This window comes from Vibrio breoganii, assembly GCF_024346795.1.
In the GTDB taxonomy this organism is placed as follows: Bacteria; Pseudomonadota; Gammaproteobacteria; order Enterobacterales; family Vibrionaceae; genus Vibrio; species Vibrio breoganii.
The window spans coordinates 1211099-1326441 of the sequence record NZ_AP024864.1 but is presented as its reverse complement, the minus strand read 5'-3'; the positions used below and the strand labels follow the sequence as shown (position 1 = coordinate 1326441).

Here is a 115343-nt window from a genome sequence, read left to right as displayed (position 1 = left end):
TCGCTGCTTCAAATTCATCCCAAATGGCACGCAGTTCTTCTCTTTGGCCTTCTGGTAGGTAACCAAACAAACGATCCGCCGCTAGCAATTCTTTTTGCTCTTGCTCTTTGGAGGCCACCGCGTCATAAACAAAGGTGTCTCCCGCATCAATTTCGACAATATCATGCAATAGCAGCATCTTTAGGACTCGAGCAATGTCTACTTTCGCATTAGCGTGCTCTTGAGTGAGCATAGCCATGGTAGCGACATGCCAGCTGTGCTCTGCGCTATTTTCAAGGCGACCTTGCGCGCTCTTTACTCGGGTTCTTCTGAGTACATTCTTAAGCTGGTCAATCTCCATCAACATTTCAAGTTGTTGGTTTAATCTTTGCATGCTTCCATCCAGTTTTCGTTAGTAAGTGACGTCAACACATGGTCTTGCCAACGCCCATCAATCAATAGGTAATCCTTAGCGATCCCTTCTTTTACAAAGCCCATTTTTTCTAGGACCTTGGCACTTCGCTCATTATGGGGAAGGTAAGACGCCTGAATTCGGTGCATATTAAACTGCTTAAAAAGATAGTGACAGGCTTCTTTCAGGCTAAAGTGCATCAGTCCCTTACCCTGCTCCTGTTCATCGAGAGAATAGCCAAGATTACATGCGTGAAAGGGATAAGCGACAATGTTGCTAAAGGTCACGACACCTAATACCTTGCTCTCGTCATGATTCAAAACTAGAAGGTACAAACCTTGTCTGAGTTTTTCTAATTCCTCAAGGCGAGCTATCTTATATTTCCATCCTGTAACTGTGTAAAAACCTTCATCTCTGATGGGATCCCAAGGCTTTAAAAACGCTTTATTGCGAACAAAGTATTCACACAATATCTTCGCATCCGAGCGCGTCACAGAGCGAATCGTCGGCTCTGAAACAGAAGTACTTTTCTTGACCACTAAGGGCTTATGAGTGAAAAACATCTCCAAACCTATTTCTTCCCAATCTCATAGTCGCGAAGCTTATTCGCAATTGAGGTGTGCGAGACATTCAGCCTTTTGGCGAGTTTTCTACTTGATGGAAATGCTTGATACAATTTTTCTAGCACCTGAGATTCATGGCGCTTCATTATATGATCCAGTGAACCATCAAGGTCGAGCTTCGCCTCTCCTTTGGACAACCCATCAAGGGTAGGAAGATGAAAATGCTGGGTCGATAACTCTGTCCCCTCAAGCTCGGTGAGCGCGCGAAGTACCGCATTGTCGAGCTCGCGTATATTGCCCGGCCAGCTATAGCTGATTAAAGCGTCCATCAGGCTTGCTGAGCAGCTTGGTTTATCAATGCCCAACTGAGCGCAGTGTTTTACCAGCAGCATATCCAACAATGGTGCGATATCTGATGATCTGTCGCGCAGTGGCGGGATCTTGAGGTTTAATACGTTAAGACGGAAGTAGAGATCCTGGCGGAAGGTGCCCGACTCTATCAGCTGCTCTAGCGTATGCTTAGTAGAGGCTATGACGCGAACGTTAACGCTCACCTCTTTATCTTCACCTACACGTCTAAAGGTGCCATCTTGTAAGAATCGCAACAGTTTGCTTTGCAAGTGTGCGGACATCTCGCCAATCTCATCGAGGAAAACAGTCCCTCCATCGGCATTCTCAAAGATACCCTTATGAGGCTTACCTTGATTTGAGGCACTCTCTGCATGACCAAACAACTCAGTTTCTGCCACGTCATCCGGCATAGAGGCACAACTTAGCACAATAAAGGGGTTTGCTGCGCGATGAGAGCGAGCATGACACGCACGAGCAAGCATTTCTTTACCGGTTCCGGTATTACCCTCAATCAACAAGGGTTGCTCGAGCATGGAAAGCTTTTTGGCTTGTGTGATCAGCGCTTTGTGTCGGTTAGATATACCTACAAAATGCTCAAACCCCAATGGGTCGCTATCAGATACCAGCTCAGTTTGACCATGGTCTTGTCTAGATTGCCTTAGCTGAAACACGGTACTTGCGTGCACAGAGGTATCGCTGTTTTGCATCAAATGGACAGGAATGATCTCCATCTGATAGTCAATGCCGCCAATCACAACGGTTTGTTTAGTCCTAGTAGCAGAGTCTTCTAGCCAAGATTGATAAGAAAACTTAGGAAGCAGTTGACTGATGGAACTGCCTAATATTGACTGTTCGCTACTGTGGAATAGCTGCTTGGCTTTTTGGTTAGCCATGTCAATCTGGCCATTGAGCCCAACGGAGAGAAGCGCTTCTGACAGGTTATCAAGTACCGCGGTAAGTTCCGTGTTCTTGCGCTCGCTGGGCATAAACTGAATGCGCCTAACATCAGACACACCTTCAATGCGTCTGATTTGTGCCATCAAGGCACTAAAGGATTCAAAATCTAATTCTGGGCAATTAAGATAAATGATGCCGACAGGGTCAATCTCTATGCCTCGCAAATCTAGGTTTTGCGAGGTTAAGATATCCAGCAGTTCGCGGGTTAAACCTAAGCGATCTTCACACAATACTTGTAAGCGCACGTCTGATTCTCAAGTGTTCAATAATGTTTACATGAGTGTCTAGCAGAAGCGCATTTCAGTCAAGCAATATCAAGGATTAGAGCAAGTTAACCCTGCTCTCTTTCTTCACTATTTTGTAAACGATGTTTAACAGAGACCAATACTTGGTCACGTACATCTCGCAATCGCAGGCGATTATCCTCAGAAAATGGAATGGGTCTCATCAGTTGCGCAGCCTTAATACCCAAACGCGCCGTCAGCAAACCAACACCCACCCCTTGTGCAGCGCGAGTGGACAGCTTGGCGGTGAGATCCATGGATAAAAGATCCATGCCGGCATCCATAGCAAGTTCAGTACCACCCGCCGCGGCCATATTGATTAAAGTCAGTCTTAGTAACTGAATTCGAGACCAATACCCTAGCTCTACGCCATATTCTTTAGCGATGCGATTGATAAGGGAGATGTTTCTCCACGCCACCAGCAACATATCAGCGGCGGCCAAAGGGCTCACCGCAACCATCACTGCGGCCTCAGATGAATACTTGGCAATGGCTTTGTTGATCTTCTGATCCACAGGAGATAACACATACCCCTGATACAAATCTAACATGTCACGATCAGAGTGATTGTCACTTTTATGTTGCGACCATTTGGACAGACCTACGTTTTCGACACCCGATGCGGTCATTGTCTTAGAAAGAGAATCACAAAACGGCCCGGCATTACCATAGTCGTTATTGTCATACAGCTGTTGAGCCTTCATTTGCACGTCGCCTTGGTGACGAAGACGTCTCATTTTAAGTAGCTCACGCAGTATCGCGCCTGCCCCTATCGCGCACCCGCCGGTTAACAACACCGTCCATGACAAACTAAGAAGGTCATTCGTTTGAAACGCACCGATGAAGGAGTCAACCAGTTGCCATGCACTTAAGCCGCCCAAGGTGGCAAACAGTAGCTTCCAACGCAGCGGAACTCGACGTCGGTTAAACAGCGTCTCTACCTTCTCTTCGATCGGCTCATCTTCTGCGGTAGCAATAGGCTCAGCCTTGATAAATTGGTGATCTTCAAAGGTTTGCTTTGTTCCAAGATCAGGCTGCGCCTCTTTATATTGAGTGTTTGCACCTTCATCGCGATCACTTTCATCACCTGAGCGCGTAAACACTTGTTTTTGTTTATATTCGTTCAAAGCATTACCTCAACTTATCGCCCAGCAAGAACTGCATCACCTTATCCATACCGATATGTGGTAGTGGCGTTGCTTCAACATAGTTTTGCGGTCTAAAACTGACAAAATCGAATCCCTGTTTATCCCAAAATTCTGCTTTGGGCAGGGTTGCTGGCACCTCTCCAGGATATAGAGTGAGCGCATTTCCTTCGATTGTTGTGCCATTAACAACAGGAATTGATTTCCCTTTCTGATCGACAAATCCTGCATCCGTCGATTTTATCGAAGCGAACGGCATACATTCCATTGAAACACTTTCAAAAGAGACATGTTGCCAAATTGGTTGCACCAAGTGTCGAAGCAACAAATTCAAATTTGAATGTTGATCAGGAGTAATGTGGTCAGCTTTGGTTGCCGCGAATAACAACTTGTCGGTTCTTGGGGAAAACAAGCGACGAATTAGACTGTTTTTCCCGTAGCTAAAGCTCTTCATTATTTCGGTAAGCGCCACCTGCATATCGCTAAAGGCATGCTCACCCTGATTAAGAGGCGTTAGCACATCAACCAACAAGATTTGTCTATCGAAGGACGAAAAATAGTGTCGGTAGAAGGGTTTAATGACCTGTTGCTGATACTCTTTGTAGCGCTTGGAGAGCAAGTTTACAGCGCTACCCTTGGCAGGTTTGTCCTTGAAAATATAAGGGAAGAACAGCACTACCGGTGCATCGGCTAGCTCACCCGGCAATACAAAGCGTCCAGGCTGTATCAGCTGATAGCCCTTCGCTTTGAGATCCAATAATAGCTTGGTGTATTGCGCTGCGATTTCATTGATAAGCTTGTCGTCATTAAACTCGTCGTAATCAAGGTGCTGGCTACGCGCTAACCACGCCTCGACTTCAGGAAGGTTTATCTGCTGAAGACGTAATAACTGCTGCTCAGACCATGCTTGAAAGTCCATCTCTAACATAGGTAGATCCAGCAACCACTCTCCCGGGTAGTCCACTAGATCCACATATAAGGTGGCATGGCGGCTTATCAACTTTCGGGCTTTGCTACTCGGCTTGTATTTGATTGCAATACGAATCTCACTCACATCACGAGTAGGTGTTGGCCATTGCGGGATTTCAAGTGTCAAAGATTCATAAGAACCGTCTAGATTAAATCTAGGAGTGAGAAGATTCTTTTGTGGCACTCTTCGTGCACCTAGCACCCTAGCATCTCTCTGCGCCGCCAATAAAGGCAGGTTGTCATGGGTTGACGTATGTAGCAGCTGATCCACAAAGGAGGTAATAAATGCAGTCTTACCTGCACGAGAAAGGCCGGTGACACCAATTCTTAGGTGTGCATCCAGCCCTCTATTAAGTAGTTGTTTTGCTTCGTTTGTTATTCTGTTCATATCACGCTCCTAAGCTCAAGATATTGAATTACTCTCCAAATATCCAGCGTTAGAGCGCAACATTAACAAGATTTAATCATCGGCAATGAGCTTAAAAATGACAAACAGAGCGAGTTCCAAAAGAAGTGTAAGTACTATCGTGATGGTAATGTACTTCTCGTGGAAAATGGCAATACCATTGAGAATAAGGTCATAGCAAAGGAAGCCACCGATAACGACGGCAACGATGATCTGAAGAATTTGTACAAAGCGTGGCATAACATCCCCTGTTAATAAAAGTCACAACTTAATTGTATCAGCTATCTCGCTGAATTTTCGAAAAAAAGCGCAATCTTTGATTGCGCTTCATCTGTTTAGATTAACTAGTACCAATCACACTAAATAGGTGATCAGAAATAGCGCAGGGAAAATGCTTGAGAACAAGGCAGGATTTTTCGATTAGTAGTAATTCTACAATCAAAAATTCTAACGCAGTTATCGAGCATTTTAACCAGCTAGGATGACCAGCTATTTAGTACGATTGGTATAGAGTTAATCCATTTCGGCAATTTTTACCTTCCAAGTTTCTGGACCAATCTGGTGTGCATTGGCACCACTTGAGTCTACCGCAACGGTGACAGGCATATCTTCAACATCAAATTCGTAGATCGCCTCCATGCCTAGCTCTTCAAATGCAATCACCTTGGCACTCTTGATGGCTTTAGAGACAAGGTAAGCAGCGCCACCCACAGCCATGAGATACACCGCTTTGTTTTCTTTAATAAGCTCAACGGTTTGCGCGCCGCGTTCAGCCTTGCCTATCATGCCGGCAATGCCTGTTTTTGACAGCATCATTTCAGTGAACTTATCCATACGCGTTGAGGTGGTTGGGCCCGCAGGTCCTACCGCTTCATCACCTACTGCATCCACAGGCCCAACGTAGTAAATAAACTTGCCTTTGAAGTCGACACCTTCTGGCAGCCCTTCACCGCTTTCTAGAAGCTGTTGAATACGTTTGTGGGCGGCATCACGTCCAGTCAACATCTTGCCTGACAGCAATAAGGTCTCACCGGTTTTCCAGGTTTCAATATCGGCTTGGGTGACAGAATCCAGATTCACTCGGCGCGCTTTAGCGCCCGCATCCCACGAGATTTCCGGCCAGTCTTCAAGTTTAGGTGGAACCAAATTCGCCGGGCCCGACCCATCTAGAGTGAAATGCACGTGTCTGGTTGCTGCGCAGTTTGGGATCATGCATACAGGCTTAGACGCTGCGTGGGTTGGCGCGGTTTTGATTTTCACATCCACCACGGTGGTTAAGCCGCCAAGGCCTTGAGCACCAATACCGGTTTTGTTGGCACGCTCGAAGATCTCTAAGCGCATCTTCTCTTCTGTGGTTTGTGCGCCTCGCTCCATCAATTCATGGATATCAACGGGATCCATTAAGGATTCTTTTGCCAGTACTGCTGCTTTTTCTGCAGTACCACCAATGCCTATCCCTAGCATGCCCGGTGGACACCAGCCTGCGCCCATTGTTGGCAAGGTTTTTTCAACCCATTCTGCTACGTCATCGGATGGGTTTAGCATTACCATCTTGGTTTTGTTTTCTGAACCACCGCCCTTAGCGGCAATTTGTACCTCAACCTTGTCACCTGGCACCATATTAATGTGCACAACAGCAGGTGTATTGTCTTTGGTGTTAATACGCTTGCCCGCTGGGTCTAACAAAATAGACGCTCGAAGCGGGTTATCTGGATTGGTGTAGGCTTGTCGTACGCCCTCATCAATCATCTCTTGTACTGTGACGTCGGTGTCTTCCCACTGTACTTTCATGCCAATGTTCACGAAACACGTCACAATGCCAGTATCCTGACAAATAGGTCTGTGGCCTTCTGCTGACATTCGAGAGTTAATTAGGATCTGTGCAATCGCATCCTTTGCCGCAGTGCTTTCTTCGGCGTGGTACGCTTTTTCTAACGCTTGCACAAAATCAAGCGGATGGTAGTAAGAGATGTATTGAAGTGCATCAGCGACGCTGCTGATAAGATCTTGCTTACGAATTACGGTCATTCGCGGAGCCCCTTTTGGTCAGTCTGAATCCGTTTCAAGCACGATAAAGCCTATGACTTCACGTGCGTTCTGAACTTGAGATAAATCTATGATACTCTTGAGGCGATTCTCAAACCACACTCACCTTTACGGTGTCGTCACATTTCAAGCAATTTGATAGATGTCTGATTTAAATATTCAAACCGAGCAACTCATTTATCGAAAGGATCTCGTCCTAGATCTGTTCGAAAAAATAGAACATTACCCTTACGCCATGCTGCTGCGCTCCGCATCGGATAATCACCCAAACAGTCGTTATGATATTTTGGTGCATTCACCACAGATCACAGTAGAAACCTATGGCGACGTGAGTGATGTAACAATAGAAGGCGAGCTTTCTCAAGTTGCAGAGGATCCTTTCGAACTCTTGCGAAGACTGCAACAGCAATACCTGCCTCATTCACATACCGATACACATCTCCCCTTTATTGGTGGCTGGCTTGGCTACTTTGCTTACGATCTTGGCAGACGCATTGAAGACTTTAAAAACATTGCCAAACGAGATCTTAACGCGCCGGATATGGCGGTGGGTCTGTATGAAAAGGCATTGGTGGTTGATCACGAACTCAAACAAGCTTACTGGGTTGGACAAAACCTCAGTGGCGACAACATGCCTTCCCACTCTCAAGAGTTTGATGTCGAGCATCCTTCGTTCCAGTTAGAGACGCCTTGGTCTGCCAATATGAGCAAGTCGCAATATCAGGGTAAATTTGAGGCTGTTCAAGACTATCTGTTAGCGGGTGATTGTTATCAAATCAACCTAGCCCAGCGCTTTAGCGCTGGATACTCTGGCAACGAATGGCAGGCATACAAGACCCTAGAAAATGAGAACAAGGCGCCATTTTCTGCGTTTATTCGCTTGCCGCACAATGCGGTGCTCAGTATATCGCCAGAGCGCTTTTTATTGGCTCACGATAAACAAGTCGAGACCAAGCCAATTAAGGGCACAAGGCCACGCTTTAACGATCCCTTAAAAGACAAACAGCAAAAAGACGACTTACAAACGGCAGAGAAAGACCAAGCCGAAAACCTGATGATTGTGGATCTGCTGCGTAACGACATAGGGCGCGTGTCCTCCCCTGGTAGTGTGAAAGTCCCGCATTTGTTTGAAATTGAGAGCTTCCCTGCGGTTCATCATCTGGTGAGTACGATTACCGGTGTATTGGACGAGCAGTATGATGAGTACGACTTGCTTCGCGCTTGTTTTCCGGGAGGGTCAATTACTGGCGCACCCAAGGTCAGAGCCATGCAGATCATAGAAGAGCTTGAGCCTCATCGTCGCAGTGTTTATTGCGGTAGCATTGGCTATATCAGTCGATGTGGCAATATGGACACTAGCATCACCATCAGAACGCTTATCACAGAAGATCAAAAAATCCATGCCTGGGCAGGCGGTGGATTGGTCGCTGACAGTGAGTGTGAATCAGAATATCAAGAAACCTTACATAAACTTGGCAAAATTCTGCCAGTATTAGAATAGTGAACTGATAGGGTCTGTTGATCTTTTGAGGTTATTTTTGTAGCGATTTGTTGGGTATTAATACAAGGCAGGCGCTTTTAGGTGTGGTGGTTCCACATGAAAAGTGACTAACGCGGTAGAAATGCCCAACAAAGCGCTACCCGAAGGGCTCGGCCAGAACCCATTTACTCATCGTTGAGCGGCTTTTGCTTAGATGGCTAAGCGGCAAGTCCCTCGCCTTGATTAAATGACTTCTGGTCGAGCAAAATTCAATCGCAAAAGGTCAACAGACCCTAAAGAGGAAGGCATGACCAAAGACGAGTTTTTATTGAGATTTAATCTGAGTAAGCCTTCTTCCTACGATACACAAAGCCTGCAACGACTGGCCCATTTTGACCAAGATGTGCTAAGGCCTGCTGCCGTATTAATTGGTCTGGTTGAGCGCAGCAATCGTCTTCATGTCATCCTCACTAAGCGCGCAGCCCATCTTAAGCACCACCCAGGGCAAGTAAGCTTCCCCGGAGGAAAATACGAGCAAGATGACTGTCTTCTAAGTGTTACTGCGGTAAGAGAAACCTATGAAGAAGTGGGCATTGACCCCTCATTGATCACGGTAGCGGGTGCTCTGCCCCCATTACCGACTCTAAGTCAGTTTGCGGTGACCCCTTATATTGCTTTTATCGACTCTAACTACCAGTCAAAGCTTGATCCCAACGAGGTAGATGAGGCATTTGAAGTGCCCGCCGAGTTTCTCTTTGCACGCCAGAACCTCGCAAGTTTCCATTTCCAGTTAAAAACCGTCACCCACAAGGTGTTTGCTATCCCCTATCAAAGACATTTTATTTGGGGAGTCACTGCGCAAATTATTGATGCAATGCAAAGACAGCTCACTTATTTGATGGATTAAACAGCGCTTAATAAAAAATACCCATGAAATAGGCACTCTTTACTTGATGCAAAATTATTGGTGAGTAAACTGATAAGTTCTATTTAATTTTCTATTTCTCGATAGCATCTATTGGAGAGTAATACCAAATGACTTACGCGCCTGTAACAGACGTACTTAGCGGAAAGCTCGAAGTAAACAGTGAAATCACTGTTCGTGGCTGGATCCGCTCACGTCGCGATTCCAAAGCTGGAATCTCTTTTCTTGCCATCTATGACGGCTCTTGTTTCGACCCGATTCAGGCCGTGGTCCCAAATAGTTTAAATAATTACGATGAAGAAGTACTAAAACTGACCACAGGTTGCTCTGTAGAAGTGACAGGTACCGTCGTAGAGTCTCCAGCAAAAGGTCAAGATTTTGAGCTAGCTGCAACCGCTGTAACAGTGGTTGGCTGGGTTGAAGATGCTGACACTTACCCAATGGCTAAGACTCGTCATTCTATCGAGTACCTTCGTGAAGTGGCACACCTTCGCCCACGTACCAACGTGATTGGCGCTGTTGCTCGCGTGCGTAACTGCTTGTCACAAGCGATCCATCGCTTCTACCACGAGCAAGGCTTCTTCTGGACTTCAGCCCCGCTAATCACAGCATCTGATGCTGAAGGTGCAGGCGAGATGTTCCGCGTATCCACTTTGGATATGGAAAACCTACCGCGCACTGATAAAGGCGATGTGGACTACAACGAAGATTTCTTCGGCAAAGAAACATTCCTTACTGTATCTGGCCAGTTGAACGCAGAAGCGTATGCATGTGCCCTAAGCAAGGTATACACCTTTGGTCCAACGTTCCGCGCAGAAAACTCAAACACCAGCCGCCACCTAGCGGAGTTCTGGATGGTTGAGCCAGAGATCGCGTTTGCTGATCTTGATGATGCAGCGAAACTGGCTGAAGACATGCTTAAGTATGTATTCAAAGCGGTTCTTGCAGAGCGTCGTGACGATCTAGAGTTCTTTGCACAGCGCATTGACAAGCAAGCGATCTCTCGCCTTGAGCAGTTCGTAGACGCTGACTTTGCACAAGTGGACTACACAGACGCCATTCAAATTCTACTGGACTCTGGTCGTGAGTTTGAATTTGACGTTGAGTGGGGCATCGACATGTCATCTGAGCATGAGCGTTACCTTGCAGAAGAACACTTCAAGGCACCGGTAATCGTTAAGAACTACCCGAAAGACATCAAAGCCTTCTACATGCGCTTGAACGACGACGGCAAAACTGTTGCTGCGATGGACGTTCTAGCACCTGGCATTGGTGAAATCATCGGTGGTGCTCAGCGTGAAGAGCGTCTAGATATTCTAGATGAGCGTATGATTGCTATGGGTATCGACCCTGAGCACATGAGCTGGTACCGCGACCTACGTAAATACGGCACAGTGCCACACGCTGGTTTCGGTCTTGGTTTTGAGCGCTTAGTATCGTACGTAACCGGTATGGGCAACGTTCGTGACGTGATTCCATTCCCACGTACACCACGCAGCGCGAACTTCTAAGTCGACTGCTGTTATAAAAAACCGCCGTTTGGCGGTTTTTTTGTGTCTAGATTTCAGGAAAAGTTGATATCAGACAGGTGTTACGGATTACATTGCTAAATTAATTACAAATCTGTTGTTTTGCCGTTTTTCTACAGGTATAAAAGAAGATAGTCACATTCCATTAATTCACTTTAACACGGACGATTCTCATGTTTGAAAAAGTAGTAGCTGCTCCTGCCGACCCTATCCTAGGTTTAACTGAAGAGTTTAAAAAAGATACTCGTGATACCAAGATCAATCTTGGCGTCGGTATCTACAAGAATGAACAAGGTTCAACCCCTGTTCTAGCCACTGTAAAAAAAGCAGAACAAGCGATTCTTGAGACCGAAACCACGAAGTCTTACCTAACGATTGAAGGCACAGCGGAATACGGCCTAGCAGTACAAAAGCTACTATTTGGTGACAACAGCGCTATTGTTTCTGAAAAACGTGCGAAGACGGCTCAAGCACCAGGTGGTACCGGTGCTCTTCGTGTGGCGGGTGAATTTATCAAGCGCCACCTTAACGGTGCAAAAATTTGGATCAGCAACCCTACTTGGGCGAACCACAAGGGTGTGTTCACCGCTGCAGGTATCGAAATTGCGGAATACCGTTACTACAACGCAGAGACTAAGGCGAAAGACTTTGACGCAATGCTTGCAGACCTTGAGCAAGCAAATGCCGGCGATATCGTTCTTCTGCACGGTTGCTGTCATAACCCAACAGGCATCGACCCTACTGCTGACGAGTGGCAAGCACTGGCTAAGCTAGCAGCAGACAAGAAATTGATTCCATTGTTTGACTTTGCGTACCAAGGCTTTGCTAAGGGCGTAGAAGAAGACGCTGCAGGTCTACGTGCGTTTGCTGAACAAAATAGTGAAATCCTAGTCGCGAGTTCTTTCTCAAAGAACTTCGGACTGTACAACGAGCGCGTGGGTGCCTTTACTCTAGTAGCGGCTAACGCTGAAGTTGCACAGACGGCTTTCTCTCAAGTTAAAGGGATTATTCGTTCAATCTACTCTAACCCACCTGCTCACGGTTCTGCGGTAGTGACTCACATTCTAAACAACGCCGAACTGCGTAAAGAGTGGGAAGCAGAAGTGAAAGAGATGCGTGACCGTATTCAAGAGATGCGTACTCTGTTTGTTGAAACGCTGAAAGCACAGGGCGTTTCTCGCGACTTTAGCTTTATTGAGCGTCAAAACGGTATGTTCTCTTTCTCTGGCCTAACCAAAGATCAAGTAACACGCCTTAAAGATGAATTTGCTATCTACATCGTAGGTTCAGGCCGTATCAGTGTTGCTGGCATGACCAAAGACAACATGTTGCCACTATGCAAAGGCATCGCAGCCGTACTTTAACAGCCGTACTTTAAGTACTCTCAAACAGACAAAAAGGCTGGTGTTTACCAGCCTTTTTTTATTTCTATAATTGGGTTTCTCTCTCTTACATCAAAAGCGAAGTTTAGCCACTACCCCACCCTGATCTAGTGTTGAGTCATCATTCCAAATAGTTCGGCCATACGCCCCAAGGGAAAAGTTTGTCGTAAAATAATAATCTAAAGAGAGCTCAAAAGAAGACTCATGAGTGAGGTCGTACTCTAGGTACTCAAGAACCATATTCCCTTCTAACGCTTCAGTGAATCCGTAGTTGACCCCAGCAAACAGCCCTAGTAAGAAGTCTTGTTCTTTCGCAATCGTCGAGCCATTGCTGTCTCGAATTTTAACGCTAACCCCGCCAAGCTTTACACCCGCATAGAGATCGCCGTTATCCATTACCGCAAAGCGCCTTGCTCCAGACACAGTGACATAGTCAGCCCTGTCGTTCTCATCGCCGTGATGAGTAAAGCGGCCCTTGTATTGAATGTTGGTAATCCAATACTCATTCACTAAAAATCTCAGATTGATATCACTGACCGTGACACCATCCCTGCCCTCAAGCACATCCGAGTTGAGTTTACCTCCACCGATGGCCACACTTATAAAGTTGTAATTTACCGGTGCATCATACGATCGAAAGCCCCAATCGTACGCTTCGCTATCTACAGCGAATAATGAACCTAAACTAAACAGTGCAATCGATGAGTATTTGTTCATGCGCTCTCCCTGTCATGAAAAAAGACAAATAAATGCCGATATTCAACCATAATAGTAGACAATAAATGATGATAGTTTAGTGACTTAACAATGATTTAGCGCCAAACTACTATTTATATCCTCTTTTTTTCGTTTTACGATGAACGATGCACTCAATCGCGATAATTAAGGCGCCTCATGGAAGTTGAACTACTCGAAATAAAACAGTTTCTCGCTCAGTACCCACCCTTCACAGACTTGCCTGATGAAGTACTCAGTCAGATATCACTTGAAACTGAAATATCCTACATCCGTAAGGGCGATGCAGTGGTTTCCTTAGGCGAGGCGATCTCTGATTTCTTCGTGGTGCGCAGTGGCGTCGTTGAGATCTCCAAACGTAACGGCTCTTTGTTCAACCGATTGGATGAAGGGGCGGTATTTGGGCAACTGGCATTATTAAGTAATGGCAAGGTGATGTTTCCAGCCAAGGCAATTGAAGACTGCCTGCTCTATTGCATACCCGCTGAAACCTTTCAAAACCTGTATGACTCTTATGACTCATTCGCTGATTTCGTTGCAGCAGAAGACAGTACACGACTGCGTCAAACCATTGCCAACACCGATGATAATGACCTCACAACGGCAAAAATCACCGCAATGATCAACCGTCCTCCATCAACCATCTCTGAATTTTCTTCTATCCGAGATGCGGCGATACAAATGGACGACGAGAATACTTCTTGCCTTCTTGTCGTCGACGATGAAGCGCACAATAGCGACAAACTGCGCGGCATACTCACAGACAGAGATTTATGCACTCGGGTGGTAGCTCAAGGCGTATCACCCGATGACACGGTGAAATCGGTGATGACCCAAGACGTTATTACATTAGACAGCAACGCTTATGTCTACGAAGCCATGTTAACCATGCAGCGCTTCAACGTTCATCACTTACCTATTCTTAGAAAAAACAAACCCATCGGCGTTATCGAAGCCAGTGATATCGTGCGTTACGAATCGCAAAACTCTTTGCTACTAGTGAGCTCTATCTTCCAACAAAACAGCGTTGATGATTTAGTCACTCTTTCTGAGCAGGTTAATGATAGTTTCGTCAGATTGGTCAACGAAGATGCTAACTCTCACATGGTGGGAAGTGCGATGGCCATCATAGGGAAAAGCTTTAAACAGCGCATCATTGAACTTGCTGAAGAAGAACTTGGTCCCTCGCCTGTTCCCTATTGCTTCCTTGCCCTTGGTTCAATGGCACGTGACGAGCAACTGATTGTGACCGATCAGGATAACGCCATCATTTTATCCAACAGCTTCGATAAAGAAAAACACGATGAATATTTCGCTACCCTTGCTCAGATGGTCAGTGACGGATTGGATCGTTGTGGCTACCCATACTGTACCGGTGACATTATGGCAACCAATCCTATTTGGCGAATGACTCAAACCGAATGGGAAGAGTGCTTTGCAGACTGGATTGACAACCCTAATGCTAAGGCCTTGCTAAATGCGTCAATATTCTTTGATTTAGTGGGCGTTCACGGACAAATCAAGTGGGCAGAAAAGCTCAATCGTTTTATTACTGAACGCGCTAAAAACAATTCGAAATTCCTGTACTGCTTGGCGCGAAATGCACTCAACCGTACGCCCCCATTAGGCTTTTTCAAGAGCTTTGTGATGGAAAAAGATGGTAAGCATAAAAACTCAATAAACCTTAAGCGTCGTGGTACTGCGCCACTGGCCGACCTTATCCGCGTTCATGCGCTGGCTGTGGGTTCAACCCAGCAAAACTCTTTTGAACGCCTAGATGACATCCTTGATGCTGGAATACTGCCAAGAGGAAGAGCCCAAGATCTTAAGGATGCACTCGAATTTATTTCTCTGGTGCGCATACGACATCAAGCCATTGATATCAGTGAAGAGAGAGAGCCCGATAACAACATAGAGCCTGAGAACCTTTCTGATTTTGAAAGACGTAACCTTAAAGATGCTTTCCAGATCTTGAGTAATGCTCAGAATTTCTTGAAATTTCGCTATCAAGGCACATCGTTGAAATAATATTATGTTTAAAAAAACAGATGACAGTCAGGTGCCTGTGACGCCGACCAAAGATTGGCAAGCGCATTTCAATGCCTTGCTCGAGGAAAGTAAACACGGGCATATTAAACGCTTCTACGAGGCGGGCACTATTGACCAAAAAACAGCACTGAAAGACGTACCCTTTTTAGCGTTAGATTTTGAAACCACTGGGCTTAATTCAGACAAAGATGAGATCATCTCCATTGGATTGGTCCCTTTTGACTTAAATCGAATCTACCTTAGGCAAAGCAAGCAGTGGCTTATCAAGCCACAAAAAGCCCTTAATGCAGACTCTGTGGTGATCCATGGTATCACTCACTCAGAGCTTCAATACGCTCCCGATATCATGAACGTCCTACCTGAGTTCCTCGATGCAATCGCAGGTAAGGTGTGCGTGGTTCATTATCGGCAAATCGAACGTAGCTTTTTAGACAGTATCCTTAGGCGTAGGGTCAACGAAGGCATTCAATTTCCGGTGATTGATACCCTACAGATCGAATGGGAAGTACAACAAGAATACGCTGCTGGATTTATGAATCGCTTAAAGGGTAAAAGGCCTGGATCTGTGCGTCTTGCTAAGAGTCGCAAGCGCTACAATCTTCCGACGTATACACCCCATGATGCGCTAGTGGATGCCATTGCCACAGCAGAGCTTTTGCAAGCACAAGTGGCTCACCATTTCAGCCCTGATACTGCAGTCGAGGAGTTGTGGCTATAGGGCTTGGGGCTTGGGCCTTGGGCTTAGGGATTAGCGCTTAGGCAATCTCCTTAGCTTAACGCTGTGCATAACACCCAATGCTGAGGCTCAGCGTCAGCGTTGGGTACCGTCTGCCAGCCAAGCCGAGTGTACAGAGTTGGCCGATTCGTGTAGACGTAGAGGTGCTGTTGATTTAGGTCGCCACACTGGCGCGTTGCTTCCTCTATGAGCTTCGAGCCTATCCCGCTGCCCCTGCAATCAGGTTTAACCAAAAGTGCATTTATCCAAACTACTTTCTCATCAGTAAACGGCTGCTCAAAGAGAGAAAATGCCATACCCCCCGCTAGTTCCCCATCACACAAGGCAAATATTGGCTTGGGAACATCAGGTGATGAGATAACAATATCTTGTGACCATTCATCGATACACCAAGATCGAAATTGAGAGCACAGTGGTTTGGATGATTCTACAATCTGCACTTGCTTCATCAATCGACCAATTGGTATTCAATCACGAACAACTCGGAAACATCGGGGTAAATATCGGAGATCACCTGTTTAAGCACAGGCAGGGTCATATTCTCTTGAACAGCATGGAAATCCGTAAGATCTGCAAACTGTATCGGCGTCACCGACTTTATCTGCAATCGACAAAACCCACGCCCTTGCTCAAAGGTTGCCACGTCAACGATAGAGCCCGGCGCATAGTCACACTCATTAGCATCTCGGATGGTGATGGTTTTCTTTCCCGCCAAGATGTCATTTTCAAAACGTTCAAAGAACGTCATGGTTGATAAACTCATTTTATTTCCTTTTGTTCACAAAAAAGGCCTGATGAATCAGGCCTTTTACTCATACTTGGTCTTTCAACTGCTAAGCTTAGCGCTCTTCAGTAGCCATACCCATTAGCAAGCTCACACACATGGCAAGCAAGACAAAGGTAAATGGCAGAGCGGTAGAAATCGCACCGGCCTGTAGGGCCTGTACTGCTTCTGAGCCACCAACCCAAAGCATCGCAACCGCGATTGCGCCTTCCATAAATGCCCAGAACACACGTTGTGGCATAGGAGCATCTAGCTTACCACCAGCAGTAATACTATCAATGACCAAAGAACCTGAGTCAGACGATGTTACGAAGAACACCATAACCAAGATAATCGCGATGATAGATAGCATGTTTGCCATTGGCATAGCGTCAAACATCTCAAACATTGCTAGAGAGACGTCGGTTAGACCTTTAGTACCTAGGATACCGACATTGTTGATCACTTGGTCAATCGCCAAGCCACCAAACGTAGACATCCAAATCAGAGTCACTGTTGTTGGTACAATTAATACTGCAGTCATAAACTGACGAACGGTACGGCCCTTAGAAACACGAGCGATGAACATACCTACGAATGGGGACCATGAAATCCACCAAGCCCAGTAGAACACAGTCCAACCTTGGAACCACGCCTCATCATCACGACCGTGCGGGTTACTTAGTGGAATGATGTTCTCAACGTAAGACACTAGCGTTGTAGAGATGCTAGCGAAGGTAACGTGGTAGCCAATGATCAATACAAACACGAGCAATACAAACGCAATGATCATGTTGATGTTAGAAACCAGTTTCACACCACCATGCATACCGCGCATTACCGACACAATAGCAAGCAAGGTAACAAAGCTGATAACCGCAACCTGCATACCAAAGCCAGCTTCAACGCCAAACACGTGCTGAATACCACTTGCCGCTTGCTGAGCACCAAGACCGAGCGATGTTGCAAGGCCAAAGAGTGTCGCGAGTACCGCAAGAATATCAACAAGGTGACCAGGCCAACCCCAAGCGCGATCCCCTAAGATCGGGTAAAAGATTGAACGGATAGAAAGCGGCAAACCTTTGTTGTACGCAAAGAATGCTAAAGAAAGTGCTACAACACCATAAATAGCCCAAGGGTGAAGACCCCAGTGGTACATAGTCGCACCTAGAGCTAGCTTCGCGGCTTCTGCCGTGTTCGCTTCCACATTAAGCGGAGTCTCATACCAGCCAGTGAAGTAAGCAACAGGTTCAGCCACACTCCAGAACATCAGACCGATACCCATGCCGGCAGCAAATAGCATTGCTATCCATGACAGAGCAGAGTATTCAGGGACTGCGTCTTTACCGCCTAAGCGGATTTTTCCATAAGGCGAAACGATTAGCGCTAAGCAGAAGACAACAAAAATGTTACCCGCCCAGATAAACAGGGCATCGAAAGAGCCAATGATCTGCCACTTTAAGCCATCAAGTGCTGTCTTTGCGGTATCCGCATCAAGAAACACCATCGCCAGTAGAAAAAGAATGGTTAGGCCGGCACTCGCGGAAAATACCGCATTGTGCACATCAAAACCCCATTTTTGGACATTATCTTGTCCAATCTGATAATCAGTACTATCAATACTGTACTTATCAATTCCCTTGGTCATTCGACCTCCCATATTTGTACAAAAAGCGTACCGATTACGATTACATCATGTAATTAACTTTCAATTATAACTGAACAAGACTCTTTTTTCGATAAATCAGGGAATTAAGTTACATAGTCAGCCCATACATACCCGGAAACAGCAACAAAGTAGCCAGCACCACTACCTGAATGGCGATAAACGGCATGACGCCAGCGTAGATATCTCTTGTTGTCACCTGTTTAGGCGCAACCCCTTTCAGATAGAATAAACTGAAGCCAAATGGCGGTGTTAAAAAGGAGGTCTGCAAGTTCATCGCTACCAGTATGGCAAACCACACCATATTGATGCCCAGAAGCTCAGCAACCGGCGAGATCATAGGAACAATGATGAAACAGATTTCCACAAAATCAATGAAGAAGCCCAACACAAGAATGACTAACATCACTAAGATCAAGAAGCCCCACTTCTCGCCCGGAAGTTTAAGAAGCCATTCTTCTACTAAGTAATCACCGCCTGTGTAGGTAAATGCCATAGAGAATGCGGTCGCACCGAGTAAGATGGCAAACACCATAGCCGTAACCTTTACGGTTTCTTTCGATGACTCATACAATAGGGTCCAGCTAAACTGTCGATACAGCAGCGCTAATACGATTGCCCCCGCACCGCCTAGTGCAGCAGATTCAGTGGGCGTTGCAATGCCAGCAAAAATAGAACCAAGCACAACGACTATCAGCGCTAAAGGCGGCACTATTGCTTTCAGGGCCGCAATCACTTCTTGTTTGCGGCTTTGATCATCAAGTTTAGGGATGGATTGTGCGGCCTCTGGCTTGAAAAACGCGTAGATAGCAATATACAAAACATAGGCAATCACTAGCACTAAGCCCGGCCAAAGTGCTGCTTTAAACAAATCACCCACAGGAACACCCAGTACATCGCCCAATAGGATGAGGACAATAGAAGGCGGGATAATCTGACCTAGCGTTCCTGACGCACATATGGTGCCACAGGCAAGTTTCTTATCGTAGTTGTACTTCAACATTACAGGCAGGGAAATCAAACCCATGGCCACTACCGATGCTCCCACTACCCCAGTCGATGCCGCAAGCAGTGCGCCAACCAAGACGGTTGAGATAGCAATCCCCCCTCGTACTCCGCCAAACAGTCGCCCCATGGCCTCTAGTAACTGTTCCGCCAAGCGAGTTTTTTGCAGTACCAAACCCATAAATATAAACAGTGGCACCGCCATCAATACAGTGTTCTGCATGATGGACTCTATGCGGTAAGGCATGAAGGCAAACATGTCCCAGCCTTCTGACCACACACCAAATATCAGCGCTATACCTCCAAAGGTAAACGCCACTGGAAAACCGAGCAATAGCGCGAACAAGGCTACCGCAAACATAATAATCCCTATCATGCTTGTTCCTTCTTATGAGTATCCGCGTTCAACAATTGACTGATAGACTTACACAACAGTCCTAAGCCACTTGTCGCAATAAAGAAAAATGAGACAGGGATTACCGCCTTGATTATCCAGCGGTAAGGCAATCCACCAGGGTCACCTGACTGCTCGCCAATATCGTAAGCCTGATAGGCAAAATCAATGCCATACCATGCGACTAATAAACTGAACGGCAGTAACCATATGAAGATTCCAAGAATATCAATAATGGCCTGTACCTTGGGTGAGAAGCGTTCGTAGAAAATATCCACACGAACGTGGCCATTGGTTTTTATGGCGTAGGGTACGCCGAGCAAGAATACCGCAGAAAACAGATGCCACTCTAGCTCTTGAAAAGCGATAGATACGTCATTAAATACATAACGCATCACAACATCGTAAACAACGTTTGCTACTAAAAGCAAAAACAACACACTGGAGATGTGCCCCAGTGCGTCGCTAATTCTATTAAAAAATCCCTCTAATGCAGTCAGCAATTGACCTCCCTGTCTGCTGAAACTAAAGATTTTTGTGGACCTTCAGTTCGCACTGAAAGTCCACGGCTTGTTTACTGATCCGTCGTAGCACTATTTAGGTAAGCTCGTTTAGAAATATCACTCCAAGAACGAGTTTGCTCTAAATACTGTGCTTGAGACATTTGAATCTTCTTCGCCATCTCATCTTCAGCAGCGTGCTCTGCCAGTAAACGGTCATTCACTGCGCGAAGCTCTTTCATTACTTCTGGCGGGAAGTTCTTCACCTGTACATCAGGATATTCGGTTCTGATACTTGCCCAGTTCTTGCCACTTTCATGGGTTGACTGAATATACATATCGTAGGCTGCGGTGCGCATAGCCACGCGTAAGATCTCTTGCAGATCAGCAGGCAGCTTGTCCCACGTGCGCTTGTTCACTAGGAATTGAAGCTCTGTTGCTGGCTCATGCCAACCTGTGTAGTAGTAAGGTGCGATCTTATGAAAGCCCATGCGAAGATCGAGAGAGGGACCCACCCACTCTAGTGCATCGATGGTCTTTCTTTCCAATGCGGTGTAAAGCTCACCCGGTGCAATGTTAGTTGGCTTAGCGCCAAGCTCAGCAAGGACTTCTCCGGCAAAGCCCGGAATACGCATTTTTAGACCTTGTAAGTCATCAACGCTGTTGATCTCTTTTTGGAACCAACCGCCCATTTGAACATCGGTGTTACCTCCAGGAAAAGACATAAGATTGTGAGGGGAGTAAACCTCTGCCATCAGTTCCATACCACCACCGTGATAGAACCATGCATATTGCTCTTCAGCCGTCATACCAAAGGGCATAGTGGTAAAGTAAAGAGTATTTGGAACCTTTCCTTTCCAGTAATACGAAGCCGAGTGCCCCATGTCATACTGGCCTGATTTAACCATATCAAAAACACCGAATGGCGCTTTATGTTTGTTTGACGAGTCAACGCGGATTTGCAATCGACCGTTAGACATTTTTTCCGCCATAGCGGCCATGTTTTTTGTCGCATCGCCGAAGATTGGGAAGTTAGGCCCCCAAGTTTCCGCAAGCTTTAACTTGTATACCTTGTCCGCAGCAACTGCTGTGCCTATGCTCGCCACCCCAATTAGGACCGCTAAACTACGCACACATGCCTTTGCCCATTTTGATTTCACTACCATGTTATTTGCTCCTCGTGCAGTCATAAATGTCTACAAAATCAACTAACTATGGACCAGTTTTATATAGGATGCTAAATAGTTGTTAAAAGTGTGTGTTACTCGATCTTCTTTAAGAAGTTATTACATTTTTTATCAAATAATGTCTAAGCTGAATGATCAGCTAAACATGGACTCTCGTAGGTGTGTTAAAGCCACAATTTGATCGTTATGTCATCACTTCAATTAACCAATGAAAAATTCATCCTAGGAAGAACCAGTCGAGGCCTATTGCTCGCCTGCTACCTATTCATGTCGGTTTGGCTAAGCTCTTTCTCCAATAGTACCCAAGGGACCATTGGCATATTTTTGATATGCGCTTGTGCTCTCGCAATGGTGATCTACACCTACAAGCGAGGCGTGGTACGTTTCACCATTACCGACACGCATCTTCAACAGCATACGTTTAAGGGAGGTTGGGTTGTGAAGTGGCAGAACGTGTCGTCCCTTGGGCTATGCCGCAGTCACCAACCCACTCAAAGCTCCGAGCTACCTTGGATTGGCATACGACTTAAAGACCCTGTTCCATTTGTAAAGCAAGCCTGCCCACGATTAATCACCAATCTACTCCTAGAACAAAGACCGCTCTTGTATCTTGGTGCAAGAGAAACAGAAAAAGAACACTTGTTCCAAGACCAGGTATTAGATTCATCAAGGGTCGAATTGAAAGACGGGGAAACCATAAAAGGGCTACAGGCATGCTTGTACCACAGAATGCATTATCAAAGAGAATATTGGGGGTACGACATCTTTATCTCAACAGCTGATTTAGATAGAGATGGAGAAGAGTTTGTGGGTTTGTTACGCAAGTATTTGGCAGGTTCAGGAAGATCAACCTAGGACCTAGATTCTGGGCCCTGGGTTCTAGGTCCTTAAATCCCTTAATACAACGGCATCTCGTCTGCGACGAATGGATTGCTCACTCGTTCAGAGCCGAAGGTGGACTCTGGGCCGTGGCCAGGAACAAATCGAGTTTCGTTTCCTAGAGGCCACAGTTTGCTCTTAATAGAGTCTATTAAGGTATTAAAATCACCCTTAGGGAAATCTGTACGGCCTACTCCGCCCTTGAACAGTACATCGCCCACGAAAGCAAGACTTGCAGACTCACTGTGCAACACAACGTGACCTGGGGTATGGCCTGGGGTGTGAATAACATTCAATGATTGATTACCAAAAGTGACAACGTCACCCTCATCAAGCCATTGGCTAGGCTCAAACGCTTCAGTCAGAGGAAAGCCGAACATTTGGCTTTGTCCTTCTAGGCCTTGTAGCCAGAAGTTGTCATCTTTGTGCGGGCCAACGATCGGTTGGTTCAAGGCTCTTGCGAGTTCTTCACTGCCACCTACATGGTCTAAATGACCATGAGTCAGCACTAATTTCTCTACCTGTACTTGCAACTCTTCGATCATCATCAGTAGCTGCTTAACATCACCACCTGGGTCGATAACAACCCCTTTCATCGTCTTATCACACCAAACGATAGAACAGTTTTGTTGGAAAGGGGTTACTGGAACAACTTGATACTGCAACGCCATGAAAAACCTTTTATTTTGATAAATATTTAAATGAATATTTGAATGAAATTTTGTCGAAACACTTCTGCAGAATATGACAGTTTCTAACCCTAAACTCAAGCATGAGCGTACCAAGAGCGCTCGCCATAGGTGTCTATATAAACAAACAGGCTTGTTGAATCGTGATCTATTCTACCGCTTGTCGTTGAATCGCTAAACTAGGGGACTTTGGGCGTGTGTCGTATCCATAAATGTCATCTCTAAAATAGATGCGGCCTGATTCTACCCAAGACGTCTTATAAATAAGATGGACAGGAAGCCGTCTTTTGAGTGGTATACGGGCATTCGCCTTCTGTCCAATTGGCGAAATGTTGCTTTGTCTAAAGCCCTGTGTCTTTGACAAAGTATAAGCAAACTTGTCGGCATGCTGTACCCGAATACACCCTGAGCTGAACGCTCTTGATGATTTATCAAACAGGTATTTGGCAGGAGTATCATGCAGGTAAATGGCTCGGCGATTGGGTGTATTGAATTTATACGCGCCTAGCGCATTGTAGCTACCTGACAACTGCCTCATACGAAACGGAAATGTCTTAGCGTTGACCCGACTCCATTGAATAGCGCCATGGTCTATGACCACAGGATCCGCCCACCCTTTGATGACTTGAATCCCCCTTTCACTGAGGTAGCCAGGGTTGTAACGCAGAATGGGGATAATATCTTCGCGCATGATTTTAGGTGGCACGTTCCATGTCGGGTTCAATACCAACGAATCCATCTTTATTTCAAGCATAGGGGTTTTGCGTTTTTGCTTACCGACAATCACCTTAGATGAGAATGCCACCTTGCCTCTAAAGTAATAGTTCAAATCGAAACTCGGTAAGTTCACAACGACGAGCGCACTTCGCTGCATTGGCCATAGGCGGCTTCTTTCTGCATTGAGCGCCAACCTATGGATGCGATCTTCAATGGGATAGTTCAGCCATTCTATGGTCTTAGGTCCAATTACACCATCCGCGTTTAAGCCGTGTTGAGTTTGAAATCTCTTAACGATGTTTCTTAACTCCTTCCCATACCAATCTTGCTCTTTTATCGATAAAGGTATGCTTAGCCCTGATAGCTCAAGGCGGGAAAACAAAATCTCTTTATCAGTAATGGGATCCCCCACTCTAATAAGGGCATCGGATGAATAGAGCGCTAGGTCGTCGTTGATGGCTAATTGCATCTTATCAATTGCAGATTGATAATCTCGATAGCTCTGAGAGTTAGGTCCTAAGGTCATTAAAAACTCCGTTAACGCGCTGCTTTCTACAGAGGTTTCAAATTCAGCGACAACGTTTTCCGGAGGGTCGGCCCAGTCGGACGGTAAGCCCTGTCCGTATAACCAAGTATCTTTGTTCTCCCTCAACAGTTCTCGGTAACTGAGAAACGCCAGCATTAGGTCTGTTGCCAACAAGTCGTACTGGTAGTATTGCTCAGAGCTTCTTAGTTGGTGAAGTGTTTGCAGGCGCTCATCGAAAAACGGGCTGAGCTCGGCTAGTACCACCATCTCTATGATGTCTTCAAACACCTGCCTATCATGCGGCTGCAACCAAATCAGTTGATGGCGATTAGTGGAGTAGATGGATTCGGTGAGTTGCGGATAACGAAAGGTCTGTTCTACTGACGATGAGGAGCTAATCCAACCTAAGGTATGGAACATGCTTTGTGAATAGGCAGGGACTGAAAGGACGAAATAGACAAGCAAGCCTGCCCATATCGTCCCTTTCTTGCACAAGGTCATAGCTTACACTCAATACCGATACTGGCTTAAGTGTGGCAAACAACCTCTGTTTTAACGAAATATTTTAGTGCGGAAATTCTCGCTACACATCGAGGTCGTGTTTGCCGTGAGAGGCTTTGGCTTTCAGATAATTTTCATTGCCACTTTTTACATGTGCCATCGTATTGATCACCTCGTCTATACCAATGCCATGCTCTTTCAATTCACGAATTTTCTTAGGGTTATTGGTCACCAAACGAATACGTTCAACATCAAGTGCAGCCAACATTTGAGCCGCCTCTTCGAAATCACGCAGATCATCAGCAAAGCCTAGATGATTGTTCGCTTCATAGGTATTCAGGCCTTCGCTTTGAAGTTTGTAAGCATCAATCTTATTGTAGAGCCCAATGCCACGACCTTCTTGACGCAGATACAGAAGAATTCCGCCCTGCTCGGCCATCTTATTGATCGTTTCGTCCAGCTGCTCACCACAGTCGCAACGAGACGAGTGGAACACATCGCCAGTCAAACATTCAGAGTGCATGCGAACGATCGGCGCCTTTTGAGTCTTATCAGCCGATTGAAAGACCATAGCGACATGTTCTTTGTCCGTTTTTAAACCTTGAAAAGAGAGAAGCTCAGCATCAATATCGCTTTTTGTTCCAACTTTTAAATGTACGCGGGCTCTTACTTCTGCCATAACTCTGTCTCTATCTTAACATTGTGGTCGATCCCAACCTTAGGATCAGTAACTATAGGTTCTATATTGGGTTAAATGACATCTTTTCAAGCCTTTGACCTGCATCAAATTTTTAAATAAACACTCAAAGTTCTAAAAAGACATCTCCTGTATACGACAGGTATAAAAAAACCGAGCTATCTAAGCTCGGTTTTTATGCTAACCAAAGAAAACGTTATTCTTCGCTAGCTTCAGAATCGTTAGAATCTGTTGATGTTTCTGTCGCTTCTGAAGATTCAGCGGTTTCAGACGAAACGCCCTCTGCATCTTCTTCAACTAGCTCTGCTTCCTCGATTTCATCGATGCGCTGCAGCGCCACAACATTCTCACCTTCCATAGTACGAATCAAGGTAACACCTTGGGTGTTACGTCCTACTTGGCTCACTTCGGATACACGGCTTCTTACCAGTGTGCCACCGTCTGTGATAACCATGAACTCGTCGCCATCTTCGGTTTGAACTGCACCGACAACGCTGCCGTTACGCTCAGAAACCTTAATAGAAACAACACCTTGAGTTGCACGGCTCTTCGCTGGGTACTCAGAAATAATCGTACGCTTACCATAGCCATTTTCAGTAATGGTTAGAATGTCGCCTTCGTTATGAGGCACAATCAAAGAAACCACTTGGTCACTGTTAATCAGCTTGATACCACGTACACCTGCTGCTGTACGACCCATGCCACGAACTTGTGATTCGTTAAAGCGAACAACCTTACCTGATTTCGAGAACAACATGATGTCGCTATCGCCGTCAGTAATGTCTACACCAATCAAAGAATCTTCGTCACGTAGGTTAACGGCAATCAAGCCATTGCTACGTACGTTAGAGAATTGGTCTAGCGAGGTTTTCTTAACCGTACCATCTGCGGTTGCCATGAAGATGAACTTATCTTCACTGAACTCAGAGACAGGAAGAATAGCAGTGATACGCTCACCCTCTTCCAACGGTAAGATATTCACGATTGGCTTACCACGAGCTGTACGGCTTGCCAATGGCAATTGGTACACCTTCAAGCGATAAGTCTTACCGCGAGTGGAGAAACATAAGATGTTATCGTGGGTATTCGCCACTAGAAGACGCTCGATATAATCTTCGTCTTTCATCTTGGTTGCACTCTTACCACGGCCACCACGACGCTGTGCTTCGTAATCGCTTAGGATTTGGTATTTCACGTAGCCTTCGTGAGATAGGGTCACTACTACATCTTCTTGAGCGATAAGCTCTTCCATGTCGATGTCATGGATAGCAGCAGTGATCTCAGTACGACGCTCATCGCCGTAGCCTTCACGAATCGCTTCTAGCTCTTCTACAATCACTTCCATCAAACGTTCAGTGCTTGCAAGAATGTGCATTAGCTCTGCGATTTCGTCTAGTAGCTCTTTGTATTCGTCTAGGATCTTCTCGTGCTCAAGACCGGTTAGCTTTTGTAGACGAAGATCTAGAATGGCTTGTGCTTGTTGCTCAGTCAGGAAGTACTGACCATCGCGGATACCAAATTGTTCTTCTAACCACTCAGGACGCGCAGCATCAGTACCAGCGCGCTCTAACATGGTGGAAACAAGACCTAGGTCCCAGCCACGAGCCACTAGGCCCGCTTTTGCTTCAGAAGGCGTCGACGCTTTACGGATAAGCTCAATGATCTCATCAATGTTAGCCAGTGCGAGTGCAAGGCCTTCAAGGATATGAGCGCGGTCACGTGCTTTACGCAGTTCGAAAATAGTACGACGTGTTACTACTTCACGACGGTGATCAACAAACGCCTTCAGCATCTCTTTAAGATTGAAGTGTTTTGGCTGGCCTTTATCAAGAGCAACCATGTTGATGCCGAAAGTTGTTTGCAGCTGTGTATGTGCGTAAAGGTTATTCAGAACAACCTCACCCACTGCATCACGCTTACATTCAATAACGATACGCATGCCGTCTTTATCAGACTCATCACGAAGCGCACTGATGCCTTCTACTTTCTTGTCTTTTACCAGCTCAGCAATCTTTTCGATTAGACGAGCCTTGTTAACTTGATATGGGATCTCAGTAACGATGATGGTTTCTTTGCCCTTGCTATCAGCTTCGATATTAGCTTTAGCACGCATGTAAACCTTACCGCGACCCGTATTATAAGCGTCAATAATACCCTTACGGCCACTGATCGTCGCCGCTGTTGGGAAGTCTGGACCAGGAATGAAGTCCATCAACTGTTCAATAGTGATATCTTCATCTTTGATAAACGCCAGACAGCCATCAATAACCTCGGTTAGGTTATGAGGTGGAATGTTTGTCGCCATGCCCACTGCGATACCCGACGAACCATTCACCAAAAGGTTAGGCACGCGAGTTGGCAGTACTGCAGGAATTTGTTCTGTACCATCGTAGTTGGGTACGTAATCGACTGTCTCTTTCTCAAGGTCTGCTAGCAGCTCATGAGCAATTTTAGACATACGTACTTCGGTGTAACGCATTGCCGCTGCAGAGTCACCATCGATAGAACCAAAGTTACCCTGGCCATCCGCTAGCATGTAACGCAATGCAAAAGGCTGCGCCATACGAACGATAGTGTCATAAACCGCGCTGTCACCGTGTGGGTGATATTTACCGATTACATCACCAACGACACGCGCTGATTTTTTGTAAGGCTTGTTCCAATCGTTACCCAACACATTCATCGCGAACAAAACGCGTCTGTGTACAGGTTTCAAGCCATCTCGAACATCAGGCAGTGCACGACCCACGATGACGGACATCGCGTAGTCAAGGTACGAGCCTCGAAGCTCGTCTTCAATATTTACCGGTGTGATCTCTTTCGCTAGATCGCTCATAGAGCCATTATCCCTCTATTATTAGATCGTCTTTTCGATTCCTATAAGAATAAAAAAATATAACACAATTTTCGAGGATTCTGCATTACTTTCACTATCAGATCCCCCCTGTGTGATGTGCGTTCTTGCCTAGATGGACATAATTTAAACTATTCATTAATTATGGTTTAAAAAACAATCAGTTCGCCCTGTAGATAGCTACAGACATCTCATCGGCATTAACGGAAATGCATTCCATGAATAGTTGGGGTTATAATGTGGAAAATTTCAAAAAGCGTAGTGACTATGGAACAAGGAAAAAACGTCGATCCTGCCGAGATCAAAAAATTTGCCGATATGGCGTCTCGTTGGTGGGACAAAGAGGGAGAATTCAAACCGCTGCATCAAATTAATCCCCTTCGATTGCAGTACGTTCAGGACTCTATTGGTGGTCTGTTTGGCAAAAAAGCCCTAGATGTGGGTTGCGGTGGCGGCATTCTTGCCGAAAGCATGGCCCTTGAGGGTGCACACGTCACAGGTCTGGATATGGGACGTGAACCACTGGAAGTTGCTAGACTTCATGCATTAGAGACAGGCGCAAAGCTTGACTACATCCGTATGACCGTAGAAGAACACGCCGCCACTCATGCAGGGCAATACGACGTTGTCACCTGTATGGAGATGATAGAACACGTGCCAGACCCACAATCGGTAATTACTTCCTGTGCCGCTTTAGTGAAACCCGGGGGTCACGTCTTCTTCTCGACCCTTAATCGCAATCTTAAATCTTATTTGTTCGCGATTGTTGGCGCTGAAAAGGTATTGAAGTTGCTTCCGCAAGGCACACACGACTACAACAAGTTTTTAAAGCCTTCTGAGCTGATAAAAATGGTGGATGCCACACCACTTCAAGAAAAGGGCATCACTGGCCTTACCTACAACCCTCTGTTTGATTCCTATTCATTGGGACGCAATGTGGATATTAATTACATTGTTCACACCCAAAAAGTCGACAAAGCGTAGTACTTTTCTCTCATTTGCTCTCTGGTTTGAAACTTGATTAAACGGAGAGCATTTTGGGTAGAACTAATCCGACTTTCATTCAGTTTTTAAGCAAGTTGCTCCCTGTTTAAGCGGAGCATTTTTTCAGCACAAATCGATCCATTTCTTTGATAAAGATCAAGTAAATTTTTTTTTGCCTTGTTTGATTTTAAGTCACCCACAAGCTGTGCAAAACCCCAAGCCAATTTCTCTATAAACTCATAAGTAAGTGAACGCTAACAGAGAAAATTCCATACACCGTTTATCCACAGAAGATTATTACGCTTAAACTTGAAAACTCCCCCCAACCGCACTATCTTGTAAGTCGTTAAAGGGAACACCCCTATATGTAGTGTTTCTATCTCACGAAAGAGGTAGATATGGATCACAAAGCCGTCAATATTTTTCTGCAAAAGTTAAAAAATGTGGCTTTAACCATTGATGTTATGGATATCTAACAGAATGAATCAAAAACTTACCGTCACAAAGCGTCACGGACGCAAAGAAGCGATAGATCTAGAAAAGATCCACCGCGTGATCACTTGGGCTGCAGAAGGCCTAGATAATGTCTCTGTTTCTCAGGTCGAGCTGAAATCACAGATTCAGTTCTATGACGGGATCACCACCTCAGATATCCATGAAACCATCATCAAAGCTGCTGCCGATCTGATCTCTGAAGAGACCCCTGATTATCAGTTCCTTGCGGCACGCCTATCTGTGTTCCATCTACGTAAAAAAGCGTATGGCCAATACGAGCCACCGACGCTATTTGACCAAGTTTCTAAAATGGTGGATGCGGGTAAATACGACAAGCACTTGCTTGAAGATTACTCTCGAGAAGAATTTGAACTCATGGATTCTTTCATCGACCACAGACGTGATCTCAACTTCTCTTACGCCGCTGTAAAACAGCTTGAGGGCAAGTACTTCGTACAAAACCGCGTAACCAAAGAGATCTATGAGAGTGCGCAGTTCCTATATATGCTGGTTTCTGCATGCCTGTTCTCTAAATACCCAAGAGAAACTCGTCTAGATTACATCCGTCGCTTCTATGACGCTGTATCCATGTTCAAGATCTCGCTACCTACGCCAATCATGTCCGGTGTACGTACCCCTACTCGCCAGTTCAGCTCATGTGTGTTAATTGAGTGTGGCGATAGCCTTGACTCTATCAACGCAACAGCAAGCTCAATCGTGCGCTACGTTTCTCAACGTGCTGGTATCGGCATCAATGCGGGTCGCATTCGCGCACTAGGCTCAGAAATCCGTAATGGTGAAGCGTTCCACACAGGTTGTATCCCATTTTACAAATACTTCCAAACAGCGGTTAAATGTTGTTCTCAGGGCGGTGTACGTGGTGGTGCAGCAACGGTTTTCTACCCATTGTGGCACGGTGAAGTTCAAAACCTAATGGTTCTTAAGAACAACCGCGGCGTTGAAGAAAACCGTGTTCGTCACATGGACTATGGCGTTCAGCTAAACAAACTGATGTACCAACGCTTAATTGAAGGCGGCAACATCACCCTATTCTCACCTTCGGATGTTCCAGGTCTTTACGATGCCTTCTTCGAAGACCAAGATGAGTTTGAGCGTTTGTACACTCAGTACGAGGGTGACCCTAGCATCAAACAAGAGCAAGTTAAGGCGATTGAGTTGTTCAGCATCTTGATGCAAGAGCGCGCGTCTACTGGCCGTATCTACATTCAAAACGTTGACCACTGTAATACGCACAGCCCGTTTGACTCTAAGGTTGCGCCAGTACGTCAGTCGAACCTATGTCTTGAGATTGCACTACCGACTAAGCCTCTTTCTAACGTCGATGACGAGACTGGCGAGATAGCATTGTGTACGCTGTCTGCGTTTAACCTAGGAGCTATCAATGAACTAGACGACCTTGCTGAGCTTTCTGAGCTTGTGGTTCGTGCACTTGATGCGCTGCTTGATTATCAAGACTACCCGCTACCTGCAGCTCGTGTTTCAACAATGAATCGCCGTACGTTAGGTGTGGGCGTCATTAACTACGCTTACTACCTTGCGAAAAACGGCGCTAAGTACTCTGATGGTTCAGGTAATGCGCTAACACACCGTACGTTTGAAGCCATTCAGTACCACCTACTTAAAGCTTCGGTAGGACTGGCTAAAGAGCAAGGCGCATGTCCTTCATTCCATGAAACGACGTACGCTCAAGGTATCCTACCAATCGATACCTATAAGCGCACTCTAGACAAGACTTGTGAAGAGCCACTTCACTACGACTGGGAAACATTGCGTAAAGAGATTAAACAATACGGTCTGCGCAACTCAACATTGACGGCCCTTATGCCATCTGAGACCTCTTCTCAGATCTCTAACGCAACCAATGGTATTGAGCCACCACGCGGTTACGTTTCAGTTAAGGCATCTAAAGATGGCATCCTGAAGCAAGTAGTACCTGAATTTGCACAATACAAAGATAACTATGAGCTACTTTGGGATATCCCAAACAACGATGGTTACCTAAACCTTGTAGGCATCATGCAGAAGTTTGTAGACCAATCTATCTCTGCAAACACTAACTATGACCCTAACAAGTATGATAGTGGCAAGGTACCAATGAAGCTATTGCTTCGTGACCTACTTAACGCGTATAAGATGGGCGTTAAAACCCTGTACTATCACAACACACGTGATGGTGCGAAAGACGACCAGAAAGATGTGGTTGTTGAGCAAGAAGACGACTGCGCAGGCGGCGGTTGTAAGATTTAATTTTTTAAGCTGAAGGGGTGTGCATTCGCCCCTACTTTGCTGTTTAACTTATGGAATAATTGAGGTTGAGATGACCTATAGTACTTTTACTCAAAACAAAAATGACCAGCTTAAAGAACCTATGTTTTTGGGACAGCCGGTTAACGTTGCTCGCTATGATCAACAAAAATTCGAGATCTTCGAGAAGCTAATCGAAAAGCAACTGTCGTTTTTCTGGCGCCCAGAAGAAGTGGACGTATCAAGCGACCGTATCGACTACAACAAGCTTCCTGACCACGAAAAACACATCTTCATCAGTAACCTGAAGTACCAAACACTGCTTGATTCGATTCAAGGTCGTAGCCCGAACGTAGCGCTACTGCCACTAGTCTCTCTCCCAGAAGTAGAGACTTGGATTGAAACGTGGTCATTCTCAGAAACGATTCACTCACGTTCATACACGCACATCATCCGAAATATCGTGAATGATCCTGCCACTGTATTTGACGACATCGTTGAAAATGAGCACATCCTAAAGCGCGCAAAAGACATTGCACACTACTACGACGACCTTATTCAAGCGACTAATGACTACCATCGCTACGGCGAAGGCAAGCATGAAATCAAAGGCGAAATCGTAGATGTAAACCTTCATACATTGAAGAAAAAGCTTTACGTATGTCTAATGTCAGTTAACGCCCTAGAAGCCATTCGTTTCTACGTGAGCTTTGCCTGTTCATTCGCCTTCGCTGAGCGCGAGCTTATGGAAGGTAACGCGAAGATCATCAAGTTGATTGCACGTGATGAAGCCCTTCACCTTTCTGGTACGCAGCATATGATCAACTTGCTACGTAACGGCCAAGATGACTTTAGCTTCATGCAGATTGCTGAAGAGTGCAAACAGGAGTGTTTTGACCTGTTTAAAGAAGCGGCAGAGCAAGAAAAAGAGTGGGCAGAATACCTATTCAAAGACGGCTCTATGATCGGTCTTAACAAGGATATCCTGTGCCAATACGTAGAATACATCACTAACATTCGCATGAACGCGGTTGGTTTGGAGACAGCTTACCCTGAAGCTACAAACAACCCTATCCCATGGATCAATGCTTGGTTATCGTCAGACAACGTTCAAGTTGCACCACAAGAAGCTGAAATCAGCTCTTATCTTGTGGGTCAGATCGACAACGAAGTGTCTGCGGACGACTTTGAAGATTTCGAACTTTAACCAAGAGAGTCAGGCTTAAGCGATGCACAAGGTTACAATTAACAAGGTTACCCAATTAGTTAATTCTAAAAATACGACACTGCTAGAATCAATGGAGATGTCGGGGTTAAAGCCTGAATTTAACTGTAGAGATGGTCATTGTGGAGCCTGTCGCTGCAAGATAAGCTCTGGAGAAGTTGAATACATCGGCTTTGCCATGGCTTACTTAAAAGAAGATGAAATCCTGCCCTGCATTTGCCGCGCAAAATCAGATCTTAAGCTTGAAGATGTTAATGTTCATAACGACATACGTTCAGCGTCTTAGATAGCAGAACAGTTCTCTGGACAGTAAAAGGCCCCAAACATTGAAGTGACCCCGTAAAGTTGGACATTTCTGTTAAGCGGCTTTTAAGGCCTGATTTCGATATTCCGTCGGAGTCAGGCCTTTTAGTTTCACTTTGATGCGCTTTGTATTGTAATACTCGATGTATTCGTCAATATGTGCGATTAAGTCATCGGCATCTTCAAAGTGTTGATTATGGTACATTTCTGTTTTCAGTAAGGCAAAGAAGTTCTCTGCTACTGCGTTATCTAAGCAGTTTCCTTTTCGTGACATACTTTGAGTTAATCCCTGCTCAGCGAGAGTTTTCTGATACTTCCTATGCCTATATTGCCACCCTTGATCGCTATGCACTATTGGCTTAGCGTCTTTGGCTAAGGTTGCAACCGCCTCTGTCAGCATGTCAGTGACCAGAGGTAAGCACGCATTTTTCGCAACTTTGTAAGCCACAACTTCCTGCGTAAACAGATCAACGATTGGTGATAGGTACACCTTCTGCTGTTGAACTTTAAACTCAGTGACATCAGTTACCCACTTTTCATCAGGCTTCGTTGCACTGAAGTCCCGTTTAAGTACATTTGGAGCGGTTTTTCCAGTTTCTCCTTTGTAAGAGCGGTACCGCTTAGGTCTGACCGTTGATTTCAAGCCTAGTAATCCCATCAGGCGTTGAACTGTCTTATGGTTAAGCCTGACGTCGTATTTCCTTAACTCTAAATGAATACGACGATATCCATATCTCCCTTTATGGTCATGATATATTTTCTCAATCAACTGTTTTTCATCTTGATAGCTTTCGGCAGCGTTGTTCGACTGTGCATGATAATAGAAGCTACTTCTTGCTAATTTAAGGGCATGCAAGAGATGTTGTTGTGGATATTGATTTTTAAGAGCTAGAACTACTTTCGTTTTTTCTTTGTTCGACGATGCTTCTCCTGTTCCAGCTCCTCTAACTTTTTTAGGACAGCATTCTCAGCTCGCAAGTACGCTAACTCCTCTTTGATCTCTTCCAGTGTTTTCTCATCATCGCTCTTGTTTTGAATAAAAGGATGCTTACTCATTGCGGGTCGTCCTCTGCTACGTTCAAGCCCCTGGAAACCATATCTTTCATACTGTTTCAGCCAAACAGCGAGTGTGCCAGAGGAAGAAAAATTTAAAACCGCACTAGTGTGACTGATAGACCAACCATTCGTCCACATATGAGTCAAAGCTTGGAGCTTAGTTTGCCCATTCTTTGCAAAACCATGAGGGATAAATGCCTGAGAGCCATGGATATCGAATACTTGTGCCCAGTAACGTATTTGGCGTGATGGTATAGAATGAAGACGAGAAAGCTCCTGAGAACTTTCGCCTTGTAGATATTGTTTAGCTATTGAGCATTTCAATGCTCGGTTGTATTTGGACATAAAAAGACCCCCAATAATTGGTATCCAACTATTGGGGGTCAGTTCACATTCGCATGTTTGGGGCCTTTTTGTATTTGAGCTTTTAACACTTCAAGATAATCAACCGGCCACAACTGGTACCCAAGTATACGGAGCCTCTGAGTTGCTAAAGCGATTGCGACTTTGACGTACCATCCAGTGATTGTTTCCTAGTACAGTCTCGGCATCGTTTTCACTGACATCTTTGCTGCCCATTAAATGTCCATCATCGTCAAACAATTTGAGTCTATAGTTCGCGGTTTGTTGAACTCGATTATTGAGATTTGCACGGTTGAGAATAGAGACGCTTCGCCACATAGCCAGCAAATTGATTTGATCTGAGTGATCAACCTCTCCGAGCAACACCTGATCCGTGCCTACTTTGTACCAGATCTCAATCCTTGATTGGTTTTGCATAACATCCTCCCTAGCCGTTAGTGAGCCAACCCTTTTTCAAGAGCGAGCCACCATTATAAACCTCGTTGCACCGTAGAGAAGTAGTGAATTATTCTGAATTAGAAACACCTAGATATTATCATAATTTACAACCACTTAGCCTTTAGAACAAAAGGTTATATTGTAATCAAAGGGCTAAAAGTGCTGGTCATGCCTGTTAGCGAAAAATGTCGAAAAGATCACAAAGTCGTTATGCTGGACGCGACTCTGGTCACACTTCCGTAGTCTACAAACATCTCTTCATCCTTTAAGTGACGGCGTAGCATATCGATAGCGATAGCAGAAATCACTATATTCCGCGCCTTGAAACTGTAATCTCTTTTAAATACAACGGATTGGGATAGGATCTTATCCTGCGTCTCCAGTATAAATTGCACGCCACCTGACTCTGTATTCGTTATCATTAGCGCGTTACTGCCTGATCTTTCGAGTAAAAATCGCTCATATAAGCCATCAATTTTGCTTAAATAATCACCAGACTCAGAACCACTCAATAACGTGGAAATGTTCACCGAGTTGATATCGACATGGTACTTGAGGGAAGCGTCTGACACCCAATGATGAAAATATCCTTGGGTTGCATAATCAAACACATTAAGTCCAATGCCCTGCTCTTTCATCAATGAAATCGTAAAGTCACGAACTTCTTGGTTTACCGAGAGCGTATTTAACGACAGTTCTTGCTCGACACTCGCAATAAACTCACTGATCTGTTTATTGACGTCGCCGTAGAAAATCTTCACTTCAATAAAGGGTAATGCCGAGCGATACCCTAGCGACACGCCAACGGGCAAGTCTAAGGCTTCAATCTGATTGGCAATGCCAGATTCTGATAAGCCGAATGTATAGATGCGATGAACCTGCTTCTGGCTTACTGAAGAGAAGTTTTGCTGAATGTTAGGGAGGATCTCCCCTGCCACCATCGTCTTAAATTCGTGAGGAACCCCTGGCGTGAAATAGCAGAGAGCACCATGAATACGCACCATAAAACCACAAGCTGTGCCTCTAGGGTTATCTAGAATCGCACTGCCCTTAGGCAGCATAGCTTGCTTGATATTCGACGAAGGCATAGGTCTTTGCCACTGCTGATACATAAGTTCTAAACGCTCAACCCACTCGCTATAAAGCTCTAACTCTACGCCGGCACATAAGGCAGCAGCTTCAGCGGTCAAATCATCACTGGTTGGCCCAAGACCTCCGTTCACGATAACGATGTCATGATTATCAGCTAGAGTGGATATTCCCTCAGAGATGGCTTGTAGCGAGTCTCCGACCGTGGTACGAGTCGTCATTTGAAAACCACGTTCAAATAAAAATGCAGACAACCAACTGGCATTGGTATCGACTATGTCACCAAACAGCACTTCTTCACCGGTACTAAGCATTGCGATTCGAGGCGTTTGCACTGCGCGTACCTCATCTTTTTTTTCTTGAGTCATAATCTATGTCTTTAATTGCAGATAGGAATTTAAAATAAAATAGTGTTAGGTTAACAAAAAGTTAACTACACTTCGTAGTGTTTACGCCGTGCCGTAAAACAAAAATGTAATAATCGTAAGTCACTGTTTTATTTAGCCATAAAATAATAGATAATTGTGAAATGGATCTAAAAATTTTGCATGGGAGCATCTAGTGCAGTTTAAAAAAATTGCCATGTCGTTGTTAGGCCTTTTTAGCACTACCGCTGTTGCTGAGTATGACACAAGTAAACATATTGAGTTTTCATATGTCCCAAACTGTGAGAACTCATATCAATATTGTGCCAATAAATCGGTGAATTACTCAGCCTTATCATTAGATGATCATGAGCCTGATCTAGAGTTAGACGCTGCCAAAACTCCTATGTACCTCACTATCTCTGATGGTCGTGACTGGGATTATCTTGCAGAACAAACCTACACCATTTTAGGTTTAAGTGTCGCGACGGTAGGTCTTATGACTCTTCTTCCTGAAAGCATCACCAAATGGGAAGACGATGATAGAGATCTGAGTAAATTGGGCGATAAGTGGGTAGAGAATGTAAAAGCAGGCCCAGTATGGGACCGAGACGAACACGTTCTAAACTATATTATGCACCCTTACTTCGGTGGTGTTTATTACACCGCGGCAAGGCACGCAGGATTTAATGAGTTCGAATCATTTGCCTACTCCTTCACTATGTCTACTTTCTTTTGGGAGTACGGTGTAGAGGCATTTGCAGAAGTACCATCATGGCAGGACCTTTTTGTAACACCCGTTTTTGGTGCTGTGGTTGGTGAACTCATGTTGCAAGGCGAGCAGGAAATCTTGGCCAGTGGCGGTCGTGTTTGGGGCTCAGAAACCATGGGGGGTATCTCTCTGTTTTTCTTAAACCCTGTGGGTAAGATTCACTACTGGATAACGGATGCCTGGGGTGGAGACACAGAAGCAAGCTTTGTGACCAACCCATGGTTTGGTTATCAAGATGCGGCTGTATTTGCGTTAGATGCTGGTGCACCTTATGACAGGCAGTTCATTGGTATGCAGCTCAGTTTGAAATTCTAACCTAAAGTTCAAACGAAAAAATCGCGCCTAGGCGCGATTTTTTTTACTGCTTTTTCTACTACGACTTAGAGTTACGCAGCATCATCGTTTACTGGGCGAATGCCCTGTGGTCTTTCAGTACGCACTTCCTCAAAGTCATGGCTAAAGTGATCCACTTGGATAGCACGGTAGCGTAACTTATCCGCTTCAAGCACCTTATTGACCTCTTCTTGAGACAAGATCCCCAGCTCTTTCGCTAAGCTAAGTTTCTGCTGCAGAGGTTGTTTCTTGTCAATGCGTCCATCACGAATCGCCTTGGTCACCTTTTTCTCAATAGGTGCAACAGACAACATGGCATCAAACGCTCTTTCCATGATACCAACGGCATCGTCTTCTTTATCACTCACATAACAAAGCTTGGTTAAACGCTCTCTATGCTCACCCTGCTCCATCAACAGCTGCGCCACTTTTAGTGTCACCGCATCACTTGGTGGTTGGAAATGATTGCCAATCGGGAACACCAACGCCTTCATCGCGTATTTTGCCCAACCTACAGGAAAGTTGTCATACGCCTGTTGCAGAGCTTTCGCACCATTGTGCAAGCAGTGCTCTACGGCATACTGAACAAACGCTAGGTCTTTTTCTTGCTCGCCTTCGTCGTGATATTTCTTCAGCGCCGCTGAAGCAAGATATAGATAGCTCAACAGATCACCCAAGCGCGCTGAGATCAGCTCTTTACGTTTAAGGTCTCCACCCAGCGTCAGCATGGCAAAGTCAGAGCTCACCGCAAGCGCACGGCTGAGCCTGGTCATGTGCTTATAGTAGCCTTTTGTTTTGCCGCTCACTGGTGAAGATATAAGGTGAGAGCCAGTTAGGGCGGCCCCTAGAGCGCCTAAGCTGTTCTTAGTCGCATGGGTAATGTGCTTAAACAGTAAGGTATCAAATTTACCCGCAGCCTTATCTGTATCCGCCTCTGAGGCCAATTCCATCTCACTTAATACATAAGGGTGGCAACGCGTTGCGCCTTGACCAAATATCATCAAGTTACGAGTTAGGATATTGGCACCCTCGACCGTTATCGCCACCGGAATACCGTAGTAATGGTGAGATAAGTAGTTCATTGGGCCTTGTTGAATAGCGCGCCCTGAATGGATATCCATAGAGTCATCAAGAATAGTACGCGCCATCTCGGTCATGTGATACTTGGCAATTGCCGTCACAATGCCTGGTTTCTCTCCGCTATCAAGTGCTGTAGTAGTTAAGGTGCGACTTGCTTCTAATAGATACGTTAGCCCGCCTATTCGACCTAGGCTCTCTGCCACGCCTTCAAAGCGACCAATAGACAAACCAAATTGTTTGCGAACCAACGAATAGGCACCCGTGGTTTTCGCTGTTAGATGCCCCACTGCCGCGCCAAGTGCGGGTAATGAAATGCCGCGACCTGCTGATAGACATTCAACCAGCATACGCCAGCCTTTACCGGCGTAGTCGGCACCGCCAATGAGCCAGTCAATTGGAATGAATACTTTCTCACCACGAGTCGGCCCGTTCATGAACGCAAGCCCTAGTGGGTCGTGCCTCTCACCGTTTTCCACCCCAGGGTGTGAGGTTGGAATGAGCGCACAGGTAATACCAAGGTCTGTGCCCTTGCCTAATAGATTTTCAGGGTCTTGAAGTTTAAACGCTAAGCCTAATACCGTAGCGACGGGAGCGAGAGTGATGTATCGCTTATTCCAACTTAGCTCGATGCCTAATACGGTCTCACCATTATGATCTCCATAACACACATGACCACTATCAGGGATCGCACCCGCATCAGAGCCTGCTTCTGGGCCTGTTAATGCAAAACATGGGATGTCTTGACCATCGGCTAATCGAGGAAGCCAATAGTTTTTCTGTTCATCAGTACCATAGTGTGACAACAGCTCACCAGGGCCTAGGGAGTTAGGCACCATTACCGTCACCGCAGCACTTAAGCTTCGCGAAGCAATCTTGGTCACTATGGTAGAGTTTGCAAGGGAAGAGAATGCTCGCCCGCCATATTCCTTAGAGATAATTAAAGAGAAGAATCGCTCTTTTTTTAGGTAGGCCCAGACTTCCTCGGGAAGGTCTCTGTCCTTTTTGACCACTTGATAGTCATCAATCATATCCAAGAGTGTCTCGACTTGGTTATCGACAAAGCTTTGCTCTTCAGCGGTTAAGGTCGGTTCAGGGTAAGCGTGCAGTTTCTCCCAATCTGGCGAGCCGGAAAAAAGGTCTCCTTCCCACCAAACACTACCCGCTTCCATTGCCTCTCTCTCAGTGTCTGACAGTGGCGGCAATACTTTCTTGAACATCTTAAATGCTGGGTCACTAACCCATTTCCTTCTATATGAAGTCATAACCTTCCCCTTCCCTTAATGGTTAATCTTAATCTGCACACATACCCGAGGCTAAAAACGGAACGATTTGATCGAACATGGCTTCAACATCGGTATTTACTTCAAACTCACTGTTGGCGATCTCTAATAGCGCTTCGCTTGAGGCCATAGTGAAAACACAGGTCCCCAAGGTAAAATGCAATCGCCAAAATAATGTTTCTTTGTCTAGATTTGGATTCGCTTGAATAACAGCCTGAGTGAACCTATCGAGCACGTGTCCATAACGCGTTGTGATGAACCATCTAAGATGACCTTGCACATCGCTATAGCCTCTGCCTACAAGCAGTAAGAAGCGACTCGCTCCCCTATCAAATTCTTTATCTAGATTGGTTAATGGGGCCTTTAGTGCATAGAAAACGTCTGTCATTGAAACGTTCGTACGCAAGTCTATGGACTCAAGTTCACGTTCAAGCTGCGGCATAAACTCTTCTAAATATCGATCGAGTACCGCTCTGATCAGCGTTTTCTTATCCCCAAAGTGATAGTTCACCGAGGCAAGATTGACATTGGCTTGGCTGGTTATGGCGCGCAAAGACGTGTCTTTAAAGCCTTTCTCTGCAAACAAAGACTCGGCGACCTCTATGATCTTTTGTTTTGTTCCCAATCTTGCGCCCATATTCAATCACCCGTATTAAACACTCGTTTGAATTTAACAAGAGAGCAACATGAAAGCAACAACAAAAACAAAAGAGATCTGACCAGATCACATTTTAAGCAGCTCAATGGAAATTTAGTTATTTAAAAACAGTGCGTTAAGAAATCTAGAAAAATAGTCAGGAAGGATCACAAGAAAAATAGAAATTTAATTGAACTCTTTCAGTGAGTCCCAGTCTTATAATATGTAAGCAACAGAGCAGTATGAATTAGCTTTGAATGAATTCGATTTTTTACTGTTGATTACGACCACTGTTATTTCTTTTGACTCCTATGTTTTGTATAAGCCCAGTCCGATTTGATTGGGCTTTTTTTTGTCCAAATTTTACCCATAAAAAAAGGGAGAGCTTTTCAGCTCTCCCTTTCTAATCGTCAATTCTTACTATTAAGACTGAGCTTCCACTGTTGAAGCTTCGTTCTCAGCCTCTGCCTTCTTTGGGAGCGATACGCTCAGCAAGAAGTAACCAATCACAGCCGCTAGAGTTGAGCCCATCAGGATGCCCAATCGTGCGTGTGTGTTGAAGTCAGCATTAGCACCAGTAAAGGCCAGTGATGCAATAAACATCGACATGGTAAAGCCGATACCACACAACACGGATACTGCGAAGATATGGCGGAAGTCGATACCCGCTGGAAGCTTAGCAATGCCCGCTTTAACCGCTAACCAGCTGAAGCTGAAGATACCCAGTGGCTTACCAATAAGAAGGCCAAGTGCGATACCCATAGGTAGAGCTGAGCCTAAGGTCGAGAACGAGATACCTTCTAGTGATACACCTGCATTTGCAAAAGCAAAGATAGGTAGAATCATGAACGAAGACCATGGGTGCAGTGCATGCTCCAGATGCTTCAGTGGAGAGTGCTCGCCCTTCTTACCTTTTAGAGGGATAGCAAAACCAATTACAACACCTGCTAGTGTAGCGTGTACGCCAGACTTAAGCACCGCGAACCAAAGAATCGCGCCCACTAATAGATACCATTTCAATGGAGTCACTTTCTTGTGGTTCATGAAGAACAGCAAAGCTGTCATCGCAAAACCGACAGCCAAAGCTGATGTAGAAAGATCACTGCTGTAGAACAGAGCGATAATAACAACAACACCAAGGTCATCAATAATAGCCAGCGCTAGTAGGAAAACCTTTAGGCTTACTGGTACACGTTTACCAAGTAGTGCCATGATACCTAGAGCAAAGGCGATATCTGTAGCGGCAGGAATAGCCCAACCCGCTAGTGCATCAGCATTGCCCATGTTAAACAGTACGTATACTAAAGCAGGTGCAACCATACCACCTACCGCTGCAATAGCAGGGAAGATAGCTGTTTCACGAGACTTTAGAGCTCCTTCTAGGAGTTCACGTTTTACTTCCAAACCAATGAGTAGGAAGAATAGCGCCATTAGACCGTCGTTTACCCAATGTTCAACAGACATGCCTAACACGTAAGAATGAAGAGCGCCTTGATAAGCTTCGTTAAGAGGAGTGTTCGCCACAATCATCGCTAGCGCAGCTGCGATAACAAGGATGATGCCTCCGGCGGATTCCATCTTAAAAAAATCTTTTAGCATTTGACTCATATTTAAACCTATACATTTGTGATTGAAATCACACAACTAAGTGGCAGCTAGTCTACCTATTGTTACTCAAAACAAAATTCGATTGTTCAAACCAAACACTTCGGAATATACGAACTAATAAGTAGAATGCCTATAGTTGAACCATAATAAAAGGCAAAAAAAAGCCTCTGAGATACTAAAATAATACAAAATGAATTTAGTCTAACATCCCCCCGGGCAACACAGCCTAGCCTATATAGCGTAGACCAATAAGTCAGTAGCCGATCAGTTGTAGGTAACCTGAGGCATTGATACTGCCCGAGGCTTCAATTCGACCAGACCATGACGGTATAGAAAGGTTTGCCCACTGCTCAAGTCGCGGCGTCTTAGCCGTCAGAAAAATATTATACTCAGGCACATTCACCACCCATTGCAAAGGCAGGGTCTTACCGTTACTTAAGGTGCTAGAACCAATAGCGTGGATCTCGATATCATCATGCTTAAGTGCCACGTGACCGCCATCGGGTGTGTAAATGTTGCCATAGTGATAGGCGTCTATATCTCCATGATGACGAGTTTTCGTCACAGACAGCACTCTTCCATCTTGGAGCCTAAACATAAACTGGTTATAGCCTTTTTGATCCTCACCAATGATGTCCGTTCCCCATACCTGGTTAAACACCGCCATACCGGACACCTCTATCGCTTGATTGCCTATAGTCAGTGTACCTGAGCTCTTAACGTAAGGCGCCGCGTAACCATAGAGTGCCCTCGACATCAGCTCGTGTGTTACCTGATAGCCACTTTCTCCCAGCGGGATATAAGGCGTATCCAAGCTATTGGCTAGATTAATATCAAACTGATCTGATGAAATGGACAGCCGACCCGGCATTGGAAAGCCGGAGAAAGAGCGCAGAGTCCAATTATCAATTGAAAGCTGGTATGGACGCTGGCGCATACCGACCAAGCCTATCCCACCTCTTGCAAATCGTTGGTCACGAAACACTTGATCTGGTGTGGTGACAATGGCTTGAGAGGTATAAATTTGTGGAGACTCCCAGCCTGTTCCCTCGTCTTCAGACATAGAGATTCGAAATAAAAACCACTGCACTAGGTATTCATTGCCTTGGTCGTCATTAAGCATGGCAATGTATCGCCACACTTCATGCTGAAACTTAGGATGTATTCGAAAATCGTTGGGGAAATTAATTCTAGGACCAGGCAATACCGGCTCAAAGGTATCATCAACCTCACTCTCAAGATCTTCTATGGTCAGCAGAGGCTGCTGCTCAGCGCTCCAAAGTTTATAAATCACTATCCCCGCACCAATAGAAAGTGTCACAAGAATAGTGATTATCAACAATAGACGTTTATTAAAGGTTATTTGCATTCTTTCGCTCTATAACGCATCACGCAGCGACTTCATCGGTGTACGACGAATCACTTGCAATACAGGTATGGCTCCCGCCAACATTAAGGCTCCAACAGTGAGTGCCAATGTACCTAAATAATCCCACGGAACCACATGCAACTGCATACTCCAACCAAAGGTTTTCTTCAAAATAAGTTCAACAACATTACTCGCGAGCGCCATGCCAAGGGGAATAGCCACACATGACGACACTAAGCCGAAGGCGAACAGTTGTGCCCCGCCAACAAACACCAGTTCTTTTCCTGAGACCCCAAGACAGCGAAGCAAGGCAACATTGCGCAATCTCGACGCCTCGCCGGCAAGAGTCGCGAAGAAGATACCAAAGACGGCGACAATCAAGGTTAGGTTGCCTAAGGTATCGGTTATGCCGAAGGTTCTGTCAAAGATCTTCAGCGCCTGCTCGTGAATGGTATTGTTGTTGACCACCCGCTCTGCCGGCGTTCGATAGATAGAGATCAATTTCGAGGTCAGGCTATCGGCTTTGGATTTATCGTTGAGCACGACCCCAAGCCCAATGCTCCCTTGTCCTGGCAGTAACAAGCGCCAGCTATTTTCCGATAACAAGACCTGATCATAGGGGTTTCCATAATCATAGTAGACCCCCACCACACGCCATTGCTGACCCACAGGGGCAGGCAGTGAAATGTAATCTCCGACTCTAATGTTTCGTTTCAGAGACATAGACTCACTGATCATCACGCTACGAGAATGATGTAAATGATGCCAATAATCTGGAATCGTGACCTTCTCTGATAGCGAACTTTTCTCTCCAGCACTATTACCGGTACTGACAAGATTAATATTACTATCAAGGGTCACCAGTTCCGTTTCCCAGCGCTGCCAAACTTCTTTCACTTCTGGCTGTTTTTCAAGCCAAGCGGTCATTCTAGGGGCAGCATTGACTGTAGGATGAATATACACATCCGCTGCAAGGCGCTGAGATAGCCACTTATCCGTGGTTTCTCTAAAGCTTCCCACCATGGTTTCAACGCCGACGTTCGCGGTTATCGCTAACATAAAGGCCATTAACGCCACACCACGGTAACTCATAGAGGCCGCAGCATCGGCAAAGAACCAACGTGCTCTCACCCAGCGTAATCGATAGGAAAGATAGGTGAATAGCTCAAAGATGACATACGGAACCACTAAAGCAACGCCCACCAGCATAAAGGCAAGAATGCTAAATCCAGCATAAACCCCTTCACCAAACTGAAGAATAAATACGGCGGCAAAGAGACAAACAGCAGACAGTACCGCTTGCCAGAAAAATTCTTTGCCCGCAAAACGAACCAAAGATAAACGAGCCGTCAGACGAATTGGCTGTGAGCGTATCAAACGGACTAAAGGCCAAGTACAAGAGAGTAATACCCCCAAGATCGCCATACCTAAACTCTTAAGGCTCCAGGTCCAGCTCCAATTGATCACAAGATCGATACTTGCGTTATAAATAGCGCCAATACTCATAGATACAGCAGGCAGTAATTGATTGGCGAGCACTAAGCCTAAGACATTACCCGAAAGCCAACTCACCACTACCAGAATCACCAACTCTAAACACAAAGCGGCAACCAGCTGCCCGCCGGAAACGCCTATTTGGCGCAATACGCCAACAACGGTTTGTCTTTGAATGAACGACAGCGACATGGCTTGATAAAAGATAAACAAACCAATTAAGAATGACAGCATTCCCATTGCAGTGAGATTGAGGTGGAAGGCTTCAGTTAAGGAGACCAATTCAGCGCGAGTATTTTTACGTAAGCTCATACCCTCAGGGAGCATACCGCGAATCTTATCCAGCTTTTCTTGGCTCATATTTCCGCAGCCAATCAAGGAAAAGCCTGTGCCTCTTCTTAGATTACGAGTGACCGCCATATCAACGATAAGGTTAGAGCCCTTGACTAACTTTTGGTTATCCACCACAAGAGGGCCTAGCTCTTTACCATCATGCAACTTAAGGCGTTGACCCTCTTCCCATCCCATGTACTTCATGTAGGTGTGATTCACCAACACAGGATAAGGGGGCTGCATCATTTTGAGTATTGGGTTTTCTAGAATATCCGAGCGGAAAAACACCTCAGCGGTTGCCAAAGCGTCGATGCCTAATAATTGAACTTCGCTCCCCTCATCGGTTCGGGTGCGGTAAATATCAAACGGAATACATTGATTGAACCCTTCACGACGCATCTGGACATAAAAGCCCTGAGGGATGGTATTAGAATTACTCTTAGATTGAATACGGTAAGGCAAAGGGTTTGAGAAAAGGCGTTCACCGTGTGTATAGGAGAGCTTGGCATGTTGGTTAATGGCTAAAACACCCACCAATACCGAAATACCAAGGGACAGCCCCAGCCAGACTAAGATCATCTGCAATGGGTGCCGCTTGTAATGACCGAGTAGCGCTTTAGCTATGGGCCATAACATGCAGTTGCCCTCCTTGCAGACGCGCGGTCTTTTCCATATAGGCTGCGACTTTCTCACTGTGTGTCACCAGCAGTAAGGTGCAGTTAAATTCTTTGGTCAATGAAGAGAACAAGCGCATCACCGCTTCTGCATTCTTTTCATCTAGGCTACCCGTTGGCTCATCCGCCAAAAGAATCGACGGTTCCATATACAAGGCTCGAGCGATAGCGGCACGTTGTTGCTGTCCACCAGATAACTCTTCTGGATATCGGCCTAATAGAGGCATGAGATCTAAGGTAGCTAGTATCTGACGCCACAATTGGCTGTTTTCAGGTAGGCCCTTCAACTGGCGGCAAAAGCGAATATTGTCGGCAACGTTAAGTGTGGTTAAAAGGTTATATTGTTGAAAAACATGACCAATGTGATTGCGACGATAGCGAGTACGATTATTCTCTTTGAAATTATGCATGTCGTAATCGTCAAACCAGATTTCGCCAGAATCGACTTTATCTAGGCCCGCGATCAGGTTCAGAAGTGTACTCTTACCTGCGCCAGATTCTCCCATAAGTGCTATTTGCTCACCTCTGCCAATCGTTAGATCAGCACCCTGTAATACCGGGTGAAATTCTCCACCGTCAACAAATCCTTTGCTAACACTTACCAGTTTCAACATTAATGGTTACCTTTTACCCATCTTAAGCTCACCTAAATATTCAATCTCGATAATGAGAGGTGTCTTTTGAAAAATATGATGTATTTTTCAGCAAGATCATGAAAAAGTGAGGGTTTTCTGCAAATAGTATACTCTTATCTATAGGATAGAACCAAGCAGGAATCAGGATGAACTCAAAAAAGGTATTGGTGGTTGGCGCGTCTGGCTATGTAGGCTCACAACTTGTACCACTGTTGCTGGAAAAGGGACACCAAGTTACTGCTAGTGCTCGAAACCCTACACTGTTGAAAAGTCGGATTGCCAGCCACCCTGATCTCACGTTTGAAGAGCTAGATTTAGCCAATAAACAGCAGACGTTGGATGTGGTTAACGATTACGATTTAGTGTTCTTCTTAGTGCATGGCATGAACCATGGCCATGACTTTCTTGACTATGAGTTGTCACTGGCTCATCACTTTGCCGATGCACTCAACCAGAACCCTATTGGTCAGGTCATCTACCTAAGTTCTTTGCAGCCTCAAACGGGTGACTCTGAGCACCTTAAAGCGCGTCGAGAAACGGGCAACATTTTACGCCAAACCCAAGTGCCGATTATCGAGCTTCGCGCAGGGGTTATTATCGGGCCTGGTTCCGCCGCCTTCGAGATCATGCGCGATTTTGTCTACAACCTACCCGTGCTCATTACGCCAAAGTGGGTAGATTCGCGAGCCAACCCCATCGCACTGCAAAACCTTAACCATTATCTTCTGTCTTTGGTCAATGAAACCCCAACCAAGAGCGAGTTTTATGAGGTAGGTGGCCCGGACACCCTAAGCTATCGAGAGCAGTTTAAGCATTTATGTAAAGCCACCAACAATCGATACCGACTTTTTGCCACTCCCCTACTAACTCCGGGTATGGCTTCGGTATGGCTAGGTTTGGTGACTTCTGTACCTAGTAACATTGGGCGCGCATTACTCTCGGGCCTAAGTCATGATTTCGTTGCAGACTCTCAAGCAATACGCACTCGCTTTCCTCAGACCCTTCTGTCGTACCAAGAGATGATCACCGATACACTCAGCCACGAAGATGAGTTTGCTCGCGGTAAAGTATGGGGATTCGACCCTGCGGCTTTAAAACGATGGCAACCCGGCTATGGCTACTTCCCGAAGCAAGCAGGCGCTAGCATCACCACTTTAGAGAGCTCTCAGGACCTATGGAACGTGGTGAAAAAGTTAGGAAGCCCAGAGGAAGGTTACTTCTTTGCCAATATCTTATGGCGCACTCGAGAATGGTTAGATCTGTTTGTCGGGGGCGGCCGCCCTAAACGGCGAGTGCCTGAAGGCCCAACCTTAAAAGTCGGTGACAAGATAGACTCTTGGAAGGTGATTCGTATTGAAGAAAACCAGTTTCTTTCACTGCTGTTTGGCATGAAAGGTCCCGGACTCGGACGCTTGGAATGTACCATTGTTGACCATGGCGATCACAGAGAATTAGACGTTAGAGCCTGGTGGCATCCAAAGGGATTTTTTGGACTGCTCTATTGGTACGCAATGTTTCCAGCACATCTGTTTATTTTCAAGGGGATGGTGAAGGCGATTTGTCGTAAATCGCAGGCAATAGGTCCTAGGTCCTAAGCTTAAAGCGGTCAGCGGTCAGCTGTCAGCTGTCAGCTACAAGCTCCAAGCCTGACTTTCATACACAAGTCTTGTTATCTAATCTCAGTGTGATCTAATACTTCCTTTAGCTTATTAGGTCACACTTTCTATGTTTACTTCCAACTCTGAACACTGGGCTGAATTTATTTTTGGTCGCGCACAACTTGGCGATCCTCGTCGCACCAACCGCCTGGTTAAAGTAGCCAGTGATCTAGCTAAAAACGCAGGTAAATCGGTCAGCCGCTCCTGTGACGACCCTGCCAGTATTGAAGGTGCTTACCGCTTCATTCGTAACGATAGTATTAGCCCTGAAGCCATTGCTGAGGCTGGATATACTCAAACTGACGAGCTAGTTCGTCAGCGCCCTTTAGTCTTAGCACTCCAAGATACCACTGGTTTGAGCTACCGCCATTCTGTTTGTGAAGAACTCGGCGAAGTCAATTCAGGGAGCGACACCCGCCACAGCAATAAAGGGCGAACACTCTATGCTCATTCCACATTGATGCTGGATGCTCAGAGCAAACAAGTACTGGGTTTGGCTTATCAACATTATTGGTATCGACAGAGTAAGCAAGTACAACAAACCCATCAGTTACAATGCAGAGAGCGTAGCGAAAAAGAGAGTTATAAATGGCAGCACAATGTTGAGCAACTTTCATCACGACTTGAAACACTCGACAATGTCATTGATGTTTGTGATCGCGAAGCTGATATGTACGAATATCTAGACTATCAAATCAGTCAAGGCCACCGTTTTGTCGTACGAGCAAGTGATAATCGATGCTTAGTCGGATTTGATGAAAAGCTTTTTACAGTACTCGATGCCCTTGAACCAAGCGCCCACTACACCATAGATATTCAACAGAAAGGTGGACGTCGAGCGCGAACCGCAACGATAGCATTGAGCCATACATCGGTGACGTTGCAAAAGCCTCAACGCGCTAAAGCAGAAGCCACTATCACTGTAAATGCCGTGGTCTGCCAAGAAGTCGAACCCAACGGTGAAAAAGGTAAATTACGCTGGGTACTTTATACGACCGAACCAGTGACAACTCCCGAAGAAGCTCGTCAAATAGCTCGCTACTACGAACTAAGGTGGCGCATAGAGGAGTTTCATAAAATCTGGAAATCAGAAGGTACACAAGTAGAAAGATTGCGTATGCAAAGTCGTGATAACTTACGTCGTGTAGCCGTTATTCAAGCCTTTATCGCGGTACGTTTATTTCAGTTACGAGAACTGACGCAAAACAAGGAAGAGGCGAAAAATATTCCATGCACGGTTTATTTCAGTAACGTCAGTTGGAAAATACTTTGGAAAGCGGTACACAAAACTAAGCCAATACCGACAGAGCCCCCTTCACTGCATTGGGGGTATTACGCTCTCGCCAAGTTAGGTCGCTGGCATGATAGTAAAAGGAATGGTCGTGTAGGTGTTGTTGCACTATGGGATGGTTGGTTACAGCTAATGCAATTAGTCGAATCCTATGAAATGCTCAAAGGACTCGACTTGTGATCAAGAGACAGGCTCCAAGCTCCAAGCTCCAAGCTCCAAGCTACAAGTCAGTCTGAGCTTCATGCACAAATAAGGCTGGTACGGATACTGGATTGTAGGTTGATACTAATGAACATATGCAAAAAACGTCGTCCCCGAGTTGTTTTATCGGGGACCTCTTAGAGAATCAGATGCCCGAGCAGTGTGCTGGCCCATAAAAGCACTCGGGCACGACTGAATACTCTAAAGTATGACTTGTTATTAAGAGGTAAGCTATCAGCTATCAGCTATCAGCTTTAGGTTGGTATTCTTCCAGTGAAAACCCAAGAGGGATTTCAGCAAGAATTGGGCCTTGGTTGCTTGGGTAGATCAAATACTCACCGTGGTATTTAACCTTAGATTTATAATCTGTCTGCTTGTGAAGAATCATGCCGCAGCGCAGTGCTTGCTGGATGAATTGCGCGTGGTTGCCGCGAACATAAAAGCTCATTGGACGCACGAGCTCTTCGCCACCATCAAAGCAGGATTCACATTGATCGGCGCACAGTACAAACGAGCTTTCACCGTCGGTAAATACCTGGCTTTTCGCAGATTCAGTCAGATCATATTCGTTGGTTACGCTCCAACCTAGTCCTTCCATATCGTCCATTAACTGTTCGATTTGCTTGTCTAACACAGGCTTCACTTGTACGTCTTTACCAAAGAACATGCCATAGAAGTCTGATAGGGTTTGAAAGCGCGCAAAGAGCCCCGTGTTGCTTCCTTTACTTCGGCCCTGTTTCTGCCACACAATCAGGTCTTTTGCCATTAAGGTAGCAAAGCGTTTTTCCTTGATGCTCTTGGTAATCCAACGCAGCAAAGAGTTAGTATTGCTTACTGGCGTATCCGCCAATTTTCCAGATTTATGCTGTTGGTCTATGTCCAACAAAGCCGCATCGACTAACTCAAGCATTTGTTCTGCGTAGCTTTTCACTGTTTAGATTCTCCGTACACTTTATAGATTACGATAGATAACACGGCGCAAAGCGCCATCATAGTCAGCATTGGCCAACTTTCATCGCCCGGTAAATGAGCCACAATAAAGCCCATTAAAGAGCCAATACCAAAACGTAAGGTGCCCGCAATGGATGAGGTCGTGCCGGCCATGTTCGGGTATTTATTTAGCAATAGCGCCATACCATTACTACCAATAGTGGAAATGGTACCCACATAAAACATCACGCAAGGCACGATAAAGACCAAACCAAGATCAGCCACCCAGCAGATGAACAGACCTATCCCTGCCAGTAGCTGAATTGTCAGCCCAAACATGATCATCTTGTTTGAGCCGTACTTCTTCACCACCCTGCCATTTAGCGTAGTAAACATCACTAAGGTTAAAACATTCAGGCCAAATAAGTAGCCGAAGTCTTGCGGCGCTACGCCGTAGATGTCGATATAAACAAAGGCACCTGCGGTTAAGAACACGAACATGCCCGAGAATGAAAACGCGCCACACAAAACCAGTCCCATCGCTTGGCGGTTTCTAAGCAGGCCTGCGTAGTTTCGTAACGAGGTCCGTAGGTGGAAAGGCTGCCGATTTTCTTTCGCCAGCGTTTCTGGAATTTTGTAATAAATCGCCACCAGCATGATGACAGAGAACACCGCTAGGATACCAAAGACCGCTCGCCAGCCTGCGATAACAGAAACGTGGCCACCAATCAGAGGAGCAACCAGCGGGGCAACGGTCATCACTAGGGTAATAAATGACATGGTGCGAGCAAAATCTTCTGCCTCAAACATGTCCCTAACCACAGCTTGAATCACTACAGCAGCAGCCGCGCCCGCAAAGCCTTGCAGTAGTCTTACCCACACCAGCATTTCAACTGAATGAGTAAAGGTACAGCCAATCGCGCCGACTAAGAACAGCCCTACGCCACCAAGCAATACTGGCTTTCGACCAATACTATCGGCTAATGGGCCATAGAATAACTGACCCACGGCAAAGCCTAAGGTATATATAGTTAGCGTGATCTGCACGTCCCCTGGCATTACACCAAAGTCTTCGGCAATCGCAGGCATTGCAGGCAGATACATGTCTATAGCAAGGGGCGTTAATGCGGAGATCGCCCCTAATAGCACAAACATCATGAAACTCAGCTGAGTCGCTGATGGTTTCGTCATAGTGTTTTTATCCTAGTGATTATTTTTTGAAGATGGAGTCGATCTCTTGTTGAGTCAGATCGCGATACTCGCCAAGCTCCAGTGTGTCATCGAGTTCGATAGCACCGATGCGCTCTCTATGAAGCCCCACAACCTTGTTACCTAACGCGGCAAACATGCGCTTCACTTGGTGATACTTACCTTCGTGTATAGTCAGCAGTACTTCTTTCTCATCCACTACTTCCATTTGCGCAGGCAAGGTCGGCTCACGCTCATTGCGAAGTAGTATGCCTTCGGAAATCTGTTGCTGATAATGTTCTTGCACAGGATCTGCCAGCCACACTCGATAGGTCTTATCACATTTGTGTTTCGGTGAAGTAATACGGTGCGACCATTGCCCATCATCGGTAATCAGCAGCAAACCGGTAGTGTCCACGTCTAGGCGACCTGCAAAGTGCAAGTCTTCATAGCGAACCTCGTCAATAAGAACGAATACCGTATGATTGAAACCATCTTCATGAGAACACACCACACCCTCAGGCTTGTTCATCATCAAGTAACGCGGTCCTCGAAGCACAATAGGACGGTCTTGCCATTCAACGGTTTGTCCGTCTTTGACTTTAACTGAGCCAGATTTCACTACAGCGTCATCAACCGTTACATCACCACTTTTGATCAACTTAGTGGCGTCTTTACGGCTAATGCCCAACCCATCACACAAATACTTATCTAAACGCATCTTAACCTAGGAGTTTTTAAAGGTTTGAAATATCGCCCTACCGCGTCATAGCGAATCTACGACCCTTGGTACGAATACCAATAAAGAAGAAAAGTTAAGCCTAGTGGGGATATTCCTTTTTAAGGAAGTCGGATAGTATAACTGGTTTGAATGATTCAAACTTCAATTTTTTTCAGGAAATAGTATCCAGTCATGTACCAACTGAGGCCCTATCAAGCCGACTCTGTTAAAGCGGTCGTCCACTACTTTAGAAAGCGCAGCGAACCAGCAGTCATCGTCTTGCCTACGGGTGCTGGCAAGAGTTTAGTCATTGCCGAACTTGCTCGCCTTGCTAAAGGAAAGGTGTTGGTCATGGCACACGTGAAAGAGCTCGTTGAACAAAATCACGCCAAGTATGAAAGCTATGACCTCACTGGTGCGATCTTTGCCGCAGGATTAGGCCGAAAAGAAACCGAGCAACAAGTGGTGTTTGCCTCAGTGCAATCCGTGGCTCGAAATCTAGAGGCCTTTAGTGACCCTTTCTCTTTACTGGTCATTGATGAATGCCACCGCGTACCAGAAGATAAAAACAGCAGTTACCAAAAGGTCATCAGCCACTTAAAGTCCCTTAATCCTAACCTGAAGATATTAGGACTGACTGCAACGCCTTACCGACTGGGTCTTGGTTGGATATATCAATACCACACTCGCGGTCAGGTGCGCTCTGACGAGGCAAGATTCTTCAGAGACTGCGTGTTTGAATTGCCTATTCGCTATCTATTGGATCAAGAGTTCCTGACTCCGGCCAAGATCATAGATGCGCCTCTATTCAGTTACGACTTTTCTGAGATCTCTCCTACACACATGGGACGATATCGAGAGTCAGATATGGATTTGGTCATTGAGAAATCAAAACGCGCTACCCCGCAGATACTCAACCAAATCGTTACGCTTGCCAAAAACCGCAAGGGTATAATGATATTTGCCGCCACCGTTAAGCATGCACAAGAGGTGTACGAGTTATTACCGGAAGGGGAAGCGGCCATTGTGATTGGTGATACCCACACCAAAGAGCGAGACCGAATCATAGAAGAGTTCAAACAGCAAAAGATTAAATACCTGGTGAACGTCTCAGTACTCACCACTGGATTTGACGCCCCACACGTTGACCTTATTGCTGTATTGCGCCCAACCGAATCTATTAGCCTGTATCAACAAATTATTGGTCGTGGTCTTCGCCTCTCTGAAGGTAAGAGTGAGTGCTTGGTTTTGGAGTATGCAGGAAACTGCTACGACTTGTATCAACCAGAGGTAGGCGCTCCACAGCCGGATCCTGACAGCGAGATCGTTACTATTCCCTGCCCCGCTTGCGGCTTTAACAATAATTTCTGGGGCAAAACCGCTGAAAATGGCTTTGTTATCGAGCACTACGGCAGAAAGTGTCAGGGCTATCTTGAAGATGACGATGGTGAGCGAGAACATTGTGATTATCGCTTTAGAGCAAAATACTGCCGGGAATGTGGCGCGGATAACGATATCGCTGCGCGCATTTGTCACGAATGCGATGCCGTACTGGTGGACCCAGATAAAAAACTCAAAGAAGCGTTAAGCCTTAAAGATGCGCTGGTGTATGAATGCACAGATCTTGAGTTCTCCGTTATTAAAGACAGCAAAGGAAAGAACTTTTTAAGAGTGGTTTACCTAGGAGAAAGTGGCAATAAGGTGGGCTTGAATTTCTATCTCAATACCCCTGCGCAGAAGAAAAGCTTTTACTCACAATTTGTCAAATTGCACCTTGCTGACAAGCATCAAGAGTTTGACGGATTGTCACCGACCAAGGTCGTTAATCAACAACATAGATTTCGACTTCCCAAGTTTGTTATTGCTCGAAAAGAGGGCAGATTTTGGAAACTCAGAGATGTGATATTCGACAACGAGTTTATGCTGTAACTATTGCCTGTTCATCTGGTAAAATGGCGCAGAATCCTATTGCTCGATTTTGTATTGAGTGGTAGTATCCGCGCTCGCTTTGACGATTTATCGTTTGGAAGCGAATCATATCGAAGACTAGGTCGCTAAGTCTTTGATGAAAATCTTTTTATTTTACTAATTTGAGAGTAAATACTATGAAATTTGAAGCAGTAGTACGTACTGAACTAGGTAAGGGTGCGAGCCGCCGCCTACGTCACGCTGGCCAATTCCCAGCAATCATTTACGGTGGTGAAGCAGCGCCAGTATCAATCGCGCTAGTTCACTCTGACGTGATCAACCAAATGGACAAGCCAGAATTCTACGAAGTTATCACTCTAGTGATCGACGGCGCTGAAGTTAAGGTTAAGCCACAAGACGTTCAACGTCACGCGTTCAAGCCAAAAGTTGAGCACATGGACTTCATCCGCGTTTAATTCCCTACCAAGGAATTAATTCGGATTACATCCAGCCTTTTGCATATATAAAGAACTCGGTCTTACCAACTGTAGATTCTTAAAAATTAGAAAGCCCGATTGCTACCAACAATCGGGCTTTCGCCATTTCTGGGGTTTGGGAATTGGGTAGTACTTAGTAAGAAAGTATTGTGCTATCTAAGATACTGGCGTTCGCCAGCATGACGGTTTCCACTCAGTCGATAATGGTAAAGTGTTATCCAGGCCTTGAGCCGGGATCTTAGGACTTGCAAACTTCAAGCTAGGCAACAAAGGGCTTATTCAAACGTCCCTTTCACCACAGCCTCACCGCCGGACACCATTACCCGACCTTTAGCGACAGTGTGTGTCAGTGTTAGCTCATCATTAAGAAGCAACACATCTGCATCATGACCTACCTGCAACTCGCCTTTTAGAGCACTTAATCCAAGCTGCTTTGCGGCATTCTTAGTAATTGGCACCAGCATATCTGACAGACTCAGCGAAAACTCGTTCACGCCTCGGCGGATTTCTTCAAGCAATGAACTTGGCGTGCCGACGCCCATACCCACGATGCGAGTACGATCTTCGTTCCATTTAGGCAACGAGCCACCCGCATCAGAGCTAAAGGTAAAGTTATCCTTAATACCGAGTTCAATAGAAAGTTGAGTTGCCTCGGCGCATGAGAGTGCCTTGCGGCCTGAATCAAGCATATCTTGCGATACTGCAGTGCCATCGATGATAGCGCCACGTTTTGCCAGTTCCACTGCCTGCTCCCAGACATCTTCACGGTTGATATGGGTCGGCACAAAGCGCTCGGCTTGATAATCGGTTTCGTCTAGCACATCCAAAAGCTGGGTTAATCCTTTTTTACCCGCACCTGCATGAACGGTAATAATACCGGCTTTACCCGATACCAGTGCTGCGTTGCGTACCTGCGCTACCAAGTCCGCTAAGCCCTCATGAGTAATGTACGGGCCGCGATGATCCGACACGGCCAACTTCACGCCAACAACCGGGTCAATGAACGCAATATCTCGCATCACTGAGCCAGTAATGGTGGGCGATGGCAGAAAATAAGAACCGGTGATCATGTAGGTACTGATACCCTCATCACGAAAACCCATGGTCTTGGCAAACAGGCTCTCTACATGACGAGATAGATCATCGGTACCAAGCAAACCAAGGGCTGTGGTCACCCCATTTAGGGTTTGGTCAGTCAATTTTAATTCAGGCGTACGCGTTGCATAACCGCCCTCGCCTCCGCCGCCAATAAAGTGCTGATGAGTATCCACAAATCCAGGAACCACGTTCGCACCCTTGGCATCAATAACCTGATACTCTCCCGCTAATGAAGATTCATTAATAGTGTCTTCAATGGCGATGATCTTGCCACCCGCACACAGAAGGTCTTTTTTACCTAGATACTGCGGTGCATGCACTGAGCCATTCTTGATTAGTAACTGCATAATGATTCCTTAATTCTTAGGGTCTAGTGCCGAGCGAATACCATCGCCTAAGACGTTGCATGAGAGCACCGTCAAGAAGATACATAGGCCAGGGAAAAGCGTCAGATACATATAGCCATCAACGGCCATGAAGTCTCGGCTTGAGGCCAACATAGCCCCCCACTCTGGCGAAGGCGGCTGAGCGCCAAGCCCCAAAAAGCTCAAGCTGGCAGCGGTCAAAACAGAGGTGCCCACACGCATGGTGAAATACACCAGTACACTACTAATGGTGGAAGGAATAATGTGCTTAAACATGATTCTTGGCGTACTTGCACCCATGGTTTTTGCAGCGCGAACGTATTGAGAGTTCATCACAGATAAGGTCTGTGAGCGCACGATACGCGCAAACATTGGGGTACTGAAGATAGCAATGGCAATAATCACATTCACAATACCGCCGCCAAGTACCGCAACAATACCGATAGCTAGCAGAAAGCTTGGGAAAGCAAACAACACATCCGCAGCACGCATGATGATGGCATCGGCAATACCGCCGTAGTAACCACTGATCACACCAAGCACCGTACCCGCTATTACGCCTATAGTTACCGACACAAAGCCAACAGAAAGTGAAATACGAGCACCATACACAAGGCGTGCAAAGTTATCACGACCATACAAATCCGTACCAGCCCAATGCTCCCACGAAGGAAGACTCAAGATATTGTTGTAATCCACATCTGTAGCGGTGTAGTGCAAAAATATTGGCGCGGCGATGGCCATTACGACCATGGTCAGCAAGATGCACAAGGCAACAATTGCTGTTTTCTCTCGCTTAAAGCGAATCAAAAACATGGCAAAAGGAGAAAGAGTTTTACTCGAATTAGTATCCATAATTCCTACTTCATTTTGATCTGTGGGTTCACGACGGAATACAAGACATCAACCACGAAGTTGATCAGCACGAAGTGAAACGAATAAAGAATCAATAGCGCCTGCACCACCGGGTAGTCCCTAGCATTCACGCTGTCGATTAAGAACGAACCAAGCGCGGGCAAACCAAAGATGCTTTCAACCACAATCGAGCCGCTCAATACAAAACCAATCTGCAAACCAATCACGGTAATGATGGGCAACATGGCATTACGAAATGCATGTTTGATCAGTACTCTACTCTCCATCAAACCCTTGGCTCTGGCCGTTTGGATGTAGTTTTCAGACAATACGTCTAAAAATGCGGAGCGAGAGAAGCGCGCAATGATTGCTGTGCCCACAGTTCCCAATGTTAACGATGGCAACACGAGATCGTGCAAGCCTTCATAGCCCGTGGGGTTAAACCAGCCGAGCTTAACGGCAAACACCTGGATCAGAATCAATCCCAACCAAAAATCCGGCACCGAAATCCCCGAAACGGCGACAACCATGCTCACTCTGTCAGGCAAGCGCGATTGATAAACCGCAGCGATCACGCCCAGCAAGATACCCACAGGAATAAACCACAAAGAAACCAAAGCAAGAGTAGCGGTGACCTTGTAACGCTCACTGATAAGGCTGACCACTGAGTCACCATTAATCATGGACTTACCAAGATCAAGATGCGCAAGGCTCACTAAGAAATGCTGAAACTGGACCAACAACGGAAGGTCTAGGCCCAATTGATGACGAACGGCTGCAATGTCCTGACTGCTGGCATCTAAGCCAGCAATCATTTTCGCAGGGTCGCCAGGTAACATGTGAACGAACAGGAATGCAATCACGGCAATGAGGAACATTACCCCGATCATGCCTAATAGTCGTTTTACAATATACTGCGACATGCTTTATTACTCGTAGTGAACGTCAGTGATAGCTAGAGAACCGTCTGGCAACATATTGATGCCCTGCACGCTCTTAGATTTAGCCCAAAGTTGGGTGTCGACTGTTGTCCAAATACCAGCAGCGTCATTCCATATGGTGGATTGAACGTTTTGGTAGATCTTAGCTTTTTCCGCTTTATCTAATGTTTTTTGGCCGTCAGCCAACCATTGATCAACCTTGGCATTTTTGTAGTAGCTGTAGTTAGATGTTCCTTGTGAACCGAACAGTGGACGGATTGCCCAGTCAACGGTGGCCGATGATGAAGACCAACCTGAATCAAAGATCACCGGCGGAGTACCGTCGTTGTTAATACCGTCACCTGCCGAGTAGTGGCTAGCCACGTCACGAGGAACAATAGTGGTGTTAACACCGATTGCTTTTAGTTGCTGCTGAATAAACTCAGCACTGCGCATGCTGGTTGTTACGTTCTTCGCCCAGATAACTGCATCAAAGCCATCGGCATAACCGGCTTTCGCCAAAAGCGCTTTCGCTTTTGCTACGTCATAGGTGTATGGCGTTTGCGCCGCAAAGGTTTCAATCTTCTCAGGGACAATTGAGTTCAGTGTGCTGGCATCGCCACCGAAAACAACTTTCTTATAAGCATCCTTATTGATGGCAAAGTTCAGTGCTTTACGTACATCGGCATTCGCCAAGATCTCATTTTGGGTATTCAAGGCGTAGTAACGAGCGATGATAGAAGGAGATGCGACCGCATCGAGTTTTTTGTCACTACTTACTGCTGGCTTCATGGTGTTTGGCAACTGAAGCATTACCTGAGCTTGGCCACTCTTTAGCATCGCAAGGCGTGAGCCTGCTTCTGGTACAGCGCGAAATTCAAGGTGTTCAACCTTAACCGGGTCACCCCAATAGTTTGGGTTTGCATCCATAGTAATTTTTGAGCCACGGATCCATTTGTTCAGTACAAATCGGCCCGTACCCACTGGATGTGCCTTGATGTCATCACCGTATTTTTCAATAGCTGCAGGGCTAATCATGCCCTGACTTGGGTGCGTAATATTATTGATAAAGGTGTTAGAAGGCGTCTTAAGCTTAACTTCTAAAACATTTTCAGACACGACGTTGAAGCTTTCTACGTTTGATAGAAGCGATGCACGACGTTGCTTTTTATTAATTTCGTCTTGGAAATTGTATTTAACTGCTTCGGCATTAAACGGTGTGCCATCGGTAAATTTCACGCCTTCACGCAGTGTAATAGTGTACGTTTGACCGTTGTCGCTGACTTCATAGCCGGTTGCTAGGTTTGGCTGCACCTGCATGTTGTCATCAAATTTGAACAGGCCATCATAGATTGCGTTTGCCACACTCATATCAAGTGTCACACCCGCGTTGTGTGGGTTCAATGTCTGCACTGTGCTCGTGGAAGCGACAACCACTTTATCTTGTGCGGCAAATACGTTTGCACTAAGGCCTAGAGCCACGGCAAGAACCAAGGTTTTCTTTGTTGTGTTCATAGTCATTCCTTTGTAATTATTCGGTAGCGGAAAAATGTGTTGTTGTGTGTTCAACCAATTTGATTGGTAAGGGGGATTCTCCTACGGGGAAAATAGGATCTGGGATATCGTCTGTGAGAAGCTCAAACTGCTTAGGGGCGGAACGCTCGGTATCGATGGATGGAATCGCTGCCAGTAGCTTTTGCGTATAGCTATGTTTGGTATCCTCAAACACCTCTTGGCGATGACCAATCTCCACCAGCTGGCCCTTTGTCAAAACTGCAACTCGATGACATACACGCTCAATGACCGCCATATCATGGGAGATAAAGATGAATGAGATACCAAACTCTTTTTGCAGCGCTAGCATCAGGTTTAAAACCGTGGCTTGAACAGAAACATCGAGCGCAGATACAGACTCGTCGGCAACGATGATCTTAGGTTGCGTAGTCAGGGCTCTCGCAATGTTGACTCGCTGCAGCATGCCACCTGAGAATTCATGGGGATAATGGCGATAAAGCTCTGACTTAATGCCTACTTTATTGAGCAGTGCCTTAGCTTGTTTCTCTCGCTCCGCTTTTGACATTTCAGGGTGGTGTATGATGAACGGCTCTTCGACACACTCCCCTATGGTCATCTGCGGGTTTAGCGAAGCCAATGGGTCTTGGAAGATAAACGAGATGTCTCTCTTTACTAATTTTCTTTGCTCGCGAGTGGGGTCTAATAGATCAATGCCTTGATACGATATGCCTCCAGTGGCTTCTTCAAGAAGACCTAAGATGGCATTACCAATGGTTGATTTACCCGAACCCGATTCACCAACGATGCCCAAGGTTTCACCCTTCCACAGCTTAAAACTGACATCGTTTACCGCGTGAACTTGATGGGTCACTTTGCCAAAAAAGTTATGTTTTCTCGGGAACACAACGTGTAGGCGATTAACATCCAGTAGAGGCTGCTGGTTGTAATCAACGGGAGTTCCGGGAATTTCAACGGAAGTAGTATTGCCCTTTAGCTCCTCTTCCATCGTTAAAACCGGAAAGCTATGTGGCACTGCACGTCCGCGCATAGAGCCTAGTTTAGGGGCCGCTTTCAACAGGGCTTTTGTGTAAGCATGCTTAGGTTCTAGGAAGACTTGATTAAGGGTGCCCGTTTCTACGATGTCACCGTGATACATCACCGCGACTCGGTCTGCTACTTCATGGACTACCCCCATATCGTGGGTAATGAAGATAACGCCCATACCCAGCTCTGTTTGCAGCTCACGAATCAAGCCTAAGATCTGCGCTTGAATGGTCACATCGAGTGCCGTGGTCGGTTCATCGGCGATGAGTAGCTTCGGCTTACAGGCTAACGCCATAGCAATCATCACACGCTGGCGCATGCCACCGGATAGCTGGTGAGGATAAACCCCAAGCACCTGTCTACCAGAGGGAACACGCACAAGATCCAGCATGCGTCCTGCTTCTTCTATGGCTTCTGCTCGAGAGGTTTTTTGGTGAATTTGCACCGCTTCTGCAATCTGGTTGCCTACGGTCATAAGGGGGTTTAGCGATGTCATCGGGTCTTGAAATATCATTGATATTTCATCTCCACGAATTTGCTGAGCCTGTCTGCGACTCATGGATACCATCTCTAATGGTTCATCGCTTAACTTGCTGTCATGAAGGTATATTTGACCTGATTTAGCTGCTTTATTGCCAAGCAATCCCATAATGGCTTTACTCATTACGGATTTACCTGAACCCGATTCCCCCACTACAGCAAGAATCTCATTCTTGCTTACATCAATGTTGACGTCGTGAAGTACGCCCTTTTCACCCTGCATGGTTTTAAAAGAGACATTAAGATCGCTGATCTGCAGTAGTCGGCTCATTTTTTCCCTGCCTAGATTGTTCAATAAGAGCATCTAGCATAAGGATTTACAGCGTCATGATTAATATGAAAAAGTGGAAACTATCTTTTCAACAGCCAGTTAGATATGGGGATTGGGTGAATTATTTTATGCAGATATGAAAGCTTTTCTTTTTATTATTAGTAACTTATAAAATAATTTCAGGAATAAAAATGCCGACACCGAAAGGAATCAATAAATAATACAAGAACACTTATTAAGAAAATTGAGATCAGATATGTTCCGCTTATTATAGAGGTTTTGTGCTTCAGCTATCTCTGCTTTATTAAAACAGGTCACCTTGTGGGCTCGACACCTCGTCTTCATTGGGTTTAAGGGGCTGCTTTCCTTTTAACATCTTACGTCGGTATCGCTGGCGGCAAAGTTTGATAACGTGTTTCTTATCTGTTGAAGAAAGTGTTTGCCATGCAAAGCGTTCATCTCGATTGCGCATACATCCTTTGCAGTAGCCTCGCTCATCGGAACTGCACACACCAATACAAGGGCTAGGTACATCAAAAAAATCTAATTGTTCCATTTACGCCCCCATATTCAACCCTTGAATTAATACCCAACAGTATTCATCAAATAGGTCTATTATTCAATGAATGTCACTGCAATTACTGACGTATAACTGACATATTTCTCTTTATTTGTTATACACTTGGACCATCATCTTCAAATATCTGGAGTCTTTAAATGTACAAAAAATTAACGGCAATATCAGCTGCACTGCTCATTTCAGCTTGTTCAAGTATGGGCAGTAATGATGCGGATAAGCAAGCTATGGATAGCAAGGCTGAAATGGAAATGAGTGCCGAAACTTTGCAAGTCAATGAGCAAGCACTACAGCATCACCATTGGGTATTAACTCACATTGACGGTAAAGCGGTAGAGGTTGATGAAAACTTCAAAGCTCCTACCCTAGAAGTTGGCGAGAAGATGACGACCAACGGCAACGCCGGTTGTAATAACTTCTTTGGTCAAGGTGAACTTAAAGACGGTAAGTTCCGCATCCAACAGATGGGAATGACAATGAAGATGTGTCCAGAGGGTGTGATGAACACTGAGATGGCATACTCAAAAGCATTGTCTGAGTGGAATGACGTTGTTCTTACTAAGCAGACAATGGAACTAAAAAGTGCAGAACATACTTTGACGTTTCAACTGAAAGACTGGGTAAACTAAACCCAAGTGTGTGAGTCGTCTATAGACGGCTCACAACGTTACCTTCCACAACTCTTCATCAACACACTCAATTTTCACTTCTGCACGAGCGCAAATAGCCTCAATTTGTTCTTGTTCAAACGAGTAAGGCAAAGAAATCTCAAGTGATGCGATGTTTTCCTGTTTTGCAATTCTCAGCAGCTTAATCAAATTCTTCTCATCACTGTGCGTGGACGATAACTGATTAAGGGCACTCTCCCACAATTTTTGTTCTGAGTTCTGTGCTTTATCAATTTCCTGCTGCCACAGCGTGCCAAAGATAGGCGCTATGCTGTGAATGACATCGACAAAACGCCAGCGATGACCACGGCTACTCTCACCCAAAAAATGGGTGTAGTCGAAGCGAACAGCGTTACTTTGCATCTGGCTAATGGTCATTGTTCCCACAGAATTTGCGTTAGGATTAGCCAGAAATTGGCTATGTTATTGATAACTATCAGCCGATACTCACCACAGTACAAGACTGTATGAAATAACGTTCCACTACACCAACAATCAATTCCTAATTGATATATATGTAACTAGTTGTTAACAGTCCAGTTAACTATTTCGACACTTATTTGTCCTGCGGGGAAACATTTGACAAAAAATGATCACTGCGTCATTCAATTTACAAATGGGATAACTTACAATGCCCTTCGCTGAACTCTTCTCTACTCTCCAACTAGGTTAAACGATGAAAAACGACAAAAGACCGCTTTATATACCACACGCAGGGCCTGCTCTTCTAAGTACCCCACTGCTCAACAAAGGAAGCGCATTTTCCGCTTCAGAACGGTCCTACTTTAACCTAGATGGTTTGTTGCCTGAGACAACAGAAACGATTGCCGAACAAGTTGAACGTGCGTATCAGCAATATCAACAGTTCGACAATGATATGGATCGCCATATTTACCTGCGAAATATTCAAGATACCAATGAAACCTTGTTTTACCGCTTAGTACAAAATCACATCTCTGAGATGATGCCTATCATCTATACGCCGACCGTTGGCGCGGCATGTGAAAAGTTCTCTAATATCTATCGACGCGGTCGCGGCCTTTTCATCTCATATTCTAATAGAGACCGTATCGATGACCTTCTCAATAATGCCTCTACGCATAACGTTAAGGTGATCGTTGTCACCGATGGCGAACGTATTCTAGGTTTAGGTGACCAAGGTATCGGCGGTATGGGTATTCCTATTGGTAAGCTTTCTCTGTATACCGCCTGTGGTGGCATCAGCCCAGCTTACACATTACCGATTGTTTTAGATGTGGGCACCAACAACCCGCAACGCTTAGCCGATCCTATGTACATGGGATGGAGACACCCTCGCATCACTGGCGCTGAGTACGACGAATTTGTAGAAGAGTTCATCCAAGCGGTTCAGCGCCGCTGGCCAGAGGCTCTAGTTCAGTTTGAAGACTTCGCACAAAAGAATGCAATGCCACTATTGAAGCGTTATAAAAACCGCATCTGCTGTTTTAATGATGACATTCAAGGCACCGCTGCAGTGACCGTAGGCTCACTCATCGCAGCCTGTCACGCTGCAGGTAGCAAGCTGTCAGACCAGCGCGTTACCTTTGTGGGTGCGGGTTCTGCAGGTTGTGGTATAGCCGAAGCTATCGTCGCTCAAATGCAAGATGAAGGCTTACCTGAAGACGAGGCTCGCTCACGCATTTATATGGTAGACCGCTGGGGTCTACTGCAAGAAGGTATGCACAACCTTCTCGATTTCCAAAAGCCATTAGCCCAAAAGTCTGAAAACCTTAAAGAGTGGCAGGCAGAAGGACAAGACTACTCCTTGTTAGATGTAGTAGAGAACGCTAAACCGACGGTATTGATCGGTGTTTCTGGAGCGCCAGGCATCTTTAGCCAGCAAGTGATTCAAACCATGCATAAGCATTGCCCTCGCCCAATCGTTTTCCCGCTATCGAACCCAACCAGCCGAGTAGAAGCGGTGCCAAAAGATGTTCTTGATTGGACCGATGGCCAAGCCTTAGTCGCTACCGGTAGCCCATTTGAGCCTGTACTGGTCAATGGTAAACGCCTTGAGATTGCTCAGTGTAACAACAGCTATATCTTCCCAGGTATCGGCCTTGGGGTACTGTCTGTCTCGGCCTCTCGTATTACCGATGAAATGCTAATGGAATCCAGCCGAGCGCTTGCTGAGTGTTCACCACTGGCTATCAAAGGCCACGGCGCATTGCTGCCACCTCTAGAAGAGATTCATTCGGTATCGAAGAAAATCGCTTTTGCTGTTGCAAAACAAGCGATTAAGCAAGGTGTGGCGCTAGAGATCACCGATCAAGCCATCAAAGAGTCCATAGACAATCACTTCTGGCAACCGGTTTACCGTCGTTATAAGCGTACTGCCTTCTAGTGAGTAAACTGAGTTGGACTGAAATTAAGGGCTATTGGCGCGAAACTTCGATTTGGCACTTAGCCCTTAGAGCTCTGAAGATGTTGATACTGCTGGGTAGTGGGATCACGCTGTGCGTTATCCTGCTATTAAGCTCAGTAGACTTTTGGATGAGCTATCAGGCCCAAGGCCGAATCCATAAAGAGGTGGAATCGGCACCCGCGAGAGACATCGCCCTGATCTTAGGTACGAGTAAATATATAGGTAGAACCTTAAACCCGTATTACACCTATCGTATAGACGCCGCCATTGAGCTGTATAAACAGCAAAAAGTGCGCGGTTTCTTGCTCAGTGGCGATAATGCCCATCGCTCATACAATGAGCCGTGGACTATGAAGCGAGACCTTTTAAGGGCAGGTATCCCTGAAGAGCTTATCTTCCTAGATTATGCGGGATTTAGAACGCTCGATTCCATTGTTCGCGCCAAACAGATCTTCAACCTCAACGACTTCACTATCGTTACCCAAACCTTTCACTGCGACAGAGCTCTGTTCATTGCCAATTACTACAAAGCGGATGCCATCTGCCTAGGGGTTCCCTCCCCTAAACCAAGGTCTTGGTTCAATGTCAGGGTTCGGGAAGTCTTTGCCCGCATAAAAGCCATGCTCGACGTCTACGTCATGAACACACAACCCAAGTTCTTAGGCCCGCAAGAGCCGATATTGGATATGCTACCGAAATACGAATACGGGCCAATCATGCCTCGATTCGTTCCCAAGCCGGTAGCTGAAAGCGAATAGCAATCAGCTATCTGCTGTTGTTAGGTCCTCATTTCGTGCCCTATCCTTGATTTCTCCGCTTTCACACCAATATACCTTTAATCATCATCTTCAATTCGTGGCCTGAATTACATACAATCGAGGCAGAATTACAAAGGATCAAACAGTTATGAGCAATGTTAAGCACTGTAAACTACTTATTTTAGGATCAGGCCCTGCTGGATATACGGCGGCAATCTATGCTGCGCGTGCAAATCTTAATCCAGTTATCGTGACAGGGATGCAACAAGGTGGTCAGCTCACCACCACTACGGAAGTAGAAAACTGGCCAGGTGACGCCAGTGACTTAACCGGTCCAGCATTGATGGAGCGTATGCAAGCTCACGCTGAAAAGTTCGAAACCGAGATCATCTTCGACCACATCAACAAGGTTGACCTGAGCCAAAAGCCATACCGTTTATTTGGTGACAGCACAGAATTTACCTGTGATGCATTGATCATCGCAACAGGCGCTTCGGCGAAGTACATCGGCTTAGACTCTGAAGAAGCATTTAAGGGCCGCGGCGTTTCCGCTTGTGCCACTTGTGATGGTTTCTTCTACCGCAATCAAGAAGTCGCTGTTGTCGGTGGTGGCAACACTGCGGTTGAGGAAGCACTGTATCTTTCAAATATCGCCTCAAAGGTACACTTAGTCCATCGCCGCGATTCATTCCGCGCTGAGAAGATCTTGGTGAAACGTCTAATGGACAAGGTTGAGTCAGGCAATATTGTTCTGCACACCGACCGCACACTTGATGAGGTGGTTGGCGATGATATGGGTGTCACTGGCGTTCGCGTTAAGGATACAAAATCGGATGCAACAGAGCTGATTAATGTCATGGGTGCGTTTATCGCTATCGGTCACCAACCGAATACCGGCATTTTCAAAGAGCAGTTAAAGATGAATCACGATTACATCGTGGTAAATTCTGGCCTAGAAGGCAATGCAACACAAACCAGCATACCGGGTGTGTTTGCCGCAGGTGATGTTATGGATAATCAGTATCGTCAAGCCATCACTTCAGCTGGTACTGGCTGTATGGCAGCGTTAGATGCTGAGCGTTATCTCGACGAAATTGATGCGTAAACAAAAATAATTGCCTCTCATATTGAAATCTTAGCGTCCACAGAGTACATCTGTGGACCTTTTTCGATATACTCTCCCAAATCAAAATTATTCGCATTTAATCATATTCATGGATAAGAAAACCCAAGGCGAGTTGAGCCGCTGGCTTAAACAGCAAAGTAAGCTAGCAAAGCGATGGTTGACCCTGACAGTTGTCGCAGGAGTTGCTTCTGCCGTTGCGCTCATCATTCAAGCCTCACTCATCGCTCAGATCCTACATAGCCTCATCATTGAACATACCGACAAGTATGATTTAGTCCCTCACTTCATTGGCCTTGGAGCGACAGTAATACTGCGCAGCGCCCTCGCTTGGGGCAGAGAGATTGCAGGGTACAGAAGTGGCGAACAGGTTCGCATCTATATCAGAGGCTTAGTGGTCGATAAAATGCGTCGCTTGGGGCCTGGCCATATCAAAGGTAAAACCGCAGGCGCGTGGGGAACCATGCTGATCGAGCAGGTAGAAGAGATGCAAGATTTCTTCGCAAAATACCTACCGCAAATGGCACTCTCTGCACTAGTTCCTTTTATGATCTTGGTGGTGGTATTCCCACTCAATTGGGTCAGCGGACTGATATTTTTGATCACCGCACCGCTCATTCCGTTTTTCATGGCACTGGTTGGCAAGAAAGCCGCCGATGCAAACCGTAAAAACTTCAAAGCACTGCAACGCTTGTCAGGGCATTTTTATGACCGCTTGCAAGCGATGACAACCATTCGTTTATTCGACCGTGCAAGAGATGAAAAAGAACAGTTACATGCTGCGTCAGAGGTGTTTCGCGAGCGCACGATGAGCGTATTGAAGATCGCATTTTTGTCTTCTGCGGTATTAGAGTTCTTCACTTCAATCTCCATTGCCCTCACCGCGGTTTATTTTGGTTTCACCTTTATCGGTGAGCTTAACTTTGGCCACTATGGCACCAGCGTTACCCTATTTACAGGCTTGTTCATCTTGATACTCGCACCCGAGTTCTACCAACCTCTTCGCGACCTTGGCACCTTTTATCACGCCAAGCAGCAAGCGATTGGTGCGGCAGAAAGCATTGTTGATTTCTTGAATATTGAAGAGCCTAAACAAGAGAACAACAAGCAGGTTATCACTAGTGAAGAAAACTGCGTGATAACAGCCTCTGATTTAATCGTTACCAGCACAGAAGGCAAGGTATTGGTTGGCCCTGTCAGCTTCACTCTAGAAACGGGCAAGAAAACAGCTTTGGTAGGCCCAAGCGGCGCAGGTAAAACCTCAATAATGAACGCCCTTCTTGGATTTCTTCCTTACCAAGGCAGTCTAACCATTAATGGCACAGAGTTATCTGAGGTTGATCTCAACAGCTACCGTTCAATGGTGAGCTGGGTAGGTCAAAACCCATTACTGGTTCATGGCACCATTGCCGAGAACCTTAACCTTGCTGAGAAAACCTTTAGCTCGCAAGAGTTACAAGACAAAATCAAACAGGCTCACGCCGATGAATTTATCGATAAACTGGGTCTAGATCATGCCATTTCGGATCGCTCTGGAGGCCTGTCTGTAGGCCAAGCTCAGCGTATCGCGCTAGCCCGCGCCTTATTACAAGATGGCCAATTTTGGCTGCTTGATGAGCCTACCGCTAGCTTGGATGCACGCAGCGAATCGTTAATCAATGAGAGCCTGCAATCGGCTCTAGTGAATAAAACTGCGCTTATGGTCACTCACCAATTAAGTAACCTGCAGCAAATGGATCAAATATTAGTGTTGGAAAATGGCGCGCTTACTCAGCAAGGTAGCTACAGCGAACTAGAACATCAAGGCACCTTCAAGGCGATGCTGAATCAGCAGCAAACACTAGGAGGCGATATCGATGCGTGAGTTACTTCCCTACCTCAAACTGTATAAAAAGCATTGGTTTGGTCTATCCCTAGGCATGATTTTGGGCTTTCTTACCCTATTTGCTTCTATCGGTCTACTGACTTTATCTGGCTGGTTTTTGTCCGCTGCTGCTGTGGCAGGACTCACTATAGCCCGAGAAACCTTCAACTACATGCTTCCTGGTGGCGGCGTTCGTGGCCTTGCTATGGGTCGTACTGCTGGTCGTTGGGGCGAGCGCGTCGTGTCACACAACGCAACCTTTAAGCTGCTTACGGATTTGCGTGTTTACTTCTATGAGAAACTCACCCCGCTGATCCCTGGTCGTGTGGGTGGATTGCGTGATGCCGACCTGCTCAACCGCTTAGTCGCGGATGTATCAGCCATGGACCACGTCTACCTGCGTCTTGTAAGCCCAGTAATACTCAGCATTCTAGGTATCACCTGCCTAACGGGTTTCTTGGTGTGGTTTGATAGTGATATCGGTCTAACACTTGGCGCTATCTTGATGGCTCTTGTTTTGATCTGGCCTGTACTCTTTTATAAATTGGGTAAGGGTAATGGGCATAGACTGACGCAAAACCGCGCAGACCTTCGTATCCGCGCTCTAGATTGGGTTGAAGGCCACAGCGAGCTTTTATTATTTGGCGCGGAAAAACGCTACAGAGAAAAGATCGACCAAGCGCAAATGGCACTGATGAGCAATCAGGCAGTCAACGCTCATATTACCGGTCTTGCCAACGCTTTACTGTTATTGGCCAATGGCATGACGCTACTGCTGATCTTATGGATGTCAGCAGACGGAATTGGCGGATCTGTACCTAGCCCACTTATCGCTCTGGTGGTATTTGCAACCCTAGCCAGTGTAGAGTTATTAATGCCGATTGCTGGGGCGTTCCAATACCTAGGGCAAACGCTGGCATCTGCACGACGTCTCAATGAGATCATCGGCGCTGAGCCTGATGTACAATTCCCTACCTATACCAACAACAAAGTCATCGGTACTAATAATAAAGTTGCCGTCGAGTTTAGCGATATTTCATTTGCCTACGAAAGCAATGCACCCCTTGCTGTAGACAATCTATCACTGAGCGTGCCAGCAGGCAGTAAGCTTGCCATTCTCGGTAAAACCGGCAGTGGTAAATCAACGCTGCTTCAATTGCTGACCCGCTACTGGGATGTTCAGCAAGGTGATATCAAGATTGGCGGACAGGCACTGACCGAGCTCTCTGAATCAGAGCTTCGCAGACTTATCTCGGTAGTGAGCCAGCGTGTTGATGTGTTAAACGGCACCTTGCGCGACAACCTATTAATTGCAAAATCTGATGCCGACGACAGTGAATTAGCCGGAACGCTATCAAAAGTTGGCCTTGAGTACTTGATGGATGCACCTGGGCTTGATCAATGGCTAGGCGATGGCGGAAGACAACTCTCTGGCGGCGAGAAACGCCGTATCGGTATCGCTCGCGCCGTATTGCACAACGCCCCTATCCTTCTACTCGACGAACCTACAGAAGGCCTAGATCGCTCTACTGAGTCACAAATCATGTCGCTACTCGAGCAGCACTATCAAGACAAAACCGTGGTCTTTGTAACCCACCGTCTGGTAGGCCTAAGTAAGATGGATAATGTTGTGGTACTTGAGCAAGGCAAGCTAGTAGAACAAGGCGAGCACAGCGAGCTTTTAAAACAAAAAGGGCGCTATTTCCAATTGCATCAAGCGATCTAGTGGATTAGTCGCAGACTTTGGACTAACCAACAAAAAGCCCCGCAACGTAAACGCTGCGGGGCTTTTTACTTACCACTATTTAGTCGTTAAAGCCTTCCAGCACTATCTTTCCGCGTGCTTTTTGAGACTCTAAAAGCGCATGTGCTCGCTTCAGATTTGTCGCGTTGATCGCGCCAAAGTGCTCTCCTAGAGTGGTTTTCACCTCTCCAGAGTCGATCATTGTTGCCACCTTTGCTAAGATCTCATGCTGCTTTTGCATGTCGTCGGTTTCAAACATCGAGCGGGTATACATAAACTCCCAGTGCAAGGACACACTCTTTGGTTTAAGCGCTCGAATATCAAAAGACGAAGGGTCATCAATCAAGCCAAATTGACCTTGTGGCTTTATGACCTTCATAACTTCAGGCATGTGCTGTTCGGTATTGTTTAGACTCACCACATAATCGACACAATCATTCATCCCAAGTTGCTCACTCATGGATTGGTTGTGATCAATCACCTGATCTGCGCCAAGCTGTTTTAGCCACTCCACAGAGGCAGGACGCGAAGCGGTCGCTATCACCTTCAAGTTAGTGAGCTTTTTCACTAGCTGGACCATAATTGAACCTACCCCGCCCGCAGCGCCGATGATAAGAATGCTTTGATTTGCTTCTGTATTAACTTTTAGGCGGTCAAACAACATCTCCCAAGCGGTTAACGTAGTCAAAGGCAAGGCTGCAGCCTGAGACACGCTCACGGAAGTTGGAGCTAGACTGGCAATGCGCTCATCCACTAATTGAAATTCAGCATTGGTACCAGAGCGCGTAAGATCCCCTGCATACCAAACAAGGTCACCAACGTTAAACAAAGACACTTGATCACCTACCTCTTCGACAATACCCACCGCATCCCAACCGATCACTTTATAGCCGGACTCTGGAGCCACATTGGCGCGTATTTTGGTGTCTACTGGGTTGACGGAAATAGCCTGCACCTTAACAAGTAGATCCTTGCCTGCTGCATTGGGTTTATCGAGCGTGATGTCCTGTAGTGACGCTTCATTGTCGATAGGTAGGTTTACTTGATATCCAACTGCCTTCATTGTTTGCTCTCCAGATTGATTCCGCTATATACAACCAGTTTAATTGACACGTTTAGTTTGAAAAACTAAGCTTCGCTCAAAACACTTTTTACAAAAAGTTAAAAATGAAATCACTGCATGATATTAAAGTCTTCCTTGAAACCGCAAAGCTCGGCAGCCTTTCCGCTGCTGCTCGTAGTTTAGACCAAACTCCAGCTGCCATTAGTCGCACGATTCAAAGATTAGAAACAGAGCTCGAGGTCCCGCTGTTTATTCGCTCCACTAGAAAGCTAAGACTCTCTCCTCAAGGAGAGTTATTTCTGCCTCGCTGTCAGCAAGCCATGCTTATCTTTGAGCAAGGTATCGATGAATTAACGGAAAAAGATCAAGAGTTAGCCGGCAATATCAATCTCTCTATGCCCTCAGATACGGGTCGAGGTGTCATTATGCCGCTCATCGATGAGTTTTTGGCTCTGCACCCTAAGGTATCGGTGCACGTGCATCTTTCCGACAGCTACGCCGACCTCTACGAGCAAAATGTCGATGTGGCTCTGCGCATTGGAGAACCTGAAGACTCCAACATGATTGCCATACCCCTGTATAAAGAAAACTATCGAATTTTGTGCGCCTCTCCTGAATACATAGAGTCACATCCTAAAATCACACAACCAGAGGATCTCCAGCAGCACAACTGCCTATGCTTCGCCCTAAATCAAAAACTGCACAATCGTTGGCACTTTATTCAGCATGAATCTCAGCAACAATTGGTGGTTAAGGTAAACGGAAATCGCAAAACCAGCGATGGGCAAATGGTGCGCCAATGGGCACTCAACGGACATGGTGTGGCGTATAAATCACGACTGGATGTACTGAAAGATATTAGAGAGGGTCGCTTAATGACTCTAGCGCAACAGTGGCGCGGCGAGCACGCCCCATTGTATATGATTTTTACTGATCGCAGTCAGTTCAGCGGCTTGGTGAAAGCCCTGAAAGAGTTTCTGCAAACTAGGCTGAAAGCCCTCAGCTGATAGAAACGAAAAACCGTCACCCTGACCTTGATTCAGGATCTAAGTGAGCACATTGTTAAGTTATTCACTCCCCAAGATACTGGATAAATACTTCGTATTTTCCAGTATGACGTGGATTTAGGGTGAGTTATTTAAAAGAGAGCCGTTGTCACTACGAAACCTGAAATTGCCGTCATCCTGAACTTGATTCAGGATCTTAGTGAGCACATAGTTGAGCTATGCACTCTCCAAGATACTGGATAAATACTTCGTATTTCCCAGATGACGTGGATTTAGGCTGAGTTATTCAGAAGAATGTAGTTGTCATTACCAAACCCGAAATAGCCGTCATCCTGAACTTGATTCAGGATCTTCGTGAGCACATAGTTGAGTTATGCACTCCCCAAGATACTAGATAAACACTTCGTATCTTCCAGTATGACGCGGATTTAGTGTGAGTTGTTTAGAAAAATGTAGTTGTCATTACAAAAACTGAAATAACCGTCATCCTGAACTTGATTCAGGATCTTAGTGAGCACATAGTTGAGTAATGCACTCCCCAAGATACTAGACAAATACTTCGTATTTTCCAATATGACGTGGATTTTAGGGTGAGTTATTCAGAAGAATATAGTTGTCATTACCAAAGCCGAAATAGCCGTCATCCTGAACTTGACTCAGGATCTTAGTGAGCACATAGTTAAGTTATGCACTCCCCAAGATACTGGATAAACACTTCGTATTTTCCAGTATGACGTGGATTCAGGACGAGTTATTTAGAAGAGAACCGTTGTCACTACGAAAGCCGAAATAACCGTCATCCTGAACTTGATTCAGGATCTTAGTGAGCACATAGTTGAGTTGTGCACTCCCCAAGATACTGGATAAATACTTCGTATTTTCCAGTATGACGGCTAACGGAAAGCCCGGTTAATACCAAGAGACTTTCCTTCCAATTTTCAGTTATTAGCTATTCGCTTTCTCAAACTCACTCATAAACGCAACCAGCGCATTTACGCCTTCTTCTGTCATTGCATTATAGATAGAAGCGCGCATGCCGCCCACGGCTCTGTGGCCTTTTAACGCCACTAGGCCTTTCGCTTCCGCTTGCTCTAGGAACAAAGCATCAAGCTCTGGTTTTGCCAATTGGAAAGGTACATTCATCAATGAACGGTTATCTGGATGAACATCATTCTTGTAGAAAGCAGAGTCATCTATTGCCTTGTACAGGGCTGCCGCCTTGTTGCGGTTACGTTTTTCCATCTCAGCGATACCGCCGATGGATTTTAGCCACTTGAACACCAATCCAGACAAATACCAAGCGTACGTTGGTGGCGTGTTGTACATAGACTCTTTCTCATCGAGCAGTTTGTAGCTTAGCGTGCTCGGCAAGATGTCACTGGCCAGATCCAGTAAATCATCACGAACAATCACCAGTGTAATGCCCGCAGGACCGATGTTCTTCTGTGCTCCGGCATAGATAACGCCAAACTTACTCACATCGATCTGGCGAGACAAAATCGTCGATGACATATCCGCAACGATAGGTTTATCAGTCACCGGAAGGTCATTGATCTCGATGCCATCAATGGTTTCATTTGGGCAGTAGTGCACGTATGCGGCGTCATCATCGATAGGCCAAGATGCCGCAGGCGCAATCGCGGCCTTACCATCACGTTCAGTTTTAGCGTCAACAATCTGAACCTCACAATACTTATTCGCTTCTGCAATAGCACTGTTTGCCCAGTAACCACCGTCAACGTAACACGCCTTAGTAGCTTGACCGAGAAGGTTCATTGGCACTGCAGAGAACTGAGCGCGAGCCCCGCCCTGACAGAACAAGATTTTATAATTGCTTGGCACTTGAAGTAATTCGCGTAGGTCGCGCTCGGCAGCTTCCGCTACTGCAATAAACTCTTTACTGCGATGGCTAATTTCCATCACTGAGCGGCCCATACCGTTCCAGTCAACAAACTCTTTCTGAGCTAATTCCATCACGGCTTTTGGTAGGCCAGCAGGTCCGGCACTAAAGTTATAAATGGCGTCCATTTCGTTTACTTACTCCAAGTGATTCAATCAATGTTTTCAATGACTATACCCCAGCTTAAAACAAGATTTAAGTCTCATTTTGATATAAAAAAGCCATAGTTGGTATAAAGGACCAAACTATGGCTTTTTTTTCTGTAGGTAATTGGTTTTACTGTGCTTGTTGTGGCATCAACATTGGCAGCAATAACGACATTACCGGCACTTCTTTGCCGTTAGAGAACAGTATCTTTCCGTCTTTCAACTGCAAAGACATTTTGTAACCATCATCAGTCTGCGATGCCACTTCCATGATTAACAGTTCATCTAGGTTTTCTTGAATGAAAGGATAAGCCATCACCAAGTCACTAGAAACAAAGGCATTCATATCCCCTTGCAACAGTTCGATAAGCTGTAGGAAATCTTTCGATGTGTTTGCCTCACCCGAAGGCAGGTTCATATTCCAGTTTGACTCAAAGTGACCTTCGTCCACATCAACGCTGAATTTATTCAAAGACATGAAGAAACCCTTCGCCAGCAACTCATCCACTTTAGGCAGTGCTTTAGCGGTATCTTGCTCTGTCCATACCGGGCTATTTTGGTACATCTCAGACAAATCCAAGAACGCAGATTTATCAAAACCGCCAGCCGTAAAGCTTAGGCTTAGGTTTTTAGCCTCACCATCATGGTTTTTAAACTCCTGCAGAGTCAATTGATAATCCCCTTGCAGAGTTTGTGCCGTTTCGTCTTGGCTGGTTTGGAATTGATAGCTCAAGCCGCCCATTTCCACTAGGTTGACACCCTCATAGTCATTAACCACAAAGCTATCTAGAGAAAGGGTTTGCTCGCCCATCCAAAGCCCTTGCTCTACCTTACCTTCACCACTGCTTGCTAAGCCGTCAAAGCGAATCATAGCGCCGCTGTCATAGTCAAATTCAAGAGAAGGCATAGTTAATTGATATTCAAGCTCGCCCAATACTGTCACAGAGCCTTCGATATCTAGTGCGCCCAACAGTGCGGTCATTGGCTCGCTACCGGCGATATCAAATTGCTGCGCTTTCACGTTGGTAGAAAACTCAGTATTACCATTAAGTTGAGTATTAGTGAGAAGCTTAAGCTCAGGCATTTGAGAATAGAAAGTCTCGCCACTTAGGCTCAACATCCCATGATTAATATTGTGTACCAGCTCATACTGTGTCGGCCAGCCGTAAGCATTCAGCTGAGCCACAGCTTGCGGATCAATTACGGTGACTAGCGTCTTAGCCACAGAGCTTAGATAGCCTCTATCGTACTCTTCTAGTTCTACCTTGATGTCTTGATTGTCAAAGTTTTGAATACCATCCGTCACTATGGTTTGTCCAATGTGACCTACGGCCAAAGGCCAGATACCGATAAGGGCTACTGCACCGCCTACTGCGGCTATTGATTTTAATTGTCGCATATTCTTATAAATTCTGTGTTTGCACGTCTACTCTCTTTTATACAGATAAAATTGAGATAAATCAGTATTTTCTAGGATATTTTCGCTTTACTGACATAACTTTAACTGGCTCTCATTTGAGTTAGATTAAAATTGTTACAGTGCAATAAAAAGATGGGTTGATTATGACTCAATATTGCGTTCTTTGTATCGAAGACGATCCAAACTCTCTATCAATATTGGAGCTTGCTCTCAAACCCTATGAGCGCAAGTTTAGACCTCTGTTCGCGAAAAACGTTCGTGATGCTTATGCATGCCTAGAGGAAATTCGTGTCGAGCGCCAAGAACTGGCCATGGTTATCGCCACAGAATCCCTCAATACTAGCGCGTCACAACTGCTGGTTGATCTCGAACCTCACTACCCACACTGTCGCAAAATACTGACCTGTGATGCCAACCAATTAGAAAGTGTGATTACAGCAGTCAATGAAGGACGGTTAGACCACTGTTTTACTCACCCACTGCAACTTGAAAATACCACTCAGATAATCAAGAAAGAGCTCACTGAATTTATCGTTAATCAGCCTAAAATAGACTGGTTACCTTATGGCTCCGTCTTAGATAGCCAAAAAATCATCCGAGCTCATATAGATAAGCGCATTCACGCCTACCGCAGTGATTTTATCCGTGATTATCATTCCATTAGTGATGACGAGTTATCGGAAAAGGTATGCAACGCACTAGAAGCCTTCTTTGCAAAAAGCGATGAATCACGTGCTATTCGTCGATACTCTCCTTCTCACCTATTGACCAAAGAGGGAGAACCAAACCAATTTCTCTGGTTTATTACCAAGGGGGAGGTTGCGTTATACAAACGAGATGAACATGGCAAGCGACGCGAGGTGGTTCGCCACGGCAAGGGCGGCATTATCGGCGGTATGTCATTTGTGACCGGAGAAAAGTCCTTTTCAACCGCACTGACCTTAAGCCAAACCCAAGTTATCAAGCTCAGCAAAACCACCTTTACTGAAGTCATGCATTCAAACAGTGCCCTGCTTCCCTTATTCACCAACTTACTCTTGCGTCACTTCAACCGTCGATTGCAGCGTAGCATTCACACAAAACTGCAGTTGCAGCATACCTTCGAGTCCCTTGAAGCTGCGCAAACTCAGTTGGTTGAAAATGAAAAGATGGTGGTTCTAGGGCAATTGGTTGCCGGCGTTGCCCACGAGCTCAATAACCCTATTGCGGCTATTTTGCGAAGCTCCGATACCCTAATTCACGAAATTAGCCAGGACACCGAAGAGTTTGAACCGACCAGCAAAGTCCTCGGCAAGCAAGTGCTCGAGCGAGCATTACGCTCTAACCCCATCTCGACCGTTCAGCTTAGACAAAAATCCAAAGCTATCGCCAGTAAGATGCAGACCAAACAGCAAGCCAAGATGGTGGTCAACATGGGCCTTGAAGAGCAAATCGATAGCATCTTGGCCCATCAAGACATTGATAAAATCTTGGCGCAACTCGAGCACTATTACACTGCTGGCACCACTTTGCGGTCGATAAATGTGTGCTCACAACGCATTGCCGACATGGTGAAAAGCCTAAAAAGCTATGCGCGCTCAGATGAAGAATCAACACAGAAAGTCGATATACACGAAGGTATTGAGGATACCTTGGTCATCTTTGAGAACCGATTGAAAAACATCACCGTGGAGCGAGATTACCACTCAATCGCCCCCACATTTTGCCGCCCCATTGCGCTGCAGCAGGTATGGACCAACCTAATTTCCAACGCCCTAGATGCGATGGATAACAATGGGAAACTCAGTATTCACAGCGCATTAGATGCAGATAAACAGCAAATAGAGATCGTATTTCAAGACAACGGGTCTGGCATTGAATCAGAACAGCTCGAGAGTATTTTTGAACTTAACTTTACCACCAAGAAACAAGGTGACTTTGGCTTAGGCATAGGGTTGTCCGTGTGCCAGCAAATAGTCCACCAGCACCAAGGCAGCATCTCCGTAGCATCAACCATCGGGGAAGGAACGCAGATGATTGTTCGTCTGCCGTTTATACCGCAATCAACGTGAAAATGAGGGAATGAATGAACAAGCTATTAATTTTGTGTGTCGATGATGAGAGAGACGTCTTAGAAAGTGTGGTTCGTGACCTTAAATCGTTTGCAGAATTCTGCGAAATTGAAGCGGCCGAATCAGTCTCGGAGGCGCGTGAAGTCATTGCTGAATATCAAGCAGAAGGCACCCCTTTAGCGATGATCTTGTGCGACCACATCATGCCAGAAGAAACCGGTGTCGATTTTCTTATCGAACTGCATCAAAACGCAGCCACAAAAGCCTGCAAAAAATTACTTCTCACCGGGCAAGCCGATCTCAACGACACCGTCAATGCCGTCAATCACCACTGTTTAGATTTCTATATTGCTAAGCCATGGAAGAAAGCGGAGCTTGTCGACATCGTTACTGAGCACCTAACGCGCTACGTAATAGAGACTGCGGAGGAACCAATGCAATGGGCTCGTTTCTTAGATACCGCCAAAATATTGCAGGCCGTTTCGGAAAAACGCACTCAATTCGGTGAATAAACGTGCGAAAGCACTAGCTTTGTGAAAATTGACAGAAATTTAGCGTATATAACCCCCTGTTTTAGTGGAGGTAATAGTCTGGTTACATTAATATGGTCAGCATTATAAAAGGCAAATCATTCACATAGTGCATGATGACTACGAGAGTTTACTCTCTTAGAGCCAAGGACTAACAATTTCCACTAAGTAGGTTATCAATCATTATGCGTAAATTAGCCTGTGCTGCACTTGCTGTAGCAGCGACTTTTTCTGGCGCCACCTTTGCAAACAGCCCTGCTGTTATGAGCAACTTTAATTACGACTACTTTGAAGCGCGCATTGGTATGGCTCCGCTGACTTTCGGTGCTGGCTTTAGTAAAGCGATTCACCCTAACGCGCACTTTGTAGCAACCATCGATTCTGAGTTTGAAAGTGATTACAACCTTCGTACCGGTCTTGGATTCCATGCTCCTGTAACAAACTGGGCTGACATCACAGGTCAAATGTTACTTCGCGTTGTAGACAACAATAAGTTTGACAACGACCTAGGTATGGAAGTGAACCTTGGCTGGCGTCAATGGTTAGGTCCACAATTTGAGCTAGGTGGTAACGTAGGTTACGTGACTATCGACAGCAATGACGACTGGATTGGTAGCGTTTATGGTCGATTCCACGCCACAGAGCTTTTCTCTCTAGGCTTAGAAGGCAAAATTAATGACTTCTACGGTGATCAGTTCATGCTGACCACTCGCTTTGTATTCTAGAGCGTCCTAATACAAAAAATGGCTACCCTAGGGTAGCCATTTTTATAGGTAATGTTTTAGTTTCTAGAACTCGTGAGATTTAAACTGATTAGTCAGTGGGTCATATTGATAGCCCACACCGCTTAGCTTGTCTGCCAAGCTGTTTGCGTCAATTTCGTACATACTCGCTAACTCTTCAATGCTGTCGCACTCTAAGCGCAGCTTCTCGTTAACGATACTCAGCAGGATATTACTGTCCCAGCGTTTGATGTTACTTAGATCCATGTGTCACCTCTCAGACGAACTGCTCCCAAAAACCTCTCTTACAAGATTAGTTGTAAACCAGTCGTTTGACAGTGATCAATGGCAAAATTTTGTCAAAACAAAGGAAGTAGCAGATAGCTACCGCTAATTCCTAATGCACTCGCCACCAAGACTTGATACTGATTCACGGTCGATGAGCGAAACAGATGCCAACTCCACACAAGGATAGCGGTGAGTAATAGCGGGAAGGAAAAGCTAATCACCGATATAACAACCTCGCTTTGTTCACTCCAAGCCCAATGAGCCTGAACCAATACCGAGAGCACAAGCAGCATGGCCGAAGCAATACCAGCAACAGGCAGCAGTGTATGGAAAGCTTGAAGGCGGGTCTTCGCTCTGATCATAAGAAGATGACCTAAAACCGCGCCTAAGAAGATCACCTCACCCATTGCAATACTCAATGAACCAAGGACAAATCTAGGCTCACTATTCACTATGGATAATATCCAGAATAGGCATGCGGATACGCCTGCCAACATTAGTAAAAACAGCGGGCCACTGTCGCGCGTTTTGCCCGTTTTGGTTTGAACTGAGAAGTACACAAGAAGCGCAGCTGGGACAATAAACGCTGGCATAGCGCCGCCACCAACAAAGAATAAGCAGGCAATAATAGGCAGTTGCTTGTGCAGGCGACCTCTTTGTCCAGGGCAAATCTCACCCTTGGTTAAGGCCAGAATCAAAATCGCTAAGGCGCCAATAGCCATAGGCAAGAAGATATGTATCGATAGCTGAGCGTAGGTGTCCATAGTGTCATCAATCAAAAACAATGAGGGGAAGTAGTGTAACCTCCCCTAGCGTGATTACAATCCCGTGCCAACATTAAAATAGAACGCACTGTCTTCTTCACTAAAGCCAAAATCCATTCCCATATGAACGCCATAGCGTCTAGCTATGAGATAACGAAAGCCCGTACCATACGCCCACTTCATGTCGTCAAACATGGCCGATGCCCCTTCATTAGATCGGCCAACGCCACTGTTGCCTCCAACGCCGCCAAACACAGATACACTCCAGCGTGGAGTAAACTGCCACATGACCTGCGTTTGATAAGAGCTAGTGTAGTTACCTTGATAGCGGTTCACCGGGATACCTCTAAGGGAAATATCGGGATAAGCGAGTGGTGGTAAGGAGGTCTCATCCGTTGTCAGTGAGTTGTATTCAACGGCAAAAGCCAGAGTCCAATTGTTCGCTATGGGTACATACGCGGTACTTGAGGCCAAAAAGGTCTCGTAATCGTTATCACTGCCAATGCCTTCTCTATACCAGAGGTATTCAGCAATAAAGTCCCAGCCCTCGGTTGGATAAAAAAAGCTATTTTTTGCGTCATATTCAAGGTTAAACCCCAAACCTGAAGAGCGTGTCTCGGCAAGGGTATAACTGTCCGAACCAATCCCAGAATTATTCTTGAGCCTTAACTCACTATCCGCGTAGAACTGCTGTATACCCAAAAACAATTTAGTGTCTGCCACCCTAAACTGAAGTTTTTGCATGCCGCCATAACCTTCCGTTTCAAGCTCAACACCTACATCTTGCAGAGGACCACCACTATTGGAGAAAGGATAGAACTCCATAATTGCCGTACCAAAGCCGACTCCGCCCATATAACGAATAGAGTCTTGTTTCCACACTCGTCTATGTCCTAACAGAGCAAACCAAGTCCCGTTTTCAGTCGCCGCTCCACCCGCTACAGTGACTGCCGGAGGAATAAGCTGCGCGCCCCCATCGATAGATTCCATCGCGAGTTTACGACGTTTCTCTTTTTGCTCTTCTGTTTCGTGCAAAAACATCCCTATCACGCCGAAGCCATAGCCCACCGCAGGTTCGGTTATAATTACTGGGATAGGCAGAAATCCGTAGGCGTTTTCAGCTAGATATTCGCCCATATCAAACATACCATCGACGGGGTCAGTGAAACTGACTGCATGAGCAGTATTGAAAACAGAGCCACTGAGCGCCAATAGATAGGAGAGTTGACGAATAGGCTTACACATAAAAGGGACTCTTATATATCTGAAATTTAAAGACTATTTACTGAGTATATATAAAATTCTGGCTTCTGCTAGCTAACCTTAAAACTAATCGCTATAATGCACCGCTTGCTCAAAAGAGGTCAAAAAATGCACAACACTATTACTCCAATCCACCAATACAAAAAATATTGGGCTGAGTGTTTCGGAACCGCACCATTCTTGCCAACCAGTCGCAAAGAAATGGACGCTCTAGGATGGGACAGTTGTGACATTATTATCGTCACTGGCGATGCCTATGTGGACCATCCAAGCTTTGGTATGGCTATCATTGGGCGACTTCTAGAAGCTCAAGGCTTTCGTGTTGGTATCATTGCTCAACCGCGATGGAACAACAAAGACGACTTCATGACGCTCGGTAAACCAAACCTATTCTTTGGTATTACCGCTGGCAACATGGATTCAATGATCAACCGCTACACTGCGGATAGAAAATTGCGTCACGATGATGCCTACACCCCTAATAATGAGGGGGGAAAGCGCCCTGATCGTGCGACCTTAGTGTATTCTCAGCGCTGCCGTGAAGCCTTCAAAGGCACACCGATTGTGCTTGGTGGTATCGAGGCAAGTCTTCGCCGTATCGCGCACTATGACTACTGGTCAGATAAAGTGCGTCGCTCAGTCATCTTCGATGCCAAGGCAGACCTTCTTCTGTTTGGTAACGCTGAACGTGCCCTTATCGAGGTAGCACATCGTCTTGCTGACGGTGAAGATATTGCACAAATGACCAACATTCGTGGCACAGCGGTAAACCTAGCGCAAGCGCCAGAGCAATTTAAGATCATCGATTCGTCACGCATAGAAAAACCAGGCAAAGCCTTCGTACCGACTAACCCTTACGAAGTCGAAACCAACTGCAGTGATAAAACCTCAGAGCAAACCGAAGTTAAGGCTGAACCTGTAGTAGTGCGCCCTAGCCGCCATGACTCGGAAACCACAGCCATTCGCATACCTGCGTATGAAAAGCTGCATAACGACAGAATCTTATATGCCCACGCAAGTCGCGTGATGCATCTAGAAACCAATCCTCACTCAGGCCGAGCGCTAATACAGCGTCATGGCGATCGTGAGCTATGGATAAACCAACCGCCTATTCCTCTGACAACAGAAGAGATGGACTATGTGTTCGGTCTACCGTTTGCGCGTGTACCCCACCCTATGTACGGCAAGGCAAAGATCCCTGCTTACGACATGATTAAAACCTCGGTTAACATCATGCGTGGCTGTTTTGGTGGGTGCTCGTTCTGTTCTATTACAGAGCATGAAGGGCGCATTATTCAAAACCGCTCTCAAGAGTCGATCCTTAACGAACTCGAAGAAATCAGAGACAAGGTTCCAGGATTTACTGGCACGATTTCTGATCTTGGCGGCCCAACGGCGAACATGTACCGCCTTGGCTGTAGCATTCCAAAAGCTGAAGCAACCTGTCGTCGCCCATCTTGTGTATTCCCAGGCATTTGTAGCAAGCTCAACACAGACCATAAGCACACCATTGATCTCTACCGCGCTGCCCGTAAGGTGCCAGGCGTTAAAAAGGTGATGATTGCTTCTGGCGTGCGTTACGACTTGGCAATTGAATCTCCAGAGTACGTCAAAGAGTTGGTGACTCACCACGTTGGCGGATACCTGAAGATTGCTCCTGAGCACACAGAGAAAGGTCCTCTAGACAAAATGATGAAGCCGGGCATGGGCACCTATGACCGCTTCAAAGAAATGTTCGAGAAGTACAGCCAACAAGCAGGCAAAAAACAGTATCTGATCCCTTACTTCATCTCTGCCCACCCAGGTACAGAAGATGAGGATATGGTGAACCTTGCGCAATGGCTAAAATCAAACAGCTACGAGTGCGATCAGGTTCAGAACTTTTACCCTTCACCTATGTGTAACGCCACAGCGATGTACTACTCAGAGACCAACCCTCTGAAACGCGTTAAATATAAACAGCGTGAAGATGTGCCTGTAGCTAAGGGTGAGCGTCAGCGCCGCCTGCACAAGGCATTGCTTCGTTATCACGATCCTGCCAACTGGCCGATGATCCGCGAAGCGCTGATCAGCATGGGTAAAAAACACCTTATTGGTGACAAGCCAAACTGTCTTGTGCCAGAAGAAGATCTCGATAAACAAACGCCAGCACAACGTCGCAAGTCGGGACGCCACGGCGCACACCGCTTTGCAACCAAGCACACCGACAGCCAGCCAGACATTCGCAAGCCAAACCAAAGAGGCAAAGCGAAGCCAGGACAAGGCCGTAACGGCAATAGCACCCAAGGTAATGCAGGCCAAGGCCGCAATAGCCAAGGTAGCACTGCTAACGGAAGTAATGCCCAAGGCAAGGCTGGTGCGAACAATAAAGGCGGTCAGCAAAACCGACCACATGCAGGTAAGCCCAAGGCAGGTAAGAAACCTAGTCGTCAAAGATAGATCTCTACAGCTGTCAGCTTCAAGCTGACAGCTGTAAGCCTAGGTTCTAGGTTCTAGGTTCAAACCTATGCAAGAACGCAGGCAGAATCAGTAAGCTAAAGCAGAGTATTGCACTTAGCGCTATGGTCAGCAAAAACCCTATCGAATACATTCCCTGATGGTCAGCTAAGGTCAATGCGCCAAAGGTAGCGATGGTGGTCAAGCAGCTGATCAAGGTTGCTTTCGGCGTTGATGATGAAAAGAAACGTGTAATCGTCTGCTCGTGTCTAAACCGCTTCACAATATGAATACCGTTATCCACACCAAGGCCAAAAATCAGCGGTATAACAATGATGTTAGCCATATTCAGAGACTGACCAAACCAATGGGCTATCGCAAGTGTTGTTGTTGTGGTTAGCAGTAACGGAATAAAGATGAACAAGATATCCAGCTTATACCGTACGCTGAATATCAAGATAAGCGTTATGGCGACTATCGATATCGCGATTGCGGTATAGAACGCCTTCACAATGATCTGGCCCACTTGTTGCTCAGCAACGGCTCGACCGGTCGCGAGTGGCGCCACTCGCTGCACGGTCTCAATAAACGCATTCACCTGCGCCACATCTCGCATATCACCCGACGGAGTCACTGACACCAGCCATTGCCCATCATCGGCAATATACTTATGGGCAATTTCAGCGGGCAACATATCAACATTAGGGTCGACAATTGCTGAGTTTTGAGACGCTAACGCCTGCATTAAAGGCTGAATCTCGGCCGTTAGATGCTGCTGCAGAGTTTTCTCATCGATACTGGTTTCTGAGGCATCGTTCAAGCCAAGTAGCTGCTGATACTTCTTCGAAAACTCTGACCAGGTCATCATCGCTGGGCGTTTTGCTTCAGGAGTCGCCGACTCTTTGAGTTCTTTCACTCGCTGCGAAAAATCCTGAGGTAAAAATGAGTTGGCACTGATGGTAGCTGCAACATCTGGGCTATCTTGCAGCTGACTCTCCCAGTCCATTGCTTGCTGGCGATCTTTTGCCACTGCGAATAGCTGATAACTAGAGCCAAGCTTATTGTCTTGCAGCCATTGTAGAGCCTCTACTGACTCAGAGTTTTTGTTCTTTAATACCAAGGTCGAGAAATCAAACTGAAACTGCATTGCGCCGTATCCCGTCGCAACCGCGCCAACTAAGGTCATTAAGATGATCTTTCTATGTTGAGCCACAATAAACTCGCTGAGTTTCAACGCCACCTTTGAACGCTTGGCATTGCTTCTCTTTACCTTTGGATAGCCAAAGAACTGGAAGAAAAGTGGGATCACTAAGAAGGTGGCAACAAGCGCTAATATCATGCCTGCCGCTGAAATGACCCCAAGCTCTCCGAGTCCGTTATAAGCCGTCGGATAGAAGCTCAAAAAGCCGATGGCGGATGATAAGGCACACAGACCTAGTGGTGAGATACAGTGCTGAACAGAGAGCGCCAAACTTTCACGGTTATCATGTCCCTTTAATCTTTGTTCATACACATGCAAGCTAAGGTGAACGGCAAAATCGACACCCAAGCCAATGAAAATAACCATGAACACGATGGAAATGGTATTAAACGAGCCCACCAAAAATAGGCCTGCCGCAAAGGTCCAAATCAAGCCAACGATTACCGCAAGGTAGCTGGCAACGATAATCCTTAAAGAGCGAATCCCCACCGCAAGAATCAGTATCAAACTGATGAGTGATACCGTCCCCGCAAGCGCTACGCTATCGTTCGCATCTTGAATCTCATCATAATCTAACGCCGTTTGTCCGGTCACTCGCACCATCACATCCGCAGGCATACCCACACCCGCGATCACTTCACGAACCGTATTCATAATGAGTTTATTGGGTTCTGTTTCAGAGTAATCAGGAACGGCAGTTAAGCTGATCACATAGCCATTGGGTACAGAGACATCTGCAAATAACAGGCTCTGCCAATCAACGTCTTTATCTTGCATCGCCTCGAGCAGTGGCTGAATCAATGTGTTGATTTCTTCGGGAGAGCGTTCGCTAGCAGAGAGCTTTTCGTCAAGGGCACCAAGATAAGGCTGTAAGCTGTTCATCTGAGTGGAGACCATGACCTCAGGCAATAGCAGTGCTACTTTGTCCCTAAGGGATTGGTATTCTTTATCACTTAGAAAGCCGATAGCGTATTGTTCAAACCATTGCAAGGTAGACGGGGCGAACACATCAGCAAACAGCTGACGCGTTTTGAATGCCTCTGCCAATTTCTCGGTCGCTATCTTGGCTTGTTCACCATCTTTTGATGAGACCGCGATGATGATGTTTCCAGAGTCAGGGAATACCGCCTCTACCGCATCAAGATTGTCACGCCACTCCCCTTTTTGTTCCACAAGCTCACTGAGATCCGCATTCATAGAAAAATGAGTCGACCCATAATAGCCAGCAGCCATAGTAACCATGATGAGAAGTAGCAAAAGGGTCTTTGGGAAACGAATAATAGTGTCAGTGAAACGTTGCACAGTAGGTGCCTCAACAAAGCGACGGTCGAAAAAAGTAGGCAAATTATTGAACAAGAGCCTGTTTTAAGCAATCTATACAGCGAGTTATCGGCAATTCATCGCTCAGACGGTCACATAATCGTCATTTTCTCGCGACACAATAGGCTTTTGAACCAAAGATTGTTCGGTTTCATCATTGAAAAGCCTCAAACGATATCAATACGAACGCTACGCTGTGCTCTGCCGGTTAGCCTATCCTCGCGTATTCAAACAAACCGCCTTTGGTTTCGACCCCAACGGTCAGCGCATTATTCGCAATGCCCAAGGCAATATCATGATGCGGGTGCTTTGGAACAAGCAACGTGAAGAAGTGGTGCTGGTGATAAAGGGCTCCCACAGTGTCAAAGACTGGTTGCTAAACCTTGGATTCTGGCACAAGAGCTGCAAAAATTTCGGCCTCGACTACTCCATCCACGCCGGCTTCCACTATCTCCTGTCTCAAGAAAGCCCTCCTTCTCACAGAGATGACAAGCTTGGGCTGTCGGTATTTGAGCGTGTTTTGGCCATCATTGAGCCACGTCTTGAAAGTGGATACCGCCTTGTTATCACCGGTCATTCATCGGGAGGTGCCATCGGCAGTGTCATTGGGGATTATGTTGAGCGTCATTACCCCAAAGCCATCAAGCGCATCGTTACCTTTGGCCAGCCTGCGGTGGGTTGCTGGCGCTTTAAAAAGCATTATCGACTGTCACATAAAACCTATCGCGTCTGCTGCGACCTAGACATAGTGACCTTTATGCCCTTAATTCCCCTCGCTTATTGGCATGTTGGAAAGTTGCTTTGGCTGTACAACGGGCGCATCTATGAAAATACGCCTACCTTCATTCGCTTAGGGCGCTCTCTAATCAGTTGGCTCATTCGCCCTTTCTCTTATCATTTAATGAGCAAGTACATCCGTAACAAGGATTTCTTTGACGAGCATTAGATCGCTCTCATCCACATCTACGTATTAACATTCACTAGCAAATCAGTGGGTGCGATCAGGATGAATGATAAAAAACGCGGGTTAATATGGTTTGGCAACGATTGCCGAATCAACGACAACAATCTACTCATTAGAGCCAATCATGAGGTAGAGGAGTTGATTTGCGTTTATCTGCCCTACTCTAAAATTACCAATTCAGAAGATGAGCACACTCCCGTTGCTAGGTCAGAGCACCTTGAACGTTTTGAACACGAATCTTTAAGCAACTTGGCGGACTCTCTCAGCCGGTACGGTCACAGACTATATACACCACACGATTTTCCCCAACTTTGCCAGATCATAGATACGCTGCAGATCAACACTCTATATCGAGCGTTTCACCCTGGTATGTATGAGCAAGAAGCGGAGAAAGCCATTGCTCAGACATTTCCACAGCTGACTGTGTGCAATGCCTATACAGGATCTTTGTTCCACCAAAGCCAACTTCCTTTTACGCCTGAGACGTTACCTGCAACCTTCACCCAATTTAGAAAGCGCGTAGAACATCTCACTATCGTCGAACCCCTGGAGCAACCTGTAACCTTACCCGCCCCCATTGGTATTGATTGCATGTCCGCCGAGCCTATCTTCATGACAGAGGCAACCTTTGGCAACTTTGTTGGCGGTGAGGATGCAGGACAGAATCACCTGTCTCACTACTTTTCGTCGCAGCTCCCGCACAGTTATAAGCTGGTCAGAAACCGACTAGATGGTTGGGATAACTCGACCAAATTTTCCCCATGGCTAGCTTCTGGCAACCTTTCAGCAAGACAAATCTGGCACAGCGTTATTCAATTTGAGCGCGACCACGGCGCGAATGATTCAAGTTACTGGATCAAATTTGAATTGCTTTGGAGAGAGTTTTTCCATTGGTACAGTGCATGGCATCAAGAAAAGTTGTTCCACTCTGGAGGCATAAGCAAAGAGCCACAGCTATGGGATGACGACGCAGCGACACTGGAGGCGTGGATCAACGGCGAGACGGGTTTTGATATCGTTGACGCCTGCATGAGACAGCTGAAAAACACGGGATTTATGTCAAACAGAGGCAGACAGTTGGTCGCCAGTTGTTTGATACACGAGCTTGGTTTGGATTGGCGCCTCGGTGCGTTGTATTTCGAACACAACTTAATTGACTATGACGTCGGCTCAAACTGGGGAAATTGGCAATACATTGCTGGTGTTGGCGCAGACGCCAAACCTGTCAGACGCTTCGACCTTGATAAGCAAACGCAGATGTATGACCCTTCGAGAGCCTTCATCAATCGTTGGCTAGATAAAGAGTGGCAAAAATGCGGATAATGATTGTAGGTGCAGGCGGTGGTATCGGTTCAGCCCTCCTTGAAAAATGCATGGAGGCCTTCCCTTTTGCTACCTTTGAGGCGACGTATCTGAGTAATAAGCCAGAGTTTGAAGCCGAACGGGTCTCATGGCATCGCCTTGACGTTACTGACGAAAGGCAGGTTGAAGAGCTGAGCCATCAGTTTTCCCAGATAGACTGGATCATCAACTGCGTTGGCCTTCTTCATTGCCAGCACCACGGCCCAGAAAAAAGCATCAAACAGCTCGATGCTGACTTCTTTATTGAAAACTTTCGCCGCAACACCTTGCCGACGTTACTTCTTGCTAAATACTTTCAAGACAAGCTTATGTCCAGCAACCAAACCGATGTCGCCAAATTTGTCACTTTGTCCGCCCGCGTAGGGAGCATCGAAGATAACCGATTGGGCGGATGGTACAGCTACCGAGCTTCAAAGAGCGCCCTTAATATGGCCCTTAAGAACCTGCGCAACGAATGGCAACGTAGTCACAAACCTATTGCAGTATTGGCCCTGCACCCTGGCACCACAGATACGCAGTTATCAGAACCTTTCCAAAGAAACCTACCCGAGGGTCAGTTAATGACACCAATGCAAACCGCACATTTGCTGCTCGAACAGATAGATGCGTTGGATGCGGATTCTTCAGGGACGTTTAAGGATTATGCGGGAGAGACAATTCCGTGGTAAACGTTGGCACTGGGTTCTGGGTTCTGGGTTCTGGGTTCTGGGTTCTGGGTTCTGGGTTCTGGGTTCTGGGTTCTGGGTTCTGGGTTCTTTAGTACTTTAGTCTTCAAAAGCATCATCCACCAGCAAAACGTCATTCCCGAAGTCTTTTATCGGGAATCTCTCAAGGCTCAACAAACTCAAATATAACAAAAGCTTGCCAACAATTTCTCAGTACGTCATTCTATATTCACAGTTAAAAATAGATTCGTAAACGCCCTCTTAAAGAGTATTTAAAGGAGCGGACATAAGGATATGTTAATGAAACACAAGATGAGACAAGGCTTTACCCTCATCGAACTGATTGTCGTAATTGTAATTCTAGGCTTACTGGCGGTAGTCGCAGCGCCACGATTTATTAATCTGCAATCAGACGCACGTATAGCGACGTTGGATGGTATCGATAGTGCATTGGATTCTGCGATAACTCAGGTCCAATCAAAGGCCTATATCGAAGGACTGACAGCAGAGCCCACAATACCTGATGATCAGAATGACTATATTATCGATTTTGGTTTTGGGTCAGTAGAAATTGATTGGGGAACACTCTGTCCTGAAAGTCGTGGTGAATCAGGTGATGCCCTTACCGTTATCGACTTTTTGACCTTAGATACGAGTATCGACGTTACCTACGAAATAGGAAATAGACACACGGTGATTGGTTTTGATTATCCATTTCAGGAAAGTGATTTAAACAGTAGGAACTACACCGACTCTGACCTCCCTGATGGCTGCTATGTCATCTATGATTCATTCGGTGGTCGCACTGGGAATAATCGAACCTGCCCTGAAGATGGCTGTATCTGCACGGTGAGAGTAGTCGATACTGAGTGCTAAACCATCTAAACGGCAATGCCTCTTATCGCACAAACCAAAGCCTTGCACCATCTGAGATTCCGGCTCAAGGCCGGAATGACGTTTAGAGCAGGATAGATATAAGAGATTGAGATATTGAGGCAAAGGTTGAAATACTCTCAACCCCGTCATTCCCGAAGTCTTTTATCGGGAATCTAAAGTCGCACTAGCCCAACCAATTACTCTTATGATCCTTCCTTCTTCACTTTCTTCCTACGACACCGCTCCGAGCAATAAAGCACTTCATCCCAACATCGCTCCCACTTCTTGCGCCAGACAAAAGGTAGGCCGCAGGAGCGGCATACCTTAGAGGGAAGGTCCTTTTTCGCTATCCGCTTACTCACAACTTCTTAATGTAAAGGTCTTTAGAGTAAATACGCCCTTCAGCATTGTGCTTGGGAACGCCGCCGACATTCGGTCGTACTAAGCGCGCTTGCATAAAGTAATAGATCGGAGCGATAGGCATATCTGTGGCTAGGATAGATTCAGCTTGGTCATACAGCGCGCTGCGCTTTGTCTCGTCTGTTTCGGTTTGCGCTTTATCCAGCACCGCGTCGTATTCAGGGTTTGCATAGAAGGCAAAGTTTCTGTCGTTGTCTGAGGTAAACAAGCTTAAGAAGGTTGAGGCCTCGTTATAATCCCCGCACCAAGAGGCGCGCAGTACATCAAACTCCCCGGCCTTGCGCGCGTCCAGATAAGACTTCCACTCTTGGTTCTCTAAGGTGACATTCACTCCTAATGTCTTATGCCACATAGAGGCGATGCCAACTGCGATGCTTTTGTGGCTCTCTGAGGTGTTATATAGAAGGTTAAGTGTGAGAGGGTTTGATTCGTCATAGCCCGCCTCCTTCATCAGCGCTGCTGCTTTTTCGTCACGCTCTTTTTGAGTTAAGTTCGCATAATCTGGCTTTGTCGCATTAAAGCCCGCTACGTCTTTGTGAGCAAAGGTATAGGCTGGAAGGTGACCGCTATTGGTGATGCCTGTAGTCACCACATCGCGCATGATGCTGTAAGACAAGGCTTGCCTGACCTTAGGGTCTTTAAGGGCTTCGCGCTGTGTATTAAACGCGTAGTAGTAAGTGCACAACAAAGGCGCTACTTGATACGCATCTGGAAGGTCTTTAGCCAGCTTGGTGGCCATTTGCGCCGGCACATCGGAGGTAATATCCACCTCTCCGCTACGATAACGATTATAAGCCGCCATTTGGCTTTCAAACGGGATATAGGTGACTTTATCTAATCGTGTATCCTTGCTATCCCAGTAATTTGGATTGCGCTTAAGCGTGATTTTTTCATTCACCACCCACTCGTCTATGACAAATGCCCCATTGGATACCAAGTTTCCTGGCCTTGCCCATGAATCAGGATTGGCCTCCACACTCGCTTTATGAATCGGCATCATAACGGTATGACCGGTCATCGCTAAAAAGTATGGCACTGGCTTAGATAAGGTGATCTTAAGAGTGTGGTCATCCAACGCTTCCACGCCGAGACTATCAGGAGACTTCTTCCCCTCAATAATATCTTCAGCATTGAGCATTTCGGTCAGCTTCAGATACCAAGCATTCGGTGATGCAGTGTTAGGGTCAACCGCTTTACGAAGGCTATAGACGAAATCGTCAGCCGTGACAGGGTCACCATTAGACCACTTGGCGTTCTTCCGAAGATAGAAGGTAAACTCTTGATTGTTTTCATTGTCCCAGCGCTCAGCGGCACCTGGAATGACGTTGCCATCGGCATCTTGAATAACCAAGCCCTCAAAAAGATCGCGAACCACGTGCATCTCTGGTAGCCCTTCCGCTTTAATTGGGTTTAGGGTGGCTACTTCGGCATCATTGGCGCGCACTAGCTCTTGGCTAGACGCAAGCGTTACATTTTGAGGCAATGGATTTGCCAACACTTGAGATGAAAATTGGCTAGCGATGAGTACTGAGGTCGCGAGTACGCTAAGTGAAGGCAGGGTCATGAAATATCCTTATCTGCGAAATAATCTACCGTGACTTCAATTGTTACATAACTCTTTGAAATTACGATACGAATAATTCTTTTGATATCACACTATTTACACCCGGTGCCCATTTCCCTTTAAAAACAGATCCACACAACTTTCAATGTAGGCTGCACGCTGTTCGGGGGTTTCACCACTATCCTCCCCCAAATTTGCCCAATACACAGCTCTACCATGAAACAGTAACAGCAATTGCATAGCGCCGTCCTCTGCTGATCCTTGAAGAGACAACTCACCTGCATCTACTTTTTTAAAGAGATAATTGCTCAACACCCGATTGGTCATTTTGGGGCCGGATTCAAGATAAAGCGCCGCTAGATCTGGATGCAATTCCAGTTGGCTAATGGCATTGCGAAAGGTTTGCTGCACCCCTTTATCCAACATCATATTTTGAAAGCGAACACCAAACTCAAGTAGCACATCCCTAACCGGAGCGTCGGTATTAAACGCGTTTTCATCAATACGGTTACTCACACACTTAGACTGTATGCAGGTTTCAAACAACACATCTTTGGTTTTGAAATGGGCATACACCGTTTGTTTTGAGACGTTAGCGGCCTTAGATATGGCATCCATACTCACCCCATAACCGTGCTCCGCAAACAACTTTCCTGCCGCTTGAAGAATTTGATCTCTTTTACGCTCACTTCTGCTAACCATGTCTTCTCTCAAATACTCAATATTTTTTACAAATATAACCCAATCAAACTGGACAGTCTAGTTTGATTGGGTTTTAATAGACTCATAAACGTTGCATCAAGGATGTCTGTCATGTTGTACACATCAAAATTCAAAGTCGTTTCACTATTGTCATTGTCAGTAGCGATCAGTGGCTGTTTTGATTCAAAGGCCCAACAAGAAGAGTACGTACAAACCGTCTCTGTTCAAACCTATACCCTTCAGCAAAGCGAGCAATATCAAGTAGAGCGCGAGTATGTAGGTACCGTTCAGGCAGGACAAAAAGCACGTCTTGGATTTGAGTTTGCAGGAAAAGTGTCCAGCATATTGGTCGATGTAGGGGATAAGGTCGACAGAGGTACTCCTCTAATCACCCTTGATACTCAGTTACTAGAGACCGAGGCTAGGCAGTTAAGAGCACAGCGAAATGAAATACGCGCCCAGTTAAACTTGGTGGATGCTAACCTCAAAAGGCAGCAGTCGCTCAAATCAAAAGGGTTTAGTGCTGAAGCGGAAATTGATGCGCTCAACAGCCAAAAAGGCGTGCTGCAAGCGAATACCGTCAGGCTCAACGCTGTCATTCAGGCAAACAGTCTTAAACAAACCAAGTCGACAATTAAGGCGCCCTACTCCGGTACGGTCAGCAGACGCCACGTTTCTCTCGGTGACGTTGTCAATGCCGGCTCCCCCACACTGACTCTACTATCAGAAAATGACAAAGAAGCCTTCATCGGCATCCCAACCATACAATTGCGTAAAGTCAGCCAGATATCCGACCCGAAGATTCGTATTGGCAAGAATCAGTATGACGCCAAGTTGATCAACCCTGGTGGAACTGTCGATCTTAACTCTCGCAGTATTGGTCTGCGCTACCTTCTGCCCGACACTGCGCGAGTACTGGATGGGCAACTTGCTTATCTGACCTGCACCGAGAACATCCCTGAAGCTGGCTTTTGGATTCCGAATACAGCATTAACTGATGGGATTCGCGGCGTATGGAACGTGTTTGTCCTAACCCAAGACAACGTTATTGAGCGACGCAGTATTCAGGTGCTATTTGCCGACAATGAGCAAGCGTATGTAGCGGGTGCTATCTCTGAGGGTGAGCGCATTGTTGAAAACGGACTTCACCGCGTCGTACCTGGTCAAGTCGTCTCACCTAAGCAGGGCTAAGGATAGAATATGAAACTTATCAATATCATATCCAACACCCGACTACTTGTGCTGATGACCGCATTTTTGTTGGTCAGTGGCTTCTCTGCGCTGAATACCTTGCCAAGAGCGGAAGATCCAGTCATCAGCAATCGCTTTGCCAACGTCACCACCACCTTCCCTGGTGCCAGTGCTGAGCGTGTTGAGGCGCTAGTAACCGAAGTGGTTGAGAACAAACTGCGTGAACTCAGTGAGGTAAAGCTGCTTTCATCGACATCTCGCCCCGGCGTTTCTATCATTACCATTGAACTTAACGATGACATTACCCAGCCGGACGCTATATGGTCCAAGGCCCGCGACAAACTCTCTGACGTCACCCCTTTTCTTCCAGACGGCACTTTAGCGCCAGAGCTTGATAGCGACCACACCTACGCCTTTACTCTTATCGCTTCACTCATTTGGCAAGGTGAAGGGGAAAGTGACCTACTGACTTTAGGTCGATATTCAAAAGAGCTAGCCTCACGTTTGCGCTCACTCTCCGGTACAGAGTTTGTTGACGAATATGGCATGCCACAAGAGGAGGTACTAGTCAGCCTTGATACCAACAGCGTGGTCGCCATGGGCGGCTCTAGTGCCAGCATCGCCGATAGCCTTGATGGGGCAGACGCAAAGAACTCAGCCGGTGAACTGGTCAACGGTAACTCACGCTTTGGTCTAGAAATCGCCTCTGATCTCGACTCCCTTGAACGCATCCGCCAAGTGCCTATCTCTATTGACGAACAAGGGCACATGGTGCGCCTTGGTGATATCGCTACGGTCGAGCGAACCCAAAAGACCCCTGCTGATGAAATCGCCGTGATAGATGGAGCGCCTGGCGTTATAGTCGCCGCACGCATGCAATCACATCTTCGCGTGGACAAGTGGACGCCTCGCGCAGAGGCCCTCATTGAGCAGTATCAAACAGAGCTACCGAGCAACATTAAGGTCAATATCCTCTTTAATCAGCAAGGGTATACCGAATCGCGACTATCGGAATTAAGCGGTAGCTTGCTGCTCGGTTTTAGCATTATCTTGGTGGTGCTGCTGCTCACACTCGGCTTTAGAGCTGCAATTATGGTGGCAATCGCTCTTCCTTTAACTTCTATGCTCACCTTGGTATTGATGAAGTTTACAGGAATCCCTATCAATCAGATGTCCGTCACAGGCCTGATTGTGGCATTGGGCATAATGGTCGATAACGCCGTAGTGATGGTGGATACTATTCAGACCTACCGACTGCAAGGTAAGGCGAAACTCGAATCAGCACTTAAGGCGATTGAACACCTTTGGGTGCCGTTATTAGGCTCCACTCTAACTACAGTTTTGGCCTTTGCACCTATCTTCTTAATGCCTGGCGCGAGTGGCGAATTCGTTGGTGCTATCGCCATTACGGTATCCTTCTCTCTAGTGGGTTCATACCTTATTTCTCACACTATCATTGCCGGGTTCGCCGCGCAGATATTACCGAGTCATACATCGTCGAATCGCTGGTATCAAACTGGGGTACATTTTCCTGCGCTCACTCTAGCTTTTTCTAAAACTGTGGCATTTGCCATTCACCGTCCGCTCATCGCCATTGCCTTGGTAATTACTGTTCCCATTGGCGGATACCTGAGTATGTCGCAATTGACAGAGCAGTTCTTCCCGCCATCAGACAGAGATATGTTTGAGGTGCAAGTGTACCTATCGCCTCAAGCGAGCATCTACGCCACCGAACAAGCCACAAAGAAAGTGGACGCCATCATTCGAGAATATGAGGGAGTCGAGCAAGTCAATTGGCTACTCGGGGCTAACTTCCCTTCTTTCTATTACAACCTGCAAGCCTCGCAAAGCAAAGCCCCCTACTTTGGGCAAGCGATGGTGAAGATGGATACCTTCCAGTCGGCGAACGATGCAATTCCAAAGCTGCAACGTCAGCTCAGCCAAAGCATACCCAACGCACAGATTTTAGTGCGCAAGTTAGAGCAAGGCCCTCCGTTCAAAGCGCCCATAGAGCTGCGCATTTACGGGGAAAACCTAGATAGACTGAAAATGATTGGCGAAGATATCAGACTGATATTGGCCAATACCAATCACGTCACCCACACCAGAGAGACATTACAACCGGGCACACCAAAGGTGTGGCTTGATGTAGATGAAGATACAGCAAAATTAAACAACCTAGCGTTAAGCGACTTTGCCGACCTTCTACAAGCGACCTTAGTGGGCAGAGAAAGTGGTAGCATCATTGAGGCGAGTGAATCTATTCCAGTGCGCGTGCGCGTGGGTGATTCGGATAGAGAAAATATTACTCACTTGAGTAATTTAAGACTGCCTGTTGTTTCTGAGATGTACACCACAGGCATCAGTATCTCGACAATTGCCGAGCTTAAGCTCACGCCAAGCCGTGGCGCAATCCCAAGGCGTGATGGACAGCGAGTGAATACCATTGAAGGCTATCTCGAATCTGGCGTTTTGCCACAAACCGTGCTCAATGACTTTCAAAAAGCGCTAGAGAGTTATTCTTTACCGACAGGCTATCGTATGGAGTTTGGCGGCGAATCAGCGGAGCGCGATGAGTCCGTTAACAGCTTGATTGCCAACCTGTCGATGGTGATCACCTTAATGATCTTGGTGGTCGTCATTTCCTTTAATTCATTTAGGTTAAGCGGAATCATCTTTGCCGTTGCCGGCCTTGCAGCAGGCCTTGGGATACTGTCGGTATTCCTCTTCGACTACCCGTTTGGCTTTACCGTTATTATCGCCATGCTCGGCATTGTCGGTTTAGCTATTAACGCCGCCATCGTCATACTAGCGGAGCTAAAAGCAAGCCCAGAAGCGTGCGCAGGCGACAAAGAGGCAATACTAACGGCTGTAATGAGTTGTACCAGGCACATAACCTCAACCACCATCACTACCGTGGGAGGCTTTACCCCTCTCATTATTGGTGGCGGAGGCTTCTGGCCCCCATTTGCGGTCGCCATCGCCGGAGGCACAACACTGACAACGCTTATTTCCTTCTACTTCGTGCCAGCAATGTTTAAGTTAATGGCGAAAAAACCGAAAGCAGAGTTGGTGACGTCGTCCTGATGAAAATCAGGATCTTAGAAAGTGCCAAAGGTCTGCTCTAGCAACTCCTAAGATACAGGATAAACACTCCGTGTTTTCCAGTATGACGCTACGTTTCGTTGAAAATGTGACGGAGTTAGACCGTCATCCTGATGAAAATCAGGATCTTAGTGAGTGCCAAAAGTCAGCTTTAGCAACCCCGAAGATACTGGATAAACACTGCGTATTTTCCAGTATGACGCTACGTTTCGTTGAAAATGTGCGGAGTTAGACCGTCATCCTGATGAAAATCAGGATCTTAGAAAGTGCCAAAGGTCAGTTTTAGCAACCCCTAAGATACTGGATAAACACTCCGTGTTTTCCAGTATGACGCTACGTTTCGTTGAAAATGTGCGGAGTTAGACCGTCATCCTGATGAAAATCAGGATCTTAGTGAGTGCCAAAGGTCAGCTTTAGCAACCCCCAAGATACTGGATAAACACTGCGTGTTTTCCAGTATGACGCTACGTTTCGTTGAAAATGTGACGGAGTTAGACCGTCATCCTGATGAAAATCAGGATCTTAGTGAGTGCCAAAGGCCAACTTTAGCACCCCCCAAGATACTGGATAAACACTCTGTGTTTTCCAGTATGACGCTACGTTTCGTTGAAAATGTGACGGGGATAGACCCTCATCCTGATGAAAATCAGGATCTTAGTGAGTGCCAAAGGCCAGCTTTAGCAACCCCTAAGATACTGGATAAACACTGCGTGTTTTCCAGTATGACGATGTGCGCCACAAATATGACGAGTCCAGAACGTCATCCTGATGAAAATCAGGATCTTAGAAAATGCCAAAAGTCAGCTTTAGCACCCCCCAAGATACTGGATAAACACTGCGTGTTTTCCAGTATGACGGCATTACTCCTTTATCCCGCCCCACCACCCAAATGTTACAAATAAATCTAAATTGTTAACGATGATCACTACAGAAAGCTAAAAAAGCACCAATGCAAACGATTATCCACTAGACATTGAGATTTATCCTTTTATGCTATGTGCTGCTTACCTTTAATTACAATTACTCACAAGAGGTCAGCAAACCCAAGAAAAGCGTTTAAGCCAGCGTCTTATAACTTATAAAAACCCTGGGAGCGGCTTTCTCATCCCAGTTATATGGATATATTATGCAAAACACATTCATCGCCCGTATGGCCAAGGGTAACCTTGTCCTGCAAATCTTAGTCGGTATCGTTGCCGGCGCCCTTTTAGCCGTTGCTTCTCCTTCTGCCGCCACCAGCGCAGGACTACTAGGTAGTCTGTTTGTTGGTGCTCTAAAGGCCGTTGCTCCTATTTTGGTATTTATCTTGGTGGCAGCCTCTATTGCCAACCAGAAGAAAAACCAACATACCTACATGCGTCCGATCGTCATCCTGTATTTAATTGGTACCTTTTTAGCTGCGATCACCGCTGTTCTACTTAGCTTTGCATTCCCAACGACGCTAACCCTAGTTGACAGTGCAACAGGTGCGACACCTCCTCAAGGGATTGCAGAAGTTCTACACACGCTTCTATTTAAGATCGTCGACAACCCAGTACACGCTCTAATGGATGCTAACTACATTGGTATTCTTGCTTGGGGTATCGGTCTAGGTCTTGCGCTTCACCACGCTTCTGACACAACGAAAGCGGTTTTTGAAGACCTTAGCCACGGCGTATCACAAATTGTTCGCTTTATTATCCGCCTAGCCCCATTTGGTATCTTCGGTTTGGTTGCTGCAACGTTTGCAACAACAGGCTTTAGTGCACTTCTTGGCTATGCAAACCTACTGTTTGTTCTACTAAGTGCAATGGCAATCATCGCGCTAGTGGTTAACCCAATCATTGTTTGGGTTAAAACTAAGCAAAACCCATACCCGCTAGTACTTCAGTGTCTACGTGAAAGTGGTGTTACTGCGTTCTTCACCCGTTCAAGTGCAGCGAACATTCCAGTCAACATGGCACTGTGTGAGAAACTAAAACTAGACGAAGATACTTACTCTGTATCTATCCCACTAGGCGCAACCATCAACATGGGTGGCGCAGCAATCACAATCACAGTACTAACGCTTGCAGCAGTGCATACGCTAGGCATTGAAGTAGATATCCTATCGGCTATCCTACTTAGCCTTATCGCTGCAGTTTCTGCATGTGGTGCATCAGGTGTTGCGGGCGGTTCACTACTGCTTATTCCTCTAGCATGTAGCCTATTTGGTATTCCAAACGAAGTGGCAATGCAGGTTGTTGCGGTGGGCTTCATCATCGGCGTAATCCAAGATTCTGCTGAAACAGCCCTAAACAGCTCAACAGACGTAGTATTCACTGCTGCAGTGTGTCGCGCTGAACACGCTAAAGGACAAGTTTAACCAATCACAGCGCTAATGCTGAGTTAGCACGCTTTATTGGATTAAGTGATTGAAAGTCTGATTTTGATACTCTATCAAAGTCAGGCTTTTTACTTTTATAGGTAGTACGTCAATCATAAAAGTAAAATGCCTAAAGTGAGTATTAGGAGCGAGGGTGCCCTCTCGACACTACCTTAGAAAGAAGGCTATTTTTGATTTTGTGCTCTAGCAAAGAAAAGTGAATCCCTCTAATCGCTCCTTCCAATTTCCAAAGCAAGTTAATGCTCAGATCTAAGCCGTAGATTTGTTGTAGCCTTTTAAAAGACTCACTTGATCCTGCTTGCTTTAACTCTGCAATATCAATAATGCCTACTCTCGCCAGCATTCTCTCAATACTGAGCTGTAGGTTAGGTAAGTCTCGAATTCGGTCATGACAATTGCATTTGATCTTATCTTGCTTCGCAATCTCAATGGATCGAAAAAACAGCAATTGAACTCGAGCTCTCTCCTGTGCATGCATGTCAGTAATGTCGTAGTACTGGACCTTGGCACAGCCTATTCGTTTTTGATATTGATACTGTTCGCATCCCCAATCAATGAGCTCTTCTGTGAGCGTTTGACCTCCTCTTAAGAACGCCTTGTTATCATCGACCAGTAAAAACATGGCATCGTTAACAAAATAGCCCGTCCCTCCAAACATAGGACGTGTACAAAGTCCTTCAAAGCGTTCAATATCATCAATTACAGCCTTAATTCCATTTATAGCCACAACACAATTCTCCTTAGTTCCATCTCACTACCGTACGTAAATACACAAAGAATGCTTATGCAAACGGTACCTTATAATTTTTGCGGGCAGGCATACGGTTGTCGAGTAAACGCTAGTATTATTGCAATGATGAAAAGGACTACTTGCTGCGAGCTAGATCGCACCCAACATTCACACAAGAAATTGTATTATTTGAAAAAATTCATGGCTAAAGAGAACAATAGTTATTCGTCTCTTGAATAAGCTTGGTGTAAGCTAGTCCATCTTCGAAAGGATTCATGCAAGGTCAGATAATTCACTTGCATATAAACATTAAGAGCCCCAGCAACATATGTTTTCAGGATTATTATTCATTTTCATACCCCTTATTGTTGGGTATCTGATTTCAGTCAAAAACTCCCGTATTCTCGATAAGATCAATCAATTCTGCTCGCACACTGTGTTATTCATCCTATTCCTTATGGGTCTGAGTATTGCGGGGATGGATAACCTTGGCGGCAACATCAAGCAGATTCTGACTGTCACCGCATGCTTTTTTGTCAGCATGAGTGTATTCAACTTATTCGCTCTACCCTTCATCGATGCGAAGTTGCCGCTGGCGGTTGATGGAAAGCAAAATAAATTGCCATTGCTACAAATGGCATCAGAGTCATTAAAGTTGGTCGTTGTGGTCGCTCTTGGGGTCATTATCGGTCTGGTTTTTCCAGGCTATTGGTCGTGGGTGCATGCGGCGAGTGAGTGGACCTTGTTTGTACTGCTGTTCTTAATTGGTATCCAGCTTAGAAACAGTGGCCTGACGCTTCGTGAAATTATCATCAACAAACACGGACTTATCATCGCAGGCGTTATTGTCATTACATCATGGCTAGGCGGTATTGTTTCGGCTCTGTTATTGGACTTACCCCTTAGTCAGGGACTGGCTATGGCGTCTGGCTTTGGCTGGTACTCATTAACTGGCATCCTGATCACCGATAATTACGGGCCTTTGTATGGCAGTGCCTCTCTAATCGTCGAGTTATTAAGAGAATTAGTAGCGCTTATCTTCATTCCCATGCTAATAAAAACTCGCCCTTGCACTGCCATTGGTTACGCAGGTGCTACTGCTATGGATTTTACCTTGCCAGTAATACAACAAACCGGCGGAATTCGCTGTGTACCTGTTGCTATCGTGAGCGGTTTTATCCTTAGTCTGCTTGTTCCTATCTTGATCCTGACCTTTTCGGGATTGGGAATGTAAAGATAAGGCGCGATCGCTCACATTCAATCATTGAACGCTTTGGTAATTGATATGAGATTTGCTAGATTAGCCACACTACACTCGTAGGGTCTATCAACCTAGGGAATAATAAGATGAACAAAACGCTGGTTTTACTGTTGTCAGCCTTGCCAACTTTTGCATTTGCAGCAAACACGGAATGTCAGATCGAAAAATACGACACCTACATCGATGCCTCAATCAACTGGTATCAAGATCTTGCCACTATGACGAGTCAAGATTCACCAGAGCTTAAAGAAGTGAGTGAGTGGTTCCTAGAGGGCCGTAAAAAGCACTTTGAATTAAATCGTGCTGCTGTACATACCTTTTTAGAGTCTCAACCGAACAAAGTCTCTACTGAATTAGACGTTGAGTCCTGGTTACAGCTCTCCCAAAGCGATATTAAAGAACTAGCCACTCGTGATGATGAATTAGGCAACATCGCTAAACAAAGCTTCGAATATCGTCAAGCGAAGTCACACCCACAGAACTATGAATTCCGCTCAGCTCTTGCTGATCTACTCAGTCATCCAAACAAGATCCAAGGCGCTCTCGATTCATATAACCAGTCAATTCAAGACGTTGTCGCAATGGACTGTAAATCTTAGTCACTCATTGACTCTGTTTATAAAAGCAACACATAAAAAATAATGCGAGACTTTGCTTCATTTATTTATTACATTGTCTCGCAATTTCAGCAATACAAACGCATTCAATATGGTTTCACAGGATAAAACAGCGAAAGTTGATTTCGAAAGCTTACTCAGAATATTTACTGTCCCGGAAGGGCCAGAATCTACACTGACTCAAATCGAAGACAGGCTTTCACTAAACCTGAATGAATTCCTAAAAGAGCATATCGTTGCTGAGGAAAAGCCTCTTCGAGAAATCGAGAAAGACTTCAATGATTCCCTGTTGCCTGAGTCACCAACTTTCGTCTCAGAGCACACTCAGCACTTGCTAGACACTCTAGTGTCTCACTCTGTACACACCTCATCGCCAAGCTTTATTGGCCATATGACGTCAGCACTGCCTTATTTCTTGATGCCACTATCAAAGATCATGATTGCGCTGAATCAAAACTTGGTGAAAATCGAAACCTCCAAAGCCTTCACGCCATTAGAGCGTCAAGTCTTGGGTATGTTGCATAACCTAATTTATGCACAGGACGATGACTTCTACGCAAAATGGATGCATAGCGCACAGCACTCCCTTGGCGCATTTTGCTCTGGCGGGACCATCGCGAACATCACCGCTTTATGGGTGGCAAGAAACAATGCGTTCCCTGCCGACGGTGACTTTAAAGGCATCGAGCAACAAGGTATTTTCAAGGCGCTTAAGCACTATGAGTATGAAGGCATTGCAATCCTTGTATCCGAGCGTGGCCACTATTCACTGAAGAAAGCCGCCGACGTTTTGGGTATTGGCAGAGAAAGCCTGATTGCCGTCAAGACTAATGAGAACAACAAGATCTGTCTCGATGATTTAGAGGCGAAACTGGTTGAGCTTGAATCAAACCGCATTAAAACCATCGCAGTCGTCGGGATAGCCGGTACCACAGAAACCGGTAACATTGATCCGCTAGAAGATATCGCCAAGCAATGCCAAAAGCACCAATGTCACTTCCATGTTGATGCTGCATGGGGCGGCGCGACCCTGATGTCTAATAAACACCGTCACCTGCTTGCGGGCATTGAACTTGCCGATTCTGTCACCATTGATGCGCACAAACAGCTGTACATCCCAATGGGCGCTGGCATGGTTCTGTTTAAAGACCCTCACGCCATGGCAAGTGTTGAGCATCACGCGGCCTACATTCTGCGAAAAGGTTCAAAAGACCTTGGTAGCCATTCCCTTGAGGGCTCTCGCTCGGGTATGGCCATGCTGGTGTACTCAAGCATGCACATTATCAGCCGACCAGGGTATGAGTTGTTAATCAATGAAGGTCTAGACAAGGCGCAATACTTTGCAGATTTAGTCAGTCAGCAGGACGATTTTGAGCTAATCACCGACCCTGAGTTATGTTTGCTCACGTATCGATATATCCCAGCGCGTGTTCGTTTGGCACTAGAAAAGGCCAGCGGCAAGAATAAGCACAAGCTAAACGAATTACTGAATGGTTTGACGCAATTTATCCAGAAGCGTCAACGTGAAAATGGTTTGTCATTTGTATCGCGCACTACACTCACGCCAAAGCAATGGGATAGCATGACCACTATCGTCTTTAGAGTGGTATTAGCAAACCCATTGACCACACACGATATACTCAACAGTGTTCTCAATGAACAGCGTGAGATCGCTAAGATGGCGCCATCGCTAAACAAACAGATAGATGCCCTCGTCAGCACTATCGAATCTGAGTTGTAATTTTTTTACTCACAAATTAAATAGCCGCTAAATATTGCACAATTTGGTGGCTAAATACGGGTAATTTACGGCTTCAAGTTTGAAGTTTGTCATATTCTAACGCATTACTTGTCATTAAATTTCGGTTTTGTTACACCGCTAGAACATAACGGTATATACTGATTTCATTCGTTTTTTCGCGCCCGTCGGTCTCATTATTGAGTTCACGCATTCAAATTATTCAATAAGCCAACTTCATGAATACTTTAGAAAAAGTACAAAAAAATTTAGAGAACTTCAGTAAGTCCGAAAGAAAGGTTGCTGAAGTAATAATGGCTAACCCCCAAACGGCAATTCACTCGAGTATCGCAACTTTAGCCAAGCTGGCTGATGTCAGCGAGCCAACAGTGAACCGTTTTTGCCGTCGTTTAGACACCAAAGGGTTTCCAGATTTTAAATTACACTTGGCGCAAAGCCTAGCGAATGGCACTCCCTACGTTAGCCGAAACGTTGAAGAAAACGATGGCCCTGATGCCTACACTCATAAGATTTTTGAGTCGACCATGGCCTGCCTTGATGTGGCAAAAAACAGTTTAGATGCGCAACAAGTCAACCGAGCTGTCGACTTACTCACTCAAGCAAAGCGTATCTCATTTTACGGACAAGGCGCCTCTTCTGCTGTTGCAAAAGATGCTCAAAACAAATTTATTCGCTTCAATATCCCAATTACCTGCTTTGACGATCCTGTTATGCAGCGCATGAGCTGTATCAATAGTACTGACAATGACGTGGTAGTTTTAATTTCTCACACAGGCAGAACCAAAAGCCTGATCGAAATTGCGCACCTAGCCCGAGACAATGGCGCAACGGTTATTGCCATAACATCAAAGAACTCTCCACTGGATAAAGCAGCGTCCCTGACTATCACCCTAGATATATCAGAAGATACCGATGTGTACATGCCAATGGCGAGCCGTGTCGTTCAAATGACGATCATCGATGTATTGGCTACTGGCTTTACATTGCGACGTGGTAGTAGCTTCAGAGACAACCTAAAACGCGTAAAAGAAGCACTGCGTGAGTCGCGCTTCGGTAAAGACGAACAGTTTTAATTCCAAGACAATCATAAAAAATGCGCGATTTATCGCGCATTTTTTATCTCAGCAAGACTCAAACCATTTCCGGTAAATCGTCACCCTGCTCTCTTCTGTCCTGCCTATTATCTTGTCTATGGTCACAGGCACACACTTGATTTAACACCTCAACCAATCGGTCCTGAGTTAGCGGCAATGGATTTCCCTTAATTGCCACAGATTTCAAGGCATCCTCTGCAATTGAATCGAACGACACGTCGCATATTCCATAGTGGGACAAGGTCGGCAACTCGAGCTTATCCAACATGCTATTGACCCAATGTATGCCATCATCCATATGCGCGTCATCATTCTCCGTAACAAACTGAGCAATCTTACGGTAACGCGTCAGAAGATCGTTGCGCCCACTTTGTTTAGCCGCTCGCATGTTCTCATTCATTACAAAAGGAGCCAGTCTGGCGGTGATTACGCTGTGGGGTGCTCTGATCTTGCCTCCCAAAGCAGAAGCTAAGCCATGAGCCGCACCTAGTTTTGCATTGGTAATCGCCATTCCACCCAACATGGCGGCAAATGAGAGATCCGAACGTGCTCTTGGGTTGTCTTGACGACATCCAGCAATAATAGAGCGGGCTAAGCGCCTAAGGCCTTCTTCACAAATCATATCGGTCAACGGATTTGGCTCTCCGCAGACATAGGCTTCCATTAGATGAGTAAATGCGTCCATGGCACCTCGCCCAGACGTCTGAGGATCAGTGCCGTAGGTTAGTGTAGGATCCACTATGGCAACGTTAGGCAGCATCTCCGGACTGCGAAGGCTTACTTTTACCTTGTCTTGGCCTGATTTTAGTACGGCATTTTTAGTGACTTCCGCGCCTGTACTGGCTGTCGTTGGAATGGCAATCATAGGAAGAGGGGCCGCTTTAATTGGCACATTTCGCCCCACTACTTCCACATAGTCGTACAGATCCCCATTATTAGTCACCATTGCTGCTAGCGCTTTCCCCATATCAATCACGCTGCCTCCGCCAATAGCCACCACCATATCTGGCTTGAAGCGGCGCGCAACAACAGCGGACTCCTCGACCATAGTAATATTGGGTTCGTTGCTCACGGAAATATGTTGATAGCGCATTGACTGGCTTTTTAGATAACGGGTAATCATTTGCGAGCGAGAGAGATCCTTCCCTGTCACTAGCAAAACGCTATAACCAAATTGATTAAGGATTGAGAGCGATGATTGAAGAGCCCCCTCGCCGAATACGATCCTTGATGTAGTCATAAACTGAAACATAGAAACATCCTCTGTTAGTCTCTAGGGTAAGCATTAGCATGCACCCTAATGGGCACTAATTTATTGATTTACTTCAATCAAATTTTTCATAAAGACCTACAAACAGTTTACATTACATATCAGATCACACTTCGTTTGATATCTAGTTTTGATTAAACCGTCACCGCTTAGTTTTGATAGGTGCTTCCTATCACAGTAACAGGTAATTTATTCTTTATTTCAGTGAAGGGTTGAGGCATAGTTTCTGCAACGGAAAAGGAGAATTTTATGTTTGTAGTTATTTTTGGTCGTCCAGGCTGCCCATTCTGCGTTCGCGCAAAAGACATTGCTGAAGAGCTTAAAGAGAAGCGTGAAGATTTTAACTATCGTTACGTTGATATCCATGCAGAAAGCATTTCGAAAGCAGACCTAGAGAAGACTGTTGGTAAACCTGTAGAAACAGTACCTCAGATCTTTATCGACCAAGACCACGTTGGTGGTTGCACAGAATTTGAAGCTTACGCGAAAGAGAACCTAGAGCTTTACGCTTAAGTAAATTGGCTTAATTAACAAGCTAAAGTACACATTAATCCCCAATAACTGTTATTCAGATATTGGGGATTTTTTTGTGTGCAAAAAACAACCTTACCGCTTGCATTGCAAACAATTTCAGTACGATTTTTTCTCTGGATAATTTTTGATAGGCAAAAATGGAAAGTTACTTTCCAGCACATGATCCACGTGCTATTTATTCCAATTAACCTCTACAAAACAACAACTTAATCACCAAATGTGCATATTTAATGCAATTTACGGTCATTGATGTGATGCCTTCATCCCTGTATACCTAACTGCGTTCATACTAAAAATACTATATACAGACACAACTATGACTACTCAAAAAAACATCTTAGGCCATCCGCGCGGCCTATTTCTCCTATTTAGCACCGAGCTATGGGAACGATTCTCTTATTACGCAATGCGTGCCATCCTTGTTCTTTATCTTACAGACACCACGCTTAACGGCGGTCTTGGTTGGAGCACTAAGGAAGCACTTGATCTTTACGGTATCTATACTGGCCTAGTTTATATTACTCCTCTTATTGGTGGCTGGATTGCAGATAACTTCTTAGGACAACGTAAGTCCGTTCTTATTGGTGGTGTGTTAATGGCCCTCGGCCAATTTTCATTAGCACTGCCTAACCATGCGTTTGGACTTGATATTCATACCACTTTCTATTTTGGTCTAACGCTACTTATCCTAGGTAACGGTCTATTTAAACCAAACATTTCTACTATGGTTGGCGACCTTTATGAAGAAGGTGATAACCGTCGTGATGGTGCATTTACCATCTTCTACATGGGCATCAACCTTGGCGCGCTTATCGCAGGTGTTGTTGCCGGTAGTGTGGCTAACTCTTACGGTTGGAATGCAGGCTTTCTTGTAGCGGGCATCGGTATGGTACTGAGTGTGGTACTTCAGGTAAGCCTTGGCCATTCTTGGTTAGGCAAAATCGGTACTGTTCCTGCCGCTAAACTTGCGCAGCAAAGAAACAGCAACAAGCAGAAAGCACCGTTGACTAAACAAGAAACTGATCGCTTGAAAGTTATCATGGTACTGGGTCTATTCGTTATCGTGTTCTGGGCAGGTTTTGAACAAGCTGGCGGCTTGATGAACATCTACACCCAGCAATACACTGACCGCATGTTAGGTAGCTTTGAAGTCCCTGCAGCTTGGTTCCAATCGCTAAACCCGTTCTTCATCATGCTACTAGCGCCATTGTTGGCTGCGATATGGGTGAAACTTGGTAAACGTGAGCCGAGCTCGCCAGTGAAATTTGCTCTAGCGCTGTTCTTCCTAGCAGTAGGCTTCTTATTCATGGTAGGCGCAGTGCTTCAACAAGGTGGTGATGAGACCGTGAAGACCTCAATGTTTTGGTTGGTCGGCGCGTTCTTCTTCCATACCTTAGGTGAGCTGTGTATCTCTCCAATTGGCCTTTCTATGGTGACCAAACTGGCTCCGCTTCGCCTAGCATCATTGCTAATGGGTGCGTGGTTTGGTTTCAACGCCATTGCGAACTACGTAGCGGGCTTCATTGGCTCTCACGTAGGCGACTACGGCGCTATGTCTATCTTTGGTGGCATTGCTGTAGCGGCAACCGTTTCGGGCATTATTCTACTGTTCATGTCGAACACGCTAGTTAAATGGATGCACGGTGCGGAAAGCAAGCCGGACACTACAGAAGATAAAGTGCACGACGCACAAACTCTTCCTGCATAATTGATAACGTCTAAGGGTCGCATTTAGCGACCCTTTTTTATCGAAAGACCCATCGGGCGCTAAGCAGATAATTGCTCACTAGGCCCGCCGCAACACCGCACACGAACGCAATAACATGAGTAATGGGGTTTTCCCCAAGAAAAAGCAGTAAGCCTTTAAACACCATCAGGTTAGGCAGCATTGAGATGCAAGCAGAAAGAAAGAAACGCTTCCATTGACCAAAGCGATCTGAGGTACTCTTGAATGTATATAAGCGATTACCGAGCCAAGTCGTGGTGGCAGCGACAATGAATGAAAGTACTCTCGATAACATGGTGGGTAAGCCAAACCCGTAAACCAATATCGAAAATACTAAAATATCCACCACAAAACCTACGGCGCCGACTTTAGCAAAACGCAAAAAGCGTCCGTTTTTCATTCCATACCTTTATATAAATTCGTATTAATGTGAACAAATCATCTTGGTTTAAGCGTCAAATAACACTAAGATGACCGACTTTTGCTGATTCGACTTGCCCTATAATGATCGCTAAGCACACCTATGAAACTTGATACTAGTCCAGTTACACAACATATCTTTCGCGACCACTGTTTTTATTTAAAACGCGATGACCAACTACATCAACATTTTTCTGGCAATAAAGCTAGAAAATTCATGCGGTTGTTACAAGATGACTATGCTGGCATTGATACCCTTATCGGTTACGGTTCCATACAAGCCAACTCTCTCTACTCTTTGGCTGCGCTGTGTAAAATCAAAAAATGGAAGCTGGAGTTCTACGTTCAGCGCATTCCGCAGTGGCTTAAAGACAACCCTCGAGGCAACTACCGAGGCGCTCTCGAACTTGGCGCTAATATCATAGAATGTGACAGCGCCTTCTCAGAAGGTATTCATCCTGCTGATTACATTCGAGACGTCAGACAACCAGAGGTAAATTGTCTGGTGATCCCCGAAGGCGGGCGCTCTTACCTGTCAGAAGAAGGCATTAAAGGGCTAGCGAGCGAATTACTCACTTGGACTCGCTATCGCCCCAATCAAAAATTTGCTATCGCCCTTCCCTCTGGCACTGGCACGACCGCGTTCTATCTACACAAACACCTCAAGCAACATGAAATCCCAGTGCTCACCTGCGCCTGTGTGGGTGGCAACGAGTATCTTCACTCTCAATGGCAAGAACTCGGTGGCAAGGACTTTCCTACCGTATTGTCTGCTAATTACAAGCATCACTTTGGCAAGTTGTATGAAAGTGAATTCCGCATTTGGCAGAAACTAGAGAAAATCACCAACGTCGAGTTTGACCTTTTGTACGACCCTTATATGTGGAATTGCCTACTGCCATGGATGGACGAAAATCCAGACATCAATGTACTGTATGTTCACCAAGGTGGCATTTTGGGCAATGAAACCATGCTACCTAGATACTTACGTAAGTTCGACGTTCAACCCGCTTAAAGAGTCGTGAGATAGGTCGCAGAATCGCAATAAGATAGCGGCCTATTGACACTAAATCACCGTCCTTTCCTCGCAATTTGTTACATTTAGCGCGTTTATCACTCTTTTGGCGTGGAGCGCACAATGAGAACATCAATCAAACCAATTTCACTGGCCGTTTTAGGTGGCATGCTAGCAATGGCTGGCCCTGCTATGGCAGACACAATCAAGCTTCGTATTATCGAAACGACCGACATTCATACCAACGTAATGGACTATGACTACTACAAAGATTCTCCATCACAGAAAATCGGTCTTGCTCGTGCTGCAACTCTAGTAAAAGAAGCGCGCGCCGAAGTAAACAACAGTGTATTGGTTGACAATGGTGACCTGATCCAAGGCAGCCCAATGGGTGACTACATGGCTTCAAAAGGCATCAAAATGGGTGAAGTACACCCTGTCTACAAGGCTATGAACCAGCTTGATTACGATGTGGGTAACATCGGCAACCACGAATTCAACTACGGCCTTGAGTTTCTATTTGAAACCATCAACGATGCCAAATTCCCTTACATCAGTGCCAACGTGTTTGACAAAAAAACCGGCGAGCACCTGTTTAAGCCCTACATCATCAAAGAGCATACCTTTACTGACGTAGACGGCGAGTCTCACAAGGTAAAAGTGGGCTACATCGGCTTCGTACCACCGCAAATCATGGTATGGGACAAGAAGAACCTAGAAGGCCGTGTTTACGCGGAAGACATCAAAGAAACCGCTGAAAAGATGGTCCCTCAGATGAAGAAAGAAGGCGCTGATATCATTGTCGCGATCCCTCACTCTGGCGTATCTCAAGACCCGTACAAACAAGGCGCAGAAAACTCCACATACTACCTATCAGAAGTTGAAGGTATTGATGCTATCGCCTTTGGCCACTCTCACGCAGTATTCCCAGGCAAAGGCTTTGATAACATCCAAGGCATCGATAACGAGAAAGGTACAATCAACGGTGTAACCGCTGTTATGCCAGGTCGCTGGGGCAGCCACGTGGGTGTTATGGACTTAACTCTGGCACAAAAAGACGGCAAATGGGTAGTGACTGACGGTCAATCTGAAGCGCGCCCAATCTTTGATACGGCGAACAACAAATCTTTAGCTGAACCTGATGCGGGCATTGTGAAAGCACTAGAAGAAGATCATAAAGGCACGCGTGAGTTTGTTAACCAACCTATTGGTAAAGCAAACGATGTGATGTACAGTTTCCTTGCACTTGTACAAGACGATCCAACCATTCAGATTGTTAACCTTGCACAAAAAGATTACGTTGAGCGCTTTATTCAAGGTGACCCTGATCTAGACGGAACGCCTGTACTTTCAGCGGCTGCACCATTTAAAGTAGGCGGCCGCAAGAACGATCCTGCTAACTTCACTGAGGTAGAATCAGGCCAGCTGACCTTCCGCAATGCAGCTGACTTGTACCTATACCCGAATACGCTAGTAGCGCTTAAGGTAACAGGTAACGAAGTAAAAGAGTGGCTTGAATGTAGCGCCGGTCAATTCAACCAAATCGATGTGAACAGCACCGAGCCGCAAGGTCTTATCGACTGGGATAACTTCAGAACGTATAACTTTGACGTGATTGATGGCGTTGAATACCAAATCGATGTAACTCAGCCTGCTAAGTACGACGCAAGCTGTAAGGTGATCAACCCAGAGTCTGAGCGTATTGTTGGCCTAACCTACCAAGGTAAAGCAATCGATATGAAGCAAGACTTCATCATCGCCACCAACAACTACCGTGCCTACAGCAACAGCTTCCCAGGCACAGGCCCTGACTTCATCGCATTCGACTCACCAGATGAAAACCGCACTATCGTTGCGAACTACATCTCACAAGTAAGTGCAGACAAAGGCGAAGTAACCCCAAGCGCAGACAACAACTGGCGTTTTGCTCCGGTTAAGACCGACACCAAACTGGATGTACGCTTTGAAACCTCACCAAGTGAAAAAGCAGCGCAGTTCATCAAGGACAAGGGCCAATACCCTATGAAGCAAGTTGCTACTGATGAAAGTGGGTTTGCTTTGTATCAGATTGATCTTACTAAGTAGGGTTAGTTTGAAGGGAAAGTAGTCGAACAATCGTCATTCTGGAAGCGACTTTGTCGCTATCCAGAATCTTGGGAGGTACATTACTTAGGTTTATGTGGTCCGAGATTCAGCTGAGACAGTGGGTCTTCGAACGCACAATACGTAGTTTTGAACTACCTAAGATTCCGGCTAAGAGCCCGCCGGAATGACGGTATATTTGAGTATTGTGCGTTCTAATTGCCATCCAAAGAAGTTCAGAGAACCTTAAAAACTGCCTGAATGACATAGGAAGACTCGTCATGTTCGAGTGCTCTTATCGAACATCTGCTTTGTATTAGATGTACCGTACTAAGTAGAGTTAATTTACAGCGCAAGTCGTTAAATAAAAACGTCATCCCGGAAAGTTCGAAGAACTTATCCGGGATCTTGGAGATTGCCCATCTAATTTGTGCTCTCTAAGAGCCTGATTTTCATCAGGATGACGCCTTAGTGAAGTCTGCACTATTTGGTGTAACCGTCATGCCCGAGCGCTCCTATCGGGCATCTATTTTACATTGCATTCTAGCCCTCACCTCTCCAACACCCTCTCAATCTCAGTCAAACTGCTCGGATCATCAATCGTAGAGGGCACCACGTACTGCTCACCGTCGGCAATCTGACGAATCACGCGACGTAGAATCTTGCCGGAACGAGTTTTAGGCAACCTATCCACCACCAACGCTTGGTCAAAACAGGCTACTGCTCCAATCTCCGCTCTAACCTTGCCAACTAACTCAGAAGCAAGAGCGGCATCTTCCACTGACACACCGTCTTTGAGCACCACCAGGCCAAGGGGTTTCTGACCCTTAAGGTCGTCATGGATACCTACAACCGCACATTCTGCTATGGCAGGGTGTCCACCGACCACTTCTTCCATTTCACCAGTAGATAGCCTATGCCCAGCTACATTAATCACATCATCAATACGACCCATGATAAACAGGTAGCCGTCTTCGTCCATGTAGCCACCATCACCTGATAGGTAATACCCATCAAAATGACTCAAATACCCAGATTGGAACCTATCGTGATTGCGCCATACCGTTGGCAAGCAGCCCGGTGGTAATGGGCGTTTCAAGGTCACATAACCTTGCTGGTTAGCACTTGCTTGATCTCCCGATTCATCCAGTATTTCCACTTGATAACCCGGTACAGGAACAGTCGCTGAACCTGGCTTAACCGGCATCATCTCAATACCCGTTAAATTCGCGGCGATCGCCCAGCCGGTTTCTGTTTGCCACCAGTGATCGATAACTGGCTTATGAGTCATTTCAGTAACCCACTCCAGCGTAGGTGGATCTAGCCTTTCTCCTGCCATGAAGATGGTATCAAGCTTGCTAAGGTCGTATTTTGCCAGCTCAACCCCTTGCGGATCTTCTTTCTTGATGGCTCTAAACGCCGTTGGCGCAGAGAATATCGCCTGAACCTGATACTCCTCGCACACTCGCCAAAATGCACCCGGATCTGGGGTTCTTACTGGCTTGCCCTCAAATAGCAAAGTAGTACAGCCATGAATCAGCGGCGCATACACAATGTACGAATGTCCAACCACCCAGCCCACATCCGATGCGGCCCAAAATACTCTATCTTGGTCAATATTGTAGATACTGCTCATCGAGTACTTCATCGCGACCGCATGTCCGCCATTATCGCGAACCACGCCCTTAGGCTTACCTGTGGTGCCTGAGGTATACAAAATGTATAACGGGTCGGTAGCTTTAACGGGAACGCAGTCATGAGGCTTGGCAGCACTTACCGCTGTTTGCCAATCAAGATCTCTTTCATGCCCAAGCTCTGCCAAGGCTTGAGGACGTTGGAATACCACTACATTTGAAGGCTTCCAGCGACTATCCATGATCGCCTTATCCACCAATGGCTTATACTCCAGCACCTTGTTCACTTCGATGCCGCAGGAGGCGGTCAAAACCACCTTTGGTTCAGCATCCTCAATACGCACGGCTAACTCATTAGGCGCAAAACCGCCGAACACCACAGAATGAATAGCGCCGAGTCTGGCACAAGCAAGCATCGCCATTGCTGCCTCAGGGATCATTGGCATATAAAGAACGACTCTGTCACCCTTCTCTACCCCAAGATTGCTGAGCATGCCTGCCACTTTTGCCACCTGATCACGCAACTCAACATAGGAATAGCGCTTTTTGGTGCCCGTGACTGGCGAGTCGTAAATCAGCGCCGTGTTGTTGGCTCGGCCATTGGCAACGTGGTAATCCAGAGCAAGCCAA

93 protein-coding genes and 1 pseudogene (2 of these 94 running past the window's edge) are annotated in these 115343 nt (G+C 46.0%); 42 read left to right on the top strand and 52 right to left on the bottom strand.

All coding sequences use genetic code 11. The annotated features are described in order from the left end of the window. The 7 genes from OCU35_RS06175 to OCU35_RS06145 all read right to left on the bottom strand — a co-directional run. Nucleotides 1-373: the 5' portion of an HD domain-containing protein gene (locus tag OCU35_RS06175; protein WP_017030571.1), read on the bottom strand. Its footprint begins 218 nt before the window's first position; 373 of the gene's 591 nt are visible here — the first part of the coding sequence; its start codon is at nt 371-373; its stop codon lies off the left edge, out of view. Then, on the bottom strand, nt 361-954 hold the full coding sequence (gene rimJ / locus OCU35_RS06170) for a ribosomal protein S5-alanine N-acetyltransferase (RefSeq protein WP_017030028.1): 594 nt from the start codon (nt 952-954) through the stop codon (nt 361-363). Before rimJ ends, OCU35_RS06175 begins: the two co-directional genes overlap by 13 nt. 8 nt (nt 955-962) lie before the next feature. Further along, nucleotides 963-2507, bottom strand: coding sequence for a transcriptional regulator TyrR (gene tyrR, locus OCU35_RS06165; RefSeq protein WP_017030029.1), 1545 nt, complete (start codon nt 2505-2507; stop codon nt 963-965). 86 nt (nt 2508-2593) lie between these two features. After that, nucleotides 2594-3673 (bottom strand): YcjF family protein, encoded by a 1080-nt coding sequence (locus OCU35_RS06160; RefSeq protein WP_261825851.1) that lies wholly within the window; start codon nt 3671-3673, stop codon nt 2594-2596. A 4-nt stretch (nt 3674-3677) separates the two neighbouring features. Further along, nucleotides 3678-5048: a YcjX family GTP-binding protein gene (locus OCU35_RS06155; RefSeq protein WP_017030567.1), complete on the bottom strand. Its 1371-nt coding sequence runs from the start codon at nt 5046-5048 to the stop codon at nt 3678-3680. Nucleotides 5049-5120: 72 nt separating this feature from the next. After that, entirely contained in the window at nt 5121-5306 is a 186-nt protein-coding gene (locus tag OCU35_RS06150) for a hypothetical protein (protein WP_017030032.1), read from the bottom strand. A gap of 273 nt (nt 5307-5579) precedes the next feature. Further along, nucleotides 5580-7094 carry a fumarate hydratase gene (locus tag OCU35_RS06145; protein WP_017030033.1) on the bottom strand — a complete coding sequence of 505 codons (1515 nt, stop codon included), beginning with the start codon at nt 7092-7094 and terminating at the stop codon, nt 5580-5582. Between the two features lie 160 nt (nt 7095-7254). On the opposite strand from OCU35_RS06145, the gene pabB reads away from it, so the two are divergent. From pabB to OCU35_RS06125, 4 genes are all read left to right on the top strand, one after another. Further along, nucleotides 7255-8613 (top strand): aminodeoxychorismate synthase component I, encoded by a 1359-nt coding sequence (gene pabB, locus OCU35_RS06140; protein ID WP_261825850.1) that lies wholly within the window; start codon nt 7255-7257, stop codon nt 8611-8613. Between the two features lie 286 nt (nt 8614-8899). Next, nucleotides 8900-9499: a CoA pyrophosphatase gene (locus OCU35_RS06135; RefSeq protein WP_065209922.1), complete on the top strand. Its 600-nt coding sequence runs from the start codon at nt 8900-8902 to the stop codon at nt 9497-9499. Nucleotides 9500-9627: 128 nt separating this feature from the next. Further along, complete coding sequence (asnS, locus tag OCU35_RS06130; protein ID WP_017030036.1) at nt 9628-11028, top strand: asparagine--tRNA ligase; 1401 nt, start codon at nt 9628-9630, stop codon at nt 11026-11028. A gap of 191 nt (nt 11029-11219) precedes the next feature. Continuing rightward, a complete protein-coding gene (locus OCU35_RS06125; RefSeq protein WP_017030037.1) occupies nt 11220-12410 on the top strand; it encodes an amino acid aminotransferase in 1191 nt (396 codons plus the stop codon). 90 nt (nt 12411-12500) lie between these two features. Here the strand turns inward: OCU35_RS06125 and OCU35_RS06120 are convergent, their stop codons facing one another. Then, nucleotides 12501-13145: a hypothetical protein gene (locus tag OCU35_RS06120; protein ID WP_017030038.1), complete on the bottom strand. Its 645-nt coding sequence runs from the start codon at nt 13143-13145 to the stop codon at nt 12501-12503. Nucleotides 13146-13322: 177 nt separating this feature from the next. On the opposite strand from OCU35_RS06120, the gene OCU35_RS06115 reads away from it, so the two are divergent. After that, a complete protein-coding gene (locus OCU35_RS06115) occupies nt 13323-15191 on the top strand; it encodes a putative nucleotidyltransferase substrate binding domain-containing protein (RefSeq protein ID WP_017030039.1) in 1869 nt (622 codons plus the stop codon). 4 nt (nt 15192-15195) lie between these two features. Further along, complete coding sequence (locus OCU35_RS06110; protein WP_102483847.1) at nt 15196-15930, top strand: 3'-5' exonuclease; 735 nt, start codon at nt 15196-15198, stop codon at nt 15928-15930. Between the two features lie 50 nt (nt 15931-15980). On the opposite strand, the gene OCU35_RS06105 is transcribed toward OCU35_RS06110, so the two are convergent. The 6 genes from OCU35_RS06105 to OCU35_RS06080 form a co-directional block, all read right to left on the bottom strand. Then, on the bottom strand, nt 15981-16397 hold the full coding sequence (locus OCU35_RS06105; RefSeq protein ID WP_261825849.1) for a GNAT family N-acetyltransferase: 417 nt from the start codon (nt 16395-16397) through the stop codon (nt 15981-15983). Next, nucleotides 16397-16711, bottom strand: coding sequence for a N(4)-acetylcytidine aminohydrolase (gene yqfB / locus OCU35_RS06100; RefSeq protein ID WP_102322861.1), 315 nt, complete (start codon nt 16709-16711; stop codon nt 16397-16399). The genes OCU35_RS06105 and yqfB overlap by 1 nt, the downstream gene beginning before the upstream one ends. A gap of 76 nt (nt 16712-16787) precedes the next feature. Beyond that, on the bottom strand, nt 16788-18359 hold the full coding sequence (locus tag OCU35_RS06095; protein WP_017030043.1) for a BCCT family transporter: 1572 nt from the start codon (nt 18357-18359) through the stop codon (nt 16788-16790). A 109-nt stretch (nt 18360-18468) separates the two neighbouring features. Next, nucleotides 18469-19758 carry a TRAP transporter large permease gene (locus OCU35_RS06090; protein WP_017030044.1) on the bottom strand — a complete coding sequence of 430 codons (1290 nt, stop codon included), beginning with the start codon at nt 19756-19758 and terminating at the stop codon, nt 18469-18471. Further along, entirely contained in the window at nt 19755-20279 is a 525-nt protein-coding gene (locus tag OCU35_RS06085; RefSeq protein ID WP_017030045.1) for a TRAP transporter small permease subunit, read from the bottom strand. The genes OCU35_RS06090 and OCU35_RS06085 overlap by 4 nt, the downstream gene beginning before the upstream one ends. Nucleotides 20280-20350: 71 nt before the next feature. Further along, on the bottom strand, nt 20351-21442 hold the full coding sequence (locus OCU35_RS06080; protein ID WP_017030046.1) for a TRAP transporter substrate-binding protein: 1092 nt from the start codon (nt 21440-21442) through the stop codon (nt 20351-20353). 207 nt (nt 21443-21649) lie between these two features. Between OCU35_RS06080 and OCU35_RS06075 the strand changes: the two genes are divergently transcribed. After that, complete coding sequence (locus OCU35_RS06075) at nt 21650-22318, top strand: DUF2982 domain-containing protein (RefSeq protein ID WP_261825848.1); 669 nt, start codon at nt 21650-21652, stop codon at nt 22316-22318. Nucleotides 22319-22359: 41 nt separating this feature from the next. On the opposite strand, the gene OCU35_RS06070 is transcribed toward OCU35_RS06075, so the two are convergent. The 4 genes from OCU35_RS06070 to gyrA all read right to left on the bottom strand — a co-directional run bounded on the left by OCU35_RS06070 (nt 22360) and on the right by gyrA (nt 28308). Next, nucleotides 22360-23013 carry an MBL fold metallo-hydrolase gene (locus OCU35_RS06070; RefSeq protein WP_261825847.1) on the bottom strand — a complete coding sequence of 218 codons (654 nt, stop codon included), beginning with the start codon at nt 23011-23013 and terminating at the stop codon, nt 22360-22362. A 166-nt stretch (nt 23014-23179) separates the two neighbouring features. Beyond that, on the bottom strand, nt 23180-24775 hold the full coding sequence (locus OCU35_RS06065; protein ID WP_261825846.1) for a L,D-transpeptidase family protein: 1596 nt from the start codon (nt 24773-24775) through the stop codon (nt 23180-23182). Between the two features lie 82 nt (nt 24776-24857). Then, nucleotides 24858-25454 (bottom strand): GTP cyclohydrolase II, encoded by a 597-nt coding sequence (locus OCU35_RS06060; protein WP_017030553.1) that lies wholly within the window; start codon nt 25452-25454, stop codon nt 24858-24860. Nucleotides 25455-25668: 214 nt separating this feature from the next. After that, a complete protein-coding gene (gyrA, locus tag OCU35_RS06055; RefSeq protein WP_261825845.1) occupies nt 25669-28308 on the bottom strand; it encodes a DNA gyrase subunit A in 2640 nt (879 codons plus the stop codon). Between the two features lie 285 nt (nt 28309-28593). Here gyrA and ubiG point away from each other — a divergent pair, with 285 nt between their 5' ends. The 4 genes from ubiG (at nt 28594) to yfaE (ending at nt 33581) form a co-directional block, all read left to right on the top strand. Further along, nucleotides 28594-29310 carry a bifunctional 2-polyprenyl-6-hydroxyphenol methylase/3-demethylubiquinol 3-O-methyltransferase UbiG gene (gene ubiG / locus OCU35_RS06050; protein WP_065599406.1) on the top strand — a complete coding sequence of 239 codons (717 nt, stop codon included), beginning with the start codon at nt 28594-28596 and terminating at the stop codon, nt 29308-29310. A 480-nt stretch (nt 29311-29790) separates the two neighbouring features. After that, nucleotides 29791-32073 (top strand): class 1a ribonucleoside-diphosphate reductase subunit alpha, encoded by a 2283-nt coding sequence (nrdA, locus tag OCU35_RS06045; RefSeq protein WP_261825844.1) that lies wholly within the window; start codon nt 29791-29793, stop codon nt 32071-32073. A 70-nt stretch (nt 32074-32143) separates the two neighbouring features. Beyond that, on the top strand, nt 32144-33277 hold the full coding sequence (gene nrdB, locus OCU35_RS06040; RefSeq protein WP_017030054.1) for a class Ia ribonucleoside-diphosphate reductase subunit beta: 1134 nt from the start codon (nt 32144-32146) through the stop codon (nt 33275-33277). A 22-nt stretch (nt 33278-33299) separates the two neighbouring features. Further along, nucleotides 33300-33581 carry a class I ribonucleotide reductase maintenance protein YfaE gene (yfaE, locus tag OCU35_RS06035; RefSeq protein ID WP_017030055.1) on the top strand — a complete coding sequence of 94 codons (282 nt, stop codon included), beginning with the start codon at nt 33300-33302 and terminating at the stop codon, nt 33579-33581. Nucleotides 33582-33653: 72 nt separating this feature from the next. Here yfaE and OCU35_RS06030 read toward each other — a convergent pair. From OCU35_RS06030 to OCU35_RS06015, 4 genes and pseudogenes are all read right to left on the bottom strand, one after another. Then, nucleotides 33654-34490, bottom strand: a pseudogene (locus OCU35_RS06030) (IS3 family transposase); the annotation flags it as partial. Between the two features lie 2 nt (nt 34491-34492). Next, nucleotides 34493-34999, bottom strand: coding sequence for a helix-turn-helix domain-containing protein (locus OCU35_RS06025; protein WP_261825025.1), 507 nt, complete (start codon nt 34997-34999; stop codon nt 34493-34495). Nucleotides 35000-35098: 99 nt separating this feature from the next. Beyond that, a complete protein-coding gene (locus OCU35_RS06020; protein WP_017030056.1) occupies nt 35099-35434 on the bottom strand; it encodes a hypothetical protein in 336 nt (111 codons plus the stop codon). A 218-nt stretch (nt 35435-35652) separates the two neighbouring features. Beyond that, entirely contained in the window at nt 35653-36912 is a 1260-nt protein-coding gene (locus OCU35_RS06015; RefSeq protein ID WP_261825843.1) for a molybdopterin-binding protein, read from the bottom strand. 214 nt (nt 36913-37126) lie between these two features. On the opposite strand from OCU35_RS06015, the gene OCU35_RS06010 reads away from it, so the two are divergent. After that, entirely contained in the window at nt 37127-37996 is an 870-nt protein-coding gene (locus tag OCU35_RS06010; protein WP_198590535.1) for a DUF3943 domain-containing protein, read from the top strand. Nucleotides 37997-38067: 71 nt separating this feature from the next. Here the strand turns inward: OCU35_RS06010 and OCU35_RS06005 are convergent, their stop codons facing one another. The 6 genes from OCU35_RS06005 to OCU35_RS05980 all read right to left on the bottom strand — a co-directional run bounded on the left by OCU35_RS06005 (nt 38068) and on the right by OCU35_RS05980 (nt 47103). Next, the gene (locus tag OCU35_RS06005; RefSeq protein ID WP_102366726.1) at nt 38068-40356 is read right to left on the bottom strand and encodes an acyl-CoA dehydrogenase; all 2289 of its coding nucleotides are present in this window, start codon (nt 40354-40356) and stop codon (nt 38068-38070) included. Between the two features lie 28 nt (nt 40357-40384). Further along, on the bottom strand, nt 40385-41011 hold the full coding sequence (locus OCU35_RS06000) for a TetR/AcrR family transcriptional regulator (protein WP_017030545.1): 627 nt from the start codon (nt 41009-41011) through the stop codon (nt 40385-40387). A 423-nt stretch (nt 41012-41434) separates the two neighbouring features. After that, nucleotides 41435-42619 carry a Na+/H+ antiporter NhaA gene (gene nhaA / locus OCU35_RS05995; RefSeq protein ID WP_102542509.1) on the bottom strand — a complete coding sequence of 395 codons (1185 nt, stop codon included), beginning with the start codon at nt 42617-42619 and terminating at the stop codon, nt 41435-41437. A 253-nt stretch (nt 42620-42872) separates the two neighbouring features. After that, the gene (locus OCU35_RS05990) at nt 42873-43988 is read right to left on the bottom strand and encodes a lipocalin-like domain-containing protein (protein ID WP_261825842.1); all 1116 of its coding nucleotides are present in this window, start codon (nt 43986-43988) and stop codon (nt 42873-42875) included. A gap of 9 nt (nt 43989-43997) precedes the next feature. Continuing rightward, the gene (locus OCU35_RS05985) at nt 43998-46451 is read right to left on the bottom strand and encodes an ABC transporter permease (RefSeq protein WP_065209932.1); all 2454 of its coding nucleotides are present in this window, start codon (nt 46449-46451) and stop codon (nt 43998-44000) included. After that, nucleotides 46432-47103, bottom strand: a complete 672-nt coding sequence (locus OCU35_RS05980; RefSeq protein WP_017030064.1) for an ABC transporter ATP-binding protein — start codon at nt 47101-47103, stop codon at nt 46432-46434. The genes OCU35_RS05985 and OCU35_RS05980 overlap by 20 nt, the downstream gene beginning before the upstream one ends. A 167-nt stretch (nt 47104-47270) precedes the next feature. Between OCU35_RS05980 and OCU35_RS05975 the strand changes: the two genes are divergently transcribed. Beyond that, nucleotides 47271-48719 carry a DUF2867 domain-containing protein gene (locus OCU35_RS05975; protein WP_065209933.1) on the top strand — a complete coding sequence of 483 codons (1449 nt, stop codon included), beginning with the start codon at nt 47271-47273 and terminating at the stop codon, nt 48717-48719. 130 nt (nt 48720-48849) lie between these two features. Beyond that, complete coding sequence (locus tag OCU35_RS05970) at nt 48850-50253, top strand: IS4 family transposase (protein ID WP_261825841.1); 1404 nt, start codon at nt 48850-48852, stop codon at nt 50251-50253. 262 nt (nt 50254-50515) lie between these two features. On the opposite strand, the gene OCU35_RS05965 is transcribed toward OCU35_RS05970, so the two are convergent. From OCU35_RS05965 to rsuA, 3 genes are read right to left on the bottom strand one after another with little or no spacing between them, the layout of a single operon-like run. Beyond that, the gene (locus tag OCU35_RS05965; protein ID WP_065209934.1) at nt 50516-51205 is read right to left on the bottom strand and encodes a DUF2913 family protein; all 690 of its coding nucleotides are present in this window, start codon (nt 51203-51205) and stop codon (nt 50516-50518) included. Beyond that, complete coding sequence (locus tag OCU35_RS05960) at nt 51202-52395, bottom strand: Bcr/CflA family multidrug efflux MFS transporter (protein WP_017030067.1); 1194 nt, start codon at nt 52393-52395, stop codon at nt 51202-51204. Before OCU35_RS05960 ends, OCU35_RS05965 begins: the two co-directional genes overlap by 4 nt. 19 nt (nt 52396-52414) lie before the next feature. Continuing rightward, nucleotides 52415-53113 (bottom strand): 16S rRNA pseudouridine(516) synthase RsuA, encoded by a 699-nt coding sequence (gene rsuA / locus OCU35_RS05955; RefSeq protein WP_017030068.1) that lies wholly within the window; start codon nt 53111-53113, stop codon nt 52415-52417. 192 nt (nt 53114-53305) lie between these two features. Here rsuA and OCU35_RS05950 point away from each other — a divergent pair, with 192 nt between their 5' ends. Both OCU35_RS05950 and rplY read left to right on the top strand, forming a co-directional pair. After that, a complete protein-coding gene (locus tag OCU35_RS05950) occupies nt 53306-55042 on the top strand; it encodes a DEAD/DEAH box helicase (RefSeq protein WP_261825840.1) in 1737 nt (578 codons plus the stop codon). Between the two features lie 176 nt (nt 55043-55218). After that, the gene (rplY, locus tag OCU35_RS05945) at nt 55219-55497 is read left to right on the top strand and encodes a 50S ribosomal protein L25 (protein WP_065599783.1); all 279 of its coding nucleotides are present in this window, start codon (nt 55219-55221) and stop codon (nt 55495-55497) included. Between the two features lie 296 nt (nt 55498-55793). Here the strand turns inward: rplY and iadA are convergent, their stop codons facing one another. The 6 genes from iadA to OCU35_RS05915 form a co-directional block, all read right to left on the bottom strand. Next, entirely contained in the window at nt 55794-56963 is a 1170-nt protein-coding gene (gene iadA, locus OCU35_RS05940; RefSeq protein ID WP_017030538.1) for a beta-aspartyl-peptidase, read from the bottom strand. 9 nt (nt 56964-56972) lie between these two features. Then, nucleotides 56973-57836, bottom strand: a complete 864-nt coding sequence (locus OCU35_RS05935) for an ABC transporter permease (RefSeq protein ID WP_017030537.1) — start codon at nt 57834-57836, stop codon at nt 56973-56975. A gap of 5 nt (nt 57837-57841) precedes the next feature. Then, the gene (locus OCU35_RS05930) at nt 57842-58759 is read right to left on the bottom strand and encodes an ABC transporter permease (protein WP_017030536.1); all 918 of its coding nucleotides are present in this window, start codon (nt 58757-58759) and stop codon (nt 57842-57844) included. A gap of 6 nt (nt 58760-58765) precedes the next feature. Continuing rightward, nucleotides 58766-60271, bottom strand: coding sequence for an ABC transporter substrate-binding protein (locus OCU35_RS05925; RefSeq protein ID WP_065209936.1), 1506 nt, complete (start codon nt 60269-60271; stop codon nt 58766-58768). 16 nt (nt 60272-60287) lie between these two features. Further along, entirely contained in the window at nt 60288-62126 is a 1839-nt protein-coding gene (locus OCU35_RS05920; RefSeq protein ID WP_261825839.1) for an ABC transporter ATP-binding protein, read from the bottom strand. Nucleotides 62127-62430: 304 nt separating this feature from the next. Continuing rightward, nucleotides 62431-62682 (bottom strand): DUF1289 domain-containing protein, encoded by a 252-nt coding sequence (locus OCU35_RS05915; protein WP_017030076.1) that lies wholly within the window; start codon nt 62680-62682, stop codon nt 62431-62433. A gap of 161 nt (nt 62683-62843) precedes the next feature. Between OCU35_RS05915 and OCU35_RS05910 the strand changes: the two genes are divergently transcribed. Continuing rightward, entirely contained in the window at nt 62844-63332 is a 489-nt protein-coding gene (locus OCU35_RS05910; protein ID WP_017030077.1) for an META domain-containing protein, read from the top strand. A 30-nt stretch (nt 63333-63362) separates the two neighbouring features. Here the strand turns inward: OCU35_RS05910 and OCU35_RS05905 are convergent, their stop codons facing one another. Next, the gene (locus tag OCU35_RS05905; RefSeq protein ID WP_017030533.1) at nt 63363-63749 is read right to left on the bottom strand and encodes a hypothetical protein; all 387 of its coding nucleotides are present in this window, start codon (nt 63747-63749) and stop codon (nt 63363-63365) included. Between the two features lie 298 nt (nt 63750-64047). On the opposite strand from OCU35_RS05905, the gene OCU35_RS05900 reads away from it, so the two are divergent. From OCU35_RS05900 to cydC, 5 genes are all read left to right on the top strand, one after another. Beyond that, nucleotides 64048-65736, top strand: coding sequence for an NAD-dependent malic enzyme (locus OCU35_RS05900; protein ID WP_017030079.1), 1689 nt, complete (start codon nt 64048-64050; stop codon nt 65734-65736). Between the two features lie 80 nt (nt 65737-65816). After that, entirely contained in the window at nt 65817-66515 is a 699-nt protein-coding gene (locus OCU35_RS05895) for a SanA/YdcF family protein (RefSeq protein WP_017030080.1), read from the top strand. A gap of 148 nt (nt 66516-66663) precedes the next feature. Then, on the top strand, nt 66664-67620 hold the full coding sequence (trxB, locus tag OCU35_RS05890; protein ID WP_017030081.1) for a thioredoxin-disulfide reductase: 957 nt from the start codon (nt 66664-66666) through the stop codon (nt 67618-67620). Between the two features lie 109 nt (nt 67621-67729). Beyond that, on the top strand, nt 67730-69502 hold the full coding sequence (gene cydD, locus OCU35_RS05885; protein ID WP_261825838.1) for a heme ABC transporter permease/ATP-binding protein CydD: 1773 nt from the start codon (nt 67730-67732) through the stop codon (nt 69500-69502). Beyond that, entirely contained in the window at nt 69495-71228 is a 1734-nt protein-coding gene (gene cydC, locus OCU35_RS05880) for a heme ABC transporter ATP-binding protein/permease CydC (protein WP_065209938.1), read from the top strand. The genes cydD and cydC overlap by 8 nt, the downstream gene beginning before the upstream one ends. 79 nt (nt 71229-71307) lie before the next feature. Here the strand turns inward: cydC and OCU35_RS05875 are convergent, their stop codons facing one another. After that, entirely contained in the window at nt 71308-72309 is a 1002-nt protein-coding gene (locus tag OCU35_RS05875) for a zinc-binding alcohol dehydrogenase family protein (RefSeq protein ID WP_261825837.1), read from the bottom strand. A 104-nt stretch (nt 72310-72413) separates the two neighbouring features. On the opposite strand from OCU35_RS05875, the gene OCU35_RS05870 reads away from it, so the two are divergent. Continuing rightward, nucleotides 72414-73316: a LysR family transcriptional regulator gene (locus tag OCU35_RS05870; RefSeq protein WP_261825836.1), complete on the top strand. Its 903-nt coding sequence runs from the start codon at nt 72414-72416 to the stop codon at nt 73314-73316. Nucleotides 73317-74261: 945 nt separating this feature from the next. Here OCU35_RS05870 and serC read toward each other — a convergent pair. Then, the gene (gene serC, locus OCU35_RS05865; protein ID WP_261825835.1) at nt 74262-75344 is read right to left on the bottom strand and encodes a 3-phosphoserine/phosphohydroxythreonine transaminase; all 1083 of its coding nucleotides are present in this window, start codon (nt 75342-75344) and stop codon (nt 74262-74264) included. 148 nt (nt 75345-75492) lie between these two features. After that, a complete protein-coding gene (locus tag OCU35_RS05860; RefSeq protein ID WP_102443468.1) occupies nt 75493-76761 on the bottom strand; it encodes a DUF945 family protein in 1269 nt (422 codons plus the stop codon). A gap of 164 nt (nt 76762-76925) precedes the next feature. Between OCU35_RS05860 and OCU35_RS05855 the strand changes: the two genes are divergently transcribed. The 3 genes from OCU35_RS05855 (at nt 76926) to OCU35_RS05845 (ending at nt 80088) form a co-directional block, all read left to right on the top strand. Then, complete coding sequence (locus tag OCU35_RS05855; RefSeq protein ID WP_261825834.1) at nt 76926-78833, top strand: ATP-binding protein; 1908 nt, start codon at nt 76926-76928, stop codon at nt 78831-78833. 14 nt (nt 78834-78847) lie between these two features. Further along, on the top strand, nt 78848-79345 hold the full coding sequence (locus OCU35_RS05850; protein ID WP_017028483.1) for a response regulator: 498 nt from the start codon (nt 78848-78850) through the stop codon (nt 79343-79345). Between the two features lie 203 nt (nt 79346-79548). Next, a complete protein-coding gene (locus OCU35_RS05845; RefSeq protein ID WP_017030522.1) occupies nt 79549-80088 on the top strand; it encodes a hypothetical protein in 540 nt (179 codons plus the stop codon). 63 nt (nt 80089-80151) lie between these two features. Here the strand turns inward: OCU35_RS05845 and OCU35_RS05840 are convergent, their stop codons facing one another. From OCU35_RS05840 to OCU35_RS05830, 3 genes are all read right to left on the bottom strand, one after another. Then, a complete protein-coding gene (locus OCU35_RS05840) occupies nt 80152-80352 on the bottom strand; it encodes a DUF4250 domain-containing protein (RefSeq protein WP_017028485.1) in 201 nt (66 codons plus the stop codon). 92 nt (nt 80353-80444) lie between these two features. Next, entirely contained in the window at nt 80445-81137 is a 693-nt protein-coding gene (locus tag OCU35_RS05835; protein ID WP_017028486.1) for a hypothetical protein, read from the bottom strand. A gap of 54 nt (nt 81138-81191) precedes the next feature. After that, the gene (locus OCU35_RS05830; protein WP_261825833.1) at nt 81192-82382 is read right to left on the bottom strand and encodes a BamA/TamA family outer membrane protein; all 1191 of its coding nucleotides are present in this window, start codon (nt 82380-82382) and stop codon (nt 81192-81194) included. A gap of 126 nt (nt 82383-82508) precedes the next feature. On the opposite strand from OCU35_RS05830, the gene OCU35_RS05825 reads away from it, so the two are divergent. After that, nucleotides 82509-84839: a YgiQ family radical SAM protein gene (locus OCU35_RS05825; RefSeq protein WP_261825832.1), complete on the top strand. Its 2331-nt coding sequence runs from the start codon at nt 82509-82511 to the stop codon at nt 84837-84839. Nucleotides 84840-84885: 46 nt separating this feature from the next. On the opposite strand, the gene OCU35_RS05820 is transcribed toward OCU35_RS05825, so the two are convergent. Beyond that, a complete protein-coding gene (locus OCU35_RS05820; protein WP_261825831.1) occupies nt 84886-87339 on the bottom strand; it encodes an MMPL family transporter in 2454 nt (817 codons plus the stop codon). Between the two features lie 175 nt (nt 87340-87514). Between OCU35_RS05820 and OCU35_RS05815 the strand changes: the two genes are divergently transcribed. The 4 genes from OCU35_RS05815 to OCU35_RS05800 all read left to right on the top strand — a co-directional run bounded on the left by OCU35_RS05815 (nt 87515) and on the right by OCU35_RS05800 (nt 91224). Then, nucleotides 87515-88303 carry a lipase family protein gene (locus OCU35_RS05815; RefSeq protein WP_198598441.1) on the top strand — a complete coding sequence of 263 codons (789 nt, stop codon included), beginning with the start codon at nt 87515-87517 and terminating at the stop codon, nt 88301-88303. 60 nt (nt 88304-88363) lie between these two features. Beyond that, nucleotides 88364-89644, top strand: coding sequence for a DASH family cryptochrome (locus tag OCU35_RS05810; protein WP_261825830.1), 1281 nt, complete (start codon nt 88364-88366; stop codon nt 89642-89644). After that, entirely contained in the window at nt 89635-90351 is a 717-nt protein-coding gene (locus OCU35_RS05805; protein ID WP_017028492.1) for an SDR family oxidoreductase, read from the top strand. Before OCU35_RS05810 ends, OCU35_RS05805 begins: the two co-directional genes overlap by 10 nt. Nucleotides 90352-90648: 297 nt before the next feature. Next, the gene (locus OCU35_RS05800) at nt 90649-91224 is read left to right on the top strand and encodes a prepilin-type N-terminal cleavage/methylation domain-containing protein (protein ID WP_261825829.1); all 576 of its coding nucleotides are present in this window, start codon (nt 90649-90651) and stop codon (nt 91222-91224) included. 203 nt (nt 91225-91427) lie between these two features. Here the strand turns inward: OCU35_RS05800 and OCU35_RS05795 are convergent, their stop codons facing one another. From OCU35_RS05795 to OCU35_RS05785, 3 genes are all read right to left on the bottom strand, one after another. Continuing rightward, on the bottom strand, nt 91428-91574 hold the full coding sequence (locus OCU35_RS05795) for a DUF2256 domain-containing protein (RefSeq protein WP_198589104.1): 147 nt from the start codon (nt 91572-91574) through the stop codon (nt 91428-91430). 8 nt (nt 91575-91582) lie between these two features. Next, nucleotides 91583-93208 carry a peptide ABC transporter substrate-binding protein gene (locus tag OCU35_RS05790; protein ID WP_261825828.1) on the bottom strand — a complete coding sequence of 542 codons (1626 nt, stop codon included), beginning with the start codon at nt 93206-93208 and terminating at the stop codon, nt 91583-91585. A gap of 96 nt (nt 93209-93304) precedes the next feature. Beyond that, nucleotides 93305-93910, bottom strand: a complete 606-nt coding sequence (locus OCU35_RS05785) for a TetR/AcrR family transcriptional regulator (protein WP_261825827.1) — start codon at nt 93908-93910, stop codon at nt 93305-93307. Between the two features lie 111 nt (nt 93911-94021). Between OCU35_RS05785 and OCU35_RS05780 the strand changes: the two genes are divergently transcribed. The 3 genes from OCU35_RS05780 to sstT all read left to right on the top strand — a co-directional run bounded on the left by OCU35_RS05780 (nt 94022) and on the right by sstT (nt 100550). Next, complete coding sequence (locus tag OCU35_RS05780; RefSeq protein ID WP_261825826.1) at nt 94022-95101, top strand: efflux RND transporter periplasmic adaptor subunit; 1080 nt, start codon at nt 94022-94024, stop codon at nt 95099-95101. 9 nt (nt 95102-95110) lie between these two features. After that, nucleotides 95111-98188, top strand: a complete 3078-nt coding sequence (locus tag OCU35_RS05775) for an efflux RND transporter permease subunit (protein ID WP_261825825.1) — start codon at nt 95111-95113, stop codon at nt 98186-98188. Between the two features lie 1144 nt (nt 98189-99332). Then, on the top strand, nt 99333-100550 hold the full coding sequence (gene sstT / locus OCU35_RS05770; protein ID WP_102490178.1) for a serine/threonine transporter SstT: 1218 nt from the start codon (nt 99333-99335) through the stop codon (nt 100548-100550). A gap of 142 nt (nt 100551-100692) precedes the next feature. On the opposite strand, the gene OCU35_RS05765 is transcribed toward sstT, so the two are convergent. Further along, nucleotides 100693-101298 carry a TfoX/Sxy family DNA transformation protein gene (locus OCU35_RS05765; protein ID WP_241901888.1) on the bottom strand — a complete coding sequence of 202 codons (606 nt, stop codon included), beginning with the start codon at nt 101296-101298 and terminating at the stop codon, nt 100693-100695. Between the two features lie 331 nt (nt 101299-101629). Between OCU35_RS05765 and OCU35_RS05760 the strand changes: the two genes are divergently transcribed. From OCU35_RS05760 to OCU35_RS05745, 4 genes are all read left to right on the top strand, one after another. Then, nucleotides 101630-102535: a lysine exporter LysO family protein gene (locus OCU35_RS05760; RefSeq protein WP_261825824.1), complete on the top strand. Its 906-nt coding sequence runs from the start codon at nt 101630-101632 to the stop codon at nt 102533-102535. A 113-nt stretch (nt 102536-102648) separates the two neighbouring features. Then, complete coding sequence (locus tag OCU35_RS05755; protein ID WP_017028796.1) at nt 102649-103161, top strand: hypothetical protein; 513 nt, start codon at nt 102649-102651, stop codon at nt 103159-103161. 109 nt (nt 103162-103270) lie between these two features. Continuing rightward, nucleotides 103271-104920, top strand: a complete 1650-nt coding sequence (panP, locus tag OCU35_RS05750; protein WP_261825823.1) for a pyridoxal-dependent aspartate 1-decarboxylase PanP — start codon at nt 103271-103273, stop codon at nt 104918-104920. Nucleotides 104921-105156: 236 nt separating this feature from the next. Then, a complete protein-coding gene (locus tag OCU35_RS05745; RefSeq protein ID WP_017028798.1) occupies nt 105157-106011 on the top strand; it encodes a MurR/RpiR family transcriptional regulator in 855 nt (284 codons plus the stop codon). Between the two features lie 58 nt (nt 106012-106069). Here OCU35_RS05745 and OCU35_RS05740 read toward each other — a convergent pair whose 3' ends face one another. Next, complete coding sequence (locus OCU35_RS05740) at nt 106070-107284, bottom strand: iron-containing alcohol dehydrogenase (RefSeq protein WP_261825822.1); 1215 nt, start codon at nt 107282-107284, stop codon at nt 106070-106072. 267 nt (nt 107285-107551) lie between these two features. On the opposite strand from OCU35_RS05740, the gene OCU35_RS05735 reads away from it, so the two are divergent. After that, the gene (locus OCU35_RS05735) at nt 107552-107815 is read left to right on the top strand and encodes a GrxA family glutaredoxin (RefSeq protein WP_261825821.1); all 264 of its coding nucleotides are present in this window, start codon (nt 107552-107554) and stop codon (nt 107813-107815) included. Between the two features lie 337 nt (nt 107816-108152). After that, a complete protein-coding gene (locus OCU35_RS05730; RefSeq protein WP_017028801.1) occupies nt 108153-109544 on the top strand; it encodes a peptide MFS transporter in 1392 nt (463 codons plus the stop codon). 37 nt (nt 109545-109581) lie between these two features. On the opposite strand, the gene OCU35_RS05725 is transcribed toward OCU35_RS05730, so the two are convergent. After that, on the bottom strand, nt 109582-109962 hold the full coding sequence (locus OCU35_RS05725; RefSeq protein WP_065209951.1) for a GtrA family protein: 381 nt from the start codon (nt 109960-109962) through the stop codon (nt 109582-109584). A gap of 123 nt (nt 109963-110085) precedes the next feature. Here OCU35_RS05725 and OCU35_RS05720 point away from each other — a divergent pair, with 123 nt between their 5' ends. Next, a complete protein-coding gene (locus OCU35_RS05720) occupies nt 110086-110997 on the top strand; it encodes a 1-aminocyclopropane-1-carboxylate deaminase/D-cysteine desulfhydrase (RefSeq protein WP_017030503.1) in 912 nt (303 codons plus the stop codon). Between the two features lie 123 nt (nt 110998-111120). Beyond that, on the top strand, nt 111121-113082 hold the full coding sequence (cpdB, locus tag OCU35_RS05715; RefSeq protein ID WP_102455054.1) for a 2',3'-cyclic-nucleotide 2'-phosphodiesterase: 1962 nt from the start codon (nt 111121-111123) through the stop codon (nt 113080-113082). A gap of 547 nt (nt 113083-113629) precedes the next feature. Here cpdB and OCU35_RS05710 read toward each other — a convergent pair. Further along, nucleotides 113630-115343 carry the 3' portion of a propionyl-CoA synthetase gene (locus OCU35_RS05710; RefSeq protein WP_017242735.1) on the bottom strand. Its footprint extends 164 nt past the window's final position, so the window shows 1714 of its 1878 coding nt (coding positions 165-1878); the start codon falls outside the window, past its right edge; it ends in the stop codon at nt 113630-113632.

Excerpts from the sequence above, each read along its gene's own strand:
- rimJ (WP_017030028.1), bottom strand. The coding sequence starts at position 954 with ATGTTTTTCACTCATAAGCCCTTAGTGGTCAAGAAAAGTACTTCTGTT.
- OCU35_RS06155 (WP_017030567.1), bottom strand. The coding sequence starts at position 5,048 with ATGAACAGAATAACAAACGAAGCAAAACAACTACTTAATAGAGGGCTG.
- OCU35_RS06150 (WP_017030032.1), bottom strand. The coding sequence starts at position 5,306 with ATGCCACGCTTTGTACAAATTCTTCAGATCATCGTTGCCGTCGTTATC.
- OCU35_RS06145 (WP_017030033.1), bottom strand. The coding sequence starts at position 7,094 with ATGACCGTAATTCGTAAGCAAGATCTTATCAGCAGCGTCGCTGATGCA.
- pabB (WP_261825850.1), top strand. The coding sequence starts at position 7,255 with ATGTCTGATTTAAATATTCAAACCGAGCAACTCATTTATCGAAAGGAT.
- OCU35_RS06135 (WP_065209922.1), top strand. The coding sequence starts at position 8,900 with ATGACCAAAGACGAGTTTTTATTGAGATTTAATCTGAGTAAGCCTTCT.
- asnS (WP_017030036.1), top strand. The coding sequence starts at position 9,628 with ATGACTTACGCGCCTGTAACAGACGTACTTAGCGGAAAGCTCGAAGTA.
- OCU35_RS06125 (WP_017030037.1), top strand. The coding sequence starts at position 11,220 with ATGTTTGAAAAAGTAGTAGCTGCTCCTGCCGACCCTATCCTAGGTTTA.
- OCU35_RS06120 (WP_017030038.1), bottom strand. The coding sequence starts at position 13,145 with ATGAACAAATACTCATCGATTGCACTGTTTAGTTTAGGTTCATTATTC.
- OCU35_RS06115 (WP_017030039.1), top strand. The coding sequence starts at position 13,323 with ATGGAAGTTGAACTACTCGAAATAAAACAGTTTCTCGCTCAGTACCCA.
- OCU35_RS06110 (WP_102483847.1), top strand. The coding sequence starts at position 15,196 with ATGTTTAAAAAAACAGATGACAGTCAGGTGCCTGTGACGCCGACCAAA.
- OCU35_RS06105 (WP_261825849.1), bottom strand. The coding sequence starts at position 16,397 with ATGAAGCAAGTGCAGATTGTAGAATCATCCAAACCACTGTGCTCTCAA.
- yqfB (WP_102322861.1), bottom strand. The coding sequence starts at position 16,711 with ATGAGTTTATCAACCATGACGTTCTTTGAACGTTTTGAAAATGACATC.
- OCU35_RS06095 (WP_017030043.1), bottom strand. The coding sequence starts at position 18,359 with ATGACCAAGGGAATTGATAAGTACAGTATTGATAGTACTGATTATCAG.
- OCU35_RS06090 (WP_017030044.1), bottom strand. The coding sequence starts at position 19,758 with ATGATAGGGATTATTATGTTTGCGGTAGCCTTGTTCGCGCTATTGCTC.
- OCU35_RS06080 (WP_017030046.1), bottom strand. The coding sequence starts at position 21,442 with ATGGTAGTGAAATCAAAATGGGCAAAGGCATGTGTGCGTAGTTTAGCG.
- OCU35_RS06075 (WP_261825848.1), top strand. The coding sequence starts at position 21,650 with ATGTCATCACTTCAATTAACCAATGAAAAATTCATCCTAGGAAGAACC.
- OCU35_RS06070 (WP_261825847.1), bottom strand. The coding sequence starts at position 23,013 with ATGGCGTTGCAGTATCAAGTTGTTCCAGTAACCCCTTTCCAACAAAAC.
- OCU35_RS06065 (WP_261825846.1), bottom strand. The coding sequence starts at position 24,775 with ATGACCTTGTGCAAGAAAGGGACGATATGGGCAGGCTTGCTTGTCTAT.
- OCU35_RS06060 (WP_017030553.1), bottom strand. The coding sequence starts at position 25,454 with ATGGCAGAAGTAAGAGCCCGCGTACATTTAAAAGTTGGAACAAAAAGC.
- gyrA (WP_261825845.1), bottom strand. The coding sequence starts at position 28,308 with ATGAGCGATCTAGCGAAAGAGATCACACCGGTAAATATTGAAGACGAG.
- ubiG (WP_065599406.1), top strand. The coding sequence starts at position 28,594 with ATGGAACAAGGAAAAAACGTCGATCCTGCCGAGATCAAAAAATTTGCC.
- nrdA (WP_261825844.1), top strand. The coding sequence starts at position 29,791 with ATGAATCAAAAACTTACCGTCACAAAGCGTCACGGACGCAAAGAAGCG.
- nrdB (WP_017030054.1), top strand. The coding sequence starts at position 32,144 with ATGACCTATAGTACTTTTACTCAAAACAAAAATGACCAGCTTAAAGAA.
- yfaE (WP_017030055.1), top strand. The coding sequence starts at position 33,300 with ATGCACAAGGTTACAATTAACAAGGTTACCCAATTAGTTAATTCTAAA.
- OCU35_RS06025 (WP_261825025.1), bottom strand. The coding sequence starts at position 34,999 with ATGTCCAAATACAACCGAGCATTGAAATGCTCAATAGCTAAACAATAT.
- OCU35_RS06020 (WP_017030056.1), bottom strand. The coding sequence starts at position 35,434 with ATGCAAAACCAATCAAGGATTGAGATCTGGTACAAAGTAGGCACGGAT.
- OCU35_RS06015 (WP_261825843.1), bottom strand. The coding sequence starts at position 36,912 with ATGACTCAAGAAAAAAAAGATGAGGTACGCGCAGTGCAAACGCCTCGA.
- OCU35_RS06010 (WP_198590535.1), top strand. The coding sequence starts at position 37,127 with ATGTCGTTGTTAGGCCTTTTTAGCACTACCGCTGTTGCTGAGTATGAC.
- OCU35_RS06005 (WP_102366726.1), bottom strand. The coding sequence starts at position 40,356 with ATGACTTCATATAGAAGGAAATGGGTTAGTGACCCAGCATTTAAGATG.
- OCU35_RS06000 (WP_017030545.1), bottom strand. The coding sequence starts at position 41,011 with ATGGGCGCAAGATTGGGAACAAAACAAAAGATCATAGAGGTCGCCGAG.
- nhaA (WP_102542509.1), bottom strand. The coding sequence starts at position 42,619 with ATGAGTCAAATGCTAAAAGATTTTTTTAAGATGGAATCCGCCGGAGGC.
- OCU35_RS05990 (WP_261825842.1), bottom strand. The coding sequence starts at position 43,988 with ATGCAAATAACCTTTAATAAACGTCTATTGTTGATAATCACTATTCTT.
- OCU35_RS05985 (WP_065209932.1), bottom strand. The coding sequence starts at position 46,451 with ATGTTATGGCCCATAGCTAAAGCGCTACTCGGTCATTACAAGCGGCAC.
- OCU35_RS05980 (WP_017030064.1), bottom strand. The coding sequence starts at position 47,103 with ATGTTGAAACTGGTAAGTGTTAGCAAAGGATTTGTTGACGGTGGAGAA.
- OCU35_RS05975 (WP_065209933.1), top strand. The coding sequence starts at position 47,271 with ATGAACTCAAAAAAGGTATTGGTGGTTGGCGCGTCTGGCTATGTAGGC.
- OCU35_RS05970 (WP_261825841.1), top strand. The coding sequence starts at position 48,850 with ATGTTTACTTCCAACTCTGAACACTGGGCTGAATTTATTTTTGGTCGC.
- OCU35_RS05960 (WP_017030067.1), bottom strand. The coding sequence starts at position 52,395 with ATGACGAAACCATCAGCGACTCAGCTGAGTTTCATGATGTTTGTGCTA.
- rsuA (WP_017030068.1), bottom strand. The coding sequence starts at position 53,113 with ATGCGTTTAGATAAGTATTTGTGTGATGGGTTGGGCATTAGCCGTAAA.
- OCU35_RS05950 (WP_261825840.1), top strand. The coding sequence starts at position 53,306 with ATGTACCAACTGAGGCCCTATCAAGCCGACTCTGTTAAAGCGGTCGTC.
- rplY (WP_065599783.1), top strand. The coding sequence starts at position 55,219 with ATGAAATTTGAAGCAGTAGTACGTACTGAACTAGGTAAGGGTGCGAGC.
- iadA (WP_017030538.1), bottom strand. The coding sequence starts at position 56,963 with ATGCAGTTACTAATCAAGAATGGCTCAGTGCATGCACCGCAGTATCTA.
- OCU35_RS05935 (WP_017030537.1), bottom strand. The coding sequence starts at position 57,836 with ATGGATACTAATTCGAGTAAAACTCTTTCTCCTTTTGCCATGTTTTTG.
- OCU35_RS05930 (WP_017030536.1), bottom strand. The coding sequence starts at position 58,759 with ATGTCGCAGTATATTGTAAAACGACTATTAGGCATGATCGGGGTAATG.
- OCU35_RS05925 (WP_065209936.1), bottom strand. The coding sequence starts at position 60,271 with ATGAACACAACAAAGAAAACCTTGGTTCTTGCCGTGGCTCTAGGCCTT.
- OCU35_RS05920 (WP_261825839.1), bottom strand. The coding sequence starts at position 62,126 with ATGAGCCGACTACTGCAGATCAGCGATCTTAATGTCTCTTTTAAAACC.
- OCU35_RS05915 (WP_017030076.1), bottom strand. The coding sequence starts at position 62,682 with ATGGAACAATTAGATTTTTTTGATGTACCTAGCCCTTGTATTGGTGTG.
- OCU35_RS05910 (WP_017030077.1), top strand. The coding sequence starts at position 62,844 with ATGTACAAAAAATTAACGGCAATATCAGCTGCACTGCTCATTTCAGCT.
- OCU35_RS05905 (WP_017030533.1), bottom strand. The coding sequence starts at position 63,749 with ATGACCATTAGCCAGATGCAAAGTAACGCTGTTCGCTTCGACTACACC.
- OCU35_RS05900 (WP_017030079.1), top strand. The coding sequence starts at position 64,048 with ATGAAAAACGACAAAAGACCGCTTTATATACCACACGCAGGGCCTGCT.
- OCU35_RS05895 (WP_017030080.1), top strand. The coding sequence starts at position 65,817 with ATGTTGATACTGCTGGGTAGTGGGATCACGCTGTGCGTTATCCTGCTA.
- trxB (WP_017030081.1), top strand. The coding sequence starts at position 66,664 with ATGAGCAATGTTAAGCACTGTAAACTACTTATTTTAGGATCAGGCCCT.
- cydD (WP_261825838.1), top strand. The coding sequence starts at position 67,730 with ATGGATAAGAAAACCCAAGGCGAGTTGAGCCGCTGGCTTAAACAGCAA.
- cydC (WP_065209938.1), top strand. The coding sequence starts at position 69,495 with ATGCGTGAGTTACTTCCCTACCTCAAACTGTATAAAAAGCATTGGTTT.
- OCU35_RS05875 (WP_261825837.1), bottom strand. The coding sequence starts at position 72,309 with ATGAAGGCAGTTGGATATCAAGTAAACCTACCTATCGACAATGAAGCG.
- OCU35_RS05870 (WP_261825836.1), top strand. The coding sequence starts at position 72,414 with ATGAAATCACTGCATGATATTAAAGTCTTCCTTGAAACCGCAAAGCTC.
- serC (WP_261825835.1), bottom strand. The coding sequence starts at position 75,344 with ATGGACGCCATTTATAACTTTAGTGCCGGACCTGCTGGCCTACCAAAA.
- OCU35_RS05860 (WP_102443468.1), bottom strand. The coding sequence starts at position 76,761 with ATGCGACAATTAAAATCAATAGCCGCAGTAGGCGGTGCAGTAGCCCTT.
- OCU35_RS05855 (WP_261825834.1), top strand. The coding sequence starts at position 76,926 with ATGACTCAATATTGCGTTCTTTGTATCGAAGACGATCCAAACTCTCTA.
- OCU35_RS05850 (WP_017028483.1), top strand. The coding sequence starts at position 78,848 with ATGAACAAGCTATTAATTTTGTGTGTCGATGATGAGAGAGACGTCTTA.
- OCU35_RS05845 (WP_017030522.1), top strand. The coding sequence starts at position 79,549 with ATGCGTAAATTAGCCTGTGCTGCACTTGCTGTAGCAGCGACTTTTTCT.
- OCU35_RS05840 (WP_017028485.1), bottom strand. The coding sequence starts at position 80,352 with ATGGATCTAAGTAACATCAAACGCTGGGACAGTAATATCCTGCTGAGT.
- OCU35_RS05835 (WP_017028486.1), bottom strand. The coding sequence starts at position 81,137 with ATGGACACCTACGCTCAGCTATCGATACATATCTTCTTGCCTATGGCT.
- OCU35_RS05830 (WP_261825833.1), bottom strand. The coding sequence starts at position 82,382 with ATGTGTAAGCCTATTCGTCAACTCTCCTATCTATTGGCGCTCAGTGGC.
- OCU35_RS05825 (WP_261825832.1), top strand. The coding sequence starts at position 82,509 with ATGCACAACACTATTACTCCAATCCACCAATACAAAAAATATTGGGCT.
- OCU35_RS05810 (WP_261825830.1), top strand. The coding sequence starts at position 88,364 with ATGAATGATAAAAAACGCGGGTTAATATGGTTTGGCAACGATTGCCGA.
- OCU35_RS05805 (WP_017028492.1), top strand. The coding sequence starts at position 89,635 with ATGCGGATAATGATTGTAGGTGCAGGCGGTGGTATCGGTTCAGCCCTC.
- OCU35_RS05800 (WP_261825829.1), top strand. The coding sequence starts at position 90,649 with ATGAAACACAAGATGAGACAAGGCTTTACCCTCATCGAACTGATTGTC.
- OCU35_RS05790 (WP_261825828.1), bottom strand. The coding sequence starts at position 93,208 with ATGACCCTGCCTTCACTTAGCGTACTCGCGACCTCAGTACTCATCGCT.
- OCU35_RS05785 (WP_261825827.1), bottom strand. The coding sequence starts at position 93,910 with ATGGTTAGCAGAAGTGAGCGTAAAAGAGATCAAATTCTTCAAGCGGCA.
- OCU35_RS05780 (WP_261825826.1), top strand. The coding sequence starts at position 94,022 with ATGTTGTACACATCAAAATTCAAAGTCGTTTCACTATTGTCATTGTCA.
- OCU35_RS05775 (WP_261825825.1), top strand. The coding sequence starts at position 95,111 with ATGAAACTTATCAATATCATATCCAACACCCGACTACTTGTGCTGATG.
- sstT (WP_102490178.1), top strand. The coding sequence starts at position 99,333 with ATGCAAAACACATTCATCGCCCGTATGGCCAAGGGTAACCTTGTCCTG.
- OCU35_RS05760 (WP_261825824.1), top strand. The coding sequence starts at position 101,630 with ATGTTTTCAGGATTATTATTCATTTTCATACCCCTTATTGTTGGGTAT.
- OCU35_RS05755 (WP_017028796.1), top strand. The coding sequence starts at position 102,649 with ATGAACAAAACGCTGGTTTTACTGTTGTCAGCCTTGCCAACTTTTGCA.
- panP (WP_261825823.1), top strand. The coding sequence starts at position 103,271 with ATGGTTTCACAGGATAAAACAGCGAAAGTTGATTTCGAAAGCTTACTC.
- OCU35_RS05745 (WP_017028798.1), top strand. The coding sequence starts at position 105,157 with ATGAATACTTTAGAAAAAGTACAAAAAAATTTAGAGAACTTCAGTAAG.
- OCU35_RS05740 (WP_261825822.1), bottom strand. The coding sequence starts at position 107,284 with ATGTTTCAGTTTATGACTACATCAAGGATCGTATTCGGCGAGGGGGCT.
- OCU35_RS05735 (WP_261825821.1), top strand. The coding sequence starts at position 107,552 with ATGTTTGTAGTTATTTTTGGTCGTCCAGGCTGCCCATTCTGCGTTCGC.
- OCU35_RS05730 (WP_017028801.1), top strand. The coding sequence starts at position 108,153 with ATGACTACTCAAAAAAACATCTTAGGCCATCCGCGCGGCCTATTTCTC.
- OCU35_RS05725 (WP_065209951.1), bottom strand. The coding sequence starts at position 109,962 with ATGAAAAACGGACGCTTTTTGCGTTTTGCTAAAGTCGGCGCCGTAGGT.
- OCU35_RS05720 (WP_017030503.1), top strand. The coding sequence starts at position 110,086 with ATGAAACTTGATACTAGTCCAGTTACACAACATATCTTTCGCGACCAC.
- cpdB (WP_102455054.1), top strand. The coding sequence starts at position 111,121 with ATGAGAACATCAATCAAACCAATTTCACTGGCCGTTTTAGGTGGCATG.